The following is a 99280-nucleotide window of genomic DNA, read 5'->3' as shown; positions in this document are numbered from 1 at the left end:
CGCTCTTCCGATCTTACTGCTCGATCGGTTCCGACAATCTGCGCGGCGGCGCGCGGGCGACGGCGCACCTCCTGAACCTCGGGCGGCGCCGCATTGCGTTTCTGGGCGACACCTCTGCACCGGAAGTCCACCACCGGTATGAAGGCTACGTCGATGCGCACCGGCGAGCGGGCCTCTCGATCGACCCGGCGCTGGTCGTGCCGGCGCAGTTCGACGTGGGCTATTCCGAGGCGGCCGCCGACGGACTGTTTGGATCCGGGTTAGCCTTCGACGGCATCTTCGCCGCGAGCGACCTGATTGCCCTCGGCGCCTATCGTAGCCTTCAGAAGGCCGGTCGCCAGGTACCGCAGGATGTAGCAGTCGTCGGCTATGACGACATCAAGCTCGCCCCCTATGCCCAGCCGGCGCTGACCACGATCTCGCAGGACATGACGCGCGCGGGGCGGCTGATCGTGTCAAAATTACTCGCCGCGAGCCAGGGCGCTGTGCCGCGCTCCGAGCGCTTGCCGACGGACCTGATCGTGCGCGAATCCTGCGGGATGGCCTAGGCGGCTTCCCGCCCGATCCAGACCGCGAGCGGGGCCAGCACTTTGGGCGGCGCGTTCCCTGCCCCGGACCCGATGAGGACACTCGCCCTGGCGACAAGCGCCTCCGGCACGGCAACGTCGTCCATACCGAGATTGAACAGGCAGATCACCGTCTCTCCGGCTTCCTCGCGGCGGAACGCCAGAAGCGGCTCCGCCCCCTCCGGGAAGGTCACGCTGCCGAGCCGCAGCGCCGGCGAAGCGAGCCGGATGGAAAGCATTCGACGTGTAAATTCCAATACTGAGAGGGGATCGCCCTCCTGCTCGGCGGCCGCCAGCTCGGTATGGCCCTGCCCGATGGGTAGCCAGGGCTTTGCTTCGGAGAAGCCGGCATAAGCGTTGTCTTTCGACCAGGGCATAGGCGTGCGCGCGCCGTCCCGGCCGAGGGTTCGCGGCCAGTTGGCGATGGCTTCCGGGTCCTGCAAATCCTCGAACCCGACGTCGGCCTGCGGCAAGCCGAGCTCCTCGCCTTGATAGAGGATAGGATTGCCACGCAGGCAGAGCAGCAGCGCGTTTGTCAGCTTGGCGAACTTCAGCCTGTCGCCGCCCGACGGGCACCAGCGGCTGACGCAGCGCGGCGCGTCATGGTTCGAGAAAGCCCAGGATGGCCAGCCTTCGCTGAACGGGCCCGCCCAGTTCAACTGAGAGGCTTTCACCCGGCGGGCCGAGAGTTTCTTCGCATAAAGGAAGTCGAAGCTGTAGGCGGAGCTCAGGCGCTTCTCCCCCGCCGTGAAAGCCGTCATTTCCGGCAGCGGATCGGGGCCCGGAACCTCGGCGACAGTGAAGACCGCGCCATAGCCATCCGCAAGAGTTCGGATGCGCTCCATGAAGATCGGAATGTCCGGGTGCGACTGGTTGTAGATGTGGTGCTGAAGGTCGAAGGGCCGGGTGATGACGCGGCCTTCCGCCGGCCAAGGCGGATTGTCTCGGAAGTCGGGATCGAACATGGCGAAGTTGATCGCGTCAAGCCGAAAGCCGTCGACGCCCTTGTCGAGCCAGAACTTTGCTGCCGCCAGCAACGCTTCCTGAACGTCAGGGTTGTGGACGTTCAGTTGCGGCTGAGTGGAGAGAAAGTTGTGCATGAAATACTGCTGGCGGCGCGCGTCCCAGGTCCAGGCCGGACCGCCGAACACGGACTGCCAGTTGTTCGGCGGTGTCCCGTCGGGCTTTGGATTGCGCCAGACATACCAGTCCGCATACGGACCCTCGCGGGCGGCGCGGCTCGCAGCAAACCAGGCATGCGCGTCGGAAGTGTGGGCGTAAACCTGGTCAATGATGACCTTCAGGCCGAGGCGATGCGCTTCGGCCAGCAGCGCGTCAAAATCGCCCAGCGTGCCGAAGATCGGATCGACGTCGCAATAGTCCGATACATCATAGCCGAAATCGCTCATCGGCGATTTGAAGAAGGGCGAGATCCAGATCGCCTCGACGCCAAGCCGCGCGATGTAGGGCAGCTTCAGCGTGATGCCGGGCAGGTCGCCTATCCCGTCTCTGTTGGTGTCAAGATACGAGCGTGGATAGATCTGGTAAACGACGGCGCCCCGCCACCAAGGATGGCCTGCAGGGTTCGGTTTCAGATTTGCCAGGGGACAATCTCCTGCGGGCCGGGGTCTGCCATTCTGTAGGCACCGGACGGGCGGCGGCACAAGGGCGGAGACTTGTTTTCGGGAAATCTGGACCTGGCAGGGGCAGAGGGACTCGAACCCACGACCTGCGGTTTTGGAGACCGCCACTCTACCAACTGAGCTATACCCCTTCAGGTCTGAGCGGGGTTTGCCTCATCTCCCGCCTGGCTGCAAGACCGGGCCTGAAAAGACTTGCAGCGGGCTGCCCTTTTGACCGGATACGGGAGGCGCCCGGCCGGTTTGTTGTGGGCCTTGTTTAAACAGCCCCTCATCATCCACCGCGATTGGTGGCGGTCCGCTCCCTGCCCCCCCCGGGAACTCGCGGTGCGATTTCCGGTCCCCGCAAACCCACTATGCAGGAGCGGAAGGTCCCATTGAGCCGCGATGGAAGGGGAAGTCTTTAGGTTAGCTGGAATCCAGGGGTAAGTGCAGAGCCTCCTCCGCCCGCCTTGCGGACGCTTCCCCCGCTCCAGAGGGGAGGATGGGGACGCATGGTGCCTTTTGGGTTGCGGGCATGTCGCTCGCATTGGCCGGATCGTCCCCGCTTCTGCACTCCGGCACATATACTCTGTAGACGGAGGGATCCGCCGGCCTGCTTCCCCCTCGAACGAGGCAAATGCCGCGCCCTCTATTGGACGGTGACGCGGCGGCTCTCGAAACTGCGCGCCATCCTCAAGCGTAGGACGCTGCCGAACTTTCAGTAGATGGCCGGCCACAGGAAGGATGTAGCCGCTAGACCAGGCACCTGAAAATGAGGAGAGAGAGGGCCGCTTGGAAGATCGGCTTGCGGAGGGCTCACACCGTCCGGAGGCGTGCGGCGTAGGTCTTCGGGAACATTCTTCCATCCGGTTGGTGCGCCTACGGATTTTGCATCGGGAGAAGACGGATTGTGGCGCATGAGCCCCACCAGGCCCTGCCCTCAGGCGCGCAGGTCGCGGCCGATGTTCTGAAGGAGGGCGTTAGCGAACTTGGCGTCGGACTCCTCGAAGAAATCGTGTGCGAGAGAGACGTACTCGTCGAGGATAACGGCGTCGGACAGTTCGGGGTGAGCGATAAACTCAGCGCCGCCGGCGCGCAGAAGGGCGCGCATGGTGGCATCTAGGCGGGTTAGCTTCCAGCCCTCGGCGAGGCGCGCGAGGATGGCGTTGTCGATCTTCGCCTGGTTCTCGACGACGGCGTTGACGACGGATTTGAAGAGGTCCGGATCGGCATCTTCAATCGGGGTGCCGTCCGGGCCGAGGCCGAGGCGGTCTTCCATGAAGTCCCGGATAGTGGCGCGGGCCGACTTGTCGGTCTGCTCCATTTCGTAAAGCGCCTGAACGGCGGCCAGGCGCGCACCGGCCCGGCGCGCGCGTGTAACGTCAAAGGGCAATTTTGGGTTGCTCACCGGATCAGTTCTTTGCGGAACTTGATCATAGAGAGGCAGGCATTTGCCGCCTCGGCGCCCTTGTTCTTGCGCTTGCGGTCCGCCCGGGCAAGCGCCTGGGCTTCGTTTTCGACCGTCAGAATGCCGTAGCCAATGGCCTGGCGGCGTTGGACAATAAGGTCCATCAGCCCGCGGGCGCTCTCGCCGCAGACGTAATCATAGTGCGAGGTTTCCCCCCGGATGACGCAGCCGAGAGCTACCGCGCCATCGAAGCGGCCCGAATCGGCGGCCATGGCGATGAGGCCCGGGATTTCAAAAGCGCCGGGCACTTCCATGACGGTAACCTTCACACCGGCGGCTTCGAGCACTTCCAGCGCGCCCGCTTCCAGCTCGTCGCTGATATGTTTGTAATAGCGCGAAATCGCGACAAGGACGCGGTCGGCCATTAAGTGTTCTCCTCGTTCAGGCGGCGCCAGCCCTCTATCGTCAGGCCGTATCCGTCAAGACCCGCAAGGCGGGTCGGCTGCGTATCAGAAAGGTAAAACATGCGGCGAACACCAAGTTCGCGCAGGATCTGCGCCCCGATGCCGTATTCGCGCAGCGGTGCGGTCGGGTCGCGGGGGGTAGCAGACTTGAGCCCAAGGCGCTCGGCAAGGGCGTTGGGGTGCGCCATGTTGACGAACACGATGACGCCGGGCTCCGGCGCCTTGGCGATCAGCTGCATGGCCTTGCGCACGAGGCCCTCGCGGGGGCCCTTCTCGCCAAGGATATCAGCGAGCACGTCGGTGCGGTGGACGCGGACGATGGTCGTCGAGTCCGGGCGAATGTCGCCGTGCACGATCGCGATATGTTCGGAGCCGTCTAGCGTGTTGCGGAAACAGACAGTGCGGAAGCCCTCGCCATAGGCGGAGTTCAGCGGGGCCTCGACGCGGCGCTCGAGGAAGCGGTCGTTCTGCCGGCGCCAGGCGATCAGGTCCGCGATGGTCCCGATCTTCAGGTTGTGCAGCTGGGCGAAGGCGACGAGTTCCGGCAGGCGAGCCATCGTGCCATCATCATTCATTATCTCGCAGATAACACCGGCCGGGAACAGGCCGGCCATGCGTGAGATGTCGACGGCGGCTTCTGTGTGGCCGGCGCGGACGAGCGTCCCACCTTCCTTGGCGATCAGCGGGAAGACGTGACCGGGAGTGACGATATCGGCATCGTCCTTGGTCGGATCAATTGCCACTGCAATAGTACGGGCGCGATCATGGGCGGAGATACCAGTAGTGACACCCTCCTTCGCCTCTATGGAGACGGTGAAGGCGGTCTGCATGCTTTCGCGGTTATTTCGCGTCATCATGTCGAGGCGCAGCGTATGGGCGCGTTCCTGCGTCATCGAAAGACAAATGAGGCCGCGGCCATGCTTGGCCATGAAGTTCACCGCCTCGGGCGTGGCAAAGGTCGCGGGGATCACGAGGTCGCCCTCGTTCTCGCGGTCCTCGGCATCAACGAGGATGAACATTCGGCCGTTGCGGGCATCCTCGATGATTTCCTCGATGGACGAGATGGCGGCGTGGAATTCGTTGCTCATGGCGGATTACTTTCCTTCCGGCGCGTCGGCGCCGATCATGCGCGCGACATAGCGTGCAAGCATATCGATTTCGAGATTCACCCTATCGCCGGCCTTCAGTGCACTGAGGGTCGTGACTTCCCAGGTATGCGGGATGATGGCGACCTGAAAGTCACCGTTCGGCAAAGCGGCTGCGACGGTGAGGGAAACGCCGTCGATGGCGGCGGAGCCCTTGGTGGCGAAATAGCGGGCGATGACGGCAGGCGGGCGGATGGTGACGCGGAAAGACTGGCCTTCCGGCTCGACCGAGATGACCTCCCCGACGCCGTCCACGTGGCCGAAGACGAAGTGGCCGCCGAGTTCGTCGCCAAGCCGGAGGCTCTTCTCAAGATTGACCCGGCTGCCTTCGGCCCAGCCGCCGAGAACGGTTTTCGACAAGGTTTCGGGGACGGCCTCGACCGCAAACCAGGCGCCGCGGTCTGCGGGGCCCATGTCCACGACGGTGAGGCAGACCCCTGAGTGCATGACCGAGGCGCCAAGCGCGATGTCCGCGAGCGGATAGCCGCTTACGACCTCGAAACGGGTCAGCCCGTTGCGGTGCTCCGCCCGGCGGATGGTGCCGACATCAGTGACAAGACCTGTAAACATTGGAGTTTCCTGCCGGCGCCTATTGCTCAAATCGAACATAAGTATCGAGAACGTCGTCTCCAATCCGTTCCGTCGCGACAGGGCGCCAGCGGGTCGCAGACTTGAGATCTGTGAGACCGAGTTCGGCCACGGCCGAGAGGCCCTCTCCGCCGATCAGGATGGGCGCGCGGAACCAGGCGAGTTCATGCACAGCGCCGGCTCGCACGAAGCTGGCCGCGAGGTGGCTGCCGCCTTCGAGGAGGATCGTGCGGATACCCTCGGCGTGTGCGCGGCGGAGGAAGTCGGGCACGCTCACACGAATGCCGTTGCCGCAGCGCCAGATGGCGGCGCCGGCGGCGGCGTGCGCGGGCGCCTCGCTACCGGCGGTGACGATGACGACCGGACCGACACTGAGAGAAGTCATCAGCTTGGAGGTCAGCGGCGTGCGGCCAGACGAATCCGCGACAATGCGGACGGGCTGGCGGACGGGCAGCGGGATTGTGCGGGCGGTGAGCAGCGGATCGTCGGCAAGGACCGTACCGGAGCCAACCATGATGGCGTCATGCGCAGCGCGCAGGTCGTGGGACCGGGCTCGCGAGGCGCTGGAGGTAATCCACTGGCTGGTGCCATCTGCGAGCGCGATGCGGCCGTCGAGCGAGGTGGCAAGTTTCAGGGTGACGCGGACGCCGGTCATTCTCCGGGCGCGTCTTCTTCATCGAGCGCAGCCTTCTCGATGAACTGGGCGAAGTCGCTGGGATCTTTAAAGTCGCGGTACACTGAGGCGTAGCGAACGTAGCCGACGGGGTCGACGCGCTTCAGCGCTTCCATAACGAGTTCGCCGACCTGCGAGGACGGGATTTCGGTCTCGCCGCCGCTTTCGAGTTTGCGTACGATGCCGGAGACCATCTGGTCGATGCGCTCACGGTCTACCGGGCGCTTGCGCAGGGCAACCATGATGGAACGCTGCACCTTCTCGCGGTCGAACAGGGCACGTTTGCCATCGCGCTTGACGACCATGATCTCGCGCAGCTGCACGCGCTCGAACGTGGTGAAGCGGGCGCCGCAGTTCTCACAGACCCGGCGGCGACGGACAGCGGTATCATCTTCAGCCGCGCGGCTGTCCTTTACAGATGTATTGTCCGAGCTGCAGAACGGGCACCGCAAGACGTATCAGGCCCCCAGACCGTCATAGATCGGGAAGCGGGCCGTCAGCGCCTTGACTTCACCGCGCACGCGCTCCTCGACGGCGCCATTGTCCTGCGTGGAGAGCGCATCGACGATCTCGCCAATCCATTTGCCGATCTGCGTGAACTCGGCCTCGCCGAAGCCGCGGGTTGTGCCAGCAGGCGAGCCGACGCGGACGCCGGAGGTGACCGTGGGCGGGGCGGGATCGAACGGAATGCCGTTCTTGTTGCAGGTAATGAAGGCGCGCTCGAGGGCGGCTTCAGCGTCCTTGCCGGTAACGCCCTTCGGGCGCAGGTCGATCAGAGCAACGTGGGTGTCGGTGCCGCCAGAGACGACATCGAGTCCGGCCTCCTTGCAGGCTTTCGCCATGGCGCGGGCATTGGCCACGACCTGCGCGGCATACGCGCGGAACTCGGGCGTCAGGGCTTCGCCGAACGCAACGGCCTTGGCGGCGATGACGTGCATCAGCGGGCCACCCTGGATGCCTGGGAAGATGGCCGAGTTGATCTTCTTGGCGAGGGCTTCGTCATTGGTCAGAATCATGCCGCCGCGGGGGCCGCGCAGGGTCTTGTGCGTGGTTGTTGTAGCGATGTGGCAATGGTCGAGCGGGTTCGGGTGGACGCCGCCTGCGACGAGGCCGGCGAAGTGGGCCATGTCGACGAGGAACAACGCGCCGACCTCATCCGCGATCGCACGAAAGCGGCGGAAATCGATCTGGCGCGGATAGGCCGAGCCGCCGGCGATGATCAACTGCGGACGGTGGGCGCGGGCGAGGCGCGCAACTTCTTCGAAGTCGATCAGGTGATCGTCCGGGCGCACGCCATACTGGATCGCGTTGAACCATTTGCCGGACTGGTTCGGCTTGGCGCTGTGCGTCAGGTGGCCGCCCGCCGCGAGGCTCATGCCGAGGATGGTGTCGCCGGGCTTCAGGACGGCCTGGAAGACGCCCTGGTTTGCCTGGCTGCCTGAGTTGGGCTGGACGTTGGCAAAGCCGCAATTGAAGAGTTTTTTCGCGCGCTCGATTGCGAGTTCTTCCGCAATGTCCACGAATTCACATCCGCCATAATAGCGCTTGCCCGGATAGCCTTCGGCATACTTGTTTGTGAGAATGGAGCCCTGAGCCTCAAGCACGGCGCGGGAAACAATGTTCTCCGAAGCAATCAGTTCGATCTGATGCTGTTGGCGGGTCGCTTCCTTGCCGATGGCGGCTGCAATTTCCGGGTCGCGGTCGGCCAGAGAGGCCGTGAAAAACCCGCCATTGAGGGTCTGAGGGATGTGCGCCGAGTCTGCCATGAAGTGCTCCGGGTCCGAGTCCCCGGCTGTTTACGCGCCTGAGCCCCGCGGGGCAACAGGCGCTTAACTGATGTTCAAACTGATGTGGTAACTGGCAAAACTCAAATATATTGGCGGCCTTCAGGGTTAGATACTTTACGTGCGCCACCGATTACACTTAAACATTTCGATCTTCGGATCCTGCATTTCAGAATACAGGGCCGGAAGGGGCGGGACATGAAAGAACTAGAAGAATCCGAGTTGCTCGAGATGACCGTGGAAATCGTGTCCTCTTATGTAGCCAACAACTCGCTTCAGGCGGGCGCTCTACCTGACCTGATCAAGACTGTGCACGCGACGATCATCAGCCTCACTCAACAGACCGAAGCACCAAAAGAAAAACTGGAACCGGCGATCGCAGTCGCGAAGTCGGTGACCCCGGAATACATTGTCTGCCTGGAAGATGGCCGGAAGCTGAAGATGCTGAAACGCTATCTTCGAACCCGTTATGACACCACGCCGGAAGAATATCGCGCGAAGTGGGGACTTCCCGCCGACTATCCGATGGTAGCGCCGAACTACGCCAAACTGCGTTCGCGACACGCGAAGCAGATCGGCCTCGGAAAAAAGCGGTAAAGGCCGCGGAGCCCCGTCTCACGCGGCCTGATCGAGCCCCAGCTGCTTCCAGACCGCGAGCAAGGCGGCGACCAACTCGTCCATCATGATCTCGTCGTGCACCGGGCTGGGCGTAAACCGCAGACGCTCGGTGCCGCGCGGCACGGTCGGATAGTTGATCGGCTGGACATAGATACCGAAGTCGAACAGCAGCGTGTCGGACAGTGCCTTGCAACGCTCAGGATCGCCGACAAGCAACGGCACAATGTGCGAGGGAGAGTCCATGACGGGCAGGCCCTCGTCCAGGAATTTCTGTTTCAGCTGCGCAGCCTTCTGTTGATGGATCGCGCGCAGGCGGCGGCCTTCGTCAGTGCGCAGCTTGCGGATGCTGGCGAGCGCACCGGCGGCCATCACCGGGCAAGTCGAAGTACTGAAGATGAAGCCGGAGGCCATTGAGCGGATCGCGTCCACGACGCTGCCATGGCTGGCGATGTAGCCGCCCATGACGCCGTAACCCTTCGCGAGCGTGCCTTCGATAATGTCGATGCGGTCTCCGAGGCCGAGCATCTCGGCAACGCCAGCGCCCTGCTCACCGTACAGGCCGACGGCGTGGACTTCATCAAGATAGGTCAATGCGTCGAACTCTTCGGCGAGGTCGCAGATTTCCTGCATGCGGCCGAAATCGCCGTCCATCGAATAGACGCTTTCGAAGGCGATCAGTTTCGGACGGGCCGGATCATCGAGTTCGAGCAGCGCGCGCAGGTGTTCCACGTCATTGTGGCGGAACACGCGGTACTCGGCGCCGGAGCGGCGGATGCCCTCGATCATTGAGGCGTGGTTCAGCGCGTCGGAATAGATGATCAGGTTCGGCAGGATCTTGCCGAGGGTGGACAGGGTCGCGTCATTGGAGACGTAGCCTGACGTGAACAGCAGCGAAGCTTCTTTGCCGTGAAGATCGGCGAGTTCGCGCTCAAGCTCAACGTGGTAGCGAGTGGTGCCGGAGATGTTGCGGGTGCCGCCGGAACCGGCGCCGAAGTTATCGATAGCCTCGTGCATTGAGGCGATGACTTCATCGTCCTGGCCCATGGCCAGATAGTCGTTGGAGCACCAGATGGTGACTTCGCGCTCGCCATCTTCCATGCGGGCCGTCGCCTTTGGGAAGCGGCCGCGATGGCGCTGGAGATCAATGAAAACCCGGTAACGGCCCTCGCCGCGAATATTGTTGAGGGCGTCTTCGAACGATTTGAGATGCTTCATTTGCCGCACGCTGACTTTCACTGGTGAGGGTGCTCCGCAAGGAGCCGCCGGGCCTGCTTCTGGTTTAGGCCCGGCGTTTATTTAGGCTTATCCGCAGAAATACCTATGCGGCATAACCGGGCAGCTGGCGGTCCAGCTTGCGCAGGAGAGCCGGCCAGACGAGGCGGTCCGTCAGGGTCGACATGCCCGAGCTGTGCTTGGTGAGGCCGCCCTGCCCTGCCACCTTGTCCTGCAGCTCTTCGCCGCACTCCAGAACGCCGTCGCGGCCGGCCGTGAGGGCCATGACCTGCATCTTGCAGGCTCGCTCCAGGAAGAACATGCGGGTGAAGGTCAGCGCCGCACTTTCGCCGCAGGTCAGCGTGCCGTGGTTGCGCAGCAGCATGGAGTGCTTGGTGGGGCCGAGGTCGCGCACGAGGCGCTCGCGCTCGTCAAGGTCCAACGCCACGCCTTCATAGTCATGGTAGGCAATGTCTTCGCGAACGATCATGGCGGTCTGGCTGATCGGCAGAAGGCCTTCCTTTTGCGAGGAGACGGCGACGCCCTGATCGGTGTGCAGGTGCATCACGACCGTGGCGTCTTCGCGGGCAGCGTGGATGGCCGAGTGGATGGTGAAGCCGGCCGGATTGATCATCGCGTCGGTTTCCTGAACGATGTTGCCGTCCAGATCGACTTTCACGAGCGAAGAGGCGGTGATTTCCTCGAAGAACCAGCCGTAGGGGTTGATCAGGAAGTGGTGTTCCGGGCCCGGGATCCGGTGGGAGATGTGGGTGAAGATCATGTCGTCCCAGCCGTACAGCGCCGTCAGGCGGTACAGCGCGGCGAGATCGACGCGGGCTTTCCACTCCGCTTCGCTTACGGCGCTGCGGACATCGATATTGGGGTTACCGTCGGCCATCTTGATGTTTCTCCCTGTCTATTGAGGTGAGTTTAGCCGAACTCGGCGCGAGGCGCCAGATGAAGGTGACGGACGTGTCAGGTTCGGTTTGCCCGCTTGGGGCGCGTCGCCTTGACGCCATGCTCAAAGCATTTGCACATGCCGGCATGGCTAACCTGAAACTTGCATTTTTCGCCTCAAAGCGCCCCGAAGCGCAGCAGGCCCTGCCCCTGCTGGCGGCGCGATACGGCAATGTGCCGGAGGAGGACGCCGACGTGGTGGTCGCCCTCGGCGGCGACGGGGCCATGCTGGACACGCTGCGTCGGCGGTTTACCGACAATCGGCCGGTCTACGGCATGAACCTTGGCACGATCGGCTTTCTGATGAACGAATACCAGGCCGAGGGGCTGCCCGAGCGGATCGATGCGGCGGAGCGGGCAAGCCTGACCCCGCTACGGATGTTCGCGGTGGACATCCACGGGGCCGAACACCGGGCGCTGGCGATCAACGAAGTGTCGCTGCTGCGCCAGACGGCGCAGTCGGCGAGACTGAAGATCACCGTGGATGGCCGGGTGCGGATGGACGAGCTTGTTTGCGACGGCATCATGGTGGCAACGCCCGCCGGCTCGACCGCTTATAACCTCTCCGCTCACGGGCCGATCCTGCCGATTGGGGCAAACATGCTGGCGATGACCCCGGTCAGCGCCTTCCGGCCACGCCGCTGGCGGGGAGCGCTGCTGCGCCATGATGCGCGAGTGGAGCTTGAAGTGCAGGCGCCGGACCGGCGGCCGGTTTCCGCGTCTGCCGACAACCAGGAAGTGCGCGACATCGTTCGCGTCACGGTGGAAGCAGATCACACCCGCAGGTTAACGCTGCTGTTCGATCCGGGCCATGCCCTGGACGAGCGCATCCTGACCGAGCAGTTTGCTTTCTAAGGGTTTCCGTCAGCTCTGCGTCAGCTAAACGTTAAGGCTTGGCAGTTAACCTTCAGGCCTCAAATACAAGGCCTGATGCATGCTCGCGAAACTCTTCTCCAAGGCAAAGCTCCCCGTTTCCGCCTCGCGCCGGACCAGCCAGGAGCTGCCTACGCCCGACATTTCGCGGGTAATAAAGACCGCCGCTCCGGTCTATCCGGCCGCCCTGACCGAGGACGAGACCGAATCGCTGGCCGTCGAGGCCGAACGGGCGGTCGACAACCTGTCCGAACAGTTCGAGATCTGGATGCGCCGCGACCTCGAATCGCTGCGGGCCACCTGGGGCGAGGCGCAGAAGGCTGAGGCGACCGCCGAGGACTATCGCCGCGTCTACACGGCCGCGCACAACATCACCGGCGCGGCGCCATCTTACGGCTTTCCGGCGGTGGCGCGGCTATCAAGGTCTCTCTGCCTGCTGCTGTCGCAGACGCGGCCCGGTGAGAATGCGCCGCTGATCAACCTGCATGTTGAAGCCTGCCGGGCCGCAATTGCGGCCGGCCCAGAAGGCGACGCGAGCCACTCGGTTGCGGACGCCGTGTGTGATGCACTGGAGCGGCGGGTGGCTGCGCGGCTGAGCGCCTGATCAGACGTTGACGCGGGACAGCAGTTCCATAGTCTGGCCGTAACCGGCCTCTTCCGGAATGTAGAGACACGGTTCGCCGTCCGGAGACTTGCCGGTTTTCGGCAGCACACTGACGACTGGCTCCGATCCGAACATTGAGACAGCCTGCTGTACTGAAGTTGCCCGCATGAGCTTCTTGAGGTTCATCCGTGTCGGGAAGATAATGGTGGCCTTGCCGTCCAGTTCCTGCGCCAGCGCTTCATCGGCAGAGAGCCAGACCGCATCGGTCGTCTCGCGTCCATCATGGGCGGCAATCTGCCAGAGCGGCGCAGGGGCTAGGTAGAAATGCGTGTCGAACCGCTTCGGCATCATTACCGGCGTGATCCAGTGGCCGAAATGGACGAGGCTATCGAGCGCGAGGACGAGGTCGTGCTCTTTCATCAGACCGAGGAAGGACATCTCGCCCCGGTCGACTGCACCGCGGTGCGGGCTCAGCAGCTCCGCAATGTCTGCGCCGACCAGCGGCGCCCCGGGACCGCGCACGGCGCGGCGGCGGGCAATCAGCAGTCCGGATTCCTCGTAAGCTTCGCGGATAGCGGCGATGCGGGCGTCCTGCTGGACCGGTCCGAAATCACCGTCTGTCCAATCGTCCCAGTCGGCGCTGGCATCGGCGGCGGCGGCCTTGCCACCCGGAAACACTAGCGCGCCAGCCGCAAAATCGATCTCGTAGTGGCGTTTGACCATCAGCACTTCCGGCTTCGGCGCGGCATCGCGTAGCAACAGGATGGTCGCGGACAAACGGGGTTCGGCGGGGGCGGCTTCAGACATGGTGGCCAAAATCCTTAAAATTTCCGGGAAAACTAACCCGCGAGCTGCGCGTGATGTTCAACTCCAGCCGTTAGGGAAGGCAAGAGCCAGTCATGTGGCATAACAAGGATTCCGGATGCGCCCCTTCCCTCGCCCCAACACGAACCTCGTGCGCAGCTCCAATGCGCCGAATGTGCGGTTCAAACCAGTGATGCACCTGCTGGCCGGCGATTCCCTGGGCCTGGTGGCCGATGAGCCGATGGAGTTCGAGGAACGCGTGTCTTTCGGCGCAGCGGCCAATGACAATGACGCGCTGAATGCCGCCAAATGGATGGCCGGGCGCCTTGAGCGCGTGGCGAGCGCCGTCTGCGCGCAGGAATTGCCGCACCGGCCTATCCTGGTGGCCGCCCCGATGGCCGGTCTTTCCGATCCGAACACCGCCGCCGCCTGCGACGCCGCCGTGCGCCGGACGGTTCTGTGTCAGCAGGAATTCTGCCTGATGTTCTCGGATGCCGCGTTTGCCGGCCACCCGGCGGACAGCACCGCCCGCATCACCCGCTTGCGCCGCGCGGGCTTCCGCGTCGGCATCGACATGCGCCATTCCTGGCAGACGCCACTCAGCGAAAGTTTCCGCATCCTGATCGATACGATCCGGGTGGACGCCGATGCGATGGAAGCCTCGTACGAGCTCTGCGATGTGGTGATGGCGGCCAGGTCCGCCGGCATCCTGATCGTCGCCGACCATGCCAGTTGGCGTGACGGGGAGTTCCTGAGCCTGCTTGGCGTGGCCGGCGGGATTGCACCCACAGCCGACGCCTGAGGCTTAGGCCGCGTCGGTATCCTCGTTCGCCTCTTCGCGGGCAGCCATCTCGGAGTAATAGTCCAGCTTGTCGAGCAGGTAGTCGAGGTCGTCCTTCGGGATAGCCTGGAACTGCGTGAGCACCCGTTCGATCATCCGTGCACGGAACCGGGCGCGGTCGTTCGCCCCTCCGTCATGCTGGGTTTCGTGGAAGACGTTCACCGCCGCCTTGAAGGCGGGCAGCATTTTCCGCGGCAGGCCGGCACGGTCGAACACGGCCTGAAGGCCAAGCGGTCCGGCATCGTGGATCATCAGCCAGACACGCTGGTGGGCGACGCCGGAGAGTTCCGCCAGTGCGTGCTCGACGAAACGCATCTGCCCACAACAGAGTGCACGCATGATCAATGAGTTGGAGAGGCGGCCGTTCAGGTTCAATTGCGAGACGAAGCGCGGCAGATCATTGGTCCGGCCCGCCTGCTCCACCAGGTCGATGGTCGCGCGCTCACGGGCGCTGGCGGCGAGGTCGATGGCAAGCTGCGCAGGAAGTTCGTGACGGTTGACAAGAATGTCGAAGAGCTGGCCCGAGACCAGCGAGACCATCTTCTCGGCTATGTGCGTCGGGATGAAGTCGCGCTTTATCAGGCCGGCTTGGACAGTCTCGTCGCGGCCGAAACGGCGCAGCGTGTCGTCATACGCCTTGTCGGTCCATTCAGCGCCACGGTTGGCGGAGAGTGCCCGGACGGCCTCCACGCCGCCATGTTCGGAGATCACTTCGGTGATGGTGATCGACAGCGCCTCGCGGCTCGCAATCGCGGCCTGCTTGGCGGCCGTGACAGAGAGGACGAGTTCGACAAGATCTTCATCAGTGAATACGGGCGAGTCCTGCAGGACCGGAATGGCGACAGCCTCGATGTCGTGCGCGAGGCGCAGCGCCACTTCGCGCGGCAGAATGGGTGAGGAGCGCAGCGTGACGGCCAGCGTGCGGCGTACGAGATCTGCGGCGTCCTCGGCGAGGATGGTGATGATCTCTTCGGCGAACCCCTTTTCCGTATCTGTCAGGACGTCCAGCGCGATGCGCCGGCACAAGCGGTGGGCAACCGAGGCGCGCTGCTCCGGCGTCTCGCCCCGCATCAGGCGGAGGATGTCGTCTTCAGTGAGCTGGGGCCGGATACTCTGGACCGTCATGGGCGGGGTAATCCTCAGATTCGGATGATCTGCCCGAACCTGCGCGACGCTGGTTAATATCGGTTTACCAAGCCACCTGCCCTGCCATGGAACCAAAAGAAAAACCGGCTGGATCGCGCCAGCCGGTTTCAAAAAATTGCTGGAACGGCAACGCTTAAGCGTCGTCTTCCTTGAAGAGGTCTTCGCGGGAAACCTGGGTTTCCTCAACCGTGGCGACCGACAGGATGTGGTCGACGACCTTGTCCTCGTAGATCGGCGCCCGCAGCTGGGCCATCGCGTTCGGGTTCTTCTGGAAGAACTGCACCACTTCGCGCTCCTGGCCCGGGTACTGGCGGGCTTCACGGATGAGTGCCTGGTTCACTTCCTGCTCGGTGATACGGACGTCCGAAATGCGGCCCATCTCAGCAAGCACCAGGCCGAGGCGTACGCGGCGCTCGGCGATCTTGCGGTATTCCGCTTTCAGCTCGTCTTCCGGCTTCTTCTTCTCTTCATCCTGGACGCGGCCGGCATCCATCTCGCGCTGAAGCTGTTGCCAGATCTGCTCGAACTCCATGTTCACCATGCCCGGCGGCAGATCGAAGCTGTGGGCTTCGTCCAGCTTGTCCAGCAGGTCGCGCTTGGCTTTCGAACGCGAAGCATTGGCGTGCTCAGCAGTCAGCTGGTCCTTCACGAGGCCGCGCAGCTGCTCGAGGCTTTCGAGGCCGAGGCCCTTTGCGAATTCTTCGTCGATCTCCGGTGTTTTCGGCGCACGGACTTCGTGTACCTTGACTTCGAACACTGCGGCCTTGCCGGCGAGGTTGGCTGCCTGGTAGTCTTCCGGGAAAGAAACGTTCAGTTCTTTCTCTTCGCCGGTTTTCACGCCGACGAGCTGCTCTTCGAAGCCAGGAATGAAGCGGTTGGAGCCAAGGACGACCGACTGCTGCTCAGCTGCGCCGCCTTCAAACGGGACGCCGTCGATCTTGCCGACGAAGTCGATCACGACGGCGTCGCCGTCTTTCGCTTTCGCGGTCTTGGCGCGGGGTTCGTACTGGATGTTCTGGTCGGCGATGCGCTTCAGCGACTCGTCGATCTGCTCGTCGGTCACGTCAGCGACCGGACGGGTGACCTTGAGGGACGCGGCCTCGACAGGAGTGAACTCCGGCATAATGTCGATGTTCATCTCATAGGCGAGGTCAGCCTCACCCTTGACGACTTTCTCGATGTCGCCGTCCATCTTCACAGCCGGCTGGCCGGCGGGACGCAGGGCGTTGTCCTCGAGGGCCTTCTGGTTGGTCTCGTTGACCAGCTTGTCGATCATCTCGCCCATCAGGTCGCGGCCATACATCTTGCGGACGTGTGCGGCCGGAACCTTACCCGGACGGAAGCCCTTGAGCTTCATCTGCGGGCGAATTTCCTCGATCCGCTGGGCCAGTTTGGCCTGGAGTTCGCTGGCGGTAACCTTCACCTCAAAGGTGCGGCTGAGACCTTCTGCCTTGGTCTGAGTGACTTCCATGTCCTCGTCTTTCGTCAATGAATGCATGGCCGGGGGAGCCGCGAGGGGGCCCCGGACACACTGAATCCTGCCTGAAGCGGCGGCTTATGTCATATGGGGAAGGCCCTGTCCACGGCGCGTGGCGGGCGAGTGCAGCGGGGTTTCCACGCCCTGCCAGGCGCCCTGCAGCAGCGAACGATTGCCCCCGGCAAAGGCCTCGCGTAAGAGGCCCCCCACGTGCGGATGTGGCGGAATTGGTAGACGCACTGGATTTAGGTTCCAGCGCCGCAAGGTGTGGAGGTTCGAGTCCTCTCATCCGCACCACGAAGGGCAGAGGCCGTCGATAGCGCCGCCCTCTGCGGCGATTACTGATGCCTCCACGTCAGTCTTGCACGGCCGCAGGCGCGTGGCATGCTTTTCTCGGCTTTCAAGTTCGGGAGAAGCGCCATGGCCGCAGCAGCAGAAGGTTTCCAGGTTCGCCTCCTGCCGGAGGATGAGTTCACGCACGATCCCGGTACCGCCGAGAACTACAACGAGAGCATGTACTTCAACGTGTTCGACGCGGGCAAACGCGCCGGGGCGTGGTTCCGGATCGGCAACCGGCCAAATCAGAACTACGCTGAGATGTCGATGTGCGTCTACTTTCCGGATGGCCGGGTCGGCTTCATGTTTGCGCGCCCCGCGATAACCGGGAATGCGGAAATGAATGCAGGTGGCCTGAAAGTCGAAGTTGTAACGCCCTTCAAGGAGCTGCGGGTCACGTACACGGGCGAACTGCTCGTGCTGAAGGAACCGCTGCAAATGGCTGATCCGAAGATCGCGTTCCGGAACAATCCGCGCGTGCCGTGCCGGATGGAGATGACCTATACGGGCCTCTCACCGATGTATGGCGGTGAAATGCTGAAGGCAGACGGCTCGTCGATCGAGATCGATCCTGAGAAGTCGTTCGCCAAGGCCCACTACGAGCAGCACTGCGCGGCGAAAGGCTTCATCGAGTGCGGTGGCGAGCGGCTCGACATTGATGGCCATGGCCTGCGCGATAAGTCCTGGGGGCCTCGCCATTGGCAGGCTATCGAATGGTATCGCTGGTGCCCAATGAACTTTGGTCCCGATTTCGGGATGATGTTTAACGTGATGAGCGACGGCAAGGGCGGCGCCCGGCCGAGCGGCATGGTCTACCGCGACGGCGTGTATGACGACATTACCGCCTGCGACCTGACGAGCAATTGGGACAAGAACGAGTACCAGACGGACCTCGTTGCCAGGATCCGCACCAAGGCAGGCAAGACGTACGAGGTAACCGGGCGCGTCGTCGCCCTCATACCGCTGCGCAATCGGCGCACCACGCCGGACGGCCAGGAACTGACGACGCGTATCACTGAAGCGATGACCGAGTATCGCTGCGACGGAAAAGTCGGCTACGGCATGAGCGAGTATCTAGACCAGATCATCGACGGCCGCCCGATGGGACGGATGGCGGGTCACTGACACCGGTCAGCGTTCGGCGAGTTCGCCATGCAGCGCGCTGAGAATGTCTGGCAGTTGCTGTTCCAGATCTTCAGCGATCAGCCCTGCCCCGACGCGGCGACCGGCTTCGCCATGAATCCAGGCGGCCATGGCGGCGGCGAGGAAGCTGTCGACACCTTGCGTCATGAAACCCGCGATGAGGCCCGCGAGTACGTCGCCTGACCCTGCGGTGGCCAGCCAGCGGGTGGCGTGCGTGTTGACAACGATGTGGCCGCTCGGCGCAGCGATGATGGTATCCGCGCCCTTCACGATGACGAGGCAACCGGCTTTTGCGGCGGCCTGACGGGCTGCTTCGATCTTGTTAGGGGCGCTGGTTAGCAGGTCACCAAAGAGACGCTCGAACTCGCCCGTGTGCGGCGTCACCACATCCGACTCGCGCAGCATCGCGAACAGCGCCGCAGGATCGTCCGCAAACACGGTCAATGCGTCAGCATCCAGCACCGCACGAGCGGGGGATTTAAGCACGGCGGCGACGTTCTGGCGGGTCTGCGGCGTGACGCCGGCCGCCGGGCCGATGACGACGACGCTGGCCTTCTTCGCCTGCGCAGAAAGCTCCTCTGCTCCGTCCACGGAGGACAGCATGATGGCCGTCAGATGCATGGAGTTGGTGAGCATCGCAGACGGCGGCGACAGCAGCGTGACGAGCCCGGCCCCGGCGCGCAGGCCGGCCCGGGCGGCAAGGCGGGCGGCGCCGGTGGAGCTCATCGGCCCACTGACGACTTTCAGATGGCCGCGGCGATGCTTGTAGTCCCCCTGCCCGGGCTGCGGCAGATTGGCCGCCCACAGCGCCGGGCTGTTTTCCATCGCGCGCGTCTGCACAGGAATTCCAATATCGGCCACCATGACACCGCCGCAGTAAGCCGCGCCGGGTAGCAGCACGTGCGCGGGACGCAGCGCGGCAAAGGTGATCGTGCCTTCGGCGCGAAAACAGGGACCAAGCGGTTTGGCGGTGAAGCCATCGATCCCTGACGGCACATCCACTGACACCACGCGCGCAGGACGCTCGGCGAGGGCTGCCGCCGCGCCTTCCAGCGGACGCGACAGGCCGCCGCCGAAGAGCGCGTCGAGCACAAGTTCATGCGGCGCGGTGAGCGCCTGTTCGAGCGTCCCGACCTCGCCGCCCCAAAGCGCTGCAGCTTTCGCCGCGTCGCCCTTGAGCTCCGCGACCGGCACTGCACAGAAGACTTCAACCTTGCGCCAGAGTTTCGCGAGCGCAGCCGCCGCGACGAAACCGTCACCACCATTGCCGCCGGGGCCGCAAAGAACCTGTATCTGGCCTTCCGGCCAATGCGCGTGCACGAACTCCGCCACCGCCTCGCCGGCGCGTTGCATGACGGTGAAACTGTCGACGCCGGCGGCGAAGATCGCCTGCTCAGCGAGGCGCATTTCCTGCGGCGTTAGAATAGGTCTGCCCATGGGCGCGGCTCATAGCACGCGAGTCGCGGCTTCGCTTCCATATTCTGCCACGCGAAGAGCCCCTGCACGGCGTTCCAGACGGGTGACGGAACAATGGCCGGGACGAAATACCGTGACGCGGTCATCCCCTTCGATCAGACCGCACAACGCATTGATCGCCACGAAGTGAGAGAAAACGACGGTGCCTTCCGGCAACGCTTCGACGAAGTCGCCAACGCGCCGGCGCCAGGCGACATAAGGCGCGCCGGCATCAGTCCATGTTCCGGCCATCACTTTCTGGAGCCAGGCGACCCGGTCGTCGATGCCTTCCGGCTTCACGATCTCGCTGACTTCCGGCGCGATAGCCGGCGACATAGACAGGCGCTGGGATGTGGGCGCGGAGGTTTCGCGGCAGCGCTGCATCGGGCTGGAGATGAGGCCCCTCACCGGAAGCGCCTCCAGAATTGAGGAGACGGCTTCAGCCTGCTTGTGGCCAAGCGCGCTGAGGCCAGGATCGAGATGATCGCCCCAGCCTGCGGCTGCTTCGCCGTGCCGGATAAGCCAGATCACGCGGCGACCGGCTCGCCGGCCAATGCCTGCGGCTGCAGGGTAGGCTTGATGCCATGCTGGCCGAGCAGCTTCAGCGTTTCCTTATAGATCAGGGGCCTGCGGATGCCGAGGCGGGCACGGGCAACTTCAAGCGGTTCATGCATGAGAGCGATGATATCCTGCTGAATGATCTTTTCGGCGAGGGCGCCATTGCGCTTGCCTTCCCAGAAGCAGTCCATGATTCGCGCGTTCTTGGGTGCATGTTTTGCAATCGTGCGGCAGCCAACAAACGAAATGAAGATCACGCCGAGGCCGGGCTGCTGGCTAAAGGTGAAGGCAAGCAGCGAGGCTTCGCCCAACGCGTCCCGGCCATAACCGCTGAGCACGTGGAACAGGTCATGCGTGTCGCGCAGGCGGTTTCCGTACCATTTGTAGTCGTCGTCGAACTCGCGGGCGGCGGAGCGGAACTTCTCGCTTTCGTCAACCAACCCCTGCGCGGTCAGCCCTTCGCGTTCCATGAACTCGATATAGGCGCGGCCGACCGTACCTTCCGGCAAGGCGCGGATCCATGCGTGGTCGTCCAGCAGCGGCGGAAGGTAGGGCTTCTCGGCCAGCAGCTTGCGACCGGCCTCGGTTTCGATGAAGGCCTTGAAGTTGCGTTCGAACGACTTGCCGTTCAGCGCCTCGATAATGTGGAAGACCTGCTCTGTGTCTTCCTTGTCCTGAATCAGCTTCTGCATGTGGCGCCACGCCTTGAGCGGGCGGAAGGCCGCCGGGCGGCGGTCAGGGTGGACGTAGATCTCTGCAGGCATCAGTCAGGGCTCCGGAGGGGCCTTTCCTGTAGCATGTGCGAGGAAAGGTGAAAAGTGACGCAGGCGTCATTAATTGGGAATTCCGCCGGGAAATGGATGCCTATTTATTAGGCAATGGCGCCCGATTATTTACCATGCGGCCATCCCGGGGCACGAGTCCCGCGCCTTCCTATCGCGTCCTCTCCCAACACCCCATACGCACGATTGAAATCTTAACCCGGCGGCTGGGGAGAACCACGCATGAAAAAGATCGAAGCAATCATCAAACCGTTCAAGCTCGATGACGTGAAGGAAGCCCTTCAGGAAATCGGCCTGCAAGGCATGACCGTCATCGAAGCCAAGGGCTTCGGGCGCCAGCGCGGTCATACGGAACTCTACCGCGGCGCCGAATATGTCGTCGACTTCCTGCCCAAGCTTAAGATCGAAGTCGTGCTCGCCGACAGCGCCGTTGAGGGTGCCGTTGAGGCAATCAAGAAAGCTGCCCACACCGACAAGATCGGGGATGGCAAGATCTTCGTGTCCGATGTTATCGACGCTGTGCGGATTCGCACCGGTGAAACGGGCGACGCAGCGCTCTAGGAATTAAATGCGCGGTTTCGCGCCCCTCATATCAGACAGCACAAACAGCTCACCAGAAGGCAAAACCAATGGCTGATCAGCTCTACAAAAAAATGAAGGATGAAGACATCCAGTATGTCGACCTTCGCTTCACCGATCCGCGCGGAAAGATGCAGCACGTCACCTTCCACAAGAACATGGTCGGCGAAGACTTCTTCACCGAAGGCCAAATGTTCGATGGTTCGTCGGTTGCTGGCTGGAAAGCCATCAACGAGTCCGACATGCTTCTCATGCCGGATCAGGCCACCGCCATCATCGATCCGTTCTTCCAGCAGACGACGCTCGCCGTGATCTGCGACGTGCTCGACCCGATCACCGGCCAGGCCTACAATCGTGACCCGCGCACGACCGCCAAGAAGGCCGAAGCCTACGTTAAGGCTTCCGGCATTGGCGACACTGTGTTCTTCGGCCCAGAAGCCGAGTTCTTCGTATTCGATGACGTGCGCTGGTCGATCGAGCCGCACAACACCGGCTACAGCTACGACTCCTCCGAGCTGCCGATCAACACGAGCAAGGAATACCCGATGGGCAACATGGGCCACCGCCCTGGCCCGAAGGGAGGCTACTTCCCCGTTCCGCCGATCGACTCCGAGCAGGACATGCGCGGCGAAATGCTCTCCATCATGGGCGAAATCGGCCTCGACCCGGAAAAGCACCACCACGAAGTGGCACCTGCCCAGCACGAGCTTGGCCTCAAGTTCTCGACGCTGACCGTGATGGCTGACCGGATGCAGCTCTACAAGTACGTCATCCACAACGTGGCGGCGTCCTATGGCAAATCGGCCACCTTCATGCCGAAGCCGATGTACAAGGACAACGGCTCGGGCATGCACGTCCACCAGTCGATCTGGCAGGGCGGCAAGCCGCTGTTCGCCGGCAACAAGTATGCCGACCTGAGCGACATGTGCCTCTACTACATCGGCGGCATCATCAAGCACGCCAAGGCCCTGAACGCGATTACCAACCCGTCGACGAACAGCTACAAGCGCCTTGTCCCGGGTTACGAAGCACCGGTCATGCTGGCCTACTCCTCCCGCAATCGTTCGGCCTCGATCCGCATTCCGTTCGGCTCTAACCCGAAGGCGAAACGCATCGAAGCCCGGTTCCCGGATCCGATGGCGAACCCCTATCTCGCCTTCGCCGCTCTACTGATGGCCGGTCTCGACGGCATCGAGAACAAGATCCATCCGGGCGATGCCATGGACAAGGACCTGTATGACTTGCCGCCGGCCGAAGCTGCGAAAATCCCGCAAGTCTGCGGCTCTCTGCGTGAAGCGCTCGGCGCCCTTGATGCAGACCGCGCCTTCCTCAAGAAGGGCGGCGTGTTCGACGACGACCAGATCGACTCCTACATAGATCTCAAGATGGAAGAGAACATGCGGTTCGAACTTCATCCGCACCCGGTCGAATTCGACATGTATTACAAGATGTAGGTTTCCCGGCCTTTGCGCCAGAAACCATGGGCCGGCATCTTCGGGTGCCGGCCTTTTCTTTGCCATGAAAGGTCCTCAGGAAGACGCCATGATGAAGCTGGTCATCTTCTGGGGAAGCTGGGCCTGGTTCCCGCTGGCGGCCGTGTGCATCTGGGGGATCTTCCGGGGCAAGCCGGCGGTGAAAATGCTCGCCGGGCTGATGCTCGCGGTAACGGCGGTGCCGGCCTATGCGCGCTTCGTTGAGCCGCGCCTGCTGGTTACGCATGAGGAAACAATCCTGCTGCCGGGCGCGACCGAGGCCTCTCCGTCCATCCGCATTGCATTGTTCGGCGATCCGCATATCGGCATGTTCGGCCATTCGATGGCGATCGAGCGGATCGTTAAGCGGATCAATGCCGAAGGGGTCGACGCGGTCTTTCTTGCGGGCGACCTGACCTATCATCCGGACCCTGAAGACATTCCCGAGGACTTCGCCGCGCTGGCAGACCTCAGAGCGCCGCTTTTTGCCGTGTTGGGCAACCATGATGTCGGCTTTCCCGGCAATGACCTCAGCGATGCCATCCTAACCGCGCTCGGTGAGGCAGACGCCGCGGTCATGCACAACCGGGCGGTCGAGGTGCAGATCGGCGGCCAGGCAATTGTTGTCACCGGCGCCTCCGACCTCTGGCAGCGCCGACAGGACTTCAGCTTCACCGCCGCCCTGCCCCCGGACCAGCCAATCATCCTGCTCACGCACAATCCCGATACCGCGCTGGTCGTGCCGGATGGGTTTGCCTATGACCTGATGCTCGCCGGGCACACGCATGGCGGCCAGGTTCGCATTCCGGGAATTTATCGCAGCTTCCTGCCGGTCAACGGCCCGTTCGACAAGGAACTCCACCGCCTGCAGACACCAGCCGGCGAGCGCCTCGTCTATGTGACCACCGGCACCGGCATGGTCGGCGTGCCGATGCGGTTCCTGATGCCACCACGAGTAGACATCCTCACGATCCATCTGCCGCAATGAAAAAAGCCCCGGCGCGAGGGCCGGGGCTCTTTTTTTGTCCGAACCCGGAGGAGGTCAACCCGCTTCGGTCTGGGTCTTGTTAGCGTGCACGTAAAGCGGCTCGGCATTGCCTTCAACCACTTCGGCATTGATCACAACTTCTTCGACGCCGCGCAGGTTCGGCAGTTCGAACATCGTGTCCAGCAGGATGCCTTCCATGATGGAGCGCAAGCCGCGCGCCCCCGTCTTGCGGCCAATCGCCTTGCGCGAGACCGCAACCAGCGCTTCCGGTGTGAACGTGAGGGCCACGTTCTCCATGTCGAACAGCTTCTGGTATTGCTTGAGCAGGGCGTTCTTCGGCTGGGTAAGGATCTGGATGAGTGCTTTCTCGTCCAGGTCTTCCAGTGTCGCGATAACCGGCAGTCGGCCGATAAATTCCGGGATCAGGCCGAACTTCTGCAGGTCTTCGGGCTCGGTGCCGCGAAGGGTTTCGCCGACCCCTTTGTCACTGGCGTTCTTGATGGTCGCACCGAAGCCGATCGAGGCATTGTCACCGCGCGCAGCAATAATCTTCTCGAGGCCGGCAAACGCGCCGCCGCAGATGAACAGGATGTTCGTCGTGTCGACCTGCAGGAATTCCTGCTGAGGATGTTTCCGGCCGCCCTGCGGCGGAACCGCCGCGACGGTACCTTCCATGATCTTCAGCAGCGCCTGCTGGACGCCCTCGCCAGACACGTCACGCGTGATTGAGGGATTGTCCGACTTGCGCGAAATCTTGTCGATCTCGTCGATGTAGACAATGCCGCGCTGGGCGCGCTCGACGTTGTAATCGGCCGCCTGCAGCAGTTTCAGCACGATGTTTTCAACATCCTCGCCGACATAGCCGGCTTCCGTAAGCGTCGTGGCATCTGCCATCGTGAAGGGCACGTCGAGGATGCGCGCCAGCGTCTGGGCCAGCAGCGTCTTGCCGCAACCCGTGGGGCCTACGAGCAGGATGTTCGATTTGGACAGCTCCACCCCATCCGCCTTGCCAGCGTGGGAGAGGCGTTTGTAATGGTTGTGGACCGCGACCGAGAGGATGCGCTTGGCGTGGCGCTGGCCAATAACGTAATCATCGAGCACATCGCAGATCTCCTGCGGCGTCGGAACACCTTCGCGGGACTTGATCGCCGAGGTTTTGTTTTCCTCGCGGATGATGTCCATGCAGAGTTCGACGCACTCGTCGCAGATAAACACGGTCGGTCCAGCGATGAGCTTTTTCACCTCATGCTGGCTCTTTCCGCAGAAAGAGCAGTAGAGCGTGTTCTTGGAGTCGCCGGAGCCGTTTTGCTTCGTCATAACTTCCTCAATGCCTCGAAACGCTTAACGCAGGCTTTAAAGCCCGCCTGGATACGTTCCGGTGGTCCTAAGTCTATAGTTGTTCGCTAAGCCTGCAAGGGGCGGGCCGCACGTTGAAAAATTGCGGTTATTTCTCGTCTTCCGCAGACCGGCGCTCGTAAACCTTGTCCACGATGCCAAATTCCATGGCCTGCTCGGCCGTCTGGAACGTGTCCCGGTCAAGTGTTCGCTCAATGACTTCATAGGGCTGACCAGTATGGCGCACGTAAATATTGTTAAGCCGCCGCTTCAATTCGATAATCTCTTCGGCATGGCGCTCGATATCTGTGGCAACACCCGAATACCCGCCCGAGGGCTGGTGCAACATGACGCGGGCGTTCGGCAGCGCGATGCGCATCCCTTTTTCCCCTGCGGCAAGCAGGAGCGAGCCCATAGAGGCGGCCTGGCCGATGCAGACCGTGGAGATCGGGCAGCGGACGTATTGCATGGTGTCGTAGATCGCCAGGCCCGAGGAGACGTATCCGCCGGGGCTGTTGATATACATGGCGATTTCGCGCTTCGGGTTTTCGGATTCGAGGAACAAGAGCTGCGATGTTGTAAGCGCCGCGACGCCATCATCGATCGGGCCGGTGACGAAGATGATGCGCTCCTTGAGAAGGCGCGAGAAGATATCAAAGGCCCGCTCGCCCCGGCTCGTCTGCTCGACGACCATCGGGACGAGGTTGAGGGCGGTCTCATGGATAGTGGACATCAAGGGAGCCTTTGAAAAAACTGGCTGAATCGCTTGGGATCAGGTGTGGCAGATGCCCCTATATTTGTCCACGCAAGCAGCGCCACAAGAGGGCTACAGCTGTGGAAAGACACCCACCAGTAGCTTAACGGAACGGCCATTCCCCTTCACCGCTTGGCAGGGCGCACCCCGGATCGCGGATAAAGGCCAGGTAGTCGGCTATCACGCGGTCCCGCTGCAGGTCACTCAGCAACACATGGTAACCTTCAGGGTAGTAGACTGTGCGCACGTGTTTCGGCAGGAATGGCGCCGTCCGTTTTGGACCTATTGGCGGCACCACCTCATCGCGTCCCCCATAAGAGACCAGGACCGGGACGCTTTCCGGCAACCGCGCCGCCTGCTCGTGGGCAAGCTCCATCAGAGACACGGCGCCAGCCAGCTGGTCGATCCGGTTCTCCTTTGAGTGCCAGGGGTCTGCTGACTGCAAGTCGAGAAAGGCGTCGTTGTCAGACAGCCTCGGCTTGGCAAACTTCGGGGGGCGCACGATCTGCGCCGGTGCCAGCTTTACCGAGGCGCGCAGCGCGGCGGCCATGAAAGGGTTGAGCGCGCCCCAGCCGCGCAGGCCCGGGCCGGACAGGATCAACCGGTCCGCCTCCGGCGGGCGGTCGGACGCAAAGGTCGTGATCGCAACGGCGGCACCCATTGAGATGGCCACCACCGTTACCTCGGCGCCCGGATGCCGAGCGCGGGCAAGTGACACAACCGTGCGAAGGTCTTCCTGCATCAGAGCATCACCCGCCCAATGGCCGCGACTGACGGAGCGCCCGAAGCCGCGCTGGTCGTAGGCATAAACGGGCACTCCCGCCTTCGACCATTCCGGCGCCGCGAGGCGGAACTCACCTGCGTAATTGTTCATCCCGTGGATGCCGACGATGACGTGTTGCGCGTCGACCGGCTCCGCTGAGGGCCAGACCGTCAGCCCGAGGCGCGCACCGTCATGCGCAGTGAGGAAGCCTTCGCTGTCGAGAAACTCAGGCATCAGGCCTCAACGGCACGCCCCGATGGCGGCAGGCGCCGGGTCGGCCGCTTTACACAGCTGCAGGAACGGCCAGGGACTCTCCCCGCTCGGCAGGGCCGCATCAGGGTCCTTCATGAAGGCAAGATAGTCTGCGTGGACCTTCTCGGCCTGCAAGTCGCGTTCAAGCATGTGATAGCCATTCTTGTAGTAGACCGTACGGACATTGGCCGGCAGCAGCTTGCTCGTCCGCTCCACCCCGTTCTTCGGGATCACGATGTCCTTGGCTCCATAGGAGACGAGCACCGGCAGCGTTTTTGGCAGGCGCGCCGCCGCCCAGTGGGCGTTCTCCATAAGGTTCACGAGGCCGTAGACCTGATCGATACGGTTCTCGTAGGTCATGTGCGGGTCAGACCAGGTCCGGCGCAGCATAGCGTTGTTGTCGGACGGCTCGATCTTGATCAGGCCCGCTGGCGGCACGACGATCCAGCCAGGGTTCATGTGTGCCGAGGCGAGCAGGCTCACCCGGTAGAGCGGGTTGATCGCGCCCCAGCCGCGCAGGCCGGGACCGGAGAGGATCAGCCGGTCGGCCTTCGGTGGGTCATCCGAGCCGAATGCGGTCATCGCGACAGACGCGCCCATCGAGATGCCGACAACCGTGATCACGGCGGCCGGATGGCGCTCGCGCGCAACATCGACGGCTGTGCGCAGGTCCCTGCGCAGCAGTTCCTCCTCTGGCCAGAATCCCTTGTTGGGTGAACGACCAAAGCCGCGCTGGTCATAGGCGTAAGTCGTCACCCCGCGGGCGGCCCAGTAAGGCGCTGCCATGTGGAAAGCCCCGGCATAGTCGCTCATGCCATGGACGCCGACGACGACATACTGCGGATTGTCCGTCCCGGCCGCCGGCCAGACTGTCAGCCCAAGCCGTAAGCCATCTGAGGCCACGAACACTTTCTCGTCCGGCAGGAACTTCGCCTCGATGGGTACTGCCGATTCGAGGCCGCCGAGTGTGACCGGATGCGCGCAGGCAGGCAGAGCCATCGCCGAGAGCCCCGTAAACAGGGCCGCGGCGCCGATCCGCGCCCGAGTTGCCCACCCCTGGAATGCCGTGATCTTCATGGTGGCTACCTTTTTGAGCCGAACCGGCTCCATGTTGCAGGACTATAGAAATTGCACCTGAACGCCCAGTGACAAGTCCGGAAACACAGGCGCTGGTCCTTAAAAGGCCCCCGCCTATGCTTGATGCTCCCGCCCGGTCATGCCAGACCCGGCCCATCTGAAATTCCGGCCGCACCCCGGCCAGCATCTTGCAGGATACCCTGACGTGATCAAACACCTCGCTTTCCTCAGCGCCTTTGCAGCCTTCTCGCTGACCGCCTGCGCGCCCGACGCTGCCGTAGCGCCCACTGAAACGGCACCTCCGGGCGAAGAACTGCTCCTGCCCCTACCTGAGGCCACGGCCCCCGAGATTACGGCCGCCGACCTCGCCGTGCGCATCAAGACACTCGCCGACGACACCTTCGAAGGGCGCGGGCCCGGCACACCGGCCGGTGAAGCTTCAGCGGCATGGGTTGCCGCTGAAATGGCCCGCATCGGCCTGCAGCCTGGCGGCGATAACGCCACCTTCTTCCAGGAAGTGAAGATGGTGAACCAGACAGTCGATCCGGCTAGCTCCGAACTCATCGTCACCTGGCCGGACGGCGAAGACCTCTCCCTCGGCTTCAAGTCGCAGGCCGTCTACTGGACCAAGCGTCAGAACGCGGACCGCGTGGCCTTCGAACCCGGCGAGGTCGTCTTCGTCGGCTACGGCGTCGTCGCGCCGGAGTTCGGCTGGAACGACTATGCCGGTCAGGACTATGCCGGCAAGACCGTCGTTATCCTTGTCAATGATCCCGGCTACGCCACCGGTGACGAGAGTCTCTTCAAGGGGAATGCGATGACCTATTACGGCCGCTGGACCTACAAGTTCGAGGAAGCCGCCCGCCAAGGCGCCGCTGCCGCGCTGATCGTCCACGAGACTGACGCGGCCTCTTATGGCTGGGATGTCGTGACCGGCTCCTGGTCGGGCGCCCAGTCTGATCTGGTCCGCACCGATGGCGGCGCCAGCCGCGCTGTCCTCGAAGGCTGGATCACACTCGAGACAGCCCAGCAAATGTTCGCCAAGGCGGGGCTCGACTTCGCCGCCCAGAAAGCTGCCGCAAACGCCCGCGGATTCACACCGGTGCCAATGGCCGGCCTGAAGGTGCGCGGCGCCGTCAGCCAGACAATCGAGCCGCTGTCCAGCCGCAACGTAGTCGGCGTCCTGCCGGGCACCACCACGCCAGACGAGTATGTTCTGTACACGGCACACTGGGATCACCTCGGCATAAAGACCGGCGAGAAAACCGGCGCAGAGGGCGAAGACTTCTACGAGGACGACATCTTCAACGGTGCCGTCGATAACGCGACGGGCACCGCCGCCCTTCTCGAGATTGCCGAAGCCATGAAGGCCCAGACGCTACAACGCTCTGCGCTCTTCGTGGCAGTTACGCTGGAAGAGTCAGGCCTGCTCGGTTCCGCTTACTATGCCGAGCAGCCCACCGTGCCGCTAAACAAGATCGTTGCCGGAATCAATATGGACGGCGCGTTGCCCATCGGCCGAACGAAGGACATGGTCGTCGTCGGCTATGGCGCATCGCAGCTGGAAGACCGCTTGAAAGACGTCCTCGCCGCACAGAGCCGCGTGATCAAGCCCGATCCGACACCGCAGGCTGGCTACTTCTACCGTTCGGATCACATTTCCTTCGCCAAGAAGGGCGTTCCGATGCTCTACGCCGATGGCGGGGAGGACAAGCTGGAAGGCGGCATCGCTGCTGGCAAGGCAGCCGCTGCGGCCTACACTGCCGAGCGCTATCACAAGCCAATGGATGAATACTCTGACGACTGGGACCTCTCCGGCTTCCAGGAAGACATCCAGGCCCTCTACGAGGTCGGCCTCGGCATCGCTAATTCGGCCGACTGGCCGACCTGGTATGAAGGCAACGAGTTCGAGGCAGCCCGAAAGGAAAGCCTAGGCGTCCAGTAACGGCAGAGGTCCGGCCCAGCGATGCTGTCGTACCAGCACGGATTCCATGCGGGCAACCGCGCCGACGTTCTGAAGCACGCGGTGCTGGACCTTGTCCTGCAGGCCGCGGCCAAGGGGCCGCGCCCCGTGTTCTACGTGGAAACTCATTCCGGGCGCGGACGATATGACCTGACAGGCCCGCAGGCCCGTAAGGGTGGCGAAGCCGACACCGGCATCCTAGCGCTGTTAAAAGGCAAGCCCCCCGCCGGCTTCGGCCCGTGGCTGGATCTCGTCCGCGAACGGACAGAAAAGGACTATCCAGGCTCCCCGGCGCTTGCCCTCGCCCGCCTGCCCGCGAACGCCCGCGCTATCCTGTTCGAACGCCACCCTGCCGAGTTCAAGGCGCTGACTGAAAATCTCGGCGCTGACCCGCGGGTCCTGCTCCGCGAGGCCGACGGCTATGCCGGCGCGCTCAAACTCGCCCCGCGCGGGCACGAGCAGCTCTTGATCCTCTCCGATCCCAGCTACGAAACCCGGCGCGACATTGAAGCCCTTGCCCTCTGGACACCGAAGGCCCTGAAGCGCTGGCCAACCGGCATCGTCCTACTCTGGCTGCCGCTTTACCGGGACGGGCGCGAGGCGGAGTTCGGGGAACTCCTTGCGGAAATGGGCGCTAACCTTATCGCCGGCGCCCGCTGGCCGGTAAAACCCGGCGACTCCAGTTCCCTCGAAGGAACCGCCATGGTCGGCTTCCGCATCCCGGATCCGGTCGCCCGGACGTGCGAGACGATGGCCCGCGATCTCGAAGCGATGTGGGCCAAAGGCGTCTGATCTATTCCGGCAACGGATGCGTCCGCAGCCGCAGTCATGCAGGCTGCGTATTTACTTTAAAGGGAATTTGTTTATTTTTCTAACATGGATTGTATTCGGCTCATCCGTTCCGAACACGCGCGCCTCGAAAGGCGCTCCCTTGCGCCTGCCTTCCACCTGGCCGTGATCGAAGAAGCGCTGCACTACATCAACATCCGGATCAGCGGCAGTGACGCTCCGCTGAAGCCCGAAGACCGGCAGGAACTCCGCGCCGTCTGCACAGAAGCGCTCGACGCACTGGCCGACCTGCGGGGCGCCAGACGAAACTTCCCCGAATAGTAGAATTCCGGCGCGCCGGATTGTCTTTGAGCCTTGCCCTCTTGGCCACGGACTTGCATTGCCGGGCGTTCCGCTATCCCGCAAGTTGGACCATGACCGATTCCCCTGCCCCGACCGAGACGCCGCGCCCGGTGATGGACATCCTCGTCCAGCGCCAGCTCGACAACATGGCCACCGGCAATTCCGCCTATCTGGAAACTTTCCTGCGCATGGTGAAGCGCGCAGGGCTCGATATCCGGATCGTATTTGCGCCCTGGCAGTCCTTCGGCAACCGCCCCTGGGCGAGCGTGCATCCGCGCCTCGCCGACCTGACCAAGACGATCATCTGGCCGGGCGCCATCAAGATCGGCAGCCGCTACTGGTCACTCTCACCGCGCATCTGGACGCGATTTGCGCTGCGCGTCGGGAAAGAAGCCGCGCGCCGCCTCGGCACCAGGATCGTCATCCCCAGCTATCTCGGCCGCGAGATCAGTCCTCAGGAAGCCGGCATCGTCGCGCGCGTCTGCGACGCCAACCCGGCCGCTATCACGCTTGCCGAATACAGCTCCATGGGGCCGGCGCTCAAGAAGCTGAAGGCAAAGACGATCCAAGCCTGCCTGATGCATGACCTCCTGTCGGACCGCGCCGAGCGCTTCCGCGAAGGCGGTCAGGTGATCGACTTTGACGAGACGAGCCTCGAGACCGAGATCGGTTGGCTGTCGAACTGCGACCTGATCTTCTTCATCTCTGCCAATGAACTCGCCAAGGTGCAGCGCCACCTGCCAAAGGCACATACGGCTTGGGTGCCGCCGGACGCGCCGGATTATCAGACCACAGAGAATACAGGCGAGCCCCGCGTCGTCTTCATCGGCACGGTGCATGGGGGCAATACTGAAGCACTGAACCATTTTCTCGATGAGGTGTGGCCGAAGGTACGCGCCAAGGCGCCCACCCTCGATTTCTGGATCGCGGGCTCCATCGGCAAGACGCTGACGCTGGCACGCGCCGGCCTGCCCGGCGTCAAGGTGCTCGGCCGGGTCGACTCGCTCGAATCCATCGGCGGCGCCGAGGCCATCGGCATAGCGCCAACGAGGTTTGCCACCGGCACCAGCATAAAGGTCGCCGAGTATCTACTACTCGGCATGCCGTGCGTCGCCTATCCGCTGGCGCTGGAAGGCTTCGGTCATGCCCTAGACGATCTCGTCGTCGTCGCCTCCAGTCCCGATGCGCTGGTCGCAGAAATCGTGAGCCTTGCTTCCGATACCACTCGCCGCGCAGCGCTGTCTGCCGCTGCCCGTACGCACGCCCGCAGCCGCCTCTCGCACGACAACGCCATCGCCGCGATCCACCGGATGCTGGCAGACGCGAAAGCATAAAAAAAAGCGGGGCTGGATCGCTCCAGCCCCGCTCCCGATTTGTATCGCCTGAGCCTTATTCGGCCGCGACGGCCACATCCACGGCGGAAAGGTCTGTGTACCGCTTCAGGTGGTGGTCAACATTGCCGAACTCGGAATCGATGATCGTCAGGCGCTTGAAGTAGTGGCCGATGGCCAGTTCGTCCGTCATGCCCATGCCGCCATGGATCTGGATGGCGTTCTGACCTACGAAACGGCCGGCTTGGCCGATGCGGACCTTAGCAGCCGAAGCGGCCTTCTTGCGGGTCACATCGTCCTCGTCCAGTTTAAGGGTCGCCATGTAGGTCATCGACACCGACTGCTCGGCCTCCATGAACATGTCGACCATCTTGTGCTGCAGCACCTGGAATTTACCGATCGGCGTGCCGAACTGTTTGCGCTGGCGCGAGTATTCGACGGTCATGTTCTGGGCTACTTTCATCGCGCCGCAGGCCTCGGCGCAGAGGGCGGCGATGGCTTCATCGGTCACGCGCTCGATCAGCGGCAGACCATTGCCAGCATCGCCAATCACTGCATCTGCGCCGACCGACACGTTGTCGAAATGCACTTCCGAAGCGCGGCGCCCATCCACTGTTGGGTAGTCGCGCGTTGTGACGCCCTTGGCATCTTTCGCGACGATGAACACGCCGATGCCCTTGGTGTCCCGGCGGCCTCCAGCCGTCCGTGCCGTGACGATCAGGTGGCTTGCCCATGGCGCGCCGACGACCACAGCCTTATGACCGGAAATCTTCCAGCCGGCGCCGTCTTTTTTTGCCGTCGTCTCGAGGTCGGCGAGGTTGTAACGGCCTTTTGGTTCGGCATAGGCAAAGGCGAACACGCGCTCACCGGCGATTAGCGGGGCGAGGTGTTCAGCCTTCTGGGCGTCGGAGCCACGCTTCAGAAAACCGCCGCCGAGGACGACTGTCTGAAGGAACGGCTCGACCACGAGGCCCTTACCGAACTCTTCCATCACGACCATCGCGTCGATCGGGCCGCCGCCGAGCCCGCCGTCTTCTTCGCTGAACGGTGCGGCCAGCAGGCCGAGTTCGGCGAACTGGGCCCACATCTTCGGGCGCCAGCCCTCTTTTGAGGCGACGACTTTGCGACGGGTATCGAAGTCGTATTGTTCGCGGATCAGCCGTGCGAGGCTGTCCCGGATCATCGTCTGTTCTTCAGTGAAGTTGAAATCCATAAGTAATCCTCCCTGCCCTCGCCTTTAAAGGCCGAGGATCATCTTTGTAATGATGTTGCGCTGGATCTCGTTGGATCCGCCATAGATCGACGTCTTGCGCATGTTGAAATACGTATCCGCCGCGTGGTTTGAATAGTCCGGTCCGACATTGAGGTCGTTCACGCCATGTCCTTCCATGCCGCGCGCATACGGTGCGCCGTAATTGCCGACGGCTTCCAGCGTCAATTCAGTCAGGCGCTGCTGGATTTCGGTCCCCTTGATCTTGAGGATCGAGCTTTCCGGACCCGGGCCCTTGCCGGCCGCTTCCGACGCCAGCGTGCGAAGTTCGGTGAACTCCAGTGCCGTCAGGTCGATTTCCAGCTGGCTTATCTTGCGGGCGAAGTCGCCGTTCAGGATCAGCGGCGTGCCGTCGATGGTTTCGTTCGAGGCGATATCGCGCAGCCGCTCCACGCCGCGCTTTGAGCGCGCCACCCCGGCGATGCCCGAACGCTCGTGCGCCAGCAGGAACTTTGCATAGGTCCAGCCTTCATTCTCCTTGCCGACGAGGTTCTCGACCGGAACGCGCACGTCCGTCAGCCAGGTCTCGTTCACTTCATGCGTGCCGTCGATCAGCTTGATCGGGCGCACTTCGATGCCCGGCGTCTTCATGTCGACGAGGATGAAGGAGATGCCTTCCTGCTGCTTGGCCGAAGGGTCTGTGCGGCAAAGGAAGAAGCCCCAGTCAGCGTGTTGGGCAAGCGTGGTCCAGGTCTTCTGACCGTTGATCACATAGTGGTCGCCGTCGCGCACGGCGGTCGTCTTTAAGCTCGCGAGGTCAGAGCCGGCGCCCGGCTCCGAATAGCCCTGGGCCCACCAGACATCACCGGAGCGGATACCCGGAAGGTGGCGCTCTTTCTGCTCTTCGCTGCCGAAGGTGTAGATAACAGGGCCGACCATCGAGACGCCGAAAGGCAATGGCATCAGCGCGTCAACGCGGGCGTTCTCTTCCGACCAGATATACCGCTGGGTCGAGGTCCAACCGGTGCCGCCGTATTTCTTGGGCCAGGCGACCGTCGACCAGCCCTTCTTGCCGAGGATCTTGTGCCAGGCAAGGAACTGGTCACGCGTAAGGTCTTCGCGGGCGCCCATATTCGTGAGCTCTTTCGGATAATTGTCGCGGATGAACGCGCGCACTTCATCACGGAAGGCTGTCTCTTCAGGCGTAAAATCGAGGTTCATGTCCGTATTTCCTCCGGTGGCTCAGGGTGCCTCTTGGCACCTCTATGTCAGTCAAAACCGTGCACTGGCAAGGTAACGTGCACGTAAACGTAAAGAATGCCGCACTGACGTTGCGTCAGGCGGGGGCAGGCTTGGCGATGAAGGGCGCGCAGGCGGTCTTCAGTACCCCAATGGCGGTCGCGGAGCCCAGTCCGCCACCTGTCTGGAATTGCAGCTGCAACAGCGGCGCGAGTCCGATCCGTTCGAGAGAGGCTTCATGCGCCGGACGCTGAGTGATGTGGGAGGCGAGACAGTGGCTAACAGCCACGTTCGACACGGCGTGCACAATGCCTGCGGCAATCGTCGTCGCAAAACCGTCCAGCACCACCGGGATGCTCTGGTGACGCGCCGCGATGATCGCGCCGACACAGGCAGCAAGTTCCCTGCCGCCGAGGCAGCGCAGAGCTTCCAGCGGATCGGACAGGTGCCCCCGGTGCAGGCGCAGGGCGGCGCTGACGAGTTCGCTGCGCTTCTCGGAAATGCTGGCCGGCGTCTGAGCGCTGGGGCGCACCCAATAGTCCGGCGACCCACCGTAGAGCGCGCAAGCCACCGCCGCCGCTGCAGTGCCGACCCCTGCGCCGGACACGGCAATCGCCAGCAGGTCCGGCTTGTCCTCGACCGCTTCGAATCCGTACGCGATGGTTGCCGCGCACTCGCGCTCGGTCATCGCAGCTTCCTTGGCGATGCTCGGCGTCGGCTTATCCAGCGCCAGCTCGAACACACGCACGGTAGCCCCGGCCTGGGTCGCAATCGCCGACAGCGGCGCGCGGCCTTGGGCCAGCGCATCGATATGGGCGCGCGTATCGGAGTTGCTCGACAGCGACACGCCGGAATCCACGATGCCGTGCGATCCGGCAAAGATGGCCAGCGTCGGCTTTTCGATGCGCGGCGGAAACCGCCGCTGCCAGCTCGCCAGCCACTCGGCTGCCTCGCCCAGCCGTCCGAAGTCCCCCTCCCGGCCCATCCCGGCCAGCGCCTCGCGCACCTTCCGGCCGGACGCAGCATCTGCCTCGACCGGCTTGAGAATCAGGTCCCGGACGTCGGCGAGCGGGGATTTCTGGGCGGCAGGTTCGCTCAAGACTGGGTACTCCATGCGCCAAGGATGAGCGCAAACTTCCAAATATCAAAGATTCACGGACCTGTCCGGCAAGGATTTATTACGCGGTTTGTGAGAGACTTGCCGGAATCTCCCATCCGGTATTTGCTATAGCCATGCCAATTGAGCCGATAAAGACCCCTTGTATCAAGGTTTGCGCCGTAGACGGCCAGACGGGGTATTGCCTCGGCTGCGGCCGCACGCTGCCGGAGATCGGACGCTGGGTTCAGATGGGCGCCGATGGCCGCGATGCAGTGATTGCCAGCCTGCCCGACCGGATCGCCCACCTCGAACGTCTCGGAAAGCGTTGACCGATGGCCCTGCGAAACCTTTTTCTGGTCATGTTTGCGTCCGTGGTGATCGCCATGGTTATCGCCTTCGTCGTCGCCCCGCGCTTGCAGGAACAAGCGGCACTGCCCGCCGAGGCCGCAGTCACCGTCGCCGTTGCCACGCCGGAACCCCTGCCCGTCGCCGGCTCCCGGGCGGCCTTTATTGACCGCGAGAATGACGGCCACTTCTGGGCCCGCGCCGATGTCAGCGGCACGCAGGTCAAGTTCATGGTCGACACGGGCGCCAGCATTGTGGCCCTCACCTATTTCGACGCCCAGCGGCTCGGCCTCAAACCTGAAGAGCTGAATTTCGATTCCGAGATCCGCACAGCCGGCGGCATCACCTACGGAGCCCATGTCACGCTCGACAGCATCCGCATCGGCAAGGTCAAGGTGGAAAACGTCAACGCTGTTATCCTGCGCACCGAGCTGGAACAGTCCCTGCTCGGCATGACGTTCCTTGGCGAACTCAATTCCTATGAAGTCCGCCAGGGGCAGATGATCATACGCCAGTGATCGGCTTGCCATCGAGGCCCTTGCCAACCCCGATCTCCCACGCGAACCGCGCGTCGTCGCCCGCCCAGCGCGCATAAGCGACCCGGCCTTCGAGGCCCGCCGCCTTCATCAGAGTACGGTACCAGTTCTCGACCCCCGCATCGAGCAGGTGCGGATGGACGCCCCAGAGCAGGCAGGCCTGGCGCACGCGCTGTTCCTCGATCGATCCATAAAGGATTGGCGTCGCCCCGCGCACCCGTGAAAAACGTGCAAGCCGCTCGAACGCGCCGGTCCGCAGCGCCAGTGCCGTTGCGCCCTCTGCCGCCGCCATCGCCAGCGAGGTCTGCGCCACAACATCGATGGCCGTGTTCGCCGTCTCGTCGCCGTCGAACTGCAGCATCGACCGGCGATAATCGTCAGCTTTCTCGGTCGCCCGGATGATGCGTGACATGATCGCCACCGCCGTTGCCGGATGGCGGCCCACCGCCGTCTCCGCCGATAGCATCACGGCATCGGCACCCTGATAGATCGCGGTCGCCACATCGGACGCCTCAGCCCGCGTCGGCGCCGAATTCTCGATCATCGATTCCAGCATCTGCGTCGCCACGATCACCGGCCGCCCGGCCGCGCGCGCCGCGCGGATGATGCGCCGCTGGATCACCGGCACTTCCTCCGGCGGATATTCAACGCCGAGATCGCCGCGCGCAACCATCACACCGTCCGAGGCATGGATGATCTCACGCAACTCGCCCAGCGCCGCCGGCTTCTCCAGCTTCGCGATCAGCGGCGCGCGCCCGTTGATGATCGCCTTGGTCATCGCAATGTCTGCCACGGACTGCACAAAGGACAGCGCGACAAGGTCCACACCGATGGACAGCGCGAACTCAAGGTCAGCCTTGTCCTTGACCGTAAGAGCCTTCACCGGCAGCGCCTTTCCGCGCACGGTGAAGCCCTTCTTGTCGGAAATCTTGCCTGGCACATCAGCCCGCACCTTCGGCGCCTTGCCGGCAGCGGTCACCGTAAAGATCAGCTTGCCGTCATCGACAAGGATCGTGTCGCCGACTTCCAGCTGGTCGATGATCGCCTTGTGCGGCACCGGGATCGTCTCGGAGGCGTCCGTCTGCTCCGCCGCGACCAGCACATATTCTCCGCGCCAGGCCACCTTCATCTCGCCGCCAGGAAAGCTCCCGACGCGGACTTTTGGCCCCTGCAGGTCTGCGAGCGCCGCCAGTGGCCGCCCCACCAGCGCCTCCACTTTGCGCACCGTCTCCAGTGTCGCGCGGTGATCCTCGTGGCTGCCATGGGAGAAGTTCAGCCGGAACACATCCGCGCCCGCTTCCGCCAGAGCGCGGATCTCCTTCAGCGTGCGGCTGCGCGGCCCAAGGGTCGCCACGATTTTCGCGTTCTCGCTGCGCAGGCGGGCTTTGGCCATTACTGTCTCCCAGATGACAAGGCTGTCATGGCCGAGGCTTATAGCGACTCGGTCCAAGGCCGCTAGCGGCTTTGGCTAAGCAGCGTCAGCTCCCGCCCGGGCGAGCGGCCGGTGCGTAACGTTCGACGTCCGCCAGAAACTCGCGCAGGCCGGTCACCATCTCCGAAATCACGAATCCGGTGCCATCTGCCAGTCCGATGCGGAAAGTCTGGGTGAACGGACGATAATGCACTGTCGCAATCTCGGACCATTGCGCCGTGCGGGGCGCACTAAACAATTTCCTGAACAGGACCTTCCGCTCATCCCATTCCATGCGGCGGAACAGGGCGTCAGCGGCGCCCCAGAGCAGCAACGCACTGAAGCCCCCCAGAATGAAAGGCAACCACGGGCCGTCATTCACGCCATCCGTGGAATCTGCCTGGGTCAGAACGGCAACCAGCCCGGCGCTGAAAAGGGCGCCCCCGACAAGGCAGATGCCGGTCACCCAGATTGACGCCTGGCAACGACCAATCCCGGGTCTCGGTCTCCCGGTTATCCAGTGAAGGAAAACTACGCCAAGCGCTCCGGCAAGGGCGGGCAGCGCATATCTAAACAACCCCATCTCATCCACGCGTACACCTCTCGCTTCCACCTGTCTTCGTGGAGAATAAAGGAACACCGGCAGGGCACAATATTGCCAGCCTTCAGGCCGCGTACTCGATCAGGTCCCACAGGTTTCCGAAATCATCGCGGAACACGGCGACCCTGCCATAGGGCTCCGCGCGCGGCGCCTCCGTGAACGAGACGCCCTTTGCGATAAAGGCCGCATGGTCGCGGGCGAAGTCGTCCGTCTCCAGAAAGAAGCCGACACGTCCGCCGGTCTGGTTGCCGATGGCCGCGCGCTGGCGCTCACCCCGGCCTTCCGCAAGCAACAGCCGCGTCTCGGCGCCCCGGGGCGCCACCATCACCCAACGCTTGCCCTCGCCGCGCAGCGAATCTTCGATCAGGTCGAACCCAAGCTTGCCGACAAAGAACGCGATGCCTTCATCATAATCCGGAACCACGAGAGTGACAGCGTGCAGCCGCAAGCCCTACGCTCCCACCAGCACGAAGGGATCATAGTTCAGCACCGGCGCCAGCCAGCGCTCCGCAGTCTTCGTGTCCCAGCCCTTGCGACGGGCATAATCCTCGACCTGGTCGCGCTCGATCCGGCCCAGCGCGAAGTAGATCGCGTCCGGATGTGCGAGGTATAATCCGGACACGGACGCAGCGGGGCTCATCGCATAGCTGGAGGTCAGCGACACGCCGATATGCTTCTCTGCGTCCAGCAACCGGAACAGAGTCGCCTTTTCCGTGTGCTCCGGCTGCGACGGGTAACCCGGAGCCGGGCGGATGCCTCGATACTTCTCACCGATCAGCTCGTCGGTCGTCAGCGCCTCTTCCGGCGCATAGGCCCAAAGCTCCTTGCGGACACGTTCGTGCATATACTCAGCCATCGCCTCGGCGAACCGGTCGGCCAGCGCCTTGCACATGATCGAGGAGTAATCGTCGCCCCTTGCCTTGAAGTCTTCCGCAATGGCATCCGCTTCCGCGCCGGCCGTCACAACGAATCCGCCAATCCAGTCCTCGCCCTCTGGCGCGACGAAATCGGACAGCGCATAGTTTGCCCGCTCGTTATCTTTCTTCATCTGCTGGCGCAGCGTGAAGAACGTGTCGCCCGTCTCCAGTCGGATGTCGTCACCCACCGCATTGGCCGCCCAGAAACCGATCACCGCCTTCGGTCTGAACCAGGCCTCGCCGATCAACTGCTGCAACATTCCCTCGGTATCGCGCCACAAGCCGCGTGCCGCCTCGCCTACCTTGTCATCCTCGAGGATCAACGGGAACTTGCCCGCCAGATCCCAAGCCGAGAAGTACGGCGTCCAGTCAATGTACCGGGCCAGCGTGGCGAGATCGATATCGGTGAAGCTCCGAGCGCCCGTGAACGTGGGCTTCGGCGCGGCATAGTTTTTCCAGTCTGGACGGAAGGCCGCGCTGCGGGCCTCAGCCAGCGGTAACCGTTCCTTGGGCGGACCATCTTTGCGCGCCTCGCGCATCCGCTCGTACCGGGCCCGGGTCTGCGCAACCAGCGCGGGCTTTTCCGCCTCGTTGAGCAGCGTCGAGACAACGCCTACCGCGCGGCTCGCATCCAGCACATGGATCACCGGCGCCGAGCGGATGACGGGATCAATCTTCACGGCCGTATGGGCCGGGCTGGTCGTCGCTCCGCCGATCAGAAGCGGCTGTGTCATGCCGCGTCTCTGCATCTCGCTTGCCACATACACCATCTCGTCTAGGCTCGGCGTGATCAGGCCGGACAGGCCAATGATGTCGACCTTCTCCTTTACCGCCGTGTCGAGGATCTTGTCTGCCGGAACCATGACGCCAAGGTCGATGATGTCATAGCCGTTGCAAGCCAGAACCACGCCGACAATATTCTTGCCAATATCGTGCACATCGCCCTTTACGGTCGCCATCAGCACCTTGCCGTTCGACTGTGTGGTCGTGCCGAGGCGCAGCTTCTCTTCTTCCATGAAGGGTTCGAGCCAAGCCACGGCCTGCTTCATTACACGTGCAGACTTCACCACCTGCGGAAGGAACATCTTGCCGGATCCGAACAGGTCGCCGACGACATTCATACCGTCCATCAGCGGCCCTTCGATCACGTGCAGAGGCCGCTCCGCCGCAAGGCGCGCCTCTTCGGTGTCCTGATTGATGTATTCTGAGATGCCGTGAATCAGCGCATGCTCGATCCGCTTCTGCACTGGCGCCTCGCGCCAGGAGAGGTCCTTCTCCTGCGCCTTGCCCTTCTGGCCCTTGAAGCGCTCGGCATATTCGATCAACCGATCCGTCGCATCCGCCCGGCGATTGAGTATCACGTCCTCCACGCGCTCGCGCAGTTCCGGCTCGATATCGTCATAGATATCGAGCTGGCCGGCATTGACGATTCCCATGTCCATGCCTGCCGGAATAGCGTAGTAGAGGAACACTGAGTGCATCGCCCGGCGCACTGGCTCGTTTCCGCGGAAGCTGAACGAGACGTTCGACAGCCCACCGGAGATGTGACAGCCCGGGCAGGTCTCGCGGATCACCTTCGCCGCTTCGATGAAATCCAGCGCGTAGGAGTTGTGTTCCTCGATGCCGGTCGCAATAGCGAAGATGTTTGGGTCGAAGATGATGTCCTGAGCAGCGAAGCCGACCTCTTCCGTCAGGATACGGAACGCCCTCTGGCAAATCTCTATCTTGCGCGCTGCCGTATCCGCCTGCCCCACCTCGTCAAACGCCATCACGACCACCGCCGCGCCATAGGAGAGACATGCCCGCGCCTGCTCGACAAACTTCGCCTCGCCTTCCTTCATCGAGATCGAATTGACGATGCCCTTGCCCTGCACACACTTCAGGCCCGCCTCGATCACTTCCCACTTGGAGGAATCGATCATCACCGGCACCCGCGCGATGTCCGGCTCCGCCGCAATCAAGTTCAGGAACGTCGTCATGGCGTGGACGCCGTCTAGCATCCCTTCGTCCATATTGACGTCGATTACCTGCGCCCCGCTGTCGACCTGCTGGCGTGCTACTTCGACAGCCTCGCCGTATCGGCCATCGGTAATCATCTTACGGAACACAGCCGAGCCTGTCACATTGGTGCGCTCGCCGATATTTATGAAGCTCTGGGAGGAGGCCTTGGTCATTTTCTTGTCTTTCCCGCATCCAGCGGCCAGTTTCCGTTCGTGACCGGATCACATCCGTCCACGGACCGGTTGTACCAATAGATCCATGCTGTCTCGCCCGTCGCCGCGCCGACATCGTCTAGAAGCGGAAGCATCACGCGCAGGTACAGCGACGTTTCCGGATCGTCAGTCACGTCCTCGAACTTATCCATCTCCGGCACGATTGAGACGTCCCGCACACGCCAGCGAATACCGTGACAAAGTTCATCGCCTGCCACGACGCCCGGAAACCCGCCCAGATCAACCATCCGTCCACGAAACCGGCAGGGCCCGCCAAACTCACCTGCGCCCGCCAGGTTCAACCCCGCCGGCTGGCCCGCGGCCCCTTGCTTCAGGAGGCCATAGAATACAAACAAGTCGCCGTTACGGACTGCATCGCCCATCACGACGCCACTTCAAACGGCTCGAGTCCCGACAAGCGCAGCGCCGGTTTCAGCGCCGGGACCTTGCGCGGGGCCTTGCCCTTGGCTGCGCCAGCAATTGCCGAGATGTGCGCCGGCGTCGTACCACAGCAGCCGCCGAGCACGTTGACGAGGCCACTGTTTGCCCATTCGCCAAGATGCGCGGCCGTCTGGTCCGGCGTCTCGTCATAGGCGCCGAAAGCGTTCGGCAGGCCGGCATTCGGATAGGCAATCACGCGCGTGTCCGCAACGCGCGAAATCGCGGCGATGTGCTGGCGCATCAGATCTGCGCCAAGTGCACAGTTGAGCCCTATAGCCCAAGGGCGCGCATGGCGTACGGAGTTCCAGAAAGCTTCGGCCGTCTGGCCACTGAGGGTCCTGCCCGATGCATCCGTGATCGTACCTGACAAGATGACCGGCAGGTCAACGCCTTCTTTCTCGCGAAGGTCAATCACCGCCTTGATCGCCGCCTTGGCGTTCAGCGTGTCGAAAACCGTCTCGATCAGGAACATGTCGATGTGCGGCGCCATCGCCCTGGCCTGCGCGTAGTATGCGTCCCGGACCTGGTCGAACGTTACGTCCCGGTAGCCTGGATCGCTTACTTTCGGCGACAGCGACAACGTCTTGTTTGTCGGTCCGATGGCACCGAGCACGCCGCGCGGCTTGCCGTCGCGTGCTTCCAGCTTGTCCGCCACCTCGCGCGCGACCCGGGCGCCTTCTGCGGCGATCTCGTCGGCGAGGGCCTCCATCCGGTAATCCGCCATCGCGATGGTTGTCGCACTAAACGTGTTTGTCTCGACGAAATCGGCGCCCGCCTCAAAGTACTGCGCGTGAATCGCCGCAATGATGTCCGGCCGCGTCAGGTTCAGCAGGTCATTGTTCCCGCGCAACGGCGAGGCCCAGCCGGCAAACCTCTGCCCACGGAAATCTTCCTCCGTGAGCGACCAGGTCTGGATCATCGTACCCATCGCGCCGTCGAGGATCAGGATGCGCTTGGCCGCATCGGCTTCGAGTTTCGAGAGACGTGTCTTTACGTCCATGGGTCAGGCCGCCTTTGCGGGTTGGGGCTTCAGGCCGAGAAGCCGGCAGGTTGACAGCGCAAGGCTCGCTCGGTTCAGCGTGTAAAAATGGAAGTCGCGCACGCCTCGCTCGTGCAGCTTGTGACAAAGCTCCGCCGCCACCGTCGCAGTCACGAGGTCACGCGTCTCGTCATCTTCCTCGAGGCCTTCATAGAGCCGCTCCAACCAGTGCGGCACACTCGCGCCGCACAGTGCCGAGATGCGCTTCAGGCCGGTAAAGTTCGGCTGCAGCATGATGCCGGGAACAATCGGCAGCGTCACGCCGCCCGCCCGCGCACGGTCGAGGAACGCGAAATAGACTTCCGGCTCAAAGAAGAATTGCGTGATGGCGCGGTCCGCGCCCGCGTCCTGCTTCGCCTTCAGGTAAGCGATTTCCGCGTCCCAGCCCCTATTCTCCGGATGTAGTTCCGGATAGCAGGAGACCGAAATCTCGAAACACTTGCCCAATTCCGGCCGGTGGGCTCTCAGCCCGCGAATGAGATCGACCGAATCGAGAAAACCACCAGGATGCGCCTCATACTTTGCGCCCATCCCCGCCGGCGGATCGCCGCGTAACGCCACAATGTGCTTAACGCCTGCCTGCCAGTATTCTTCGGCAATCGCGAGCACTTCTTCCTTGGTTGCGCCGACGCAGGTGAGGTGCGCTGCCGGGCGCAGTGTCGTCTCGGAAGCGATACGGCGAACGGTGTCGTGCGTCCGCTCGCGCGTCGAGCCGCCCGCGCCATAAGTCACCGACACGAAGTCCGGCGCCATTGGCTCCAGCCTCTTGATCGTGTCCCAAAGGCGTGTTGACATGCCTTCGCTCTTCGGCGGAAAGAATTCGAACGACACGCGCAGCGGCTCTGCGTTCCGGTCGGCCTGGTTCAGTGTACGGATCATGCCGCCCTCGCTCGGGAAAGGGCGGGCTTGGTTGCCCGCCAAATATTGACTGTAAGGCCTGGCGCACCTGTCTTCGGCGGATCGAACGAGCGTGGCGCCTCAAGATTCAAGCCCGCCTGACCGGCCCACTCCGCCAGCGCATCATGGCGCACGCCCAAGCGGCGGTGGCCATGCTCGGCGCGCAGGAATTCAAGATCGTGCGGCGCAAAGTCGATCACCAGCAGCTTGCCGCCGGGCACCAGCACGCGCGCGGCCTCTGCAATCGCGTCGCCCGGTGTGTCGAGGTAATGCAGCACCTGGTGCACGATCACGAGATCGGCCGAAGCGTCCTCGAACGGCGCCGCCGTCACGTCGCCAAAGCGCACCCGGCTGTTGCTGACGCCAGCACGCTCCAGATTGGCGCGCGCCACTGTCAGCATCCGGTGGCTGAAATCGATGCCTTCGGCCTCGGAGGCCAGGCCGGAAAACAGGAGCAGCATCCGCCCCGTACCCGTGCCGAAGTCGACCACGCGGCGGTAAGGCCCGCTCCCGGCAAGGTCCAGCAGCGTGTCCTCGATGGCCTCATTCGGAAAATGCAGGGCCCGCAGTGAATCCCAGGTCTCGGCAATGCTCGAGAAGTAGGCCTCTGCAGACTCTGCGCGCGCGAGAATCACTTCGCGCAGTTTGTCCCGGTCCGCGCGGAATTCTTCCGCATCATGACTGGTCTGCGAGAACAGATGGTTGAGGAATGCGAGGCCCGGCCCGGAGCGCGCGGCTCGGTAAAAAACGAATGCGCCTTCCGGCAGGCGTTCGGCAAGGCCCGCTTCTGAGAGCGCCTTTAGGTGGTGCGACAAGCGCGGCTGGCTCTGCTCCAGAACCTGTACCAATTCGCCCACCGACAGGTCGTTGTCGCGCAGCAACGCCAACAGTCGCAGCCGCGTTGGCTCGCCTGCGGCCTTCAGCTTTTCCAGAAGATCATCAAAGCTTGTCATCGAGATCATATAAACATTCATTTATATGATTTGGCAACTACCAAGTCGCCTGCAGGAACCCTTGGTCCAATCAGACATTCTAAACAGTGTTGCGTCAAAGCTACGCTGACGCCGTACAACTTGTCCGGACCCGTTGAACCTTTTCAACATTCGCTCCATTTATCGTCTAAATATCGGGAAGTGTTCTGATGAAAATGCCTGCAGGCGCCGCACTGGCATCGCTCGCCATTACCGCTTGCGCTACCGCTCCGGCTCCAGCGCCGGGCGAGATAGCGGACCCATATGAAGGGTTCAATCGCAAGATGTTCGCCTTCAACAACGGCGTGGACAAATACGCTCTCGGCCCCGCGGCCGACGCCTATAAGACGGTTACGCCGGAGTTTGCGCGCGACCGGGTGGGCGATTTCCTCAGCAACCTGCGCTCGCCGATCATCCTTGCGAACGATGTGCTGCAGGCGGAACCCTCCCGGGCCGGCAATACGTTTGCCCGGTTCGGCATTAATACCACCGTCGGCCTTCTCGGCCTCTGGGACGCGGCCAATCATTTCGGCCTCGAGCGCCACACAGAGGATTTCGGGCAGACACTAGCCGTTTGGGGGGTCGATAGCGGCCCCTTCCTCGTGATGCCGCTGCTCGGTCCTACCACCCCCCGGGATCTGATCGGCACCGGCGTTGACCGGGCCATTGACCCCCTGACCTGGGTGCAGATCGATAATGACAGCGATACTGACCTCGCCTTTAGGGTCGGGATGGGGGTTATCGGCGGCCTGAACGCCCGTGTGGCCTTCGATGAGCAGATCGACACGCTCAACGCCCAGCCGGAACCATATATCGCTCTTCGGCGAATTTATTCATCTCAGCGTCAGGCTGCCATTGCTAATGGCAAGGTCGATGAGGATGCGGCGTACGAAGACCTCCCGGATTTTGACGAATTTGAAGAGTAATCGGCGCCGGCCTGTAACAGGAGTTATCCACGTGAAGACCCTTCTTCGTTCCACCCTCGCCGCATCATTCCTGCTTGCCAGTGCGCTGCCGGTTTTCGCAGATGCGCGCACCGAGGCCTATGTCCAGAAGAATGCCAGCGAGGTGCTGAAGTCGCTGAACAACCCCAAGCTGACCGCTGCCGAGCGCACCGCGGCCTTCAGCACGTACATGGACAAGTTCACCAATCTCGACGCGGTGTCTAACTTCGTGATCGGCAAGTACAGTCGCCGCTTCACCGAGGCCGAACTGACGCGCTACCGCAAGGCGTTTCGCACCTACGCGCTGACCGTCTATGAGTACGAGTTGGACGCCTACCGCGGTGAAGCTGTGGAAGTAAAAAACTCGGTCGACCGTTCGGAAACGGACTCGATCGTGAACACGGTGATCAAGCGTCAGGACGGCACCGACATGGACGTACGCTGGCGCGTCCAGGGCAAGGAAGGCAGCTACAAGGTTGTCGACGTGGCCCTGAACCTTGACGGCAACCTGATCTGGCTGGCCATCGAACAGCGCGCCCAGTTCATCGCCCTGCTCGACAAGAACAACGGCTCAGCCGACGCACTTATCAAGAAGATCGAATCGATGACGGCAGACCTGAAATCGAAATCACGCAGCTAAGCGCAAGCCTCCCTGGGCCCATATGAATGGCCCGCCCCGGTTTCCCGGGGCGGGCCAATTCTTTTCAGGCCGATCTGACCTAGGTGTGCGGGGCGTGGGGGTGCCAGCCGAGCACCAGGTACAGCACCATGAAGCCGACAATGTAGGCGACGATCACGAACCAGCCCTGCGTCACCCATTTCCACACGGACTTGGCATCCGGGAAAATGTTGGTGATGGCGACACCGGCCGACGAGCCGAACCACATCATCGAGCCACCGAAGCCAACCGCGAAGGCGAGCATGCCCCAGTCATAGCCGCCCTGCGCCAGCGCGAGCGCCGTCAGCGGAATGTTGTCGAACACGGCCGAGACGAAGCCGAGACCCATCGTGCTCTGCCAGCTTGCGGGCGGCAGGCTTTCGACCGGCATCAGCGAGGCCGACATCACGAGGCAAAGCAGGAATAGCGTTCCCTTCAGCGAAGAGGAGACGATGCTCCAATCCGGTTTGCGAAGCAGAGCGGTCACGATGATCGCGAGCCAGACACCGAGGCCGATGACCGGGAGCATGTCGAGCAGGTGCGGCGCATAAAGGTTCGCGGCCACGTTCGAGCCGATGGCGGTCGCAAGGATGGCGACGACAATGAACACCCGCCCCCAGTCGACCGACACACTTGCATCGGCCCGCGCCTGGATCGGCTGGTACTTCTGCTGCGCCAGCGAGGCGGGTACCGAGATGATTGCAAGGGCCACGAACGAGGCGACATAGGCGTGCAGAACATCAAGCGGGCTGACGCCGTCGATCCACATCATCGTGGTCGTCGTGTCACCCACGACCGAGCCGGCACCGCCCGCATTTGAGGCGGCCACGATCGCCGCAATGTAACCGATATGGACCCTGTCCTCAAAGACGTGCTTGGCAACGATGCCGCCGATCATAGCGGCGGCAATGTTGTCGAGGAAGCTGGACAGCACGAAGATGAGCCCGAGCAGTACGACACCGCCGAGCCAATTGTCCGGCAGAATCGCAGGGATCTTTTCCGGCACGTTCGAGGTTTCGAAGTGGCGCGATAGGACCGCAAAGCCGAGGAGCAGCAGGAACAGGTTAGCCAGGACCACCCATTCATGGCTCATGTGGGCCGTCAGCCCTTCAAAACCAGCGCCGTGCTTGAAACCGGGCACCAGGAATTTCCAGGCGAGGATCGCCGACAGGCCGGTAACGGCAACGGTGAAAACGCGGTGGTGAAAAACCGCGACCCCGAGCAGCGTCAGGGCAAACAGGATGAAGTCGACAGGGACCGGCCCGACATGCGTGGGCACGGCGCCCGCGAGCGGACCTGCCGCCCCTTCGGCCAGCGCCGGAAGCGCGACGGACAGTGCGCCGGTGGCGATTGCCACTGCGCGCACTACAAAACCCACGGCGCTCGAACGTGCCGGAACGGTAAGCGAATGCATGACATAACCCCCCTCTAAGGACTGATCAGCGTCAGTCCCCTACTCCTCCGCAGGGCAATTGCAAATCCCCTCCCGGCAACACACGCCGCGGAAATGGAATCAGGGCGTTGCTATTTCCGGCAGGGCATAAAGGACCGATGCGCCGGGACCGAGCGGAAGCTCCAGCATGAACCAAACCACGGTCATCAACCCTCCCGACACCAGAAGCCACAGCGAGTATGGCAGCATCAGCGCGGTCAGACTGCCGAGTCCGAAGGACTTTACCCAACGCTGACAGAAGATCAGGATCAACGGGAAGTAGACCATCAAAGGCGTAATGATGTTGGTTGCGCCATCACCTACCCGGTAGGCCGCAGTCGTCCCTTCCGGACTGACACCCAGCAGCATCAGCATCGGAACAAGGATTGGCGCGAGCAGGGCCCACTTGGCGCTGGCCGATCCGACGAAGAGGTTCAGGAACGCCGTGAAAAGGATCGTGATGCAGATGATAGCCCAGAGGGGCAAACCGCTTTCGCTGATTGCGCTAGCCCCATGAACTGCTCCGATCAAGCCGAGGTTTGACCAGTTGAACATCGCCACGAAGTGCGACACCGCAAAGGCGAGCACCAGATAGTAACCCATCTCCTTCATCCCTTCAGCCATCATGCCGACGAGATCGCGGTGGTTCCTGATCGTGCCGGCACTGGCGCCATACGCCCAGCCCGCAAAGAGGAAGACGAGGAAGAAAGCGGCGACGAGGGACTTGTAGAAGGGATCGAGCGTCAGGTGCACTGAACAGATGCCCGCCTCGACAGTGCCCGGCGCGCAGGCCGCTTCATTGATCAGCGGCGTGCCCGGTCCGATCGTGAGGAAAATCCACAGCGCCACGACGCCCAGCGTCGCGAGGCCTGCCATCGCGAGGCCGCGACTCTGACCGGCGTCCAGCGGCTTCTCGCTCTCGGCGAACTGAGCGGCATGTTCCGGCCCGGCCTGCCAGGCACCAAGGCGTGGCTCGATAATCCGGTCAGTCACAAACCAGATGACCGGGAGGAACACGAACGTCAGACCGATGATAAACCACCAGTTGCCGGCGATATTGACCGAATAGTTTTCCACGATGCCGGAGGAATCAACGGCGGTCTGCGTGATGCCGAGCAACAGAGCGTCAAGCTGGCCCGGCGTGATATTGGCGGAGAAGCCGCCGGATACACCGGCAAAAGCCGCGGCGATCCCGGCGAGCGGATGACGCCCTGCCGCCGCATAGAGGACTCCGGCTAGCGGAATCAGAACCACATATCCGGCATCGGAGGCGTGGTTCGAGAGCATGGCGATGAAGGCAACGACCGGCGTCAGAAATGCCTTCGGCGCGCCGCGGACGGCGGCCCGCATGCCGCTGGCAAAAAAGCCGGAGCGTTCGGCGACACCGGCGCCGAGCATGACGATCAGGACAAACCCGAGCGGATGGAAATGCGTGAACGTCGCCGGCATTTCGACGAACAGGCGCTGAAGGTTCGCCGCCGAAAGAAGGCTTGCGGTGGCTACGATGACCGGAGAACCGTCTTCATTGACCTGGGTGGGATGGATGGCAGAAACGCCGAGAGCAGCGGCGATCGCTGAAATCCCCATCAGGATGAAGATGAGATAAAAGAACAGAAACACCGGGTCGGGCAGTTTGTTGCCCGCACGTTCTACAATCCCGAGAAACCCTTTCTGCGTTGCCGCAGCCGGTGCATCCGTCATTCGCCGCCTCCAGTCGATTTGAGGCAGAAATGACCGGACTACGGCTGGAAAGGCAAGCTTTTTTGAAGGGCTGGGCTGCGAGGCGCATTTTTTGGCCGGACGCGGGAGCGGCCCGGCTTGTTTGGATCAGCGTGGTTTGATGAAGACCCTCGCCTCCCCCTGCCGCGGCAATGCGAGGTGAGGGTCTTCCCGCCAGCAGGAATCTCAACGTGCAACAAGCGCGCCCAACGACCTGCGCCGGAAGTGACGACCATTTTCCCGCCTTGCGGGAGAGCGGGGAAGATCAGACAATGCCGCTGGCCCGGAGCTTGGCGATCTGCTCGGGGGTCAGGTCGAGAAGTTCGGTCAGAACTTCTTCCGTGTGCGCACCAAGTTCGGCTGGGCCGGCCCATCGGATGTGGCCGGGTGTCGCGGAGAGTTTCGGGAAGACATTCTGCTGCATCAGGCCCGGCCATTTTTCGCTCGGTACCGGGGTCAATGAGGCGCGGGCAGCGTAGTGCGGGTCGGTGAGCATGTCGGCAGCGCGGTACACTTTTCCGACCGGAACACCGCTGTCGATCATCGTCCGCTCGATGTCGTCGATGGTGCGGGTCGCTGTCCAGAGGCTGATGAGGTCATCGAGAGCTTTCTGGTTCCTGCCGCGTGCGACATGGGTCTTGTAGGCGGGATCGTCTTTCAGGGCAGGCTGGCCGATGGCCTCGCACAGGCGGGCGAAGACAGTGTCCTGATTGGCCGCGATGATCACCATCCCGTCGGTGCCAGTATAGATGTTCGACGGCGCGATGTTCGGCAGGAGCGAGCCGGAGCGCTCTCGCGTGTAGCCTTCGAACTGGTATTCCGGGACGAGCGCTTCCATCACCGAGAGCACGGATTCGTAGATTGTTGCGTCGATCATCTGGCCATCGCCGGTCTTCTCGCGGTGGTGCAGCGCGGCGAGCGCGCCGAGCGCGGCGTAGAGGCCGGCGAGACTGTCCCCCAGCGAGATGCCGGCGCGGGACGGCACGCGGTCGGCCTCACCCATGACATAGCGCAGGCCGCCCATCGCCTCGCCGACAGAAGCGTATCCCGCGCGCGTAGCGTAGGGGCCGGTCTGTCCATAGCCAGAAACGCGGATCATGATGAGGCGAGGATTGATCTTCTTCAACGCATCGTAGCCCAGCCCCCATTTCTCGAGGGTGCCGGGGCGGAAATTCTCGAGCAGGAAATCAGCTTCGCGGACAAGGCGGCGGACAATGTCCTGGCCTTCTGTTTCGCGCAGGTTTGCCGTGATGCAGCGCTTGCCGCGCGCGACGACCGACCACCATAGGGGAAAGCCCTCGCGGCCCCATTCGCGTAACGGATCGCCCTGCCCTGGCGGCTCGATCTTGATCACGTCGGCGCCCATGTCGGCAAAGATCTGGCCGCAGAACGGACCGGCGATCAGCTGGCCGAGCTCGATGACACGCAGATCGGTCAGCGGACCGGTGCGGGGTGGCAGATCGGGCATGCGGCGTCCTCCGTGCAAGGCGCCACCCTCTCATCAGGTAATCGGGAGCGCGGCAAGAGCGCCTGGTGCTGCGCGGTCAGCGCGTCGAGCGCAGGCGGGCGTGGCGCTTCACGGGTGGACGTTGGGAGACCGTAATCGCGCGGATCGTATCGGCGACATCGTCATTGGCGGCGGTGCGGCGCTTGTTGGCCTGGGCACGCTGCTTGTACTCGGTGATGTCCTGCACGTCGGCCTGGACGTATTCTCCCATCTCGACGCGGTTGCGGCCGAGGCGCTTTGCTTCGTAGAGCGCGCGGTCGGCCGCCTCGATGACGCCGTTCACGTCGGCGCCGCCGGGCAGCATGCAGAAGCCGAAGCTGGCGGTGATGCAGACCTGGAAATCGCCGGTCTCTATCAGTGCCGACTGGATACGCGTGCGCAGGCGGTCACAGACAATGCGGGCGTTCTCGGGCGTCACGTCACTGAGCAGGACGACGAACTCTTCCCCGCCCCAGCGGCCGAGCTTGTCGAAGGGACCCCGCAGTTCGGCATGGGCGATCTGGGCGACGCCCTTGAGGACGCGGTCGCCGGCGGCGTGGCCGTAGAGGTCGTTCACTTCCTTGAAAAAATCGAGGTCAAAGATGGCGATGGCGGCAGACTGCTCGGTGCGGCGCATGCGGCGGCACTCTTCGTCGGCGGCACGCAGGAAAAAGCGGCGATTGAGGAGGCCGGTCAATTCATCGGTCCAGGCGAGGGCCTCAAGGCGGCGCTGGTAGACGCGGGTATGGTAGTCGTGGAGGGTCGCGATAATGGCTGTCGGGATGGCGATGCAGCTCGTCACGTAGAGGTTCATCCGGACATAGTCGGACGCATGGACGGGGATGCCGAGATTGTAGACGGTGATCGAGACGATGAACGAGATCGTCAGCGCCGAAATGCAAACGAGCGCAAAATAGTTCGCCGAGAACATTATTTCTCGAAAGCGGGCGGTCATCCTGAATCCCTTATCTGCTGTCACCATTACAGGACCAGTATTGAGATTGCTTCATGCTGAGGCTGTCGATTTGCCGAAGGCGAAGCAGGAAACGTTAACCATGCCGCGCGCGCCCTGCGGGCCGAACAAGGGCCGCCGAATGAACCTTTCAAGGCACCCAGCCAGGTGCGGAGCAGATGGCCGCCCCCAGGATGCAGTCCTTCCAGCCCGTAATCTGGATGTCGGCCCCCGCCGGTTCCGACGGAATGCCCCGCACTTGCGGCAATTTTCTTCTCCGCATGCTGGTTGACGGGCCGGGGGCGAGTGTCTATCTCCCGCACATCGTTAGCAGTCCTGTCAGGTGAGTGCCAAACGTGAGCGCTCCCGGGTTGCTGGCGACCCCTATCGAACCCAACACCTGAGCTATTTTACCATCAAAGAGGCAGACAGAATGAAACTTCGTCCCCTGCATGACCGCGTCGTCGTGCGCCGCGTCAAGGAAGAAGAAAAGTCCAAGGGCGGGATCATCATCCCCGACACCGCGAAAGAGAAGCCCCAGGAGGGCATCGTTGTGGCCGTCGGTAAGGGCGCCCGCGGTGACGACAACGAAATCGTCCCGATGGACGTGAAACCGAAAGACCGCGTGCTGTTCGGCAAGTGGTCCGGCACCGAAGTCACGATCGACGGCGAAGAGCTGCTGATCATGAAGGAAAGCGACATCATGGGCGTGCTCGAGAAGTAATTTCTCACCGCTCCCTTCCCTTCTCCAATCAATTCAAGAGGTAACTCCCCAATGGCAGCAAAGATTGTTGTTTTCGGATCCGACGCCCGCGAAAAAATGCTCCGCGGCGTCGACATCCTGGCTAACGCCGTGAAAGTCACGCTCGGCCCGAAAGGTCGTAACGTCGTCATCGAGAAATCGTTCGGCGCCCCGCGGACGACAAAAGACGGCGTCACCGTCGCAAAAGAAATCGAGCTTGAAGATCGCCTCGAGAACATGGGCGCACAGATGCTGCGCGAAGTGGCCTCGAAAGCGAACGACACCGCCGGCGACGGCACCACGACCGCGACCGTTCTGGCCCAGGCCATCGTTCGCGAAGGTATGAAGCGCGTCGCCGCCGGCATGAACCCGATGGACCTGAAGCGCGGCATCGACAAAGCCGTGACCGAAGTGGTCGCAGACCTCGCCCACCATGCCAAGAAAGTGAAAACCAACGAAGAGATCGCCCAGGTTGGCACGATCTCGGCCAACGGCCAGCGGGAAATCGGCGAGATGATCGCCCAGGCGATGGCGAAAGTGGGTAACGAAGGCGTGATCACGGTTGAAGAAGCCAAATCGGCAGACACCGAACTCGATGTTGTCGAGGGCATGCAGTTCGATCGCGGCTATATCAGCCCCTACTTCATCACGAACGCAGACAAGATGATGGTCGAGCTGGATGACGCGCTCATCCTGCTGCACGAGTCGAAACTGTCCAGCCTGCAGCCCTTGCTGCCGATCCTCGAAGCTGTCGTTCAGTCGCAGAAGCCGCTGGTGATCATCGCTGAAGATGTGGACGGCGAAGCCCTCGCCACGCTCGTGGTCAACAAGCTGCGCGGCGGCCTTCGCATCGCCGCCGTGAAAGCCCCGGGCTTCGGCGACCGCCGCAAGGCTATGCTACAGGACATCGCTGTCCTGACGGGCGGCCAAGTCATCTCCGAAGACCTCGGCATCAAGCTCGAGAACGTCGGTATGGAGATGCTCGGCAAAGCCAAGCGCATTACGATCGACAAGGACAACACGACGATCGTCGACGGCGCTGGCAAGAAGAAAGAAATCGAAGCCCGCGTCGGCCAGATCCGTAAGCAGATCGAAGACACGAGCTCCGACTATGACAAGGAGAAGCTTCAGGAGCGTCTCGCGAAACTTGCCGGCGGCGTTGCTGTCATCAAGGTTGGCGGCGCCACCGAGATCGAAGTGAAAGAGAAGAAAGACCGCGTCGATGACGCGCTCAACGCAACCCGCGCCGCTGTCGAAGAAGGCATCGTTCCGGGCGGCGGCGTGGCCCTGCTGCGCGCTTCCAAGAACATCGATGTAGTTGGCATCAATGACGACGAGAAGGCCGGCATCGACATCGTGCGCAAGGCGCTCGAGGCTCCGCTGCGCCAGATTGCCGAGAATGCCGGTGTTGAAGGTTCGGTCGTGGTCAATACGATCCTCCAGAACAAGGCCCGTTCGTACGGCTTCAACGCCCAGACCGAAGAGTATGGCGACCTCGTCGCCATGGGCGTCATCGACCCGGTGAAGGTGGTCCGTTCGGCCCTCCAGAACGCCGCTTCGGTAGCCAGCCTGCTCATCACTACGGAAGCCGGCATCGCCGAAGCTCCGAAGAAAGAGTCGGCCGGCGGCGGCGGCATGCCAGGCGGCATGGGCGGTATGGGCGGTATGGACTTCTAAGTCCTCCCCAAACCGAATGACACAAACAGGCGGCCCTCCGGAGCGATCCGGGGGGCCGTTTGCGTTGGGGCATGGATTGCCCGCAGCCCGCCGCGCCCATACGATCCTGCCCAACGAGAACAACGCCGGACGGCGACAGGGAGAGTGTGCATGGACTGGAACTTTGGTGACATGCTGGACGCCGTTGGCGCGGCGCTGGGCCCTTCCGACATCGCAGTGGCGCATGGCGACAGGCGGATTGTCTGGCCAGAGTTTACCGCCCGCTCCAACCGGCTCGCGCGGGCGCTACTGGGCCTCGGCGCAAAGACCGGCGACAAGGCCGGCTTCTACCTGCGCAATCAGGCCGAATACATGGAAGGCCTCGCCGCGTGTTTCAAAGCGCGCCTCGCGCATGTGAACGTCAATTATCGGTATCTGGATGACGAGTTAGTCTACATCTTCGACAATTCGGACGCGACAGTCGTATTCTTCGACGCGGATTTCGCCCCCTAATTAGAGCGCGGGCGCACGCGCCTCCCGAAGGTGCTGGTCTGGGTGCAGGTCGGCGGCAAGGAAGTGCTGCCGTTTGCCCAATCCTACGAGAAGCTGGCGACAAATGGCGATCCTTCCCCGCTGAAGATCCCCCGATCCGGCGACGATCTCCTGCTGCTGTATACCGGCGGGACGACCGGCATGCCGAAAGGCGTGATGTGGACACACTCCATCTGGCGGGAAGCGGGCATGGAGGGGGCGCGCAAGGCAGGCCTGCCGGTGCCGGCGAACCTTGACGAGCATGTCCAGAACGCACTGACTGTGGGCCGTTTCTCGCGACAGGTCCCCGCCTGCCCGCTGATGCACGGCACGGGCCTGTTCACCGCGATGGGCGCGCTGCTCAACGGCGGCGGGATCGTGACGCTGACCGAGAACAAGAAGTTCGACCCCGCCAACCTGTGGGACACCGTGCAGCGAGAAGGCGTGACCAGCATGGCGATCGTTGGCGATGCCTTCGGCAAGCCCATGCTGCAGTGCCTCGACGAGAATCCGGGCCGCTGGAACGTGTCCAGCGTGCTAGCCATCATCTCGTCCGGGGTTATGTGGAGCTCGGAAGTGAAACAGGGCCTGCTGAAGCACATGCCGCAGGCCGCACTGACAGACAGCTTCGGTGCGTCCGAAGCGGTCGGCTTCGGCTCTTCGATCACCACGGCGGATGGCGGCACGCAGACCTCGAAGTTCGAGATCGGACCGGCGTGCAAGGTGTTCACCGAAGATGACCGCGAAGTCGTGCCCGGCAGCGGCGTGCCAGGCTTCATCGCGCGCGGCGGCGCCGTGCCGCTCGGCTATTACAAGGATCCGGAGAAAACCGCCAAGACCTACAAGACCATCGGCGGCATGCGCTACGCCATTCCCGGCGACTGGTGTACCGTGGAAGCGGACGGCTCGATCACGCTGCTCGGTCGCGGATCGAATTGCATCAATACAGCCGGCGAGAAAGTTTATCCCGAAGAAGTCGAGGAAGCGCTAAAGTCGCACGCGGCGGTGCGCGATGCGCTGGTCGTCGGTGTGCCGGATGACAAGTGGGGCCAGGCGGTGACGGCGGTGGTATCGCTCGACGGTACGGTTTCAGAGGACGAACTGCGCGCCTTCGTGCAAACGAAGCTCGCCCGCTACAAGGCGCCGAAGCGCATCCTGTTCAAGACAGACCTCGGCCGCGCCTCGAACGGCAAGGCGGATTACAAGTCGATCAAGTCCTTCGCACTGCAGGAACTTGGCCTTAGCCAATGAAAAAGCGCCCGCGGCCCATAAGCAGCGGCGGCGACCATGATCATCAGGCCAGCAAAGAGCTGACCAGCCGCCTCGAAAGCGGCTGGCGACCGTCTCCGCCCGGTGCTCAGACAGAGGTCATCACTGACGGCGGGATCAGGAGCGGAGCAGATGGTGAAAGCAGGAAAGCGAATCTGGAACGCGATCACGAACGCGAACTGGAGACGTAAAGACAGATAGGCGTCGAACTCCATAAACCGGCGATCCAACGGGGATAACCAACTCGGAGATTCCTAGATCTGATTGTTCAGTTTACGGAGCACTTTAAAGGAGGCCTGGCTTTCTGTCTCACGCGGCCTTGCGGCGCACTGTGCGGAAAACGGCATCGGCGCGCGCGGCCATGGCGCCGTCTTCCTTCATTATGCGGGCGGTGACGTGGACGAACTCACCGTCGATGAAGGTGACCGCCGGATGGGCTTCGATCCACTCTCCTTCCCGCGCGATCTCCATGAATTCCAGGGTCAGCTTGATGGTGACCGACATCTTGCCGGTGGCCGACCAGACAGCCCAGGCGAGCGCGCTGTCGGCGAAGGCGGAGACCATGCCGCCGTGCATGAAGCCCATGCCGTTGCAGTGGCGGTCGAGCACCCAGAGGCCGGTGCGGATGTCGCCCTCCGCGGTCGCGCGGTAGCTCGGGCCGTTATGTATCGTGAACTTGCCGCGCGAGGGCGAGACAGCAAAGCCTGATCGGGGCGCGCGGTGATCGCTGGCCGAGTCAGCCACGCGACTTGGTGAAGATGGGGTGTTCGACCTTGTCGCCGGGCGAGATGCCGAGCGCCTTTGCGCGGCCGCCGGGGATTTCGAGGACGGCGCGAACCGGAACGCCCGGGCCGAGCGAGCGTAGCGAGCCAGGCACGGCGTTGCGGGCTATGGCGATGATCTGACCCTCGGCATCCATGAACAGCATGTCGAGCGGGATCAGCGTGTTCTTCATCCACATACTGGCGGGGCGCACCTGGCCGAAATCAAACAGCATGCCGGCGTCCGGGGCGAGGCTTTCGCGGAACATCAAGCCCTGACGGATCTCGTCTTCCGTGGCAGCGACCTCGACGGTGAAGCCATGGGACGCCTCATCCGACTTGATGGTCAGCGGGGTGACAGCGAGCTGGGCGAAAGCAGACTGGGCCAGGAAGGCCAGCACTGCGAAAGAGACGAGCATGAAACGGATCATGCAGGCAGGAATAAAGGCCTGAATTGAAAGCGGCAAGCGCCGGCTGCTGTTCAGCGCTTCGGGCGCACTGACAGGACGTGGTCACCCTTGGCGCCGGTTTCGATGATGACCTCGATCAGAGTGCCGGGTTCGATGTCGTCATAGCCGGCTTTGCGCAGGGCAACTGCGTGGACGAAAATGTCGATCTCGTCCGAGCTGCGGCGGACAAAGCCGTAGCCACGGGCGCGGTTGAACCATTTGAGGGTGACTTCCTCATAGTCCGGGCGTTCGCCGCGCTCGCGGGCGACGGCAGCGCGGGGGCGTTCCATCTCGATAATGTGGGCAGTCTGCCAGCCGCGCGGGCGTTTCACCGCATCGCAGACGATCTTGGCGCCTTCGTCAGCGAGAGTCTCGCCATAATCGCGCAGGCATGAAATGTGGAGCATGACATCGCCGGTGAGCGAGGCATCGGACGTCGATTCCGCGACGATGAAGCCGTAGCCTTTCGCACTGTCGAACCATTTCACATGACCAATGACCCGGACGACGGGCTCGGCTACGGGCGGATCGGATTCACTTCTGGCTACGCTATTCGTCATCAACCCACATTCCCCTGACGCGAAAACTAGTGCGCGAATTCGCGCTTGTCACGCGATGTTCACAACCCGAAACGATTCGGGCTGTCATTCCGGGGCAGTTGCGGCAAATTGAGGGCGGAAAACCTGGCAGTCCCTAGGGGAGTCGAACCCCTCTTTTCAGGTTGAAAACCTGACGTCCTAACCGATAGACGAAGGGACCGCACGGGTTGGAGAGGGCGCATATAGCGGCTGATTCAGGACAGGGCAAGCCACCTCGCGGAATTCGGAACAGTTTGTCCTAAAGCCGTGTCACATCAAGGGTTTCAAGCTGGACCCGGTCGCGGCCATTCCAGTTATCGGTCTTCAGGCGCCCCACGAGGCTGAAGCGTCCGCCCTGGCGCAGTGCGTCGCCGATCGGTGTGCCTTCGGCTCGCCAGCAGATCGATTCCAGACGGCCGGACGCATCTTCTGCCGTGAAGCGTAGGTGCTGCGTTCCGACGCGGCGGATGCCGGTGACATTCACGTCCTGCAGCATAAACACCGGTTCCGGCGCGCCAACCCCGAAGGGACCGAGGGAGGCGACGGCGGCGACGAGATGCGGCGTGGCGGCGCCGGGAGCGACGACCGCGTCGATGTCCATGTCGAGCGCGGCGTCACGCTCGGCAGCGAAGGCGTCCATGTGATCAAGCATCCAGGCGTCGAAGGCGGCGAGCTGCGACGGATCGAGGCTGAGCCCGCCGGCCATGGCGTGGCCGCCGCCGGAAAGGATGACGCCCTGCCGGGCGGCTTCGGAAATTGCGGCGCCGAGGTTCACGCCCTTGACGGAGCGGCCAGAACCCTTGGCGACCGGACCGAGCCCGTCGCCCCAGCCGATGACGATGCTGGGCAGGTGGAAGCGGTCCTTGAGGCGGCCAGCGACGATTCCGATGACGCCCGGGTGCCAGCCCTCACCTGCGGCGATGATCACACCGCGCAGGGGGTTCTCGGCGATGGCGCGCTCGGCCTGCGCCGTGGCGGCGTCGAGGATGGCGGCTTCGAGGGCTTTACGCTCGTCGTTGAGCGCATGGAGGCGTTCGGCGAGTTCGATCGCCTCGGCGCGGTCGTCGGTGGCGAGGAGTTTGGCGGCAAGCCAGGGATCGCCAACGCGGCCACCGGCATTGAGGCGCGGGCCGAGCAGGAAGGTTGCGTGGTAGACTGTTTCGATCTTGCCGATACCGGAAACGTCTGCGAGCGCACGCAGGCCGGCGTTCTGGTCGCGCGCCATCATCGCGAGGCCTTGGCGGACGAAGGCGCGGTTGACGCCTTGCAAGGGCGCCATGTCGCAGAGCGTGCCGAGGGCGCAGAGGTCGAGAAGCGGCATGATGTCTGGCAGGCCCGACGGCGGAGCGACGCCGCGCTCACGGGCGAGGCGGTTCATAGCGGCGACGAAGACGAAGACGACCCCGGCGGCGGCGAGGTGACCCTGCCCCGAATTGCAGTCCGGCCGGTTCGGGTTCACGAGCGCGGCGGTGGGAGGAACAACCCCAGACATCAGGTGATGGTCGATTACGACGATCGGAAGGTCGATGGCGACGGCCTCGTCCAGCGCCCGAACGGCGGCGGCGCCGCAGTCCACGGTGATGACGAGTTCGGCGCCCTGACCTTTCAGGTAGCGAAAGGCTTCCGGCGAGGGGCCGTAGCCTTCCTCGAGACGGTCCGGCACATAGAGGCCGAGGTCCCTTCCCCACGCGCGGAAGTAGCGCGCGAGCGTGGCCGAGGACGTGCCGCCGTCGACGTCGTAGTCGGCGAAAACGATGACCTTGCGGCCATCCAGGATGGCGTCGAGGACGATGCCGGCAGCCTTGTCCATGTCGGCAAAGCTGGACGGGTCCGGGAAGAATTCGCGCAGCGTTGGGGCGAGGTAACCTGCGGCATCTGCGACATCGACGCCGCGCGCCTCGAGGAGGCGGGCGAGCAGGTCCGAGCCGCCGACGGCCGGCAGCAACGACTGGACGCGGCGCGGATCGGCCTGGTGCAGCCGCCAACGGCGCCCGCCAGCCGACAGGGCGGGGGAGGCGGCGGCCGGGTTTGCGGCTTTTCTGGCAGGCTGCGTCATGGTCGGGGCTATGTCGAATCAGGTGCCAACTTACCCTGCCCGCGCCGCAAACAGAATGGCTCCGCGACAGGCACCTTGAAAGGCTGGCGCAACCGCGCCGAAGCCCTTATTGGCTGGCGCAACGCAATGGAGATACCCCGATGATCCCTCGCTATACGCGCCCGGAGATGGCCGCCATCTGGACCCCGGAGTCCCGCTTCGGAATCTGGCTGGAGATCGAAACCCTCGCGGCCGAGGCGATGGAAGAGATGGGCACCATTCCGAAAGGCGTGTCCAAGGCCGTACGCGAACGGGCCGCGTTCGAGGTGGACCGCATCGACGAAATCGAGCGCGAAGTGAAGCATGACGTGATCGCATTCCTGACCAACGTGACAGAGCATGTGGGCGAAGAAGCGCGCTTTCTCCACCTCGGGATGACTTCCTCCGACGTCCTGGACACCTGTCTTAACGTACAACTGGTCCGCGCAGCCGACCTGATGCTCGGCGGCATCGACCGCGTGCTGGCCGCACTGAAGAAGCGCGCCTACGAGTTCAAGCATACACCGACCATCGGGCGCAGCCACGGCATCCATGCCGAGCCGACAACTTTCGGCGTTAAACTTGCGGGCTTCTACGCCGAGTTCCAGCGCGCGCGGGCGCGGTTGCTGATCGCTCGAGACGAGGTGGCGACCTGCGCGATATCCGGCGCAGTCGGCACGTTTGCGAACGTTGATCCGCGCGTCGAAGCGCATGTGGCGGCGAAGCTCGGCCTTCGGATCGAGCCTGTCTCGACACAGGTGATCCCGCGCGACCGGCACGCGATGTATTTCGCAGTGCTCGGCGTGATCGCTTCGTCGGTCGAGCGGCTGGCCACCGAGATACGCCACCTCCAGCGCACCGAAGTGCTCGAAGCGGAAGAGTATTTTTCGGCCGGACAGAAGGGCTCGTCGGCGATGCCCCACAAACGCAATCCCGTCCTGACGGAAAACCTGACCGGGCTCGCGCGGCTTGTGCGCTCGGCGGTGACGCCGGCTCTGGAGAACGTGGCGCTGTGGCATGAGCGGGATATTTCGCATTCCTCGGTCGAGCGCGGCATTGGCCCCGACGCAACAATCCATCTTGATTTTGCGCTGCACCGTCTCGGCGGCGTCATTGAGAACCTCGTCGTATATCCCGAGAACATGCTGCGCACGATCAACAGCATGGGCGGCCTGCACAATTCGCAGCGCATCCTGCTGGCGCTTGTGGAAGCGGGCGTCAGCCGCGAGGATGCCTATCGGCTGGTGCAACGCAATGCGATGCGCACCTGGAAGAAAGAAGGCGACCTCGACGTGCTTCTGAAGGCGGACCCCGACGTGACAGCCCGCCTGAAACCTGAGCAGATCGATGCGCTGTTTGATCTGGAATATCACTTCAAGCACGCAAACACGATCTTCGAGCGCGTGTTCGGCAAAGGCTGAGCCCTTCTGGTTGACGCCGGACGGCGTCTGGCCAGTATGATGACCCATCAGACTCAACTTACGGGGCTATCCATGAAACGCATCCTTTTCGGGCTGGCTGCAGCCATGCTGGCCGGCTGCAAGACAGCCCCGGCTCCGGAGCTATCGGAACCTACGACGCCGCCCGCGCCGGCGCTTTCGCCAATGGCGCTGCTTCATCAGAACTTCATGGTGCTAGACAGCCACCTTGATACGCCGGCCTATTTCCATTCAGACACCTATGTCTTCTCCGAGCGCGGCGATTTCGATGTGGACGGCACGCATGTCGACCTGCCCCGCATGAATGAAGGCGGCCTCGACGGCGGCTTCTGGGTGATATTCACGACGCAAGGCCAGCTGGACAAGACGTCCTATGTTGCGGCGCGCACGATTGCCTTGATGCGGCAGGCCGCCATCCGCGAATTCGCGGCGAAGTATTCGGAGGATGTGGAGCTGGCCTTCACAGCAGACGATGCGGAGCGCATTTCTGCGGAAGGCAAGAAGATCGTGTTCCAGAGCATGGAGAACGCTTACCCGCTCGGCGAGGATGTCTCGCTGATCGAGGCCTTCTATGTGGGCGGGCTGCGGATGGTGGCGCCGGTGCATTTCCGGAATAATCAGTATGCGGACAGTGCGACGGATGTTGCTCAGGTGTTCGGGGGGCTTAGCCCGTTGGGGGAAGAACTCGTGCGTGAGGCGAACCGGCTCGGCATGATCCTTGATGGCTCGCATGCGTCGGACGATGCGGTGCGCGACATGATCGCGCTGTCGACCACGCCGATCATCCTGTCGCACTCCGGCCCGAAGGGTGTGTATGACCATCCGCGCAACCTGCCGGATGACCTGCTCAAGGCCATCGCGGCGGACGGCGGCGTGATCCAGGTCAATGCGTACGGCGGGTATCTCGAACCGCTGGTCGCCTCGCCCGAGCGGCTTGCAGCGATTGCGCAACTCGAAGCCCGGTATGGCAAGGATACGTCCAAGCTTGCACCCGAAGAGCTCGTGGCCTTTCGTGCCGCGCGCAAGGAAATGGATACCGCGTTCCCGCCACCGCGCTCGACCTATACAAAGTTCATGGAGCACCTGCTCTACACATTGAAGCTCGTCGGGCCGGATCATGTCGGCATCGGCGCCGATTGGGATGGCGGCGGCGGCGTGGACGGGATGAAGGACGTCGCGGCCCTGCCGCAGGTGACCGCCGACCTGCTGGCTGCAGGCTATACCGAGGATGACCTCGCGAAGATCTGGGGCGGCAACATGCTGCGCCTGATGCGCCAAGCGGAAGCGGCGAAGACCGCGACACTGACGTCGCCGCAGGTTCTGAACTGACGGATTTCCGCGCGGGCAAGGCTTGATCTGCGGGGTAGCGTGGCGAACACTTCTTCGTAAACAGGGAGAGGACCGCTGATGACCAGCCCATATTTCGATCTGACGGGAAAAGTCGCGCTCGTGACCGGCGGTAGCCGGGGGCTGGGTTATCAGATGGCGAAAGCGTTCGCGCTGCACGGCGCGGACATAATCGTAGCGAGCCGGAAGCTCGATGCCTGTGAAGCGGCCGCAGAAGATTTCCGCAAGATGGGGCGCCGGGCCTACGCGCACGCCGCGCATTGCGGGCGCTGGGACGATATCGATGCGCTCATCGAGGCATCGTATGCGAAATTCGGACGCATCGACATCCTGGTCAACAATGCCGGCTCCGGCCCGCGCATGGCAAGCCATGAGGTGACTGAGTCCCTGTTCGACAGCGTGCTGAATCTCAACTTCAAGGGCCCGTTCCGGCTGGCGAGCCAGGTCGCGAAGCGGATGGCGGACGGCGATGGTGGCAGCATCATCAACATCTCTTCCTCCGGCAGCCTGGTGCCGCTGCCTCATGTTGTTCCCTACGGATCAGCCAAGGCGGCCCTGAACGCGATGAGCCTGTCCTTGGCGCACGAGTATGCTCCGAAGGTGCGCGTGAACACGATTTGCCCCGGTCCGTTCCTCACCGACATTTCAAAAGCCTGGCCGGAAGAGATGCGCCAAAGCGCCGACAACGCAATGCGCCGCCCCGGGAAGCCTGAAGAGATCATCACGGCGGCTCTTTACCTTGCGAGCCCTAGTTCCAGCTTCACGACTGGCTCCTTGCTGCGCGTGGACGGCAGCGCCGCCTGATCCTGCTCTGAAAATCGGACAAACGCCCTTGCGCTTCGGCGCTCGGCTTCGTAATGCAACATTATTACATTACGAAGGAGTATCCGATGAAGCGCGTTTTTCTGGCGACCGCCGTGTCTACCCAGGCCCTGCTGGGCGTGGCCCAAGCGCAGGAGGCTGAAACCCCGCGGCGGCTGGAGCCGGTGCTCATCACGACGGCGCCTGGCCCCGACCGCGCAAGTGACGAGCTGGTGGGCAACGCCACCGCGATGGAACGCGAGGACATCCTGCGCAATCTCGCCTCGACGCTGGGCGACACCCTGTCGGGCGAGCCGGGCATCTCCTCAACATATTTCGGGCAGGGCGCGAGCCGGCCTGTGCTGCGCGGCCTCGGTGCTGAGCGCGTTCAGGTGCTCACCAACGGGATCGGCGTGATCGACGTGTCGGCGGCAAGCCCGGATCACCAGGTGGCGGCGGACGGGATCGATGCCGAGAAGATCGAGATCCTGCGCGGGCCGGCGGCGCTGGCATATGGCGGCCAGGCCATCGGCGGCGTGGTCAACGTGATTGACGGGCTGATCTCAGAGACCATTCCGGATGGTGCCATCTCGGGCGACCTGATGGGCGCCTATAACAGCGTCAACGAAGGCACCGAACTGGCCGGCCGCGCCCGCTATGCCACCGGTCCGGTCGTCCTCGCACTGTCGGCTTCAATGCGCGATTTCGGCGACTATGACATTCCGGGCTACGTGGAATCCGCGCGCCTGAGGGCGCTGGAGGAAGCCGAGGAAGAAGAAGGCGAAGCGCACGAAGAGGCGCGCGGACAGGTGGAGAATTCCTTCCTGAAGACGGACTCTCTCGGTGCGGGCCTGTCCTGGGTCGGCGAGCGCGGCTTTGCCGGTTTTGCGGTACGCCGCCAGACGGCAGAATACGGCCTGCCGGGTCATTCGCATGAGCACGAAGAAGGTGCCCCAGAAGAAGAAGGCGCCGAAGAGGAGCCTTTCATCGATCTGGAGCAGATGCGCTACGACTTCCGCGCGGGCTATGACGTGGCCGGCGACGTGATCACGCGGGTCTCAGGCTCACTGGCCTATGCCGACTATCAACACATCGAGTTTGAAGGGCCTGGCGAACCGGGCACCCGCTTCGACACCAAGGGCTGGGAAGCGCGCGGTGAAGTGGACCACACGATTGCTGGCTTTGAAGGCGCCCTCGGTGTGCAGGCGCTGGACAAGGAACTGTTCACAGAAGGCGACGAAGCTTTCATTACGCCGACCGATACGAAATCGCTCGCTGTGTTCCTCTATGAGGCCCGTGATTGGGACAATGGCTTCGGCGTTGAAGGCGGCCTAAGGGGCGAGACGGTCGAGCATGACAACGATCTGCAGGGCAAGGCGGAATTTGACCTGTTCAGCGGCTCTGCCGGCATCCATCAGCACACGGAAGGCGGCTGGTTCTTCGGGGCGCAGCTCAGCTATACTGAACGCGCACCGAACGAAAGTGAACTCTTTGCCTTCGGCCCGCACCTTGCCACGGCGCAGTATGAAGTGGGTGATGCCTCGCTCGACAAGGAGCGCGGCCTGAACGTGGAAGGCACTGTCCGCTGGAAGAATGAATGGCTGTCCTTCGGGGTGAACGCGTTCAAGACCAGCTTCAACGACTTCATCTACCTGGCCCCCGGCACCATCGAGGAGGAAGGCGTGATCGTCGACGTGGCCGACGACCTGCCGGTGTTCCTGTTCACGCAGGATGATGCCGAATTCATCGGCGCGGAGATCTACAGCGAGGCCGTGTTCGACAACGGGCCGATGGGCGCATTGTGGACGCTGAAAGGCGGCGTGGACTTTGTGAATGCGGAGCTGGGCAACGGCGCCGATGTGCCGTTCGTGCCGCCGCGGCGCTTCACAGCGGACGCCGATGCACATTGGGCGCTGTTCGAACTTGGCGCCGGCGTCGAATGGGCCGACGGCCAGGACGATGCGGGCATCGGCCAGCTGCCGACAGATGGCTACACGCTGGTGAACCTGCGCGGCGCGCTGAACCTTGCCGAACTGGGCTTTGGCCAGGACGGCACGCAGGCCTTTGTCGAAGTGCGTAACGTAACCGACGAGGAAGCGCGCCTGTCGACGTCCGTGCTGAAGGACCTGTTGCCCCTGCCCGGCCGCAACGTGCGCGCAGGCGTGCGCGTCGCGTTCTGATCAGAGGCGGAAATCCGTAACCCAGGCGGCGATCAGGGCCTGCTTGGCCCGGAGCGCCGCTTCCGCTTCTGCCTGCGAGCGCAGAAGGAAGCGGAGGCTGTCGCCGGGGCGTAGCTGGCCGAGCAGATGGCGATCGGCGCGGATGACCTGCAGCAGATGCGGATAGCCGCCGGTCGTCTGCCCGTCCGGCAGCAGCAGGTAGCCGCGCCCTTGCGGGGTGACCTGCAGGGCGCCCGGGAAGACGGCGGCGCTTGGCTTGAGGCCGGCCCCGGCCCGAGGCGGGAACGGGCCTTCGATCTCGGCCCCCATCCGGCTGAGTCGGCGGGATACGTGGTAGACGGATGAATTCACATCGAACGCGCCTTCCGGGAAGTCAGGACCTGGCACCACGCGCAGGGCGAAGCTGTGAGACAACGGCAGGCTTAGTTCGGCGGGCGTAGCGGTGAACGGGACGCGTCGGACGCTCGTGATGGCGAGTTCGTCGCCTTTTGCCAGCGCCCGGCCCTGATGACCGCCGAAACGAGCCGGCACATAAGTGGACTGGGAGCCAAGGAAGGACTCCGCCGCTATCTCTCCCGCGACTGCGAGATAGATGCGGGAGCCCGTGGACGCGGCGCCGATCTCCAGAACATCGCCGGCACCGATCTCAAGCAGCGCGTGCATGTCCTTTGTGGCACCCATGACGCGGACACTCGCGGGCGCGCCTGTCAGCGCGACCTGCACGGGCGAATCGAAGGCGAAGCTGGCCGGGCCGTAGGCTATCTCAAGGCAGGGCGCGTCTGCAGGGTTGCCGCAAAGCCGGTTGGCGAGCGCCATGGAGAGAGGGTCCGCCGCCCCGCCATAGGGTACACCCGCATGGCGATAGCCGAGGCGCGGCGCGGCCTGCACCGTGCACTGGATGCCGGGATCGATGACCCGTAGGCTCATGGCCGGCCGCTCCGGCGCAGGAAGACGCGGTCTCCTGGTGCAAGGCGGAACGGGTTCGTCGCGGTGCGGTCGAACAGAGGCACTTGCAGCCGCCCGATGATCGGCCAGCCGCCGGGCCCTTCCAGGGCGTAGAGGCCAACCTGCCCCGTGATCAGGCCGATTGAACCGGCCGGAACGCGCGCGCGGGGCGTGTCCAGCCGCTCCCCAGAGAGCATGGACGAGAGGCCGGTCAGGTAAGCGAATCCGGGTGTGAAGCCGAGCATGTCGACGGTCAGCGGCGATTGAAGGACTTCATCCATGATCTGCGCTGCCGGTATTGCGAGCCTATCGGAGAGGGCCGCGAGATCCGGGCCATCTTCGCCGCCGAACACCGCTTCCAGCGAGTGGGTTTTGGCGTCGAGAGCAGGCGATAGGGCAGCCAACTCCAGAAGACGCTTCAGCCTCGCCGCCGCAAGGCCCATGCCTTCCGCGTGCGGATCGAATGCGACAGTGACATCCTGCTTTCCCGGGACAACCTCGATCCAGCTTTGGTCGCTCGCCAAATGATGCGCGAGGGTGTGGCGGATGTCGCCGGGGCCGCAGAGGACCGTAAGCGCATCATCCCCCAGTGCGATGACCGGGAAGGCCGGCGCCATCATGCACGTACTCCGATGCCGGCGGCTTCGAGCCCGGCGCGGAGCGCACGGGCATGCTCGGCGGCGCCGGGCGTATCACTGTGCAGGCAAAGCGTATCGATGGCGAGCAGGATGCGCCCGCCGCCGCGCACGGCGACCGAGCCATCCCGCGCGAAGCCGAGCGCCTGCGCGAGCACGGCGGATGTATCTTCAAGCACGGCGCCGGGAAGGCTGCGCGGCGTCAGCGCGCCATCAGGTTCATAGCTGCGGTCTGCGAAGCCTTCGGCGAGATATTGCAGCCCTGCTGCACGCGCAGCGCGCTCCAGTTCGCTGCCCGGCGGGCCGACGAGTTCGCGCAGGCCAGCGTCTGCCGTTACGGCGGCGATGACGATAGCAAGGCCCGCATCCTTTGCGGCGTCATTGTAGAGCGCGCCGTGCGCCTTGAGGTGTGTGACGGCAGCTTTCTCTTGCGCCGCGATAGAAAGGAGACGCCGGGCCTGCGCGGCGAGGGAGGCGGCGAGGTCTTGCGGCGACATCGTCAGGGTACGTCGGCCAAAGTTCTCGGGGTCCGGATAGGAGGGGTGCGCGCCGATGCGCACGCCGTTGTCGCGCGCGGCGCGGAGGGTAGCGCGCATCGAGACCTCGTCCCCGGCATGACCGCCGCAGGCGACGTTGCAGCGCGTGACGACACGCAGCATGGCCGCATCGAGCGCGCGGCCTTCGGCGCCGGACAATTCGCCAAGATCGGCATTGAGGCAGAGCGTGGGCGTCATGGCCATACCCCTGCCGCGCGGAGAATGAGGCGGGCGCCGAGGCCGATTGTGACCACCAGCACGGCGCCGCCAAGCAGGTTCTGCAGCGGCGTGTTCACCCGGTCGCCGAGGAGGCTGCGGCGGTTCATGGCGACCATCAGGAAGATGGCAACAATGGGCAGCAGCATACCGTTGGCGACCTGCGCGGTCAGAATGACCGTCAACGGATTGAAACCCATCAGCGCGATGCCCGTGCCCACGACAAGAACGGCCATGGCGACGAGGCGGAAGAGCGGGCCGCGTGGCGGCTTGCCGGCAAGTTCGCTGACCGCATAGGCGGCGGCCATCGGCGCGGTGATGGCCGAGCTGAGACCGGCGGCGAGGAGGCCGGTGCCGACAAGATATTGCGCCATCATCCCGTAGGCGGGCTCGATGGCGGAGGCGAGGTCGGCGCCGGACTTGATCGTCAGGCCGCTGCCGAAAAGGCTGGCAGCGCCGGTGATCAGGATGAACATCGAGATGAGGCCGCCGAGCCCTACCGAGATTTGCGTGTCGCGCCGCGCATCGGCGAGCGCTACTGCACCTCCCCCGGCCCAGCGTTCGCGCGCCGCGGAAGCGTGGAGAAAGAGATTGTAGGGCACGATGGTGGTGCCGATGAGTGCGATGGCGGTGAAGAGGCTGCCCTCCGGCAGGCGCGGAACGAGGCCCGCGAGCATGGCGCCGAAGTCCGGCCGCGTGATAAGGACGCTGCCTGCGAAAGCGAGGCTCATCAGGATGACGAGACCGATCAGGACCCGCTCCATCAGCTTGTAGCTGCCGGATAGGAGGAAAGCCCCGGCCGTCAGCGCAAGGAGGATGACGAGGAGGCGCCGGTCAACGCCCAGACCGTCGAGGATCGCCTCGCCGCCGAGCGCCGCGCCGGTAAGATTGCCCGCCTGGTAGGCCGCATTGCCCAGCGCCAGGGCCACGACGACCAGCGCTGCGAAGGCAAACTTGAGGGCCGGATGGCCCGCCCCGGCCATTAGCGCCTCGCCGAGCCCAGAGCCCGTCACGACGCCGAGCCGGGCCGACATTTCCTGCAAGATGATCGTCGCGACCGTCGCGAAGACCAGCGCCCAAAGAAGCGCATAGCCGAAATTGGCGCCCGCGAGTGTGCAGGCCGTGACCGTCCCCGGGCCGATAAAGGCAGCCGTAACGAGCGCGCCGGGGCCGAAGGGCAGTTTCATTGCAGGGGGATGCCCCGCTTCGTTTCAAGATAGGTCGCGAAGCTCGCGAGCCAGTGACTGCCAGCATAGTGCTGGTCGCTGACGGCCGCGATGCCCGTTTCCTTGTGCACGGCCGCCGCAGCGAGCAGAGCCGGGATACGCGCATCGTCTTGCGGCAGCGCAGAGGCGATGCCTTCCAGAGCCCACGCACGCGACAGGTTCACGCCGTCCAGGTGCACCAGCTTGCCATCCGAAGCGTCGAGCACAATGCCGGGCGAAAGCCAGTCCGCGCGCCCATCGAGCGGGATCTGCGGCAGGAAGGCCGTAAGCCACGCCACATACTCCGCCTGCGGAAGGACGCGGCGCATCAGGTCCGCCTCCATCAGGCAGGGCGAGAGAAAATCCTCGCCCGAGGGCTCATAGGCGAGCGGGCAGTTCACGTCGTTGGCGTGGAAGGCCATCGCCTTAGCCGCGAGGAGAATGCGGAACTCGGTATCGCCGGCGGCGTCCGCCCAGTCGAGCATAAGGCCGAAGGCGAAGGAAGTGGAGTTATGGGTGCCAATGCGGATGGGGTAGACCAGCTTGCCGAGCCAGCTGATCGTCTCAGCTCGTATAAAGGCTTCGAGCGGCTGAAGCGTCTGCACCCAGCCTTCCGCCTCCGGGACATTCGCCTCGCGCAGTTCAGTCATCAGCTGGAGGAACCAGGCCGTGCCATAGGGCCGCTCGAAACTCGCTCGGTCCGGCGCCTGAAAGTAGGCGAGCTCGCCGGCGATGTTCTCCGGCGTGAAGCTCTTGCCGAGGGCTTCGAGAATCGCGGGGCGCATTGGCGTCTCGGGATCGGTGTTCAGAACGCGCATGAGCAGCCAGTGGCCGTGCACCGAGGAATGCCAGTCATAGCAGCCATAGAAGGCCGGATAGAGTTCGCGCGCCGGCTTTGCGTCGGCGTCGGTGTTCAGCACATGGCTGATCTTGTTCGGGTACTCCCGGTGGACGCAGGCGAGCGCGAGCCGGGCAAACCGGTCGGTGACCACGCCCTCACGGGCGGCCGGCAACTCTGCGGCAGGCGGGATTTCAGCGGCGGGCACTGGCGCCTCCTGTTTCGGCGCACAAGCCACAAGCAGCGCCAGCGCCGCCGCCAGACATGACATCTTCCAACGCATTTGCCGCCCTGCCCCGGTTACCCATGGCGCTAGGCGTAGCGGGTGGCCCACCGGCCCGCAAGGGACCGGGCCGGGATCAGATATGCAGCGCGCGGCCCTCGGCATCGAGGACGGCTTCGTGCATCGTCTCGGAAATCGTCGGGTGGGCGAAAACGGTGTGGATCAGGTCGTGCTCTGTCAGCTCGCCCTGCCGCGCGATGACATAGCCCTGGATCAGCTCGGTGACCTCGGCCCCGATCATGTGCGCACCAAGGAGTTCTCCGGTCTTCTTGTCGAAAATCGTTTTCACGAGGCCCTGCTCCGCGCCCATGGCGATGGCTTTCCCATTGCCGATGAAGGGGAAGCGGCCGACCTTGATGTCGAGCCCCTTCGCCTTGGCGGCGGCCTCTGTCAGGCCGACGCTGGCGACCTGCGGATGGGAATAGGTACAGCCTGGCACGTTAGAGGCATCAAACGGCTCGGTCTTGCTTTTTCCGGCAATCCCCTCGACGCAGACGACACCTTCATGGCTTGCCTTGTGGGCCAGCCAGGGCGGTCCGGTCAGATCGCCGATGGCATAGAGTCCCGCCACCCCGGTGCGCCCAAAGCCGTCGACGACAACATGGGTCTTTTCCACCTTCACACCGAGCGCCTCCAGGCCAAGGTTTTCAACGTTTCCGACAATGCCGACTGCCAGGATAGCGCGGTCGAATTCCTTCGTTTCCTTCTTGCCGTCCTTCGTCGTGATGTCAGCGGTGATGGTGTCCTTGCCGGCCTTCAGGTTTTCCACCTTCGCGCCGGTCAGGATGCTCAGGCCCTGCTTCCTGAAATCCTTCTCGGCGAGCGCGGAAATCTCCGCGTCTTCCACCGGCAGGATGCGGTCCATCACTTCGACCACGGTCACTTCGCTGCCGAGTTCATTATAGAAACTTGCAAACTCGATCCCGATGGCACCGGAGCCGACGACCAGCAGGCGTTTCGGCATAACGTCCGGTGTCATCGCCTCGCGGTAGGTCCAGATCAGCTTGCCATCCGCCACAAGACCCGCCTGCGGAATGTCGCGGGCGCGGGCGCCGGTGGCGAGCATGACGTGCTTGGCCGTGTACGACGTATCCTTGCCATCCTTGCCCTTGACAATGACCTTCGGCGCGGGCGCACCCTTCTCGAGCCGCGCCGTGCCTTCGATCACGTCGATCTTGTTTTTCTTCATCAGGAACTTCACGCCGTTCGACAGCTGCGCGGCGACGCCGCGCGAACGCTTGACGACGGCGTCAAGGTCAAAGGAAGGGTTCTCGATCTTCAGGCCGAAGGACTTTGCATGCTTGGCGAGGTGCAACACTTCTGCCGAGCGAAGCAGCGCCTTCGTGGGGATGCAGCCCCAGTTCAGACAGATGCCGCCCAGGCTCTCGCGTTCCACGATAGCCGTCTTCATGCCCAGCTGCGTTGCACGGATCGCCGCAACATAGCCGCCGGGGCCGGAGCCGATGACGATGAGGTCGTATTGGGTGCTCATTGTATTCCTTCCGGCCTAAAGCAGCATCGCTTCCGGTGTTTCCACATAGCGCTTGAACGCCGCCAGCCATTTCGCGCCCTCGGCTCCTCCGATGACCCGGTGGTCGCAGGTCAGGGTCACACTCATGAGCGTGCGCGCCACGACGGCGCCACTCTCATCCACCACCGCGCGCTTCTCGCCGGCGCCGACCGAGAGGATCATGCCTTCGGGCGGATTGATGATCGAGGCGAAGGACTTGACGCCGAACATGCCGAGGTTCGAGATCGAGAACGTGCCGCCCATGTATTCCTGCGGTTTCAGCTTGCGCTCGCGGGCGCGGGTCGCGAGGTCCTTCATCTCCTCGGAAATCTCGGCGAGGCCCTTGCCTTCCGCCTTGAAGATGACCGGCGTAATCAGCCCGCCGTCCACCGCCACGGCAACCGAGATGTTGGCGTGCTTGTGATAGGCAATGCCCTTGTCCGTGTACGATGCATTGCAGTCCGGCTCGTCGATCAGCGCGAGCGCGGCGGCCTTGATCAGCAGGTCATTGACCGAGATCTTCACGTCTTTCGGCGCGGCGGCGTTGATGGCGGAGCGGCTTTCCAGCAGGTTGTCGAGCGTGATGTCGATGTTCAGCGGGAAGTGCGGAACCTGCATGAAGCTCTGCGTCAGGCGCTTGGCGACCGTCTTGCGCATGCCGTCGAGCGGCTTCAGCTCATACGTATCCGGCGCATAGACGCGGTCGTCGAGGACCTGCGGCAAGATCAGTCCGTCAGCTGTCAACGGCGTGCCGCCATGGGCGGGCTGGGCAGCGCCGGGTTTCGCATTCTCCACATCGCGGCGGATGATGCGGCCATGGGGGCCGGTGCCCTTGAGGGCTTTCAGGTCGATGCCCTTGTTGGCCGCGATGCGCTTTGCAAGGGGCGAGGCCATGATGCGCGCGCCGCCCGGGCGATCCATCACGGCGACGGATGCGGGAGCTGCGGCTTTTGCCGGGGCGGCCGGCGTCTGGGCGGGTGCAGGCGGGGCGGAGGGCGTCTTCGCTGCATCGGTCTTGGCCGGCGCGGCTTCCGCCTTAGGAGCTGCCGCCGGTGCCTTCACGTCGCCTGCGCTTTCGCCGTCTTCGAGCAGCACGGCGATGATGGCGTTGACCTTCACGCCTTCGGTGCCGGCGGGCACCATGATCTTGCCGACCTTGCCCTCATCGACCGCTTCGACTTCCATCGTTGCCTTGTCGGTCTCGATCTCGGCGATGATCATGCCAGACTTCACCAGATCGCCTTCCTTGACGAGCCATTTGGCGAGTGTGCCTTCTTCCATCGTGGGACTGAGCGCGGGCATCGTGATGTTGATCGGCATCAGAACGCCCCCTCACACACCTTCTTTGCCGCGGCGACGATGTCGTCCGCATTCGGAAGGCTCAAAGCTTCGAGATTGGCGGCGTAGGGCAGCGGCACGTCTTTCTGGTGGACGCGTACCGGCGGGGCGTCGAGATAGTCGAAGGCCTCAGCCACGACCGTCGCCGCGATCTCGGCACCGACGCCGAAGAAGCGCCAACCTTCCTCGCAGCAGACAAGGCGGCTGGTCTTCTTGACGCTCTCGACCACCGTATCGGTATCCAGCGGGCGCAGCGTCCGCAGGTCAATCACCTCGGCGCTGATGCCTTCTGCTGCGAGGCGCTCGGCGGCCTGCAGCGCGAAGCCGACCATTCGGGAATGCGCGACCAGCGTCACGTCCGTACCTTCGCGCTTCACGGCCGCCTTGCCGATGGGAAGAACGAAATCGTCGAGGTCAGGCACCGGGAAGGATTGCCCATAGAGCAGCTCGTGCTCGAGGAAGACGACCGGATTCGGATCACGGATCGCAGCCTTCAGGAGGCCTTTGGCATCGGCAGCGTCATATGGCGCGATGACCTTGAGGCCGGGGATCTGCGCGTACCAGGCAGAATAGTCCTGGCTGTGCTGCGCGCCGACGCGGCTGGCGGCGCCGTTGGGCCCGCGGAACACGATGGGGCAACCCATCTGGCCGCCGCTCATGTAAAGTGTCTTGGCCGCAGAGTTGATGATGTGGTCGATGGCCTGCATGGCGAAGTTGAAGGTCATGAACTCTACAATTGGCTTCAGGCCCGCGAAGGCCGCGCCGACGCCGAGGCCGGCGAAGCCGTGCTCCGTGATCGGCGTATCTATCACTCGGCGCTCACCGAATTCCTGCAACAGTTCGCGCGTCACCTTGTAGGCGCCCTGATACTGCGCAACTTCCTCGCCCATGACAAACACGCGCTCGTCACGGCGCATCTCTTCCGCCATCGCATCGCGCAGGGCGTCGCGGACAGTTGTTTCGGTGAAGCTCGTGCCTTCCGGAATGGACGCGTCCGCCATCACTTTGGCGCGCGGTTGTTCCGGCGCGGCCGTCTCGGGTCTTTCGATCTGGGGCACAGCTTTTTTGGCTTCCGCCTGCTCTGCCCTGGCAGGCGCAGCTTCAGCTTTGGCCTCAGGTTTCGCTACCGCTTCGCCGTCCGAAGCGAGCACTGCAATAATCGCATTCACCTTCACGCCTTCGGTGCCTTCCGGCACAACGATTCGCGAGATCACGCCTTCATCTACGGCTTCGACTTCCATCGTCGCCTTGTCGGTTTCGATCTCGGCGATGATGTCGCCTGACTTTACCGTGTCGCCTTCCTTCTTAAGCCACTTGGAAAGCGTGCCCTCCTCCATGGTGGGCGACAGCGCGGGCATTAGAATGTCTACGGACATATGTCAGGCTCCGGAAAACGGGAGAACTTGGAGGAAGATCATGACCACGCCGGCCACGCCGGAAAAAAAGGCGAGCGTGCGGAGCACCGGTACGCCGAACCAGTAGAGTGGAGCAAAGGCCAGGCGCGAGAAGAAGAAGATCATGCACCCGAGCGCGGTCCACTCGTTCGTCCGTGCACTGAGGACAGCAACCAGAACGACCGGAACGAACAGGCACATCGCCTCGATCATGTTGGCGGTTGCGCGCTTGGCGCGGCCGAGCGCCGGGCCGGCGGGCGCGAGTGCATCGCGCGGCCCCAGCAGATCCTTCAGCTTGTACTGGATGTTTGCCGCGACGATCTCGCCGAGAAGGTAGAACAGGAAGAGCGCGGCCGTGGCCGAGAGCCAGGAAAGTTCCACGATCATCCTGCGGTCTCCTCAATCAATACGTCTGTCCAAAGTTCGCTGGCATCCGGCTCCGGGCTTTCCAGCGAGAAGTCGGCCGCCTCTTTCACGATAGCCTTGATCTCGTTGTCGATCTTTTTGAGGTCGTCCTCGGTTGCGTGGCCGAGCTCGAGAATCTGGCCCTTGAGGCCTTCGATCGGATCATGGTGGGTACGGATGTCGTCGACTTCCTCGCGCTTGCGATATTTCGCGGGATCGGACATCGAGTGGCCGCGATAGCGGTAAGTTTTCATTTCGAGGATGTAGGGCCCCTTGCCGGCCCGTGCGTGCTTCACGGCTTTCTCGCCGGCCTCGCGTACCGCGAGCACATCCATGCCGTCGACTTCCTCGCCCTCGATCTCGAAAGAGATGCCGCGCTTGTAGAGTTCGACCTCGGCAGAGGCGCGCTCCACGCTCGTGCCCATCGCGTACATGTTGTTTTCGATGACGTAGATCACCGGCAGCTTCCAGAGCGACGCCATGTTGAAGGCTTCGTAGACTTGGCCCTGATTGGCGGCGCCGTCGCCGAAATAGGCGAGGCTCACATTGTCATTGCCGCGGTACTTGTTGGCGAAGGCCAGGCCCGTGCCGAGCGGCACCTGCGCGCCGACGATTCCATGGCCGCCGTAGAAGTTCTTCTCCTTGGAGAACATGTGCATCGAGCCGCCCTTGCCGCGCGACAGGCCGCCGATGCGCCCCGTCAGCTCGGCCATCACGCCATTCGGGTCCAGCCCGCAGGCCAGCATGTGGCCGTGGTCGCGGTAGCCGGTTATGACCTGGTCGCCGTCCTTGAGGCAGGCCTGCATGCCGGTCACGACCGCTTCCTGCCCGATATAGAGGTGGCAGAAGCCCGCGATCTTGCCCATGCCATACAGCTGGCCGGCCTTTTCCTCGAAACGCCGGATCAGCAGCATCTCGCGGTAGAATTTCAGCATATCGGCCTTGGAGGCCTTCGCGGGTATCTTTTTCGAACCCTTGGGTTTGTTTGCCATGCAACGTGCCTCCCTGACCCCTTATGTCGCCGCATTTTTGCAGCGACAAGTCAGAACATCGTTGTCAATTTGCAGAGCTCCGCTCGGGGGTCAGGAGAACGATCTCCCCGGGGTACACAAAGGCGAGCTTGTCACGGGCCAAAGCCTCGACGTAGTCGGGGTCTACGGACCCTGGCGTCAGCCGGCGGATGTCCACCTTGAGGCGCTCGATCTCGGCTTGCATGGACGCCAGTTCACGTTCCTTGGCCTCGAGTTCGATCTGCGAATCGGTCCAACGGCCGAGGCCCTTCTCCCCCGCGAACGCGTGGTAGGCGAAATAGAGCACCAGAAGACTGAGCCCGAGAGCCTGAAGCCGTGAAACCATAGAATCACTGGTAAACGCCGCGGGTAACCAATCCCTTACCGGCCGAGCGCCTGCTTCAGCCGCAGGGCGCGCTCCTCGGGATTGGCTGCAGTCAAATCAAGCCATTGGCGGTCGATGAGGAAATATTCGAAATCTTCCGGCATCTCCGCAGAATCAAGGCGCACCGGCAGAAGCTTCCGCTTGTACTTGTCGGCGATGTAGATTTCCCGGCGCACATTGTCCGACTGGAAGGCCTCCGCCGAGCACATCAGGCAGAACGTGTCTGAGTTGCGGATGGCGCGCACGATCATGCCCGCCCAGTTGCCGCCCGCATGGATCTCGTCCTTGTCGATCCAGACTTCGCGGCCCGAGGCCTCGACCTCCGCCACCATCGGATAGACCACCTCGCCGTCCCGGCGCGAATAGGACACAAACACGGGCGAAGGTCCGGCAGGCGCCTCCTCGTCCGCGCTGGCGACCTCTTCGGGTGCTGAGCGCGCCTCGGGGGCAGGAGCAGAAGGCGAGGCCGCCTCAACCTCCTTCGAGGCGGCAGGCTTCTGCTTCAGGCGTCCTGCGCCATATCCCGCCAGCACACCCGCAACCCCGCCCCAGGCAACGGCCGCGATGCCGACCAGAAGGTTCGGCGCCAAGGGCATGGCAACAAACCCTGCCGATCCGAAAGCCGCAGCCGCAACGAGGCCTATGCCGAGGGCGTGTTCGACGGAAAAGCTACCGCCTGGCTTCCCGGCCTTGCGAGCGGGCGCTTCAGGCTCTGGTTCGGGGCCATCGCCGCCGCCATCGTCATCGGGTCCGCTTGCACGGCGGCGTGCCTCTTCGGCGCGGTCAATTTCCTGAGCCGCTTCAACGAGTTTCCAGACCGCCGCAATCCGGCCCGGCACGAAAGACAGGTCGATGGCGGCCACGTCGCCCAGCCCGCGCGGTTGGAAGGTGTTATCGAGGCTTGCAAAGATCAGCCGGCCTTCCGTCCACGCATCAATTGCGCGGTTGGTAAACAGAATCTGTTTCGACGAGAACTGTACCTGGCGCGACCACAGCGCGAGCGTCACTTCCTGGCGGCGCGCCGGAGGAAAGGCATACTGTTCTTGCGCGCGGCGCACCGAATAGCCGCGCTGGCGCAGCATCGCTTCTACTTCCGCCGCCACCGCCGCGTCAGCGTCCGATGCCAGAAGGTAGATTTGGCGCATGCCGGTGCCCCGTGCTCAGCCGATGAGTCGCCTGTAGCACGAAGATCCGGTCGGGTCGTCTTTCGGAAAGGTAATGTAGGCCCTAGCCGGCGTTGATGCGCGAAAGTCCGGCATAGATCCCGATCGGGCCCAGTTCTTCCTCGATGCGGATAAGCTGGTTGTACTTCGCGATCCGGTCCGAACGGCTGAGCGATCCCGTCTTGATCTGCCCGCAATTGGTCGCGACCGCGAGGTCGGCAATCGTCGAATCCTCGGTCTCGCCCGAGCGATGGCTCATCACGGCGGTGTAGCCATGCAGGTGCGCCAGTTCAACGGCGTCCAGCGTTTCCGAGAGTGTACCGATCTGGTTGACCTTCACGAGGATGGAGTTGGCCGCGCCGCGCTGCAGTCCCATGGCCAGGCGGTCGGGGTTTGTGACGAACAGGTCGTCGCCGACGAGCTGCACCTTGTCGCCGAGCATCTGGGTCAGCGCGATCCAGCCATCCCAGTCATCCTCGGCCATGCCGTCCTCGATGGAGAGGATCGGATAACGGCCGCAGAGGTCGGCGAGGTATTTGGCGAACTGTTCGGAGGACAGCGACTTGCCTTCACCCGCGAGTTCATACTTGCCGTTCTTGAAGAACTCCGTCGACGCCGCATCGAGCGCCAGGGCCACGTCTTCACCGGGGCGGTAGCCAGCTTTCTCGATGGCTTTCAGGATGAAGCCGATGGCTTCGTCTGTCGAGCCGATGTTCGGCGCAAAGCCGCCTTCGTCGCCAACGTTCGTGTTGTGGCCGGCATCGTGCAGCGTCTTCTTGAGAGCGTGGAAAACTTCGGCGCCCACGCGCACGGCATCGGCCATGCTTTCGGCACTGACCGGCATGATCATGAATTCCTGGATGTCGATCGGGTTGTCCGCATGTGCACCGCCGTTGATGATGTTCATCATCGGCGTCGGCAGGACGCGGGCATTGGCGCCGCCGATATAGCGATAAAGCGGCATCGAGCAGGCTTCGGCAGCGGCCTTCGAGACGGCGAGTGAAACGCCGAGAATCGCGTTGGCGCCGAGGCGGGATTTGTTTTCGGTGCCGTCGAGGTCGATCATCAGCATGTCGATCATGCGCTGGTCAGTGGCGTCGAGGCCGGTCAGTTCGTTGCAGATCTCGCCGTTCACAGCGTCGACGGCCTTCAGCACGCCCTTACCGTTGTAGCGGCTCTTGTCGCCGTCGCGCTGTTCGTGGGCCTCATAGGCCCCTGTGGAGGCGCCCGAGGGAACGGCCGCCCGGCCGGTGGAGCCGTCTTCGAGCGTGACATCAACTTCGACGGTCGGGTTGCCCCGGCTGTCGAGGATTTCGCGGGCGTGGATGTCGATGATTTCGCTCATGGTGATGGGCCCCTTGCCGATCGTTACGTATGCCGAAAATGAAAAGCGCCCCCTGTGAGGACAGGAGGCGCCGGAACCCTTATGCGTATGCGCCGTTCAGCGCAACGTCTGGACTAGATCTCTTCGCTGGGCTCGAGGATCTGCTTGCCGCGATACACACCGGTTTTCAGGTCGATGTGATGCGGACGGCGAAGCTCGCCCGAGCTGGAATCTTCGATGTAGGTGTTCATGTCGAGCCGGTCGTGGGCGCGGCGCATGCGCGTGCGCGATTTCGACTTCTTACTCTTGGGGACGGCCATGGCACTGTTCCGGAATCTGATTGGGTCGCGCACCCATGAGGAACGCGGGAAAGGGCGCCTGTTAACGCAGGCCGGACGCTCTGGCAAGCATCAAACGGCAGGATTTTGAGTGGGGGGCCTTCGGAGGAAAATGGCCGGCCCGAAGGCCGGCCAAGGTATACAAGAAGGACGCCGGTACTTTGCCCTGGCAAGAAGCCTGATTGGCTCTGCACCGACAGTTTTGGTTAATAGGGGATTGAGTCTGAACAATGGCGGGGGCCGCCGTTGTCCGGCGTTCATCGGACCTGCCAGGCCGAGATACTACACCTAAGGTCTTGAAAACACGGGCTGAAACAGCGTGCCGTGGGGGGCGCGAGCCCTTGCCGGACCACTTCACGAGATCGTGCAGTGAGGGATTGGCGGCATCCGGTGCGTTTGAAGAGGCATCACTGGCCGCGAATCGCACCGATTCGCGGCCATGGTGCGGCTCAGCGCGAAACGCCCCAGTCCTTCAGCACTTCAGCGGTATGCTCGCCGGGGCCGGCCGGGCGGCGCTGGATGGCGCCGGGAGTAACCGAGAAGCGCGGCGCCGGGGCGGGCTGAACCACGCCTTCGATTTCCACGAAGGTCTGGCGATCGGTGTTGTGCTTGTACTTCGGCGCTTCGGTCATCGACAGGACAGGCGCGAAGCAGATGTCAGTGGCTTCCATGATCGCGCACCATTCGTCGCGAGTCTTTGTCTTGAACACGGCCATCAGCTTGGCCTTCAGTTCCGGCCATCTGGACTTGTCCATCTGCGCGTCCCATTCGGCGGATGTGAGACCGGCCTTCTCGCGCAGGAGCGCGTAGAACTGCGGCTCGATAGAGCCGATGGCTACCCATTTGCCGTCCTTGGTCTCGTACGTGTCGTAGAAGTGCGCGCCGCCATCGAGCATGTTAGCTTCGCGGTCATCGGTCCACACGCCCATGGCTTTCATGCCGTAGAACATCGTAGCGAGGCTGGCCGCGCCGTCTGACATCGCCACGTCCACGACCTGACCTTTGCCACCATTCCTGACACTGAGGATGCCGGCCAGCAGGCCCATCGCGAGGTAGAGCGCGCCGCCGCCATAATCGCCCACCAGGTTAAGCGGCGGACGCGGGCGGCCGTCGCCCTCGCCCATCGCATGCAGGGCGCCGGTGATGGCAATGTAATTCAGGTCATGTCCGGCAGACTGCGAGAGCGCGCCGGTCTGGCCCCAGCCGGTCATGCGGCCGTAAACGAGTTTCGGGTTCCGCTTCAGGACCTCATCCGGGCCCAGACCGTTGCGCTCCATGACACCCGGACGGAAGCCCTCGATCAGGCCATCGGCCTTTTCCAGCAGCTTCATCGCCACTTCGACGTCCTTTGGATCCTTGAGGTTCAGGCCGATGGAACGGCGCCCCCGGCTCATCACGTCGGCCGCACGGCCCGGACGGCCATCGCCTGGCCGGTCGATGCGCACGACGTCGGCCCCGAGGTCTGACAGCAACATGCCGCAGAAGGGCCCCGGGCCAATGCCTGCGAATTCAACGATCCTGACGCCTGAAAGCGGTCCCTGGCCCATGATTTTGCCTCCCAATCTTGCTGTGTTCGTAGCTGAGTTAGCCGAACTTTAAGTGTCAGGGCCGCAAAAGGAAGGGGTGCCGCCGCGTCGCGGGTGGACCTGTTTTGGCGCGTTCTGCATGTCCGATCTCTCCTTTCTCGATCCCCCCATCGAAATCGCGTCGGAGAGCCCCCGGACCGAAGTGATCTTCTCGCGCCTGAAAGCCAGCGGTCTCAGGCCTTATCCGGCCGCCCGTCACATCGATTTCAGCGCTCCCGATCCACTTCTGATCGACATCGCGACCGCAACCCGGCCGGTCCTTGAGGCATTGTCCCGCGCCGCAATGGTGCAGGCACACCGCCAGATCGTGCTGCTCGACACGTCTAACTCACAGCTGCCCTCGGCCGGCGAAACCGTGATCCTTCGCTGCGACCGCGACCTTTCCGGCCTTAAAAGCCGCCTCACAGCCCTCGCCCGGCGGTCCAGCCGTCTGCGCGAAGCCGAAATCCGGCGCGATACTGCCGCTTCTTTCGGCGTCCGCATTCCGCAGGCAGACCTGAATGTAGTCCCGTCTCTCCTCTATATCGGCGAAGGCTCGCCGCTGTACCTGTCGCTTCAGGGGCCGATCAAGCAGCGCGGTATCGACCTGACCGCTGCCATCAGTCGCGACACCGCCCGTCGCTACATGAGCGAACACAGGTTTGCAGCGGCGCTGATCGATCTGGATTCCTTCCGCGGCGACGACAGTGCCACAGCCCGCTGGATTGCCGAGGAGAATGGCCTCGGCGCCATGCCGGTAATTGCTCTGACGCATCCGGACATTCACCTGAACGATCGCCAGAACACGGTCATCTCGCTAGCGACCGAAGTCATCGATGCGACCGGACGGATGGCCCACATCGTGTCACTGATCGAAACGGTCTGCCGCCGCCTCGTCGCCTTTGCGCCGATCATGCCGCGGCCCGCCATCGCCTCGGTCCTGATGGACTTTACAACCGGCATGTTCAGCCGGCGCTTCATGGAAGCGCATATCGCGCGGCAGATGGAAGTGGCCACTCAGCGCGCCGAACCCTTCTGTGTGCTGACCTTCCGGATGGACCCGGGCGCGGCGATCTCCATTCCGGCGCAGCAGGAGTTTGCGGAAGTGATCCGCTCCCAGATCCGCGATACCGATTGCCCGGCACTTCTGTCACCCGGTGACTTTGCCGTGACCCTCCCGGCGACGCCCTATCGCGGGGGCGTGCGGCTGGCGGACCGCATTTCCGAACACGCCGCGCACCACGCACCGCTTTCAGGCAACCGATTTGGCTGGCGCGTCATCGAGAAGCGCGCCTACCACACGGCCCAAACCCTGCTCAGCGCCGCACTCAGCGGACCCTTGCTGCGTCCGCGTCTCGCTGCCTGACCTAGTCGTCCGTCAGGAAGCCTGACGACAGCTTCTTGCCCCACTTATCTTCCGGTGCAGTTGCCTTTCGAGTCGCCATCTTGGCTACTGCGTCGGCGGCTTCGGCAGAGGCCAGACCGCAAGAAGATTCAAGCTCCTTCAGGAAGGCCTTGACCAACGGGATGCGCCGCTCGGGCGGACCGCCGAGGCCGGAATGGACCAGCTTCGAATCCGGACGAAGCTTCAGCTGGTTCGGGCGCGAGCGGACAATTTCCATCAGGCGCTGCGGATCCATGATCGTATCCGGCCGGAAGGTCAGAACGGCTCCCTTCTCTCCGGCATCCAGCTTCGCAATCCCGAGTGTGCGGCACTGAACCTTGATTGCCATGACATCCAGCAGCTGACGCGTTTCATCCGGCAACGGACCGAACCGGTCAATGAGTTCAGCAGCAAAGCTCTCGCGGTCCTGCGCGGTGGTGATGTCCGACAGGCGTCGGTACAGCGACAGGCGCACGTTCAGGTCTTCAACATAGCCATCGGGGATCAGCACGGCGACGCCGAGGTTGATCAGCGGCGACCAGTCGTCCGCCACATCTTCCTCATCCTTCGCGCCCGCCCTCAACGCCTTTACCGCATCTTCCAGCATCGACTGGTAAAGCTCGACGCCGACTTCCTTCACCTGACCGGACTGCTGGTCGCCCAGCAGGTTGCCTGCGCCGCGCATGTCGAGGTCATGGCTCGCCAGCTGGAAGCCTGCGCCCAGCGAATCGAGCGACTGCAGCACCTTCAGACGCTTCTCGGCACTTTCGGTGATCACCTTGTCGCGCGGCGTCGTGAAGTAGGCATAAGCACGGAGTTTCGACCGGCCCACACGTCCGCGCAGCTGGTAGAGCTGTGCCAGGCCGAACATGTCGGCCCGGTGGATGATCAGCGTGTTGGCGCGCGGAATATCGATACCGCTTTCGACGATAGTTGTGGACAGCAGTACGTCATACTTCCCGTCATAGAAGGCGGTCATGATGTCTTCGAGTTCGCCCGCCGCCATCTGACCATGTGCCACGATGAAGCTCACTTCAGGCACGTTTGTGCGCATGAAGTTCTCAAGCTTGTCGAGATCGAGCACGCGAGGCGCCACGAAATAGGCCTGTCCGCCGCGATATTTTTCCCGGAGCAGCGCTTCGCGCAGGGTGACGGTATCTTCCTCGGTAATGTAAGTGCGCACGGCCAGGCGGTCGACCGGCGGCGTCGCAATGATCGACAGGTCGCGGATCCCCGTCAGCGCCATCTGCAGCGTGCGCGGGATCGGTGTCGCCGACAAAGTCAGCACGTGCACATCGGACTTCAGCTCCTTCAGCCGCTCCTTGTGTTTGACCCCGAAGCGCTGCTCCTCGTCCACGATCATGATACCGAGGCGCTTGAACTCGATCTCCTTGGTGAGCAGAGCATGCGTGCCGACCACCACGTCGATGCTGCCGTCGGCCAGACCGGCGCGCACTTCGGCGGCGTCCCGTGCACTGACGAAACGCGACAGCGGCCGCACCGCTAACGGCCAGCCGGCGAAGCGTTCCTCGAAAGTCTTGAAGTGCTGGCGCGCCAGCAGCGTCGTTGGGGCAATTACTGCCACCTGCTTGCCGCTCATCGCCGCAACGAACGCGGCGCGCAGCGCGACTTCGGTCTTGCCGAAGCCCACATCACCGCAGACAAGGCGGTCCATCGGTTTGCCGGATGACAGGTCCGCCAGAACATCTTCGATGGCGGAGAGCTGGTCCTCGGTTTCCTCGTAGGGGAAGCGTGCCGCAAACTCCTCGTAGAACCCCTGCCCGGCATTCAGAGCCTCCGCCCGGCGCAGTTCGCGCGCCGCAGCAATCTGCATCAGTTCAGCGGCCATCTCGAGGATGCGCTTCTTCGCCTTCGCCTTGCGCGTCTGCCAGCCGGCGCCGCCAAGGCGGTCCAGTTGGCTTTCGGATTCCTCGGAGCCATAGCGGCTGATCAGGTCGATGTTCTCGACAGGCAGGAAGATCATGTCGCCGCCGGCATACTCCAACTGCAGGCAGTCATGCGGCGCACCAGTCAGTTCCAGCGTGCGCAGGCCCACATAGCGCCCGACGCCGTGGTCGACGTGCACCACGAGGTCACCCGCCGTCAGCGCCGTCGCGTCAGTGATGAAGCTTGCCGTCTTGCGCTTGCGCCGGGGCGCAGCGAGACGGTCGCCCAGGACGTCGGCTTCGGAAATCATCGCTACGCCAGGCAGCGAGAAGCCGGCCTCGATCGGCACTTCGGCGACCGTGAAATCGGTCTTCTTGGCCGCTTCCAGTGTGTGCACCTGCGCAAGGCCGGTGAGACCGTGATCGCCGAGCACATTGATCAGCCGGTCTGCCGAACCTGTCGACCAGGCCGCGAACACCACCGGCTTGCCGCTGGCATACAATGCCTTGGCATGCGCGATCACGGTCTCGAAGATGTTGACGTCCGTGCGCATGCGCTCCGGCGCAAAATCCCGGCCGCGCCGGCCGCCCATGTCAAAGGCGTTCGCCGCCGGTTCATTGGCGCTGAAGCGCACAGCGGCCCGCTCCGACAGACGCGCGTCCAGCTCATCGATCTTGAGGTAGAGCCGCTCTGGCGGCAACACCTTGGCGACGCGAACATCGCCTCCACCGGCATCAAGGCGTGCCATGTGATAGTCGCTCGCCTGCGTCAGACGTTCGTGTGCCGCTTCGGTCGACAGCGCGCTGAGACCCCACAAGCCGCTCTCGCCGACATAGTCGAACAGCGTGTCGAGATGCGAATGGAACAACGGCAGCCAGGCCTCGACGCCCTGCCGGCGGATAGACGCCCGCGCCGCTTCGTACATCTGATCGCCGGACGGAGGCCCGAAGGTTTCGAGAAACTGGTCGCGGAAACCGCTTAGCACCTTGTCGTCGAAGAGGATCTCACTGACCGGCGCAAAGGTCACGCCTTCAGCAGCGCCGGTTGAGCGCTGCGTCTCGGTGTCGAACGTGCGGAGCGTCTCGACCACGTCGCCGAAGAAATCCAGGCGGTAAGGTTCGAGCGCGGTCGGCGGGAAGATGTCGATGATGCCGCCCCGGATCGCATACTCACCCTGCTCGCGCACCGTGCTCGACCGGACGTAGCCATTGAAGGAGAGATACTCTGTCAGGTCAGCGGCTTTGACCGTCTGGCCCTTGCGGATGGCGAAGGAGGATTTGCGCAGCGTCGCAATCGGCGGAACGCGCTGCACGAGCGACCCGGCGGTCGTAACCACCAGCAGCGGACCCTGCGAAGCTTCATAGCGGGCGATCCGGGCAAGGCCAGCACAACGGCGCGCGGCGGTTGCCGGCGTCGGGCTGATCCGGTCATAGGGCAGCACATCCCAGCCCGGCAGGTCACCCTGCTCCAGACGCGGCGCTGCGAACTGCGCCATGCGCCGTGCCGCCTGCGCCATCCGGTCGTCGCGGGCAACGTATACGCCGATGCCGCCGCGCTTCATCAGCGCCTCGCAGAACGTGATCACGTCGGCGCCAAAAGGCGCACCGGCAAAAGCGGCGGGGCCGCTTAGTGATTTCAGGAAATCAGCGGGGGTCATCAGGCTACCTTTTCACCCGGCCTCAGCCGGATTGCGCGGCGTAGCGGAATGCGATGAGCTGGTCCAGCACCGGACCTGAATGGTTCAGCGGCACGGGCTTCTGGCCGATGAGCCAGGCGTAGACTTCCCAATCTGGCACCTCGAGCAGGCGCTCGAATTCATCAAGCCCTTCTCCGCTCAGCGATTCGAGGGTCGCGTCTGCGAAGCTTCCCATCAGCAGGTCCATCTCCCGAAACCCACGGCGCCAGGCCCGGAATTTCAGCATCTTGCGGCGGTTTTCATCGGTCATGCAGAAGGCTTTTTACAGGTTTCGTTTCGTCTGGACGGCCGGCCCGCTTGTAAGACGGTTTCTGGACGGGGAAAGCCCGGGCGCAGGGAGCATCTTATGCCTATATCCGGGCGAGGAAAGGGCGCAGCTGATTGTGCCGCTTCGCAGGTGCGCCTAGCTTGTTGCCAACATGCGCGATGAGCGACTCTTTCCGCTGTTTGCAAGCCTCGACACGCTGAGCGGTGTCGGGCCCAAACTGCTGCCCATCTTGCAACGCCTTTGCGGCGGCAACACGGTCTGGGATCTCCTGCTCCATCTGCCGGAACGCTGGTTGGACCGGCGGGTCCGGGAACAGTTTGACAAGACCGTTCCCGGCGAGGTCGCCACTGTGCGCGGCGAGGTCGTCGTTCATCACGCGCCGTTCAACGACAAGTCACCCTACCGGATTCAGCTTGGCGACGAGTCCGGCTTCCTGACGCTGGCCTATTTCCGCGCGGACCCGCGCTGGCTGAAGTCGCAGTTCCCCGTGGGCGCCACGCGGATCGTATCCGGCCGGATCGAGGATTACAAAGGGGAGCGTCAGATCACCCACCCGGATTTCGTCGTCGACCCGGCCAAGGGTGAGGCGCCGCCGGAAGTCGAGCCGATCTATGCCCTGACTGCCGGCCTGACGAACCGCCGGGTTCACACTTTCGTGCTTCAGGCCCTGAAAGCGGTTCCGCAAGGCCTGCCGGAATGGTCTGATCCGCACCTCGTTCGCCAGCGCGGCTGGCCAGGGTTCGCCGAATCACTGGCGATCCTCCACGCGCCCATGCGGTATGACGAAGACGAATTCGCCCGCGCCCGCGAGCGCCTCGCCTATGACGAAGCCGTGGCCCGCGCCTCGGCTTTCTCGCTGGCGCGCGCTGCGCGGAAAGCACGGCGGGCGCCGATCATCAGATCCGATCCGAAGTCCGAGGCGCTGTTCATCAAGGCGCTGCCCTACACGCCTACTGGCGCGCAGCTGCGGGCCAGCGAAGAAATCCGCCGGGACCTCGCCAGTGGATCGCCGATGCGGCGCCTGCTGCAGGGTGATGTGGGAGCGGGCAAGACGCTCGTGGCCGCGATGGCGGCCGTGGAAGCGGCGGCAAACGGCTTCCAGTCCGCGTTCATGGCGCCGACGGAAGTGCTGGCGCGCCAACAATTCGACACGCTGGACACGCTTCTCTCGCCGCTCGGTTACAGAGTGGCCGTGCTGTCGGGCCGCGACCGGGGCAGCGCAAAGGAAAGCACGCTTATGGCGCTGGCCGATGGCACGATCCAGATCGTGGCGGGCACGCATGCGCTGTTCCAGGAGGCCGTCTCCTTCCGCAAACTTGGCCTGATCATCGTGGACGAGCAACACCGCTTTGGCGTGAATGACCGGATGCGCCTTATTGGCAAATCTGAAAGCCCGCACATGCTGGTGATGAGCGCTACACCGATCCCGCGTACCCTCGCGCAGGCCGTTCACGGCGACCTCGACGTCTCGATCCTCGACGAGAAGCCGCCGGGCCGGAAGCCAGTCGAGACGCGCGCCATCCCGGATACTCGCATCGAGGAAATCATCGAGGCCATAGGGCGCGCCCTGAAACGGGGGGAGCGTGCCTTCTGGGTCTGCCCACGCGTCGATGTCGATGACGACGATTCATCCGCCGTTGCCCGCCATGCGGCCTTGCAAGACGAGTTGGGGGTCCGGGTCGGGCTGGTGCACGGCCGGCTGAAACCATCCGAGAAAGACACGGCGCTGGAAGACTTCCGCTCCGGCAGGACGCGCGTCCTCGTCGCCACCACCGTCATTGAAGTCGGCGTCGATGTGCCGGAAGCCACCATCATGGTCATCGAGCGCGCCGAAGGTTTCGGCCTCGCTCAGCTGCACCAGTTGCGCGGTCGTGTCGGCCGTGGCGACAAGCCCTCTTTCTGTATCCTCCTCTACCGCCCCCCCATTGGCGAGACAGCCCGCGAACGCCTCGACACGCTGCGTCGCACCGAAGATGGTTTTGCGATTGCCGAGGCAGACTTCCGCCTCCGCGGTGCGGGGGATGTGCTCGGCGTACGCCAGGCGGGCGCGACGGAGTATCGGGTGCTGGAGCTAGCACGTCACGCCGCGCTACTGGACATTGCCGCGAAGGATGCCGAAGCAGTCATTGCCGCGGATCCGAAGCTGACCGGCGCACGCGCGAACGCGCTGCGTATTGCGCGGGAGCTGCTGACGCCGCGCGTCAACACAGATGTCGAGCCTCAGTCCTGAGACTCCTTATTTGCCCACCGCTGCGCCGGTGTCGCTGACACGCGGAAACGGCGGATAGACGAGGCCGCCGGAGAGGATCAGCTTGGCACCTTCCTCGATCGTCATCTCGAGTCGGATGACATCCGCTTCCTTCACGAACAGCAGGAAGCCGGAAGTCGGGTTCGGGATGGTCGGCACGAACACCGTGAGGAAATCCGGCCCGAGACGGTGTGCCGGTTCTTCCTTCGCAGGACCCGCAACAAACCCCACAGCCCAGCTCCCCTGCTTGGGATACTCGACCATGACGATTTCCTTGTACTGGCCTGCCGAGTTGCTCTGGAACACGTCCCGGATCTGTTTGAACACGGAGTAAACCGAGCGCACCACTGGCACGCGCGTGAGGATCCGGTCCGTCAGCGAGACGAAGTAGCTGCCAAGGAAGTTTGTCGCGAGGGCGCCCAGCAGGGTGAGGAAAATCAGCAGGATCAGCAGGCCGAAGCCGGGCACCGCATAGTCGAGATATGTTTCCGGCCGCAAGGCCGCGGGAATCAGTGGCACGACCCGGCTGTCGATCAGGTTGATCAGGAACTCCAGGATGACGAACGTTGCCACCACCGGCAGCGCGATCAGCATGCCCGCGACAAGGCGCTCGCGCAGCCAGCTGAACAAGCCTTGCTTGGTTGGCGGGACGATCACGCCGAGCGGATCGTCAGGTTGGGGCCGGTCAGTCATTGGTGATACTCCCGCACAATCGCCTTCCTCAGCGTTACCGCTTGGCGTGCGCCTTCTTCCGCGTAATTGTGGCGAAGATGGGAAACGTTATCGAGATCGAAAAGCCCCTGAATGAGTGGGCCTCCGCGCATTTCGGCGCAGGCGCACGTGTCGAGGGTCTGAAACGCCTGTCGGGCGGAGCCAGCCAGGAAACCTGGTCATTTGATGTAGCTGCGCCCGGGAACACGCATGCGCTGATCCTGCGCCGCGCGCCCGGGGGGGTGGCAATGGCACGTAGCTCGGAAGCGGTGTCTCTCGCCACGGAGGCTGCGCTGCTTAGCGCCACGACGAAATCCGGCGTGCGCGTGCCCGAAGTGCTGCACGTCTCGCCGCCGGGCAGCGCGCTCGGTGAAGCCTTTGTCATGCGCCGGGTTGCGGGCGAAACGCTGGGACGAAAGATCCTGCGGGACGAAGAATACAAGATTGCCCGTGCCCGCCTTGCAAAAGATTGCGGCGAGGCGCTTGCCGGAATTCACGCCGTGCGCCTTGAAGGCCTGCCCGCCCTGCCAATCAGCAGTGGCGCCGACCAGATCGCGAAATACGAAACGATCTATCGCAGCTTCGAGATGCCCCGTCCGGTGCTGGAACTCGCCTTTGCCTGGCTGAAAGAAAATGCCCCGAAACCAGACGGTCCCGTGCTGGTGCACGGGGATTTCCGGCTCGGCAACCTGATCGTCAATGAGCAGGGCCTCGGCGCCGTTCTGGACTGGGAACTTGCGCATATCGGCGACCCGCGCGAGGACATTGCGTGGGTGTGCATCAATTCCTGGCGCTTCGGGCACAGTGAAAAGCGCGCCGGTGGCTTCGGCGACCTAGAAGACATGCTGGACGCTTACGCGGCCGCTGGCGGGGCCAAGTATACGACGGCAGACATCGACTGGTGGGAAATCCTCGGGAGCCTGAAGTGGGGCGTGATGTGCATGACTATGTACTCCGCCTACAAGACCGGCGCCGACCCGAGCGTCGAGCGCGCCGCCATCGGCCGGCGCGTTTCGGAGAACGAGATTGACCTTATCAACCTTTTCGAAGGACTTGGCCGCAATGCATGATGGTCCCTCCGCCCGTGAATTGATCGAAGCAGTGAAGAACTTCATCGACAAGTCTGCTGCGCCCCAGTTGACCGGGCATGCGGCATTCCATGCGCGCGTCGCTTCGAATGCCCTCGCCACGGTCCTGCGGGAACTCGAAATCCGGCCGACCGCCGAAGCTGAGGAGAAGGCGCGGCTTGAAAGGTTGCTCGGAACTTCCGGCGAAAGCGCAAACCAGTTGAATGCGCTGCTCTGCGAGGCTATCCGGTCGGGACGCATGAACCTTTCGACAGAGGGGCTCCTGCCACATCTCAAATCGACCACAATTGCGCAATTGTCTGTCGACCAACCGGGCTATTCGGGTCTGAAAACCGCGGCCCGCTAAACTCGGGAACCGCGTGCATGAACAGAAAAATTGTCCTCGCCCTCATCGCCATCCTGCTGGCGGTCGCCGTGAGTGCAATTCTCTGGTCGATGCGGGACAAGGCGGTCGCAACCGGCCCCGCCCTGCCAACGTTTGACTATGCCTCGGCAGACAGCTGGGCCGAACGGCCCGAGCTGCCGCCGCCAGCTGTCTGGGAGACGGGCTGGGACATCGATATCGTGCTGCTTGCGGGCGAGGCGGCGCTGGAAATCAGCGACACGCAAGCCATCGAGAAGCGGCGCGACGAAGCAGCTGAAAAGCTGCACGATCTGGCAGGCGCCTTCAGCAAGACCGGGCCGGTTTATGCGCCCTACCTGCGCGCCGCCACTGTCGACGAAGACACGGCCGCAGCGTTGACACACTATCTGTCTACGGATAATCGCGGCCGCGCTTTCCTTATAGCAACGGACAGGCCATTGCCGGCATCCGTCCTGCCGCTGTTCGAATCCGATCCGCTGCTGCGCGACCGGTTTGGCGGCATATTACTGTTCGGTGAAGCTAATTCCGGTACGGGCCTAGCCGAAGGCGTCACGCCGGCTCTGATCTGTTCACGCCGTTACAAAGCAGATGAAGGTTGCGTTGCACCAGTGCAGCTGCGCCGCTCAGGCAGCGGGCATCAAGCCAGCGGGGGCGAACGCCTGGTCAACGGCCTCATCCCCTGGCTTAATGACAACACGTCGAAACTGGCAGAGCCGCTGGGCGAACTAGAGGAAATCGAGATCATCGAAATCCGCCGTCCGGGCGAGACAGATGATGTCGTCAGCGAATCGCAGGACTAAGCCGCGGGCTTTGGCTGGTTCTCGGGCGCTGCGCGCCGGAATGCCTCAACTTCCCGGCAGGCGGCATCGAGCGCAACCAGGCGCGGAAAAGCGGAGAGATCGGTATCGAACCGGCGGGCATTCGAAACCTGCGGCACCAGCGCAATCTCGGCAATGCCTGGCGTATCGCCGAACAGGAATGGGCCCCTGCCCGCCTCCATCGCCATCGTCTCGAGCGCCGCGAAGCCGCGAAGGATCCAGTCCTGATACCAGCGCTTGATGGCGGATTCGTCTGCGCCGAAATCGCGTCGCAACACGGCCAGCGGGCTGAGATTGTTCAGTGGGTGGATGTCGCAGGCGATGATGTCGGCAAAGGCGCGCGCCTGAAGGCGTTGCCAGGTGTCTTTGGGAAGCAGCGCCGGACCCGGCAACGCCTCATCGATCCACTCGATGATCGCCATGGATTGGCCAGAAATCTTTCCGTCCACTTCTATGGACGGAACACGCATCTGCGGATTGATGCCCCGGTATCTTTCGCCCAATTGTTCATCCGTACCCGGAATTATGTTAATCTGCAGCGTTTCAAAAGCTGCACCTTTCAGATTCAGAGCGATTCGGACACGGTAGGCTGCGGAGGAGCGCCAGTAGTCATAGAGGCGGATCATAGGAGAGACTCGAGGTCAAGGATTTCGAGAATGGCTTCGCGGGCCAGACGGCATTCGTCCGCGAAGGCTGGATCGGCCAGATCGGCGGGCGAGAGACGGTCGCGATAAGTGGCACGGACGCTCGCCTGCAGTTCGTCGATCAGTTCCTCATCCAGCAGCACGCCCGCGTGGCAGGCCGCGATTTCCGCTTCGGTCATCACCACACGAAGGCGCAGGCAGGCCGGACCACCACCATTGCGCATGGACTGGCGCACATCGACATACTGGACCCTGCCGATGGGGCCGTTCGCGAGGACTAGTCGCTCGCAATAGGCATGAGCACTCGGCGTGTCGCGCGTCTCGGTCGGCGCGATCAGGACAAGGCGATCCTCGCCGGGCAACTGGAGCAGCTGGGAGTTGAACAGGTAAGAGGAGATCGCGTCGGCAAGCGGCACTTCGGCGTCCGGTACCATCACGGGTTTCAGCTCAAACCGGCCTTCTGCCGCGTGCCGCAGCGCCTCGAGCGTCGCGGCAGTATTCTCAAAGGCGTGCTCATGGAAGAAGAGCGTATCTAGCGCGCCGACACAGACGACGTCATTGTGAAAAGCGCCAGCCTCAATGGCGCGCCGGGCCTGACGGGCGAAGACGACGCGCGGCGCGCTGAGCCCATGCGCCCGGGCGATGGATTCCGAGGCGAGCCGCGTCTGGCGCGCCGGAAACCCGGCGAGAGTCTCACCTATATCCCGTCCAAATACGAACAGCTCCACACCGGGCGCGCCATGCTCCGCCGCGAGACGGACGTGGTTGGCCGCGCCTTCATCGGCAAAGTCAGCATGCGCGGGCAAGGCGCCATGCACGGCAAAGCGTTCCTCGTCAGCAAAGAGGGAAACAAGCGTGGCGGTCGTATCCGGGTGCTCAATACTGCGGTGGAGCATCGTGGACAGATTGGCGGCTGTAAAATGCAGGCGGCCATCAGCGGTATCGGCAGAGGGCGAGACGGTTGCAGCATTGGCGGTCCACATGCTGCTGGCCGACCAGGCTGCTTTCAGCACACGGGGCGCGCTGCGCGCGGCGGCGTCGATGATGTCTGCATCGGAACCAGCAAAGCCTGCCGCCACGAGCAGGTCGAAATTCGGGCGCGCAAGCGGCGGGAGAACACCTTGAACGAGACCGGCACGCACCAAAGTGCGCATCTTCTCGAGACCTTGCACGGCGGCCTCACGCGGGTTTGAGACATCGCCCGCATTGCGCGCGCTGGCGAGGTTGCCGTCGGATAGGCCGCCATAATTGTGGCTCGGCCCGATCAGTCCGTCGAAATTGACTTCGGTGGCAACGTTCATGCGGTCGCCTCCACGATCCAGACAGCGGCCTTCAGATGTGTGCGCCCCTCAGCGCCGGCTAGACGTCGTACCTGGGAGACTAGCGCGTCCTTGACCTTCGCCCGGTCGACCCCTTGCTCCGCAATGGCGCGGGAGAGTGGGCCAATCTCGAGCATGAAGTCTGCCGTATCTTCCGGATTGGCGCCGGGCAATTCGATAGTGCCGTCCCAGGGCGTGATCCGTACGGCGGACCAGCCAGCTTGGGCGAGAACATCCGAGACGAAATCCCGGCTTCCGAACGCAAATGGCCCGGGTGTGCCGGGTGGCGGCGGCGCGGGCGGCTCCTTCAAGAACGGAAGGGCCGCGACGATCGGCATCAGGGCCCAGTCATTCTCCGCAAGCGGACGCCAGCACGCAAAGGCCAGCCGACCGCCCGGCTTTGTGCCTTTCCGGATACTTGCGAACGCTTTGGCCGGGTCGGCGAAGAACATCACCCCGAAGCGGGACACGACGAGGTCGGCCTTCGTATCCGGCGCCCACGCCGATGCGTCGGCCACTACAAATTGTGCAGCCGGCGCCCGCTGCTCTGCGCGGCGCCGCGCGATCGCGATCAGCGGCTCGGATACATCCACGCCGGTGGTGAGCGCGCCGGCTTCCGACGCTGCAAAAGAAAGAGCGCCGGCGCCGCACCCTATATCGATGATCCGTTCGCCCGCGACGGGCTTTGCGGCGGCGAGGACCGCCTCGGCAAACGGCTGTAGCATCCGGTCCAGCCGATCTGCATCCCTCACCCACTTTTCGCCGGCGGCGCCGTTCCAGTAGTCAATCTGGGCACTGTTATCCATGTCGGCCTCTCAGGCAGGAAATCCGGGCGCGGTCATACGGGCCGCCGTTGGAGCGAGCTGGCTGGCCTGCGGCCACGCGCAATAGTCAGCGGCATAGTACGCGCCTGGGCGGAAGTTGCCGGAAAGGCCGGGACCACCGAAGGGCATGGAACCGCTGGCGCCGGCAGTCGGCCGGTTTCGATTCAGCACACCGGCCCGCATCTCGCGGTACGCGATGGTCCACAGGCTGTCATCATCACTGACAAGGCCGCCAGAAAGGCCGTACCTGGTGGCATTGGCTTGGGCTATGGCGTCCTCGAATGTCCTGACACGGACGACCTGCATGAGCGGACCAAACAGTTCTTCGTCCGGGTAGCCGGATGCGTCCGTGACATCCACGATGCCAGGCGAAACAAAGCCTCCGCCGCGAGGCATGGCATCGAGGGACAGGATCGGCTTTGCGCCATGGGCGACCAGCATCGCCTGAAACTCGACCGCCTGCGTGCGCGCCTTTTCGGAGACCAGCGGTCCCATGAAGATATCTGGCTCGTCCCACGCGCCGATGCGCAGCCCCCTGGCGCGTGAGACAATAGCGTCGATGACGGCGTCCCCGAACTGGCCCGCCGGCAGAATCACCCGGCGCGCGCAAGAACAACGCTGGCCTGTGGTGAGGTAAGCCGACTGGGCGGCGATGTCGGCGGCGGCGTCGACGTCGGCAGGGTTCCAGATGATCAGCGGATTGTTGCCGCCCATCTCGAGCGCGAGGATGACATCCGGACGGCCCGCGAAGTGTTTGTGGAAATAGACGCCGGTCGCGGCAGATCCGGTGAAGAGAAGACCGTTGATGTCCTGCGCGATCAGGGCGGCGCCGGTATCGCGTCCGCCCTGGACGATGTTGAGACAGCCCGGCGGAAGGCCGGCAGCTTGGAAACACTCCGCCATCAGCGCTGCAACGCCAGGGGCCAGCTCGCTCGGCTTGAACACGCATGTGTTGCCCGCCAGCAGCGCGGGTACGATGTGCCCGTTCGGCAGGTGACCGGGGAAATTGAAAGGGCCGAACACGGCCATCACGCCGTGGGGGCGATGTGTTAGCTGCGAGCCGCCGAAGGCGGCATTCTCCGTTCTTTCGCCTGCGCGCTCCTTTTGTGCGGCGATCGATACGGCAATCTTGGCTTTCATCGTGGCGGCTTCGCCGCGCGAGTCCCAAAGGGCCTTTCCCATTTCGCGGCTGATAACTTCCGCAATCGCCTCCGCGCGCTTACCAATTTCATCCGCATACCGCTCAAGTATCGCCGTGCGCTCACCTTGCGGGCGGCGCGACCAGTCTCGGAATGACTTGCGGGCAGACGCAACGGCCGCGGCGACTTCGGCGCCGTCTGCTGATGCACCCTGCCAAATCATCTCCCCCGTGGCCGGGCAAGATTTGGCGAAAGCCGGGCCATGCCCGGTTCGCCATTGACCATCGATGTAGACACCATCCGCCATCACTTGCTCCGCATCCAAACTCTCGCGGGAGAGCCAGGTTTCAGTTTCAGGGCGTCAAGCACATCCGGGGCGGCAACCAGCCCGCTCTCTCCTCGCCGCGCGAACCGGCCGAGAGTCACCCGGAAGTCCGGAAGGCGGTTGCTCGACAAGAGTCCCTGGCGCGCGTCTGCGTCACCATCGGTGGAGCCTGCCTCAACGGTCACGATTCGGCTTTCCAGGATCGTTCGGATATGCCGGCGCTGCGCGGCGACGAGCGGGCCGCCGTCGAAAATGTCGACGGTTCGATCAAAGTCAAACCCCTCCCACTGCAGCAGTTTGTGCGCACCGACACCATCAGAGTGGCAACGCCCGATGACTTCGCGCGCTTCGGGCGGCAGCAGATCCACATAGATCGGATAGCGGGGCATCAGATCGACAATGAACTGATTGTCGGTGGTCGCCGACAGTTTGTCGGCATCGGCGAAATCCATGCGGAAGAAGTGCCGCCCGAGGCATTCCCAGAAAGGCGACTCGCCCTTCTCGTCGACCACGCCGCGAAGCTCGGCAAGCACGCGGTCACTGAAGCGTTCGGGGGCGGCGGCCATCAGGAGGTAGCGAGACTGCGCCGCAAGCCGCCCTGCCCCGCCGCCGCGATGGTCTGGCTTGATGAATAGTGTGCCCACTTCGGTGTACCCCACATACTCATTGGTGAGGACCAGCGCGTCCATGTCGAAGCGAAGATTTCCGGCGGCGTGGCTCGCCTGTGCGAGCGTGATGATGCGATAATTGAAGAAAGGCTGGTCGATGCCCGTGCCGGCCTTGACCGCAGAGCATCCGACGACCTGCCCGGTCGGCACATGCTCCATCATCATCAGATACTTGCCATACTGGAGATTGCGCTGGCGACCGTGGAAAGCGCGGTCCGACTTCTCGAGGCGCTCTTTCAGGATTCCCTCGTCTACCGGCAGACTGGTAAATCCGGGTCCGGACAATTCGGCAAGCTGCGTCAGCGCGTCGAGATCGTCCAGACGCGACGGACGCATAACATATGCTGTCGCCATGGCTAACGCCCCATCAGTTCCTTGATACGTCGCCCATCGATCCGGCCATCTGCGAGCCGGTTAAGGATCAGTGCAGACAGGAGCGCTCGTTCCGGAAAGCTCTCTGTAATGACGAATTCTTCCGACGAATGAATGCGCCCGCCACGCACGCCCAGCGTGTCCACGTTGGGCACACCGGCCGCGAAAATGTTGTTGCCTTCGCAGACGCCGCCGGTGTCCACGAATTCGATATCGAGCCCGATGGCGCGGCCAGTGGCATGCACGGCATCGAACAGGGCCTGCTGCGCCGTATTGCGCGGCTTGGGCGGCCGATAAAAACCGCCATGCAGATGGCCGTGGATACCGTCGCGCGCCACAGCGCGCTCAAACAGCTGACGCACCTGCTGGCTTGCCCATTCCGCTGACTGATGATCGGGCGCACGCGCGCCAAAACGCACGATGGCTAGATCCGGCACGATGTTGACCGGTGCGCCGCCTTCGATGGAGCCAACATTGAAGGTGACCCCGCCGAACTTGTTGTTGAGGCCTTCCAGCCCGACGACAAGTTCAGCAGCGGCCTCGATGGCGCTGCGGCCCTCTTCCTTGGCTCGGCCCGCATGCGCGGCACGGCCATGCAGTACGATGTCGAACACGGCGGATCCTTTACGGCCGCCAGCCATAGCCCCCGTCTCCATCGCGGGCTCGTAAGTCATGCCGATGAGTGCGCCGGCCGAGGCCGCACGGCGGAGCGATTCGGCGCTGGAGAAGTTGCCGATTTCCTCATCCGGCGTAAGCACGATCCGGTAACCGAGGCGATCCTTGAGTTTGCCGGCTTCAAATGCCTTCAGCGCTTCCAGCATCACACAGATGCCGCCCTTCATGTCGGCCATGCCGGGGCCGTTCACGCGGCCATCCGGTAAGTCAGTCACCGTTTCGAACACGCCGGGCGAAAACACCGTATCGTAGTGGCCGGACATAACGACCTGAATCGGCGCGTCCGGACGCGACGAGATTTCGACGATCGGGCCGGAATGGGTTTCCGTGGTCTTGCCATCGGCGCCTACGGCTTCGAAGCCAGGTCCCTGGACAAGCTGTATGTCCGCTTCTAGCGCCGAGAACGCGTCGGCGAGCTTCGGCGCGAAGCGGCGCAGGCCTTCAGTGTTCAGGCTGCCGGTATTGTGGGCTGACCAGCTGCGGGTACGGCTGAGCATTTCCGGCGCCGCCGCATAGAGGCGCTCGCGGGCAGATTCGTCGTCGGCGGTCAGTCTGGCTAGCTCTGTCATGTGCCCTTGGTTTCACAGCTGGAACGGGGCGGCAAGCCTCGCGGGGCCGGGCCCAAACAAAAACGGCCCGGCAAACTGCCGGGCCGTCTGACTTGTAAGTCTTCCAGTAATTACTGGACGACGATCGTGACTTCCGAACGACGGTTCAGCGGTTCGCGCACGCCGTCATTGGTTGCCTTGGCGAGAGCGGTTTCGCCCTTACCAGCTTTGTTGATGATCGAGGCACCGATGCCACGCTCGGTAAGAGCGGCAGCAACGACGTCAGCACGGCGAACCGAGAGAGCCTCGTTGTAAGCCGAACCACCCGACGTATCGGTGTGACCGACGATTGCCACCGAACCCGGGGCGCAGCCCGTTGCGGCGGTGATGTTGGCAACTGCCTGATCGATAACCGCAGCGGCCTGGCTCGTCAGATCCGAGCGATCCCACTCGAAGTAAACGACGAACTCCTGGCTGAGTGCCGAGCACTGCTGCTGAACCGTCTCAGTCGTTTCCACCGGCGGAGGCGGCGGGGGCGGCGGAGGCGGGGGCGGCGGCGGGGGCGGCGGCGGCG

Annotated in this window: 95 protein-coding genes and 3 tRNA genes; 32 read left to right on the top strand and 66 right to left on the bottom strand. The window is 63.3% G+C overall.

Annotated features, from left to right (window positions below; all coding sequences use genetic code 11):
• Nucleotides 1–548 (top strand): substrate-binding domain-containing protein (locus tag Q0C17_RS14785; protein ID WP_291207905.1); only part of this gene is annotated, 548 nt, incomplete at its 5' end.
• Here Q0C17_RS14785 and Q0C17_RS14780 read toward each other — a convergent pair.
• The 9 genes from Q0C17_RS14780 to glyA all read right to left on the bottom strand — a co-directional run bounded on the left by Q0C17_RS14780 (nt 545) and on the right by glyA (nt 8232).
• Complete coding sequence (locus tag Q0C17_RS14780) at nt 545–2161, bottom strand: alpha-glucosidase (RefSeq protein ID WP_291207909.1); 1617 nt, start codon at nt 2159–2161, stop codon at nt 545–547. The genes Q0C17_RS14785 and Q0C17_RS14780 overlap by 4 nt on opposite strands.
• 103 nt (nt 2162–2264) lie before the next feature.
• Nucleotides 2265–2340: transfer RNA gene (locus Q0C17_RS14775), tRNA-Trp, on the bottom strand.
• 788 nt (nt 2341–3128) lie between these two features.
• Nucleotides 3129–3596: a transcription antitermination factor NusB gene (gene nusB / locus Q0C17_RS14770; protein ID WP_291207903.1), complete on the bottom strand. Its 468-nt coding sequence runs from the start codon at nt 3594–3596 to the stop codon at nt 3129–3131.
• Nucleotides 3593–4021: a 6,7-dimethyl-8-ribityllumazine synthase gene (ribH, locus tag Q0C17_RS14765; protein WP_291207901.1), complete on the bottom strand. Its 429-nt coding sequence runs from the start codon at nt 4019–4021 to the stop codon at nt 3593–3595. Before ribH ends, nusB begins: the two co-directional genes overlap by 4 nt.
• A complete protein-coding gene (gene ribB / locus Q0C17_RS14760; protein ID WP_291207899.1) occupies nt 4021–5148 on the bottom strand; it encodes a 3,4-dihydroxy-2-butanone-4-phosphate synthase in 1128 nt (375 codons plus the stop codon). The genes ribH and ribB overlap by 1 nt, the downstream gene beginning before the upstream one ends.
• Nucleotides 5149–5154: 6 nt before the next feature.
• Nucleotides 5155–5775, bottom strand: coding sequence for a riboflavin synthase (locus tag Q0C17_RS14755; RefSeq protein ID WP_291207897.1), 621 nt, complete (start codon nt 5773–5775; stop codon nt 5155–5157).
• Between the two features lie 19 nt (nt 5776–5794).
• A complete protein-coding gene (locus tag Q0C17_RS14750; RefSeq protein WP_291207895.1) occupies nt 5795–6448 on the bottom strand; it encodes a RibD family protein in 654 nt (217 codons plus the stop codon).
• Nucleotides 6445–6918, bottom strand: coding sequence for a transcriptional regulator NrdR (gene nrdR / locus Q0C17_RS14745; protein WP_291207894.1), 474 nt, complete (start codon nt 6916–6918; stop codon nt 6445–6447). Before nrdR ends, Q0C17_RS14750 begins: the two co-directional genes overlap by 4 nt.
• A 6-nt stretch (nt 6919–6924) precedes the next feature.
• Nucleotides 6925–8232, bottom strand: a complete 1308-nt coding sequence (gene glyA, locus Q0C17_RS14740; protein WP_291207892.1) for a serine hydroxymethyltransferase — start codon at nt 8230–8232, stop codon at nt 6925–6927.
• Between the two features lie 216 nt (nt 8233–8448).
• Here glyA and Q0C17_RS14735 point away from each other — a divergent pair, with 216 nt between their 5' ends.
• On the top strand, nt 8449–8847 hold the full coding sequence (locus tag Q0C17_RS14735) for a MucR family transcriptional regulator (RefSeq protein ID WP_291207889.1): 399 nt from the start codon (nt 8449–8451) through the stop codon (nt 8845–8847).
• 18 nt (nt 8848–8865) lie between these two features.
• On the opposite strand, the gene hemA is transcribed toward Q0C17_RS14735, so the two are convergent.
• Nucleotides 8866–10083, bottom strand: coding sequence for a 5-aminolevulinate synthase (gene hemA / locus Q0C17_RS14730; protein WP_291207887.1), 1218 nt, complete (start codon nt 10081–10083; stop codon nt 8866–8868).
• A 103-nt stretch (nt 10084–10186) separates the two neighbouring features.
• Nucleotides 10187–10978: a class II aldolase/adducin family protein gene (locus Q0C17_RS14725; RefSeq protein WP_291207885.1), complete on the bottom strand. Its 792-nt coding sequence runs from the start codon at nt 10976–10978 to the stop codon at nt 10187–10189.
• A 146-nt stretch (nt 10979–11124) separates the two neighbouring features.
• Here Q0C17_RS14725 and Q0C17_RS14720 point away from each other — a divergent pair, with 146 nt between their 5' ends.
• Nucleotides 11125–11892, top strand: coding sequence for an NAD kinase (locus Q0C17_RS14720; RefSeq protein WP_366914834.1), 768 nt, complete (start codon nt 11125–11127; stop codon nt 11890–11892).
• 79 nt (nt 11893–11971) lie between these two features.
• Nucleotides 11972–12514: an Hpt domain-containing protein gene (locus tag Q0C17_RS14715; RefSeq protein WP_291207881.1), complete on the top strand. Its 543-nt coding sequence runs from the start codon at nt 11972–11974 to the stop codon at nt 12512–12514.
• Here Q0C17_RS14715 and Q0C17_RS14710 read toward each other — a convergent pair whose 3' ends face one another.
• The gene (locus tag Q0C17_RS14710; RefSeq protein WP_291207879.1) at nt 12515–13321 is read right to left on the bottom strand and encodes an NUDIX hydrolase; all 807 of its coding nucleotides are present in this window, start codon (nt 13319–13321) and stop codon (nt 12515–12517) included. It abuts the gene before it with no gap.
• A 115-nt stretch (nt 13322–13436) separates the two neighbouring features.
• Here Q0C17_RS14710 and Q0C17_RS14705 point away from each other — a divergent pair, with 115 nt between their 5' ends.
• Nucleotides 13437–14120: a hypothetical protein gene (locus Q0C17_RS14705; protein ID WP_291207877.1), complete on the top strand. Its 684-nt coding sequence runs from the start codon at nt 13437–13439 to the stop codon at nt 14118–14120.
• Between the two features lie 3 nt (nt 14121–14123).
• Here the strand turns inward: Q0C17_RS14705 and Q0C17_RS14700 are convergent, their stop codons facing one another.
• Together Q0C17_RS14700 and tig are read right to left on the bottom strand one after the other, a co-directional pair.
• Nucleotides 14124–15284, bottom strand: coding sequence for a DUF2336 domain-containing protein (locus Q0C17_RS14700; RefSeq protein WP_291207875.1), 1161 nt, complete (start codon nt 15282–15284; stop codon nt 14124–14126).
• 154 nt (nt 15285–15438) lie between these two features.
• Nucleotides 15439–16776, bottom strand: coding sequence for a trigger factor (gene tig / locus Q0C17_RS14695; RefSeq protein WP_366914833.1), 1338 nt, complete (start codon nt 16774–16776; stop codon nt 15439–15441).
• Nucleotides 16777–16994: 218 nt separating this feature from the next.
• Between tig and Q0C17_RS14690 the strand changes: the two genes are divergently transcribed.
• Both Q0C17_RS14690 and Q0C17_RS14685 read left to right on the top strand, forming a co-directional pair.
• Nucleotides 16995–17079 (top strand) — tRNA-Leu (locus Q0C17_RS14690).
• A gap of 123 nt (nt 17080–17202) precedes the next feature.
• Nucleotides 17203–18243 (top strand): hypothetical protein, encoded by a 1041-nt coding sequence (locus tag Q0C17_RS14685; protein WP_291207871.1) that lies wholly within the window; start codon nt 17203–17205, stop codon nt 18241–18243.
• A 6-nt stretch (nt 18244–18249) separates the two neighbouring features.
• Here the strand turns inward: Q0C17_RS14685 and Q0C17_RS14680 are convergent, their stop codons facing one another.
• Genes Q0C17_RS14680 through Q0C17_RS14670 form a run of 3 tightly spaced genes read right to left on the bottom strand, consistent with a single transcriptional unit; the run spans nt 18250 to nt 21038 of the window.
• The gene (locus Q0C17_RS14680; RefSeq protein WP_291207869.1) at nt 18250–19698 is read right to left on the bottom strand and encodes an NAD(P)H-hydrate dehydratase; all 1449 of its coding nucleotides are present in this window, start codon (nt 19696–19698) and stop codon (nt 18250–18252) included.
• A gap of 9 nt (nt 19699–19707) precedes the next feature.
• Complete coding sequence (locus Q0C17_RS14675) at nt 19708–20247, bottom strand: histidine phosphatase family protein (RefSeq protein WP_291207867.1); 540 nt, start codon at nt 20245–20247, stop codon at nt 19708–19710.
• Nucleotides 20244–21038: a Coq4 family protein gene (locus Q0C17_RS14670; RefSeq protein WP_291207865.1), complete on the bottom strand. Its 795-nt coding sequence runs from the start codon at nt 21036–21038 to the stop codon at nt 20244–20246. The genes Q0C17_RS14675 and Q0C17_RS14670 overlap by 4 nt, the downstream gene beginning before the upstream one ends.
• 240 nt (nt 21039–21278) lie before the next feature.
• Between Q0C17_RS14670 and Q0C17_RS14665 the strand changes: the two genes are divergently transcribed.
• The 3 genes from Q0C17_RS14665 (at nt 21279) to Q0C17_RS14655 (ending at nt 24095) form a co-directional block, all read left to right on the top strand.
• Entirely contained in the window at nt 21279–21617 is a 339-nt protein-coding gene (locus Q0C17_RS14665) for a P-II family nitrogen regulator (RefSeq protein WP_291044186.1), read from the top strand.
• Nucleotides 21618–21685: 68 nt separating this feature from the next.
• Complete coding sequence (gene glnA / locus Q0C17_RS14660) at nt 21686–23089, top strand: type I glutamate--ammonia ligase (RefSeq protein WP_291207863.1); 1404 nt, start codon at nt 21686–21688, stop codon at nt 23087–23089.
• 88 nt (nt 23090–23177) lie between these two features.
• Nucleotides 23178–24095, top strand: a complete 918-nt coding sequence (locus Q0C17_RS14655; RefSeq protein ID WP_291207861.1) for a metallophosphoesterase — start codon at nt 23178–23180, stop codon at nt 24093–24095.
• A 54-nt stretch (nt 24096–24149) separates the two neighbouring features.
• Here Q0C17_RS14655 and clpX read toward each other — a convergent pair whose 3' ends face one another.
• The 4 genes from clpX to Q0C17_RS14635 form a co-directional block, all read right to left on the bottom strand.
• On the bottom strand, nt 24150–25412 hold the full coding sequence (gene clpX / locus Q0C17_RS14650; protein ID WP_291207859.1) for an ATP-dependent Clp protease ATP-binding subunit ClpX: 1263 nt from the start codon (nt 25410–25412) through the stop codon (nt 24150–24152).
• Between the two features lie 127 nt (nt 25413–25539).
• Nucleotides 25540–26163 carry an ATP-dependent Clp protease proteolytic subunit gene (locus Q0C17_RS14645; protein WP_291207857.1) on the bottom strand — a complete coding sequence of 208 codons (624 nt, stop codon included), beginning with the start codon at nt 26161–26163 and terminating at the stop codon, nt 25540–25542.
• Between the two features lie 124 nt (nt 26164–26287).
• Nucleotides 26288–27181, bottom strand: coding sequence for an alpha/beta fold hydrolase (locus Q0C17_RS14640; RefSeq protein ID WP_291207855.1), 894 nt, complete (start codon nt 27179–27181; stop codon nt 26288–26290).
• Nucleotides 27182–27187: 6 nt separating this feature from the next.
• Nucleotides 27188–28276 (bottom strand): alpha/beta fold hydrolase, encoded by a 1089-nt coding sequence (locus Q0C17_RS14635; protein ID WP_291207853.1) that lies wholly within the window; start codon nt 28274–28276, stop codon nt 27188–27190.
• A 205-nt stretch (nt 28277–28481) separates the two neighbouring features.
• On the opposite strand from Q0C17_RS14635, the gene Q0C17_RS14630 reads away from it, so the two are divergent.
• The 4 genes from Q0C17_RS14630 to Q0C17_RS14615 all read left to right on the top strand — a co-directional run bounded on the left by Q0C17_RS14630 (nt 28482) and on the right by Q0C17_RS14615 (nt 32704).
• On the top strand, nt 28482–30221 hold the full coding sequence (locus Q0C17_RS14630) for a M28 family metallopeptidase (RefSeq protein WP_291207851.1): 1740 nt from the start codon (nt 28482–28484) through the stop codon (nt 30219–30221).
• Between the two features lie 21 nt (nt 30222–30242).
• On the top strand, nt 30243–31031 hold the full coding sequence (gene rlmJ / locus Q0C17_RS14625) for a 23S rRNA (adenine(2030)-N(6))-methyltransferase RlmJ (RefSeq protein ID WP_291207849.1): 789 nt from the start codon (nt 30243–30245) through the stop codon (nt 31029–31031).
• Between the two features lie 84 nt (nt 31032–31115).
• Nucleotides 31116–31349 (top strand): hypothetical protein, encoded by a 234-nt coding sequence (locus Q0C17_RS14620; RefSeq protein ID WP_291207847.1) that lies wholly within the window; start codon nt 31116–31118, stop codon nt 31347–31349.
• Between the two features lie 92 nt (nt 31350–31441).
• Nucleotides 31442–32704: a glycosyltransferase family 4 protein gene (locus Q0C17_RS14615; protein ID WP_291207845.1), complete on the top strand. Its 1263-nt coding sequence runs from the start codon at nt 31442–31444 to the stop codon at nt 32702–32704.
• Between the two features lie 55 nt (nt 32705–32759).
• Here Q0C17_RS14615 and Q0C17_RS14610 read toward each other — a convergent pair whose 3' ends face one another.
• The 3 genes from Q0C17_RS14610 to Q0C17_RS14600 all read right to left on the bottom strand — a co-directional run bounded on the left by Q0C17_RS14610 (nt 32760) and on the right by Q0C17_RS14600 (nt 36249).
• Nucleotides 32760–33914 (bottom strand): acyl-CoA dehydrogenase family protein, encoded by a 1155-nt coding sequence (locus Q0C17_RS14610; protein WP_291207843.1) that lies wholly within the window; start codon nt 33912–33914, stop codon nt 32760–32762.
• Between the two features lie 24 nt (nt 33915–33938).
• On the bottom strand, nt 33939–35132 hold the full coding sequence (locus tag Q0C17_RS14605; RefSeq protein ID WP_291207841.1) for an acyl-CoA dehydrogenase family protein: 1194 nt from the start codon (nt 35130–35132) through the stop codon (nt 33939–33941).
• Between the two features lie 115 nt (nt 35133–35247).
• The gene (locus Q0C17_RS14600; RefSeq protein ID WP_291207839.1) at nt 35248–36249 is read right to left on the bottom strand and encodes a nicotinate-nucleotide--dimethylbenzimidazole phosphoribosyltransferase; all 1002 of its coding nucleotides are present in this window, start codon (nt 36247–36249) and stop codon (nt 35248–35250) included.
• Between the two features lie 134 nt (nt 36250–36383).
• Here Q0C17_RS14600 and Q0C17_RS14595 point away from each other — a divergent pair, with 134 nt between their 5' ends.
• Both Q0C17_RS14595 and Q0C17_RS14590 read left to right on the top strand, forming a co-directional pair.
• Entirely contained in the window at nt 36384–36578 is a 195-nt protein-coding gene (locus Q0C17_RS14595; RefSeq protein ID WP_291207837.1) for a DUF1289 domain-containing protein, read from the top strand.
• A gap of 3 nt (nt 36579–36581) precedes the next feature.
• Complete coding sequence (locus Q0C17_RS14590) at nt 36582–37112, top strand: TIGR02281 family clan AA aspartic protease (RefSeq protein WP_291207835.1); 531 nt, start codon at nt 36582–36584, stop codon at nt 37110–37112.
• On the opposite strand, the gene pyk is transcribed toward Q0C17_RS14590, so the two are convergent.
• From pyk to Q0C17_RS14550, 8 genes are all read right to left on the bottom strand, one after another.
• The gene (pyk, locus tag Q0C17_RS14585) at nt 37099–38523 is read right to left on the bottom strand and encodes a pyruvate kinase (RefSeq protein WP_291207833.1); all 1425 of its coding nucleotides are present in this window, start codon (nt 38521–38523) and stop codon (nt 37099–37101) included. The genes Q0C17_RS14590 and pyk overlap by 14 nt on opposite strands.
• An 85-nt stretch (nt 38524–38608) precedes the next feature.
• Entirely contained in the window at nt 38609–39007 is a 399-nt protein-coding gene (locus tag Q0C17_RS14580; RefSeq protein ID WP_291207831.1) for a hypothetical protein, read from the bottom strand.
• A 199-nt stretch (nt 39008–39206) separates the two neighbouring features.
• Nucleotides 39207–39590, bottom strand: coding sequence for a VOC family protein (locus Q0C17_RS14575; protein WP_291207829.1), 384 nt, complete (start codon nt 39588–39590; stop codon nt 39207–39209).
• A gap of 3 nt (nt 39591–39593) precedes the next feature.
• Nucleotides 39594–42233 carry a methionine synthase gene (gene metH, locus Q0C17_RS14570; RefSeq protein WP_291207827.1) on the bottom strand — a complete coding sequence of 880 codons (2640 nt, stop codon included), beginning with the start codon at nt 42231–42233 and terminating at the stop codon, nt 39594–39596.
• The gene (locus Q0C17_RS14565) at nt 42230–42655 is read right to left on the bottom strand and encodes a gamma-glutamylcyclotransferase family protein (protein WP_291207825.1); all 426 of its coding nucleotides are present in this window, start codon (nt 42653–42655) and stop codon (nt 42230–42232) included. The genes metH and Q0C17_RS14565 overlap by 4 nt, the downstream gene beginning before the upstream one ends.
• Complete coding sequence (locus Q0C17_RS14560; RefSeq protein WP_291207823.1) at nt 42655–43713, bottom strand: homocysteine S-methyltransferase family protein; 1059 nt, start codon at nt 43711–43713, stop codon at nt 42655–42657. The genes Q0C17_RS14565 and Q0C17_RS14560 overlap by 1 nt, the downstream gene beginning before the upstream one ends.
• A 3-nt stretch (nt 43714–43716) precedes the next feature.
• A complete protein-coding gene (gene metF / locus Q0C17_RS14555) occupies nt 43717–44631 on the bottom strand; it encodes a methylenetetrahydrofolate reductase [NAD(P)H] (protein ID WP_291207821.1) in 915 nt (304 codons plus the stop codon).
• Nucleotides 44628–45611, bottom strand: coding sequence for a metalloregulator ArsR/SmtB family transcription factor (locus Q0C17_RS14550; RefSeq protein ID WP_291207819.1), 984 nt, complete (start codon nt 45609–45611; stop codon nt 44628–44630). Before Q0C17_RS14550 ends, metF begins: the two co-directional genes overlap by 4 nt.
• A 179-nt stretch (nt 45612–45790) precedes the next feature.
• Here Q0C17_RS14550 and Q0C17_RS14545 point away from each other — a divergent pair, with 179 nt between their 5' ends.
• Both Q0C17_RS14545 and Q0C17_RS14540 read left to right on the top strand, forming a co-directional pair.
• Nucleotides 45791–46546: a VacJ family lipoprotein gene (locus Q0C17_RS14545; protein WP_291207817.1), complete on the top strand. Its 756-nt coding sequence runs from the start codon at nt 45791–45793 to the stop codon at nt 46544–46546.
• 31 nt (nt 46547–46577) lie between these two features.
• Nucleotides 46578–47204, top strand: coding sequence for a phospholipid-binding protein MlaC (locus tag Q0C17_RS14540; protein WP_291207815.1), 627 nt, complete (start codon nt 46578–46580; stop codon nt 47202–47204).
• 79 nt (nt 47205–47283) lie between these two features.
• On the opposite strand, the gene Q0C17_RS14535 is transcribed toward Q0C17_RS14540, so the two are convergent.
• From Q0C17_RS14535 to Q0C17_RS14520, 4 genes are all read right to left on the bottom strand, one after another.
• The gene (locus Q0C17_RS14535; RefSeq protein WP_291207813.1) at nt 47284–48636 is read right to left on the bottom strand and encodes a hypothetical protein; all 1353 of its coding nucleotides are present in this window, start codon (nt 48634–48636) and stop codon (nt 47284–47286) included.
• 99 nt (nt 48637–48735) lie between these two features.
• Complete coding sequence (locus Q0C17_RS14530; RefSeq protein ID WP_291207811.1) at nt 48736–50355, bottom strand: AbgT family transporter; 1620 nt, start codon at nt 50353–50355, stop codon at nt 48736–48738.
• A gap of 283 nt (nt 50356–50638) precedes the next feature.
• Nucleotides 50639–51841: a CaiB/BaiF CoA-transferase family protein gene (locus tag Q0C17_RS14525; RefSeq protein WP_291207809.1), complete on the bottom strand. Its 1203-nt coding sequence runs from the start codon at nt 51839–51841 to the stop codon at nt 50639–50641.
• A 76-nt stretch (nt 51842–51917) separates the two neighbouring features.
• The gene (locus Q0C17_RS14520) at nt 51918–52814 is read right to left on the bottom strand and encodes a GGDEF domain-containing protein (RefSeq protein WP_291207807.1); all 897 of its coding nucleotides are present in this window, start codon (nt 52812–52814) and stop codon (nt 51918–51920) included.
• 430 nt (nt 52815–53244) lie between these two features.
• Between Q0C17_RS14520 and Q0C17_RS14515 the strand changes: the two genes are divergently transcribed.
• The 5 genes from Q0C17_RS14515 (at nt 53245) to Q0C17_RS14495 (ending at nt 57200) form a co-directional block, all read left to right on the top strand.
• Nucleotides 53245–53535, top strand: coding sequence for a co-chaperone GroES (locus Q0C17_RS14515; protein ID WP_291046498.1), 291 nt, complete (start codon nt 53245–53247; stop codon nt 53533–53535).
• Between the two features lie 51 nt (nt 53536–53586).
• Complete coding sequence (gene groL / locus Q0C17_RS14510; protein WP_291207805.1) at nt 53587–55230, top strand: chaperonin GroEL; 1644 nt, start codon at nt 53587–53589, stop codon at nt 55228–55230.
• A gap of 150 nt (nt 55231–55380) precedes the next feature.
• Entirely contained in the window at nt 55381–55722 is a 342-nt protein-coding gene (locus Q0C17_RS18215) for an AMP-binding protein (protein WP_366914832.1), read from the top strand.
• Nucleotides 55723–55752: 30 nt separating this feature from the next.
• Nucleotides 55753–56991: an AMP-binding protein gene (locus Q0C17_RS18210; RefSeq protein ID WP_366914831.1), complete on the top strand. Its 1239-nt coding sequence runs from the start codon at nt 55753–55755 to the stop codon at nt 56989–56991.
• A complete protein-coding gene (locus Q0C17_RS14495) occupies nt 56988–57200 on the top strand; it encodes a hypothetical protein (protein ID WP_291207803.1) in 213 nt (70 codons plus the stop codon). Before Q0C17_RS18210 ends, Q0C17_RS14495 begins: the two co-directional genes overlap by 4 nt.
• A 118-nt stretch (nt 57201–57318) precedes the next feature.
• Here Q0C17_RS14495 and Q0C17_RS14490 read toward each other — a convergent pair whose 3' ends face one another.
• From Q0C17_RS14490 to recJ, 5 genes are all read right to left on the bottom strand, one after another.
• Nucleotides 57319–57753, bottom strand: a complete 435-nt coding sequence (locus Q0C17_RS14490) for a PaaI family thioesterase (protein ID WP_291207798.1) — start codon at nt 57751–57753, stop codon at nt 57319–57321.
• On the bottom strand, nt 57746–58201 hold the full coding sequence (locus Q0C17_RS14485; protein ID WP_291207796.1) for a DUF192 domain-containing protein: 456 nt from the start codon (nt 58199–58201) through the stop codon (nt 57746–57748). Before Q0C17_RS14485 ends, Q0C17_RS14490 begins: the two co-directional genes overlap by 8 nt.
• A 50-nt stretch (nt 58202–58251) precedes the next feature.
• Nucleotides 58252–58779 carry a cold-shock protein gene (locus Q0C17_RS14480; protein WP_291207793.1) on the bottom strand — a complete coding sequence of 176 codons (528 nt, stop codon included), beginning with the start codon at nt 58777–58779 and terminating at the stop codon, nt 58252–58254.
• 124 nt (nt 58780–58903) lie between these two features.
• Nucleotides 58904–58978 (bottom strand) — tRNA-Glu (locus Q0C17_RS14475).
• Nucleotides 58979–59056: 78 nt separating this feature from the next.
• On the bottom strand, nt 59057–60853 hold the full coding sequence (recJ, locus tag Q0C17_RS14470; RefSeq protein ID WP_291207791.1) for a single-stranded-DNA-specific exonuclease RecJ: 1797 nt from the start codon (nt 60851–60853) through the stop codon (nt 59057–59059).
• 140 nt (nt 60854–60993) lie between these two features.
• On the opposite strand from recJ, the gene purB reads away from it, so the two are divergent.
• From purB to Q0C17_RS14450, 4 genes are all read left to right on the top strand, one after another.
• Nucleotides 60994–62292, top strand: a complete 1299-nt coding sequence (gene purB, locus Q0C17_RS14465; RefSeq protein ID WP_291207788.1) for an adenylosuccinate lyase — start codon at nt 60994–60996, stop codon at nt 62290–62292.
• Between the two features lie 72 nt (nt 62293–62364).
• Nucleotides 62365–63639, top strand: a complete 1275-nt coding sequence (locus Q0C17_RS14460) for a dipeptidase (RefSeq protein ID WP_291207786.1) — start codon at nt 62365–62367, stop codon at nt 63637–63639.
• Nucleotides 63640–63717: 78 nt separating this feature from the next.
• Nucleotides 63718–64461, top strand: a complete 744-nt coding sequence (locus tag Q0C17_RS14455; RefSeq protein WP_291207784.1) for a glucose 1-dehydrogenase — start codon at nt 63718–63720, stop codon at nt 64459–64461.
• An 86-nt stretch (nt 64462–64547) separates the two neighbouring features.
• Nucleotides 64548–66638: a TonB-dependent receptor gene (locus Q0C17_RS14450; protein WP_291207782.1), complete on the top strand. Its 2091-nt coding sequence runs from the start codon at nt 64548–64550 to the stop codon at nt 66636–66638.
• Here the strand turns inward: Q0C17_RS14450 and Q0C17_RS14445 are convergent, their stop codons facing one another.
• The 15 genes from Q0C17_RS14445 to Q0C17_RS14375 all read right to left on the bottom strand — a co-directional run bounded on the left by Q0C17_RS14445 (nt 66639) and on the right by Q0C17_RS14375 (nt 81710).
• Nucleotides 66639–67565 (bottom strand): biotin-dependent carboxyltransferase family protein, encoded by a 927-nt coding sequence (locus tag Q0C17_RS14445; protein ID WP_291207780.1) that lies wholly within the window; start codon nt 67563–67565, stop codon nt 66639–66641.
• Nucleotides 67562–68203 carry a carboxyltransferase domain-containing protein gene (locus Q0C17_RS14440; RefSeq protein ID WP_291207778.1) on the bottom strand — a complete coding sequence of 214 codons (642 nt, stop codon included), beginning with the start codon at nt 68201–68203 and terminating at the stop codon, nt 67562–67564. The genes Q0C17_RS14445 and Q0C17_RS14440 overlap by 4 nt, the downstream gene beginning before the upstream one ends.
• Nucleotides 68200–68952, bottom strand: coding sequence for a 5-oxoprolinase subunit PxpA (gene pxpA / locus Q0C17_RS14435; RefSeq protein WP_291207776.1), 753 nt, complete (start codon nt 68950–68952; stop codon nt 68200–68202). The genes Q0C17_RS14440 and pxpA overlap by 4 nt, the downstream gene beginning before the upstream one ends.
• Nucleotides 68949–70157, bottom strand: coding sequence for an Nramp family divalent metal transporter (locus Q0C17_RS14430; protein ID WP_291207774.1), 1209 nt, complete (start codon nt 70155–70157; stop codon nt 68949–68951). Before Q0C17_RS14430 ends, pxpA begins: the two co-directional genes overlap by 4 nt.
• A complete protein-coding gene (locus tag Q0C17_RS14425) occupies nt 70154–71296 on the bottom strand; it encodes a DUF2891 domain-containing protein (RefSeq protein WP_291207772.1) in 1143 nt (380 codons plus the stop codon). The genes Q0C17_RS14430 and Q0C17_RS14425 overlap by 4 nt, the downstream gene beginning before the upstream one ends.
• 76 nt (nt 71297–71372) lie before the next feature.
• Nucleotides 71373–72788 (bottom strand): dihydrolipoyl dehydrogenase, encoded by a 1416-nt coding sequence (gene lpdA, locus Q0C17_RS14420; RefSeq protein ID WP_291207770.1) that lies wholly within the window; start codon nt 72786–72788, stop codon nt 71373–71375.
• A gap of 15 nt (nt 72789–72803) precedes the next feature.
• The gene (locus tag Q0C17_RS14415) at nt 72804–74126 is read right to left on the bottom strand and encodes a pyruvate dehydrogenase complex dihydrolipoamide acetyltransferase (RefSeq protein ID WP_291207768.1); all 1323 of its coding nucleotides are present in this window, start codon (nt 74124–74126) and stop codon (nt 72804–72806) included.
• On the bottom strand, nt 74126–75520 hold the full coding sequence (locus Q0C17_RS14410; protein WP_291207766.1) for a pyruvate dehydrogenase complex E1 component subunit beta: 1395 nt from the start codon (nt 75518–75520) through the stop codon (nt 74126–74128). Before Q0C17_RS14410 ends, Q0C17_RS14415 begins: the two co-directional genes overlap by 1 nt.
• 3 nt (nt 75521–75523) lie before the next feature.
• On the bottom strand, nt 75524–75925 hold the full coding sequence (locus Q0C17_RS14405; RefSeq protein WP_291207764.1) for an MAPEG family protein: 402 nt from the start codon (nt 75923–75925) through the stop codon (nt 75524–75526).
• Entirely contained in the window at nt 75922–76935 is a 1014-nt protein-coding gene (pdhA, locus tag Q0C17_RS14400; protein WP_291207762.1) for a pyruvate dehydrogenase (acetyl-transferring) E1 component subunit alpha, read from the bottom strand. The genes Q0C17_RS14405 and pdhA overlap by 4 nt, the downstream gene beginning before the upstream one ends.
• 64 nt (nt 76936–76999) lie before the next feature.
• The gene (locus tag Q0C17_RS14395; protein ID WP_291207760.1) at nt 77000–77299 is read right to left on the bottom strand and encodes a septum formation initiator family protein; all 300 of its coding nucleotides are present in this window, start codon (nt 77297–77299) and stop codon (nt 77000–77002) included.
• Nucleotides 77300–77334: 35 nt separating this feature from the next.
• Complete coding sequence (locus tag Q0C17_RS14390; protein ID WP_291207758.1) at nt 77335–78483, bottom strand: toll/interleukin-1 receptor domain-containing protein; 1149 nt, start codon at nt 78481–78483, stop codon at nt 77335–77337.
• A gap of 82 nt (nt 78484–78565) precedes the next feature.
• Nucleotides 78566–79846, bottom strand: coding sequence for a phosphopyruvate hydratase (eno, locus tag Q0C17_RS14385; RefSeq protein ID WP_291207756.1), 1281 nt, complete (start codon nt 79844–79846; stop codon nt 78566–78568).
• Between the two features lie 113 nt (nt 79847–79959).
• Nucleotides 79960–80145, bottom strand: a complete 186-nt coding sequence (gene rpmF, locus Q0C17_RS14380) for a 50S ribosomal protein L32 (protein ID WP_291207754.1) — start codon at nt 80143–80145, stop codon at nt 79960–79962.
• 467 nt (nt 80146–80612) lie between these two features.
• Complete coding sequence (locus tag Q0C17_RS14375) at nt 80613–81710, bottom strand: CaiB/BaiF CoA-transferase family protein (RefSeq protein WP_291207752.1); 1098 nt, start codon at nt 81708–81710, stop codon at nt 80613–80615.
• Nucleotides 81711–81828: 118 nt separating this feature from the next.
• On the opposite strand from Q0C17_RS14375, the gene Q0C17_RS14370 reads away from it, so the two are divergent.
• Nucleotides 81829–83094 carry a hypothetical protein gene (locus Q0C17_RS14370; protein WP_291207750.1) on the top strand — a complete coding sequence of 422 codons (1266 nt, stop codon included), beginning with the start codon at nt 81829–81831 and terminating at the stop codon, nt 83092–83094.
• A 1-nt stretch (nt 83095) separates the two neighbouring features.
• Here Q0C17_RS14370 and mfd read toward each other — a convergent pair whose 3' ends face one another.
• Nucleotides 83096–86656: a transcription-repair coupling factor gene (gene mfd / locus Q0C17_RS14365; protein WP_291207748.1), complete on the bottom strand. Its 3561-nt coding sequence runs from the start codon at nt 86654–86656 to the stop codon at nt 83096–83098.
• A gap of 22 nt (nt 86657–86678) precedes the next feature.
• Nucleotides 86679–86945 (bottom strand): succinate dehydrogenase assembly factor 2, encoded by a 267-nt coding sequence (locus Q0C17_RS14360; RefSeq protein WP_291207746.1) that lies wholly within the window; start codon nt 86943–86945, stop codon nt 86679–86681.
• A gap of 169 nt (nt 86946–87114) precedes the next feature.
• Here Q0C17_RS14360 and recG point away from each other — a divergent pair, with 169 nt between their 5' ends.
• Nucleotides 87115–89193: an ATP-dependent DNA helicase RecG gene (recG, locus tag Q0C17_RS14355; RefSeq protein ID WP_291207744.1), complete on the top strand. Its 2079-nt coding sequence runs from the start codon at nt 87115–87117 to the stop codon at nt 89191–89193.
• A 6-nt stretch (nt 89194–89199) separates the two neighbouring features.
• Here recG and Q0C17_RS14350 read toward each other — a convergent pair whose 3' ends face one another.
• The gene (locus Q0C17_RS14350) at nt 89200–89904 is read right to left on the bottom strand and encodes a DUF502 domain-containing protein (RefSeq protein ID WP_291207742.1); all 705 of its coding nucleotides are present in this window, start codon (nt 89902–89904) and stop codon (nt 89200–89202) included.
• 77 nt (nt 89905–89981) lie between these two features.
• Here Q0C17_RS14350 and Q0C17_RS14345 point away from each other — a divergent pair, with 77 nt between their 5' ends.
• Genes Q0C17_RS14345 through Q0C17_RS14335 form a run of 3 tightly spaced genes read left to right on the top strand, consistent with a single transcriptional unit; the run spans nt 89982 to nt 92174 of the window.
• Nucleotides 89982–90992, top strand: a complete 1011-nt coding sequence (locus tag Q0C17_RS14345; protein WP_291207740.1) for a phosphotransferase family protein — start codon at nt 89982–89984, stop codon at nt 90990–90992.
• Nucleotides 90985–91356: a DUF6285 domain-containing protein gene (locus Q0C17_RS14340; RefSeq protein ID WP_291207738.1), complete on the top strand. Its 372-nt coding sequence runs from the start codon at nt 90985–90987 to the stop codon at nt 91354–91356. The genes Q0C17_RS14345 and Q0C17_RS14340 overlap by 8 nt, the downstream gene beginning before the upstream one ends.
• Nucleotides 91357–91373: 17 nt before the next feature.
• The gene (locus tag Q0C17_RS14335; protein ID WP_291207737.1) at nt 91374–92174 is read left to right on the top strand and encodes a hypothetical protein; all 801 of its coding nucleotides are present in this window, start codon (nt 91374–91376) and stop codon (nt 92172–92174) included.
• On the opposite strand, the gene maiA is transcribed toward Q0C17_RS14335, so the two are convergent.
• The 7 genes from maiA to Q0C17_RS14300 form a co-directional block, all read right to left on the bottom strand.
• On the bottom strand, nt 92171–92818 hold the full coding sequence (gene maiA, locus Q0C17_RS14330; RefSeq protein ID WP_291207736.1) for a maleylacetoacetate isomerase: 648 nt from the start codon (nt 92816–92818) through the stop codon (nt 92171–92173). The two genes, Q0C17_RS14335 and maiA, sit on opposite strands and share 4 nt — an antisense overlap.
• On the bottom strand, nt 92815–94137 hold the full coding sequence (gene astB / locus Q0C17_RS14325) for an N-succinylarginine dihydrolase (RefSeq protein WP_291207734.1): 1323 nt from the start codon (nt 94135–94137) through the stop codon (nt 92815–92817). Before astB ends, maiA begins: the two co-directional genes overlap by 4 nt.
• Nucleotides 94134–94961 (bottom strand): class I SAM-dependent methyltransferase, encoded by an 828-nt coding sequence (locus Q0C17_RS14320; RefSeq protein ID WP_291207732.1) that lies wholly within the window; start codon nt 94959–94961, stop codon nt 94134–94136. The genes astB and Q0C17_RS14320 overlap by 4 nt, the downstream gene beginning before the upstream one ends.
• Nucleotides 94962–94970: 9 nt before the next feature.
• The gene (gene astD / locus Q0C17_RS14315; RefSeq protein ID WP_291207730.1) at nt 94971–96425 is read right to left on the bottom strand and encodes a succinylglutamate-semialdehyde dehydrogenase; all 1455 of its coding nucleotides are present in this window, start codon (nt 96423–96425) and stop codon (nt 94971–94973) included.
• Complete coding sequence (locus Q0C17_RS14310) at nt 96425–97465, bottom strand: arginine N-succinyltransferase (RefSeq protein WP_291207728.1); 1041 nt, start codon at nt 97463–97465, stop codon at nt 96425–96427. The genes astD and Q0C17_RS14310 overlap by 1 nt, the downstream gene beginning before the upstream one ends.
• Nucleotides 97466–97467: 2 nt before the next feature.
• On the bottom strand, nt 97468–98727 hold the full coding sequence (locus Q0C17_RS14305) for a hydrolase (protein WP_291207726.1): 1260 nt from the start codon (nt 98725–98727) through the stop codon (nt 97468–97470).
• A 110-nt stretch (nt 98728–98837) separates the two neighbouring features.
• A partial coding sequence (locus tag Q0C17_RS14300; protein ID WP_291207724.1) for an OmpA family protein occupies nt 98838–99280 on the bottom strand: 443 nt, incomplete at its 5' end.

The sequence above is a fragment of the Hyphomonas sp. genome, assembly GCF_022844445.1.
In the GTDB taxonomy this organism is placed as follows: domain Bacteria; phylum Pseudomonadota; class Alphaproteobacteria; order Caulobacterales; family Hyphomonadaceae; genus Hyphomonas.
This window is presented reverse-complemented; position numbering and strand designations above follow the sequence as displayed.

Bases quoted from the DNA above. Each gene is read 5' to 3' on its own strand.
- Q0C17_RS14640 (WP_291207855.1), bottom strand. From the start codon at position 27,181: ATGCCTGAGTTTCTCGACAGCGAAGGCTTCCTCACTGCGCATGACGGT.
- Q0C17_RS14415 (WP_291207768.1), bottom strand. From the start codon at position 74,126: ATGCCGATCAACATCACGATGCCCGCGCTCAGTCCCACGATGGAAGAA.
- Q0C17_RS14645 (WP_291207857.1), bottom strand. From the start codon at position 26,163: ATGTCCACTATCCATGAGACCGCCCTCAACCTCGTCCCGATGGTCGTC.
- Q0C17_RS14405 (WP_291207764.1), bottom strand. From the start codon at position 75,925: ATGATCGTGGAACTTTCCTGGCTCTCGGCCACGGCCGCGCTCTTCCTG.
- Q0C17_RS14535 (WP_291207813.1), bottom strand. From the start codon at position 48,636: ATGCATTCGCTTACCGTTCCGGCACGTTCGAGCGCCGTGGGTTTTGTA.
- metF (WP_291207821.1), bottom strand. From the start codon at position 44,631: ATGATCCGTACACTGAACCAGGCCGACCGGAACGCAGAGCCGCTGCGC.
- Q0C17_RS14635 (WP_291207853.1), bottom strand. From the start codon at position 28,276: ATGAAGATCACGGCATTCCAGGGGTGGGCAACTCGGGCGCGGATCGGC.
- Q0C17_RS14430 (WP_291207774.1), bottom strand. From the start codon at position 70,157: ATGAAACTGCCCTTCGGCCCCGGCGCGCTCGTTACGGCTGCCTTTATC.
- Q0C17_RS14750 (WP_291207895.1), bottom strand. From the start codon at position 6,448: ATGACCGGCGTCCGCGTCACCCTGAAACTTGCCACCTCGCTCGACGGC.
- mfd (WP_291207748.1), bottom strand. From the start codon at position 86,656: ATGACCCCCGCTGATTTCCTGAAATCACTAAGCGGCCCCGCCGCTTTT.
- astD (WP_291207730.1), bottom strand. From the start codon at position 96,425: ATGGCGGATGGTGTCTACATCGATGGTCAATGGCGAACCGGGCATGGC.
- Q0C17_RS14705 (WP_291207877.1), top strand. From the start codon at position 13,437: ATGCGCCCCTTCCCTCGCCCCAACACGAACCTCGTGCGCAGCTCCAAT.
- Q0C17_RS14450 (WP_291207782.1), top strand. From the start codon at position 64,548: ATGAAGCGCGTTTTTCTGGCGACCGCCGTGTCTACCCAGGCCCTGCTG.
- Q0C17_RS14545 (WP_291207817.1), top strand. From the start codon at position 45,791: ATGAAAATGCCTGCAGGCGCCGCACTGGCATCGCTCGCCATTACCGCT.
- Q0C17_RS14390 (WP_291207758.1), bottom strand. From the start codon at position 78,483: ATGCGCCAAATCTACCTTCTGGCATCGGACGCTGACGCGGCGGTGGCG.
- Q0C17_RS14340 (WP_291207738.1), top strand. From the start codon at position 90,985: ATGCATGATGGTCCCTCCGCCCGTGAATTGATCGAAGCAGTGAAGAAC.
- glnA (WP_291207863.1), top strand. From the start codon at position 21,686: ATGGCTGATCAGCTCTACAAAAAAATGAAGGATGAAGACATCCAGTAT.
- Q0C17_RS14685 (WP_291207871.1), top strand. From the start codon at position 17,203: ATGGCCGCAGCAGCAGAAGGTTTCCAGGTTCGCCTCCTGCCGGAGGAT.
- Q0C17_RS14610 (WP_291207843.1), bottom strand. From the start codon at position 33,914: ATGGATTTCAACTTCACTGAAGAACAGACGATGATCCGGGACAGCCTC.
- Q0C17_RS14525 (WP_291207809.1), bottom strand. From the start codon at position 51,841: ATGCCCGATCTGCCACCCCGCACCGGTCCGCTGACCGATCTGCGTGTC.
- Q0C17_RS14755 (WP_291207897.1), bottom strand. From the start codon at position 5,775: ATGTTTACAGGTCTTGTCACTGATGTCGGCACCATCCGCCGGGCGGAG.
- Q0C17_RS14485 (WP_291207796.1), bottom strand. From the start codon at position 58,201: ATGATCCGTTTCATGCTCGTCTCTTTCGCAGTGCTGGCCTTCCTGGCC.
- Q0C17_RS14335 (WP_291207737.1), top strand. From the start codon at position 91,374: ATGAACAGAAAAATTGTCCTCGCCCTCATCGCCATCCTGCTGGCGGTC.
- Q0C17_RS14595 (WP_291207837.1), top strand. From the start codon at position 36,384: ATGCCAATTGAGCCGATAAAGACCCCTTGTATCAAGGTTTGCGCCGTA.
- rlmJ (WP_291207849.1), top strand. From the start codon at position 30,243: ATGCTGTCGTACCAGCACGGATTCCATGCGGGCAACCGCGCCGACGTT.
- Q0C17_RS14395 (WP_291207760.1), bottom strand. From the start codon at position 77,299: ATGGTTTCACGGCTTCAGGCTCTCGGGCTCAGTCTTCTGGTGCTCTAT.
- rpmF (WP_291207754.1), bottom strand. From the start codon at position 80,145: ATGGCCGTCCCCAAGAGTAAGAAGTCGAAATCGCGCACGCGCATGCGC.
- Q0C17_RS14590 (WP_291207835.1), top strand. From the start codon at position 36,582: ATGGCCCTGCGAAACCTTTTTCTGGTCATGTTTGCGTCCGTGGTGATC.
- Q0C17_RS14700 (WP_291207875.1), bottom strand. From the start codon at position 15,284: ATGACGGTCCAGAGTATCCGGCCCCAGCTCACTGAAGACGACATCCTC.
- Q0C17_RS14345 (WP_291207740.1), top strand. From the start codon at position 89,982: ATGGGAAACGTTATCGAGATCGAAAAGCCCCTGAATGAGTGGGCCTCC.
- Q0C17_RS14310 (WP_291207728.1), bottom strand. From the start codon at position 97,465: ATGGCGACAGCATATGTTATGCGTCCGTCGCGTCTGGACGATCTCGAC.
- ribB (WP_291207899.1), bottom strand. From the start codon at position 5,148: ATGAGCAACGAATTCCACGCCGCCATCTCGTCCATCGAGGAAATCATC.
- Q0C17_RS14455 (WP_291207784.1), top strand. From the start codon at position 63,718: ATGACCAGCCCATATTTCGATCTGACGGGAAAAGTCGCGCTCGTGACC.
- Q0C17_RS14530 (WP_291207811.1), bottom strand. From the start codon at position 50,355: ATGACGGATGCACCGGCTGCGGCAACGCAGAAAGGGTTTCTCGGGATT.
- Q0C17_RS14615 (WP_291207845.1), top strand. From the start codon at position 31,442: ATGACCGATTCCCCTGCCCCGACCGAGACGCCGCGCCCGGTGATGGAC.
- Q0C17_RS14445 (WP_291207780.1), bottom strand. From the start codon at position 67,565: ATGAGCCTACGGGTCATCGATCCCGGCATCCAGTGCACGGTGCAGGCC.
- Q0C17_RS14515 (WP_291046498.1), top strand. From the start codon at position 53,245: ATGAAACTTCGTCCCCTGCATGACCGCGTCGTCGTGCGCCGCGTCAAG.
- hemA (WP_291207887.1), bottom strand. From the start codon at position 10,083: ATGAAGCATCTCAAATCGTTCGAAGACGCCCTCAACAATATTCGCGGC.
- pdhA (WP_291207762.1), bottom strand. From the start codon at position 76,935: ATGGCAAACAAACCCAAGGGTTCGAAAAAGATACCCGCGAAGGCCTCC.
- clpX (WP_291207859.1), bottom strand. From the start codon at position 25,412: ATGACGAAGCAAAACGGCTCCGGCGACTCCAAGAACACGCTCTACTGC.
- astB (WP_291207734.1), bottom strand. From the start codon at position 94,137: ATGAACGTTGCCACCGAAGTCAATTTCGACGGACTGATCGGGCCGAGC.
- Q0C17_RS14305 (WP_291207726.1), bottom strand. From the start codon at position 98,727: ATGACAGAGCTAGCCAGACTGACCGCCGACGACGAATCTGCCCGCGAG.
- Q0C17_RS14495 (WP_291207803.1), top strand. From the start codon at position 56,988: ATGAAAAAGCGCCCGCGGCCCATAAGCAGCGGCGGCGACCATGATCAT.
- Q0C17_RS14460 (WP_291207786.1), top strand. From the start codon at position 62,365: ATGAAACGCATCCTTTTCGGGCTGGCTGCAGCCATGCTGGCCGGCTGC.
- metH (WP_291207827.1), bottom strand. From the start codon at position 42,233: ATGACCAAGGCCTCCTCCCAGAGCTTCATAAATATCGGCGAGCGCACC.
- eno (WP_291207756.1), bottom strand. From the start codon at position 79,846: ATGAGCGAAATCATCGACATCCACGCCCGCGAAATCCTCGACAGCCGG.
- Q0C17_RS14410 (WP_291207766.1), bottom strand. From the start codon at position 75,520: ATGTCCGTAGACATTCTAATGCCCGCGCTGTCGCCCACCATGGAGGAG.
- recG (WP_291207744.1), top strand. From the start codon at position 87,115: ATGCGCGATGAGCGACTCTTTCCGCTGTTTGCAAGCCTCGACACGCTG.
- Q0C17_RS14620 (WP_291207847.1), top strand. From the start codon at position 31,116: ATGGATTGTATTCGGCTCATCCGTTCCGAACACGCGCGCCTCGAAAGG.
- Q0C17_RS14735 (WP_291207889.1), top strand. From the start codon at position 8,449: ATGAAAGAACTAGAAGAATCCGAGTTGCTCGAGATGACCGTGGAAATC.
- Q0C17_RS14440 (WP_291207778.1), bottom strand. From the start codon at position 68,203: ATGATGGCGCCGGCCTTCCCGGTCATCGCACTGGGGGATGATGCGCTT.
- Q0C17_RS18215 (WP_366914832.1), top strand. From the start codon at position 55,381: ATGGACTGGAACTTTGGTGACATGCTGGACGCCGTTGGCGCGGCGCTG.
- ribH (WP_291207901.1), bottom strand. From the start codon at position 4,021: ATGGCCGACCGCGTCCTTGTCGCGATTTCGCGCTATTACAAACATATC.
- maiA (WP_291207736.1), bottom strand. From the start codon at position 92,818: ATGATCCGCCTCTATGACTACTGGCGCTCCTCCGCAGCCTACCGTGTC.
- pyk (WP_291207833.1), bottom strand. From the start codon at position 38,523: ATGGCCAAAGCCCGCCTGCGCAGCGAGAACGCGAAAATCGTGGCGACC.
- Q0C17_RS14715 (WP_291207881.1), top strand. From the start codon at position 11,972: ATGCTCGCGAAACTCTTCTCCAAGGCAAAGCTCCCCGTTTCCGCCTCG.
- Q0C17_RS14550 (WP_291207819.1), bottom strand. From the start codon at position 45,611: ATGATCTCGATGACAAGCTTTGATGATCTTCTGGAAAAGCTGAAGGCC.
- Q0C17_RS14670 (WP_291207865.1), bottom strand. From the start codon at position 21,038: ATGCCTGCAGAGATCTACGTCCACCCTGACCGCCGCCCGGCGGCCTTC.
- Q0C17_RS14655 (WP_291207861.1), top strand. From the start codon at position 23,178: ATGATGAAGCTGGTCATCTTCTGGGGAAGCTGGGCCTGGTTCCCGCTG.
- lpdA (WP_291207770.1), bottom strand. From the start codon at position 72,788: ATGAGCACCCAATACGACCTCATCGTCATCGGCTCCGGCCCCGGCGGC.
- Q0C17_RS14425 (WP_291207772.1), bottom strand. From the start codon at position 71,296: ATGCGTTGGAAGATGTCATGTCTGGCGGCGGCGCTGGCGCTGCTTGTG.
- glyA (WP_291207892.1), bottom strand. From the start codon at position 8,232: ATGGCAGACTCGGCGCACATCCCTCAGACCCTCAATGGCGGGTTTTTC.
- Q0C17_RS14665 (WP_291044186.1), top strand. From the start codon at position 21,279: ATGAAAAAGATCGAAGCAATCATCAAACCGTTCAAGCTCGATGACGTG.
- Q0C17_RS14320 (WP_291207732.1), bottom strand. From the start codon at position 94,961: ATGGATAACAGTGCCCAGATTGACTACTGGAACGGCGCCGCCGGCGAA.
- Q0C17_RS14520 (WP_291207807.1), bottom strand. From the start codon at position 52,814: ATGACCGCCCGCTTTCGAGAAATAATGTTCTCGGCGAACTATTTTGCG.
- Q0C17_RS14710 (WP_291207879.1), bottom strand. From the start codon at position 13,321: ATGTCTGAAGCCGCCCCCGCCGAACCCCGTTTGTCCGCGACCATCCTG.
- Q0C17_RS14370 (WP_291207750.1), top strand. From the start codon at position 81,829: ATGTCCGATCTCTCCTTTCTCGATCCCCCCATCGAAATCGCGTCGGAG.
- Q0C17_RS14720 (WP_366914834.1), top strand. From the start codon at position 11,125: ATGGCTAACCTGAAACTTGCATTTTTCGCCTCAAAGCGCCCCGAAGCG.
- groL (WP_291207805.1), top strand. From the start codon at position 53,587: ATGGCAGCAAAGATTGTTGTTTTCGGATCCGACGCCCGCGAAAAAATG.
- purB (WP_291207788.1), top strand. From the start codon at position 60,994: ATGATCCCTCGCTATACGCGCCCGGAGATGGCCGCCATCTGGACCCCG.
- Q0C17_RS14680 (WP_291207869.1), bottom strand. From the start codon at position 19,698: ATGGGCAGACCTATTCTAACGCCGCAGGAAATGCGCCTCGCTGAGCAG.
- Q0C17_RS14605 (WP_291207841.1), bottom strand. From the start codon at position 35,132: ATGAACCTCGATTTTACGCCTGAAGAGACAGCCTTCCGTGATGAAGTG.
- Q0C17_RS14360 (WP_291207746.1), bottom strand. From the start codon at position 86,945: ATGACCGATGAAAACCGCCGCAAGATGCTGAAATTCCGGGCCTGGCGC.
- recJ (WP_291207791.1), bottom strand. From the start codon at position 60,853: ATGACGCAGCCTGCCAGAAAAGCCGCAAACCCGGCCGCCGCCTCCCCC.
- Q0C17_RS14350 (WP_291207742.1), bottom strand. From the start codon at position 89,904: ATGACTGACCGGCCCCAACCTGACGATCCGCTCGGCGTGATCGTCCCG.
- tig (WP_366914833.1), bottom strand. From the start codon at position 16,776: ATGGAAGTCACTCAGACCAAGGCAGAAGGTCTCAGCCGCACCTTTGAG.
- Q0C17_RS14565 (WP_291207825.1), bottom strand. From the start codon at position 42,655: ATGGGCGATGCAGTCCGTAACGGCGACTTGTTTGTATTCTATGGCCTC.
- Q0C17_RS14560 (WP_291207823.1), bottom strand. From the start codon at position 43,713: ATGGACGTAAAGACACGTCTCTCGAAACTCGAAGCCGATGCGGCCAAG.
- pxpA (WP_291207776.1), bottom strand. From the start codon at position 68,952: ATGACGCCCACGCTCTGCCTCAATGCCGATCTTGGCGAATTGTCCGGC.
- Q0C17_RS14480 (WP_291207793.1), bottom strand. From the start codon at position 58,779: ATGACGAATAGCGTAGCCAGAAGTGAATCCGATCCGCCCGTAGCCGAG.
- Q0C17_RS14375 (WP_291207752.1), bottom strand. From the start codon at position 81,710: ATGGGCCAGGGACCGCTTTCAGGCGTCAGGATCGTTGAATTCGCAGGC.
- Q0C17_RS14725 (WP_291207885.1), bottom strand. From the start codon at position 10,978: ATGGCCGACGGTAACCCCAATATCGATGTCCGCAGCGCCGTAAGCGAA.